This window comes from Corynebacterium sp. p3-SID1761 (assembly GCF_055862885.1).
Genome location: NZ_JBSQBJ010000003.1, coordinates 1 through 113835, shown reverse-complemented (window position 1 = coordinate 113835; position 113835 = coordinate 1). Strand labels below are relative to the sequence as shown.

Sequence of the window (113835 nt, the reverse complement as noted above, 5' to 3'; positions counted from 1 at the left end):
CAGTACTTGTGGCGCTGATCACTATGGGGCTTTGGGTGCTGGGCATCGTGGCAAGACCACTGGTCTGGTGGAAGGTACTCCTGCTGGTCTGCTGTGTGGGCGGATACCTGGTGATTTTCCTCGTTCCACCATTCCGCGAGCTATTGATGCTGCACCCGGAGAATCTGCAACTTATGAGTTTGGGTCTGGCCGTAGGGGCGGGCGGTGCTGTGCTTATTGAGATTGCCCACCAGGCAGCCACCCGCTGGCAAAAGAAAACGGAGGGGGATCGTTAATCCCCCTCCGAAGGCCTAGTACGTCAGGCTGGCTAGGCTGATTCTCTCGCTCGGCCAGACTTAACGGCGTCGAAGGATAGACGCTATTAGGCAGCGCAACTAGTCAGCGCATACATTCAGCGCGATTAATCCTGGTGGCGATCGATGGCTTCCTGCAGGATGCGCTCGGCCTCAGCCTTGTTGCCCCAACCGGAACCATTGACTTCCTTGCCCGGCTCCAGGTCCTTGTAGTGAACGAAGAAGTGCTCGATCTCGTTCTTGGTGAACTGATCGATGTCTTCGATGTCTTGGAACTGCTCGAAGCGGACGTCATCCAGTACGCACAGCAGCTTGTCGTCACCGCCGGCCTCGTCGGTCATCTTGAATACGCCGACCGGGCGAGCCTTCACGATCACGCCAGGGAATACCGGCTCCGGCAGGATCACCAGTGCGTCCAGCGGATCGCCGTCCTCGCCCAGCGTGTGGTCAATAAACCCATAGTCAGCCGGGTAGGCCATGGGGGTGAACAGGTAGCGATCCAGGTAGACCTTGCCGGACTCGTGGTCGACCTCGTACTTGTTGCGGGAACCCTTCGGGATTTCAATGGTTACTTCGATGTTTTTGCTCATGCGCACCATTCTAACCGAGCGGTGTTTTTCGGCTAGGGTGAAGCGAGTGAGTAAGCAGAAGTCCCTGAAAGTCTGGCTGTGGAGCATCGTCGCCTTCGTAGTCGTCGTCGCTCTAGTGGTGGGGGCTGCTGTGGTGTGGTCAATGAGCAACCGCTATGAGGTGCACGAGCCCCAGCAGATTGCCGAACCCACTGCAGTCATGAACACTCCCACCGGATCGGTGCCCGACGTGCAGACTGCCGTGCGGCGCGCTGCCGCGGATCCCGCCTTGGGCGTTCTTTCTGCCTCCGTCACGGATGTGGAGACTGGCGAGGTGCTGTGGGCCGAGGATGAAAACCAAAAGCTCACCCCGGCGTCGTCGACCAAGATCTTTACGGCCGCAGCTGCGCTGCTGGCGCTGGACCATGACAGTACGTGGCGCACTGAACTACTGCAGGATCCCCAGGATCCGAGCACACTCATTCTGCGCAGCGACGGAGACGTGACCTTGTCGCGCAATGGCGAGGGGTTCTTCACTGATGCGGCCTCTATTGCCGAGTTGGCCAAGGAAGCAAAGAAACAACTCGGTAGCCAATCTGTGACTTCCATCGTGGTCGATAACTCACCGCGTTCTGGCGACCTCTTCAATGAAACCTGGGATCACGACGACATCGATGGAGGCAATGTCGCCAACCTCGATGCCGTGATGCTTGATGCGGGCCGACTCGATCCCAATAAGTCCGATTCCGCTCGTTCCCACACCCCCGGCGAAGATGTGGGGCGCGCTGTAGCTGATGCGCTTGGCGTGGATGCGAAGGTTGCTGTCGAAGACGAAATGACGCCGAATTCCAGTGGCGCCAAATCCATTGCAACTGTCACCTCTGCACCGCTAAAGGTGCGCTTGCGCGACATGCTGGTACACAGCGATAACTTGCTGGCAGAGGCCATTGGCCGCGAGGTTGCCAAGGCAAAGGGGGCGCCAACGACCTTTGAGGGCGCTACCGGTGCGACGCTGGACGTGCTGCGTGAACACGGTATTGATACGGCCGATGCAGTGCTCTTTGATAATTCTGGAATGAGCGAAAAGAACCGCCTGACCGCCCATGAGTTAGACGGCGTGCTGGCCAACAAGGACGTGCGTCCGATTCTGGACCTGCTGCCGGTCTCCGGTGTGGAAGGCACCCTGGAGGCACGCTATGGCGAAGGCTCCGGAGCGGAGAATTCCGCCGGCTGGGTGCGAGCTAAGACCGGCACTCTTTCTGGAGTGAATGCTCTGGCAGGAACAGTGATGACGGCCTCTGGCAGGCCACTGACCTTTGCTTTCCTGTCGAATGAGTCGGATCCAAACACCGCTCGTCCGGCTCTGGATCGGTTGGCGAACGCGGTGCGTACAGCTCGGTAGTTTTCTCTCATGAGCGTTCAATCGGAGATCCGGGCCTGGCTGCAGGAGTTGGATCACCCAGGTACACCCACGATCCGAGCGCAGCAGGTGCGCGCCGGGGTAGCCGTAGGGCTGTCGGGTGGAGCCGATTCCCTGGCGCTCGTACACGGCTTACTGCGCTGTGACATCCCGGTGCATGCGGTGGTGGTGGATCATCAACTGCAGGAAGGGTCCGCGGATATTGCATGTAAGGCTGCGGAGACCGCTTGCACGTTGGGGGCTACCACGGAGATCCGCACCGTTGATGTCGATGGAGCGGGGGAGGGGCCGGCGCGCGAAGCACGCTACCGTGCGCTAGGTGCCGCAGCGGCCGGGAGGCCACTATTGGTTGCTCACACTGCCGACGACGATGCCGAGGGAGTACTCATCGGGTTGGTGCGCGGATCCGGAGCAGAGGCCATTGCGGGGATGCGCGCCGTACACACTGACCATGCGGCAGTGGCTGCGGGCGCAGCATGGCTGGGCCGCCCCCTGCTGCGCTGTACACGGGAACAGACGGAGGCCGAATGCTGCAGCGCGGGCGTGCAGTGGTGGGAGGACCCACACAACTACAGCAATGCGTATCTGCGCAGCCGTATTCGCACCCAGGTGCTGCCCTTTTTGCACGATGCTCTCGGGGAACACTTCGGAGCCAATGTGGCGCGAACCGCACGGATGCTGCGGGAAGACGCCGAATTGCTCAATGCGTTGGCGGAAAGGGAGTTAGCGGTCGCTGAAAAGGGGGCGTCATTAAACTGCGCCGAATTACAACGGCACCCAGCGGCGCTTCGGCGCAGGATCGTGAGGCGGTGGCTGACCGATAAAACGGGACCTCTGACAAGTAGCCATCTCAAGGCAATAGACGCGCTGGTTATGGCGTGGAAAGGGCAGGGAGGTACCGCGGTGCCATGGCCTGTGGAGGGGCCTTTGGAAGAAAGTCCAGGTGGGGTGCCGGGCTCACCTACAATGAATGAGAAACGGCGTACCCACCGACTGGTGGTACGGCGCTGCGAAGGGTATCTGCAGTTGGCGACTGTCCCCCGGTCGTAGCTGCGCGCTAGAATGCCAGGCAGACAATAAAGGCGGAGAAGTCGACGACGGAATACCGCCGAGAAAACACCCCAGTAGCTACCCAGTAACTACCCGAGAACTAACACAGCCAATCACGACGAGACGAGGTCTGCGATGCATAGCGAAAAGAACTTCAATGTCCCGGAAAATCCGTACGGCGACGACCTAGAAAGTGTCCTCATTGACGAGGAAACGCTGCAAGCTCGCGTTGCAGAACTGGCTAAGGCCACCGCTGACCGTTTCCGTGATGAAGAAGATGACCTCATCCTCATTTGCGTGCTGAAGGGCGCGGTGTTTTTTATTACCGACTTCGCACGGGCGCTGGATATCCCAACTCAGCTGGAGTTCATGGCAGTGAGCTCTTATGGCAATTCCACCAGCTCTTCAGGCGTGGTGCGTATCCTCAAGGATCTGGATCGTGACATCGAGGGCCGCAACGTGGTGATTGTCGAGGACATTATCGACTCCGGACTGACCCTGTCCTGGCTGATGAAAAACCTGCGTAACCGCCATCCGAAGTCGCTGTCCGTCGTTACTTTGCTGCGTAAGCCCGAGGCTCAGAAGGTACAGATTGAGCTGGCCGATGTTGGATTCGAGATTCCCAACGAGTTCGTCGTGGGCTATGGCCTGGACTTCGCCGAACGCTACCGCGATCTGCCCTACGTGGGCACTCTGCACCCTCGCGTTTACGAATAAAGCACTGTTCGCACGGCTTTTTAACTCAACAACTCACTAGGAAATATGGACAAGAAGAAGGTACTGAGGATCGCGGGAATCGTCGCCGTGGTTCTTATCGCGATCTATGCATTCGGTGTTCTAACTGATGACGCCCGTGGTTATGACGAGGTTGAAACCTCCGTAGCCATGAAGCAGCTTGACGAGAAGAACGTCAAGGAAGCTCAGATTAACGATCGTGAGCAGCAGGTACAGCTGAAGCTGAAGAAGTCGATCGAAGTCGACGGCAAGAAGGACATCGAGCAGGTCATCGCGAAGTACCCCGGGCGCACGGCTCCGGAGATCTTCGATGCGGTGCAGAAGTCCGAGGCGGAGAAGTACAACACCAAGGTCACTGAAGATAGTTTCCTGGGCAGCCTTTTGGTGATGCTGCTGCCGATGCTGCTGATTTTCGGCCTGCTGATGTTCATGCTGTCGCGCATGCAGGGTGGCGGCGGCATGGGTGCTTTTGGCTTCGGTAAGTCCACCGCCAAGCAGCTCAACAAAGATAACCCGGATACAACCTTCGACGATGTTGCCGGTGCGGACGAGGCGGTTGAGGAGCTGGATGAGATCCGCGACTTCCTAACTGACCCGACCCGCTACGAGGCTTTGGGCGCCAAGATTCCGCGGGGTGTTCTGCTGTATGGCCCGCCCGGTACGGGTAAGACGCTCCTGGCTCGTGCCGTGGCCGGCGAAGCCGGTGTGCCATTCTTCACCATCTCCGGTTCCGACTTCGTGGAGATGTTCGTCGGCGTGGGTGCTTCTCGCGTTCGCGACCTGTTCAAACAGGCAAAGGAAAACTCTCCGTGCATCATCTTCGTCGATGAGATCGATGCGGTCGGTCGCCAGCGTGGTGCCGGCATGGGCGGCGGTCACGACGAACGTGAGCAGACTCTGAACCAGTTGCTGGTGGAAATGGACGGCTTCGGCGACCGCGATGGTGTGATCCTGATGGCTGCTACCAACCGTCCTGACATTCTGGATCCCGCTCTGCTGCGCCCAGGTCGCTTTGACCGCCAGATTCCGGTGACCAACCCTGACCTGGCTGGCCGTGAGCAGATTCTTAACGTACATGCGAAGGACAAGCCGCTAGCCAAGGACGTGGATCTGAAGTCTTTGGCGAAGCGTACTGCGGGCATGTCGGGTGCGGATCTGGAGAACGTGCTGAATGAGGCAGCTTTGCTGACCGCTCGCGTAGAAGGCAATGTGATTACCGCCGATGCGCTGGAGGAAGCCACTGACCGTGTGGTGGGTGGACCGCGTCGCAGCTCCAAGATCATTTCGGAGCATGAAAAGAAGGTCACTGCCTACCACGAGGGCGGTCATACGCTGGCGGCCTGGGCCATGAAGGACATTGACCGTGTGTACAAGGTGACGATCCTAGCTCGCGGCCGCACTGGCGGTCACGCCATGACGGCGCCGGAAGACGACAAGGGCATGTACAACCGTTCCGAGTTGTTTGCCCGTCTGGTCTTTGCCATGGGTGGCCGAGCTGCTGAGGAGTTGGTGTTTGGTAATCCGACGACGGGTGCCTCTGCAGATATCGAGATGGCTACGAACATTGCCCGTGCAATGGTTGTGGAATACGGCATGAGCCCTGTCGTAGGTGCCGTGAAGTATGGCCAGGACGAGGGGGATCCCTTCGTCGGCCGGGGTGGCCAGGGCGGTAACCAGCCTTCCCAGAATGTTGCGAACCAGATTGACGATCAGGTGCGCATGCTGATGAACAAGGCGCAGCAGATTGCCTACGAGGTATTGCGGGACAACCGCGATTATCTGGATACTTTGGCTTCCAAACTGCTGGAGAAGGAGACCCTGCGTCGCCCGGATCTGGAGTCCATCTTCGAGGGTATTGAAACTCGTGAAGTTTCTGACATTTTCCCGATGCAGGATCTGGATCGCCCGTGCGATCACCGGGAGCCGGTGAAGACCCCTGTGGAGCTTGCCCGCGAGCGTGGCGAGGAGCCACCGGAGCGGACCAACTTCTTCTCCGCGGCTCGCCGTGCACGCATGGAGAAGCGTAAGGCACAGAACGAGAAGCGACAGACAGAGCGTCTGCAGCAGGGGCAGCAGCAGTTCCCACAGACCCAGCGGTCGCAGAACAGCCCGCAAGCTCAGCAGCCCCAGTACGGCCAGAATGGTCAATTCGTTCCTCCGGTACAGGAAGAACGCGGCTTCCAGCTGCCTGCCCATGAGCAGCCGGATCATCAACAGCAGAAGGCACACGAGGCACCGGAGCCACAGGTAGCAGAGGAAGCGCAGGCACCTCAGCCGCAGCCGGAACCGCATGTACAGCCGGAGCCGCAGGAGCCGCAGCCAGAGGCTGAGCCCCAGGGACAGCACCGTCGGCAGGAAATGCCGAAGCAAACGTTCCCATGGGAAAAGAACCGGAATGATGACCGGGAACAGGAAGACAACTAGTGAATAACCCTCAACAGCCACTTGCTCCCGGCACCTTCGACCAGGAGCGGGCAGAGGCTGCCATCCGTGAGTTGCTGCTCGCCATTGGCGAGGACCCCGACCGCGAAGGGCTCCAAGAGACCCCAGCCCGCGTAGCGCGCGCCTACCGCGAAACTTGCTCGGGGCTGTACGAGGACCCCACCGAGGTGCTCAACAAGACCTTCAGCGAAGACCACCGGGAGCTGGTGCTCGTCCGCGACATCACCTTCTACTCGATGTGTGAGCACCACCTGGTTCCCTTCTTCGGCAAGGCGCACATCGGATACATTCCCGGCGAATCTGGCAAGGTCACCGGCCTGTCCAAGCTGGCACGGCTCATTGATGGCCTGGCGAAGCGCCCGCAGGTGCAGGAGCGCCTGACCTCCCAGGTGGCTGATGCGCTGGTGGAGAAGCTGGATCCTTCCGCCGTAATCGTCGTCTTGGAAGCCGAGCACCTGTGCATGGCCATGCGTGGTATCCGCAAGCCCGGCGCTAATACGGTAACCTCTGCCGTTCGCGGTGGGTTCCAGAAGAACGCAGCCTCCCGCGCAGAGGCGATGGCGCTGATCCGACCGTGACGGATCCAACTCCCGCCGGCCCCCAGCGCACCCTCGTGATGGGCATTCTCAACGTCACCGAGGATTCCTTTTCAGATGGTGGAGCCTATCCCAACACCGAGGCCGCTTTGGCTCACGCGGAAGCCATGGTCGCCGATGGAGCGGACATCATCGACGTCGGCGGGGAATCCACCCGCCCAGGCGCAACTCGCGTCGACCCAGTCGTGGAGGCTGCCCGCGTCGCCCCAGTCATCGAGGAGCTATCCCGTCGGGGAATCGCCACCAGCATCGACACGATGCGGGCTTCGACGGCGCGGGCCGCGTGGAAAGCGGGCGTCACCTATCTTAACGACGTCTCCGGCGGTCTGGCAGACCCCGACATGCTTCCGCTGGCTGCGGAATCCGGACTGCCGATCATCCTCATGCATTGGAACAAGGGAAAAGCCGCTGAGTTCGCCGGTGCCGAGGGCTACCACGATCACGGTGAGGATATCGTCGGCCACGTCATCCACTGGCTGGAAAAGCGAATTGAAGCTGCGGAGGCGGCGGGCGTCGCAAAGGAACAGATTTACCTGGATCCCGGCATCGGCTTTGCGAAAACTCCACGGGAGAACTGGCAACTGCTGGGTGCGATGGACCGACTGGTGCAGTTGGGCTATCCGGTGCTGGTAGGAGCTTCGCGAAAGCGTTTCCTCACAGCACTGCGCCCGGCCAGCGATGGCAAGCCTGGCACCCCGGAATCCGCGGACGATGCCACTGCGGCGACCTCTGCACTCGCGGCGGCAGTTGGCGTCTGGGCCGTCCGGGTGCATAAAGTAGCTCCGACACGGGCCGCCGTGGATGTTGCACACGCAATGGCCACCGGATGCGGCCCTGATATCGACGAGCAATGGAGGGCACGACGTGGCTGACCGCATCGAGCTCATGGGCGTGGAAGCATTCGGCCACCACGGAGTGTTTTCACACGAGAAGGACACCGGTCAAAAATTCATCGTTGACATGGTGGTGTGGACGGACTTCCGCGCCGCCGCGGACACGGACGCGCTGGAGAACACAATCGACTATGTGCAGCTGGCCGATATTGCGGTCAATGCGGTCGAAGGACGGGGCACGCCGCGTGGGCAGAGCCACGACCTGATCGAAACCCTGGCCTCGGAGATCGCCGATGAAATTGCCGAGCTCAGCGGGGTTTATGCCGTGGAGGTCACGGTGCACAAGCCCGAGGCTCCCATCGCCCATCCATTCGCTGACGTGCGTGTAGTCGCTAGGAGGTCCAAGCGATGATCACTGTTTTCCTGGGAATCGGCTCCAATCTGCCGGGAGACGTGGGCAGCCCAACTGCACAGATCGAACGCGCTTATGAGCTGCTGGAAATGCACCCGGCCATCGACATCGTGGAAAAGTCGCGAATCTTCGCCACTCCGCCGTGGGGCGGGGTAGAGCAGCAGGAATTCCGCAACTCCGTGGTGGCCGTCAGGACATCGCTGGATCCTTTGGCGCTGTTACATCACTGCCAATTCGCGGAGGCCGTCGCGGGGCGGGAGCGCGAGGTCCGGTGGGGGCCGCGAACTGTCGATGTGGATATACTTTTTGGTTTTGACGCCCAGTTCCAACCCATCCAATCCCAGGGGAAGTGGGGGTTTGAACTTGTCATCCCACACCCCTATGCCCATGAGCGGGCATTCGTGTTGGTGCCCCTTAATGATCTGCAGCTGGCTCAGGAACCTTGGTGTAGCTTGGCCGGGCGAAGCATCCTGGAGTGGCTGGAAGAGGTCGATCCAGCGGAGCGGAAGGCCATTGTCCCGGCTGAGCCGCGGAGCTAACTGTAACCGCGGGCTCGCTTGGCTAGTCTGAAGAGTATCAGTCTGGAGAGAGTCAAAGAGGGATAAAGAGGCAGATACGATGAGCCCGCTAAAGCGCACGAAGATCTCTACGGTCGCCTTAGTGGCTATAGTCTGTGCTCTTATTGCTTGGGTCAGTACGTTGAGCTTCTATGGCAGTTTCCCGCCGATTAAGGCGACGAGCTCCGTACTGTTGTGGATTTTCGCAATCGTATGCGCGATAGGCGGGTGGGTGATCCGCAAGCGCATCGGCAACAGTGGTATCGGCATGGATCGCACTCAGATGCAGCCGACGACTGTGACTCAGTGGTTAGCGTTAGGGAAAGCAACGGCGTGGGCTGGTGCTGTGTTTTTGGGCCTGTTTGCGGGGGCGGGAATGTACGTTATTCCGCAAGCGGGACGTCTAATGGCCGCGGAGGCCGATCTGCCTGGAGTGATAGCTGGGGCGGTGGGGGCTTTGGCTGCTGTTGTGGCCGGTATGTGGCTGGAGCGCAGCTGTGAAGCGCCACCGCCGGATGCGCCATTAACGCCCAACGGGCTCGACGTTGGGTAGTGTGTTGACCATGAGCTTCCCGCAGTCTCCTAAGCCACAGCAGTCTCACCAGCCGCAGCAGCCCTTTAACGGGCGCCAGTCCCCGGATGCTCCGGGGTACGAAGATGACTCCACTTATCGGGGAAACCAGCTCCAGGGGTCGCAGGTTGCGTCGAACGAACCTTCGAGCTTCTCTCGATTCCTTATGTTCGGCCTGGTGGTACTGGCTCTGCTGGCAAGCGTGCCAATGCTGTTCATGGATTCTGATGGCTGGCTGAAGGTAGCTCTGATCGCCGCTCTGTGGGCCGCGTTCTTTGGCGTGGTGCTTGTGCTGCGCTATGCGGGCGCCCTGAAGCTCGCTCGTGAGCAGGCGGAAAACCAAGAGAGCTACTACCAGTCACAGCTGCAGAGCGAACGCGCGCAGCTGAAGAAGCGTGAGGCGGAAACCCAAGCCAAGTATGCGGCGGAGGCCAAGAAGTCTCAGGATGAGCGCGATAAGCACCTGGAGGAGTTACGTGCGGAGCTGGCTCGTATGCGTCAGCAGCTCGCGGAGCTGACCGGTGAGGACTTCGGTGAAGGAGAACAGCGCGCCGTCCGCGCCAAGGCTGAGCGCGTACGCGAACTGAGCCAGGGCAGCGGTAACAATGCGGGTCACGACGCAAAGCCCCAGCAAGCACAGCAGACAAGTCAACCGCATAAGGCACAGCACCGCAGCAAGCCGAAATTCAACACTGGCACTTTTGCTGCTGTGAACTGGACTGGCCAGGACTCCGAGGAGACCTCCCAGCTGCCGTTGGTTGTGGATACGACCGCCATGAACGAGCCGAAGCCTGCACAGAAGCGTCGCGCTCAGATGCCTAGTGCTGACGCTGTGCGTTCCGGTCGCGATCACACTGCAAACCCTAACCAGGCTAAGCAGCAGCCACAGACAGCTGAAGAGTCACGGCCGGATGAGCAGGCCGAAGGCACTCATGGTCGTCGACGTGCCGACGAGGCCAAGAATGCTGTGACTGTCGCCGACTTGATGAAGCGTTTCAAGAACTAAGTGGCGGAAACAGATATTCAACAGCCGCGTCTGTCGGTCGGCATAATCTCAGCCGGCAAAGTCGGCGTGGCTCTAGCTGAAGCTTTTACACGCGCCGGCCATCATGTGCATGGTGTGTACGCGCATTCGGCACGCTCGGAAGAGTTGGCGTCACAAAGAATCCCGAACATTCCCCGCATCAGCCTCAGCAGCACTGCACACGCCGCGCTCGTGGTTCTGGCGGTGCCGGATCCGAAGCTTCCCGAGGTGATTGAAGAGGTGGCGCAACACACGCGCGACGGGCAGATCGTCGCGCACGTATCCGGTGCCTTTGGCTGCGAGATTCTGCAACCGATTACCGATACCGGCGCACTGCCGCTAGCACTGCATCCGGCAATGACATTCACCGGAACCCCAGCTGATAGTGAGCGCTTAGACGGATGCGCATGGGGCGTAACCAGCGACTCCGAGGTGGGTGACGTGGTTGCCCAGACACTCGTAGCCAGCCTCGGCGGGGTGCCAGTCGCGATTCCCGAGAACCATCGCGCGGCTTATCACGCGGCAATGGCACATGCAGCCAACCACCTGGTGACACTGTTGACGGATGCGCAAGAAATCCTGGATCGGGCGGTCGACGCACCAGGCGAAAGCCCCGATAGTGCGCTGCTGCTGCGTCGCATTGCTCACGCGGCGGTGGACAATGCCCTGGAGAAGCGCATGGATGGGCTGACCGGGCCAGTTGCCCGTGACGATGCGGCTGCGGTGATGCGCCACTTGGCGGCGCTGCGGAGCTTGGAAACCCAGAACACTAGCGCCGAAAACGCATACACAACCATGGCCCGCCGCACCGCGCTAAAGGCGGGGGCTATTGAGGTCGAAAGACTGCTGGATCTAGAGTAAGAACCATGACGTTCACACCTGGCCAGGCAGAGGTTTTCACGGAGATTGAGGGAATCGGGCAGCTGACCCGCGCAATGCGCAAGGCAGGTCGCCCAGTCGTATTGGTACCCACTATGGGTGCGCTGCACGAGGGGCACCTTTCGCTGGTGCAGGCCGCACAGCAGATTCCCGGTGCGCTGGTCGTCGTCAGTATTTTCGTCAACCCATTGCAATTCGCCGAGGGGGAGGACCTGGATGCCTACCCGCGCACTTTAGATGCTGACGTGGAGAAGCTTAAGGCCGCGGGCGTGGATGCAGTCTTCGCCCCCAACCCGCGTGAGATGTACCCCAATGGCCCGCGCACTACCATCCACCCAGGTGAGGCCGGTCGCATCCTGGAGGGTGCACACCGCCCAACCCACTTCGCGGGCGTGCTGACGGTAGTGAACAAGCTCTTTACAATCACCCATTGCGATCACGCATTCTTCGGGGAGAAGGATTATCAGCAGCTGCTGCTGATCCAGCAAATGGTCACGGACCTAAACATGGAGGTACAGGTCCATGGAGTGCCGATCGTTCGCGAGGCTGATGGACTGGCGAAGTCCTCCCGCAATGTCTACCTCTCCGCGGAGGAACGTGAGCTGGCGCTGACTCTTTCAGCGGCTCTGACCGCCGGAGCTTTTGTGGCCGAGCAGGGCCCCGAGGCGGTTCTGCAGACTGCCGGCTCTATTTTGGACGCCACCCCAGACGTGGAGGTGGACTATCTTGAGCTGCGCGGTACGGACCTTTCCGACTGCCCGGCAGACGGCGAAGCTCGTCTGCTGGTAGCGGCGCGCGTCGGTACGACGCGCTTGATCGACAACGTCGGAGTTCCGCTGGGTACGGGTTTCAAGGGGCTTGACGAGGCTGGCACTGAGGGTGCAGCAGAGTAGAGCCATGGATCAGGATCAACGCCACTCGCACCCTTTCGTAGAGATTTCCGTAGGGGAGTACCGAGCCAGCATCTCCACGTTCGGCGGTGGCCTACGCAGTCTGGAATACGCGGGAAAGCCCTTGGTGGTTTCCTACCCCGAGGGGACTTATCCACCACTTTCTTCAGGCATTGTGCTGGCGCCCTGGCCGAACCGCACCGCCGATGGTGTGTTTGCCCACGACGGCGTGCTGCACCGGTTGGACATTACTGAGCCGGGACGAGCCACCGCCATCCATGGATTCGTGGGACAGATGGCCTGGCACATTGCCGACCAGGGTGAGGATTTTGTAACGCTGGAGCTTTCTACCGGCCTACGGGCTGGCTGGCCGTGGCCCTTGCTGTTGCGGATGACATGGGCCGTACGCGCTGCAGATAGTGGAGAAGGCGAGGGGCTATTCGCCACCTTTGAGGTGCGCAATGAAGGCGACGCTTCCTGCCCCTTTGGTCTGGGGTGGCACCCCTACCTAAGCGCGCTAGGTACTCCGCTGGACGATTGCGTTGTGCACCTGCCGGTCGGTACGAACCTGCCACTGGATTCCGTGCGAAATCTGCCCGCCGGGCCGGAGATTCCTGCTCGCCGGGTGTTGCCGGACGTGGAAGCGGGCCAGCGTATGGCAGGGGTTTGGCTGGATCACTGTTTCGGTGATGTCGATAGGGCTCAGGGGGTGACCGCCGAGGCACAGTTGCTGAACCCCGAGGGCGAGGGTGTGCGTCTGTGGGTAGGAGAGGGCTTTAATTGGTTCCAGGTGTTTACAGCGGATCCGGCTCGTCGCGAAGGATACCCCGGTGTAGGACGGGCATTAGCTGTCGAACCGATGACGTGCCCACCGGACGCATTGCGTTCCGGTCGTGACCTTATTCGCCTGCTACCAGGCGAAAAGCGCAGCTTTGAATGTGGGATTTACTATGTTTCGCGTGGGGGCGTCGAGACCTAAAACAAAGGTACTTCCATAAATAGAAAAGAATTTCCTTTATAGCACTACGCGGCGTTAAGATTTCTATTGAATCAAACATCCAATAGTTCTCGTCGCTGGTAGTTGTGAACTAAAACGATTGGTGCCTGGGACGGGAACCCGACGTTCCTGGAGGTTCGCAGCTATGACAGCTGAAGGACTACGTTTGGACGCGAGCTGGGTAGACTACGCGCTGGTCGCGCTATACTTCGCTTTCGTCCTCGGCATCGGATGGGCAGCTAAGTCCAAGGTGTCCAGCTCAATCGACTTCTTCCTCTCCGGCCGATCCCTACCCGCCTGGGTGACGGGTCTGGCCTTTATTTCTGCCAACCTGGGCGCCGTTGAAATTGTGGGTCACTCGGCCAACGGCGTGCAGTACGGATTCGAGACCATGCACTATTTCTGGATCGGTGCGATCCCGGCCATGGTCTTCCTCGGCATCGTGATGATGCCCTTCTACTACGGCTCTAAGGTGCGCTCCGTTCCGGAGTTCATGCAGCGCCGTTTTGGCAACGGCGCGCACCTGGTCAACGGCATCTCCTTTGCCGTAGCTCAGCTGCTGATTGCCGGCGTGAACCTACTGCTGCTGGCCAAGGTGGTTAACTCACTGCTCGGCTGGCCACTGTGGGTCACCCTGGTTGTTGCCGCGGTCATCGTTTTGTCGTACATCACCCTGGGTGGTCTGTCCGCAGCGATCTACAACGAGGTGCTGCAGTTCTTCGTGATTATCGCCGCCCTGCTGCCGCTGACAATGATCGGCCTGCACCAGGTTGGTGGTTGGGATGGCCTGCAGGCCAAGGTTGCAGACTCCTCGCACTTCCACACCTGGCCGGGCACCGAAATCTCAGGCTTTGAGAACCCGGTCGTCTCCGCTATCGGCTTGGTCTTTGGACTGGGCTTCGTGCTGTCCTTCGGTTACTGGACCACCAACTTCGTAGAGGTTCAGCGCTCCATGGCAGCCGATTCGCTGTCCTCTGCACGGAAGACCCCGATCATCGGTGCGTTTCCGAAGATGTTCATTCCGTTCCTGGTGGTTATCCCGGGCATGGTTGCAGGCGCGACTGTCACCCCGATTATGGATGGCTCCGCCGAACCGAACGATGCCATCCTGTACCTGATGCGCGACCTACTGCCGAACGGCCTGCTGGGCGTGGCCATCGCAGGTCTGTTGGCCGCATTCATGGCTGGTATGGCGGCTAATATTTCCGCCTTCAACACCGTGTTTTCCTATGACATCTGGCAGTCCTACATCGTGAAGGACCGCGACGACGACTACTACCTGAAGGTCGGCCGTATGGCCACCGTCGGCGCTACCGTCATCGCCGTGTTCACCGCCCTGCTGGCATCCAACTTCGGCAACGTCATGGACTACCTGCAGACGCTGTTCGGCTTCTTCAACGCCCCGCTGTTCGCCACCTTCATCCTGGGTATGTTCTGGAAGCGCATGACGCCCACCGCAGGTTGGGTCGGCCTGGTTTCCGGTACGGGTATCGCGATTGTCTACTGGGCTATAGCCACCTTCGGCAGCACCGACGCTAGCTTCTTCAACCTCCCGGGACAGGGCACGGCCTTTGTCGCCGCATCCTTGGCATTCGTCACGGATATCATCGCTTCCATCCTGGTTTCCATGGTCACCAAGCCGAAGCCGGATGAGGAGCTGGTGGGCTTCGTCAAGTCCGTTACCCCGAAGGAAAACCTCACGGATGCTGCCGAAGCCAGCCTGCCGTGGTACCGCCGCACCGTACCGCTGGGCATCCTATGCCTGGCCATGGTGCTCGTCCTCAACATCGTGTTCGCTTAACAAGGGCGCAAGTTTTTCAGAAAGGAGTGAATGGACACAATGGCTAAGAACACTGCTAAGAAGGGCTCCCACATGGCGGGTGCCTTCGATATCCGCAATGTCATCGGTTCCCTCATGGGCCTGTACGGACTTGTGCTCTTGCTGAGCTACTTCCTGCTTGACCCGGGTATGGATGTATCCACCGGCGAGCCGAAGAACGAAACATATAACCTGGTGTGCGGGTTGGCCATGATCGCCGTGGCAGCGATCTTCGTACTGTGGACCAAGTTGGATCCAATCAAGATTGATGAATCCGCCGAGCCGCAGGAACCGCAAACTAAATAACGCATTGCCCGCCCCACTGAAGAGGCGGGCTTTTTCTTCGTGCGCCTCTATGCGCATTAACTAAAGGGAGTGATCCACGCCGTGCAGCATGATTTCAAGGTAACTCGAACGACACTTGCGGATGGCCGCGAGCTGATGTACTTCGACGATGAACCGGCATACGTGGCAGGGGAGAAACAACGGGAGCTGCACGATTCCCGTGATCTGCCACAGGCCACTACGGAATCCGAGATGCGGCAGGATCCTTTGACCGGCCAGTGGTATGTCTACGCCGCCCACCGTATGAACCGCACGTTCATGCCCCCGGCGAACGAGAATCCGTTGGCCCCCACCAAACCTGGCGAACTACCCACTGAGGTGCCTGCCGATGATTACGACGTCGTGGTTTTTGAAAATCGCTTCCCCTCCTTGTCCATGCACATGGAGGTGCCGGACGACTTCGCCACACAGGTCGACGGTCAGGAGCTTTTCCCCCGTAAGCCCGCCATTGGCCGCTGCGAGGTCGTCTGCTTTACCCCGGATGTGAACTCCTCGTTTAAGGACCTGTCCTACGAGCGTGCCCGTACCGTCGTCGAAGCCTGGGCCCACCGCACCGCTGAGCTCTCCGCTATCGAGGGCATCCGCTTTGTGTTCCCCTTTGAAAACCGCGGCAAGGAAATCGGCGTGACGCTGCAACACCCGCACGGCCAGATCTACTCCTATCCTTTCGTTCCGCCGCGCGCCGCCGAGGTAGCCACGCGCGCTCGCGCTTTCCGGGAAGACACCGGTCAGGATCTTTTTGACGCCGTCTTGTCCGCTGAAAAGGAATCCGGTACCCGTGTACTTCTCGCTGGAGAGCACTTCACCGCTTATGTTCCGGCGGCAGCAAAGTGGCCGGTCGAGGTCATCCTCATGGCCAACCGGGCAGTCCCGGATTTCGCGGCACTCACAGACGAGGAAAAGGATGAACTCACCCGCTTCTACCTAGACCTGCTGGGCCGTATGGATCGCTTCTTCGAGGGCATTGAGCGTACTCCATATATCGCTGCCTGGAACCAGGCGCCGGTGGGGGAGGATCGCGAAAACGGTCGCCTGTACTTGCAGCTGTATTCGATGATGCGCTCTGCTGGGCGCATGAAGTTCCTGGCGGGAAGCGAGTCCGGCCAGGAAGCCTGGATTTCCGACACCACACCAGAAAGAATCGCCGAGCGCTTCCGGGAGGTAGCCGACAATGCCAACTAACGTAACCCCCCGCTGGCTGCAGACCCGCACCGAGGAGCAGGGCACTGCCGACGTACAATCCCTATTCCAGAAGGTCTACGGCTATCAATCTGCGGGTGTGTGGTCCGCGCCGGGCCGCGTCAACCTGATCGGTGAGCACGTGGACTATGCCGACGGCATCAGCCTGCCCTTCGCGCTCTCGCAGCGCACCTACGTGGCCGCCGCCAAGAACAATGACGGTGTGTACCGCGTAGCTTCTCGCTACGGTGACCCAGCCGAAATCGTCCACGTCGAGATTCCTGTTTCCGAGGTTGGCCCCAACAATCCAGCCAACTGGGCCGGCTACGCAGTCGGAGCCATCTGGGCGGCCATCGAGGCCGGGCTGATGCCTGCCGGTGGATTGAACCTCGCCATTGAATCCGACGTGCCAGTCGGCGCAGGGCTTTCCAGCTCCGCAGCGTTGGAATGCTCGGCGGCTCTTGCAGCCTTCGACCTAAACGGCAGCGCACCCCTTGATGATGCGGTGCGCAGCGGACTCATGAGGGCGTCAATAAGAGCAGAAAATGAGGTAGTCGGCGCCTCCACGGGCGGCCTCGACCAGCGCATTTCCCTATTCGGGCAGGCTGGCCACGCGCTCGCCATCGACTTCGCCGAAGACAGCGCCACGTTAGTTCCTTTCGACATCGCGGCGCGCGGGCTTGCCATCCTCATCATGAACACGAATGCCCCGCACCGCCTGAACGATGGGCAATACGCCGCGCGCCGTGCCGTGATCGATGGGGTGACCGCCGACCTGGGCGTGAGCAGCCTACGCTATGCGAAGGACGCAGAGGCGGACTCTGCCCGGTGGGCACAGGCGAATGGCCAAGACCCACAGCAGGTGGCGGCACGCGTACGCCATGTGGTTAGCGAGATTGCCCGCACCGCGGAAGCGATCCAACAGATCCGTGGTGGAGATGTGGAGGCCTTCGGACGATCGATGCAGGGCAGTCACGCCTCCCTGCGCGATGACTACGAGGTCACTGTGCCGGAGCTAGATACCGCGGTGGATATGGCAATGGAACAGGGAGCATTGGGCGCCCGCATGACCGGTGGTGGATTCGGCGGCTCCGCCATTGCACTGCTGCGCGAGGATCGGGTGGAAGCAACGGCGCAGGCTGTGGCGGAGGCATTCGCGAAAAAGGGCTTTAATGAACCCGAGTTTGTGGTGGCTTTGCCGAGCGACGGCGCACACCGGAACGCCTAAATCCCAGCTAAATAGATTAATTGCTGTGCCGCGAGTAAGGTGTTCACCCGTGTTGCGAACAATGCTGAAATCAAAGATCCACCGTGCGACAGTTACGCAGGCCGACTTGCACTACGTCGGCTCGTGCACCATCGACGCTGATCTGATGGAAGCTGCCGACATCCTTGAAGGCGAGCAGATCGACATCGTCGACATCGATAACGGCAACCGCCTGACGACCTACGCCATCACCGGCGACCGAGGCAGCGGAGTGATCGGTATCAACGGTGCCGCCGCGCGCCTAATCAGTCCCGGTGATCTCGTCATAATTATCGGGTACGCCCAGTACAGCGAGGAAGACCTGAAGGGCTACGCCTCCCGCGTGGTTTTCGTGGACGAGAACAACAAGCAGATAGAGCTCGGCGGAGACCCGGCCCACGTGCCGGACGGCTCGGGGCTCAAGAACCCGCGCCACCCGGAGGCTTAACTAACTTCGTACTTCCCGTCGTCGTTGTGCTTCACATGGACGCGCCACAGAGGCATTCCATCTTCCTCCAGGTCTTTTTGGGTAGTCGTGAGCGTGTCCGCTCCAATAATGATGAAGTCGGTGTCATTAAAAGGAAGGCCAACTTCCGAGCAGAAATGCTGACTGCCCTTGCCATCGGACATAGGGGTTACTGTCTTGCCGGCAATCTTCATCACCCAGTACTCGCCATCCGGCGTCTGCATACCTATCTCGGATGGAGGGAACAACGGTGATTCGTCTTCGTATGCATACTCCACCTCGGCGCAGAATTTGCCGTAGTCCCGAGGATTGTCAATTAAAACCTCGGGGTTTTTCAGTTTCATTTCCGTCCTGCCTCGGCCTACTTTCTCAGTGACTGCCTCATCCTTAGACTTGGCTTTTTCTCGATTCTCGAGAAAACCATCGTCAACGATGTTGAGTTCCACGCGGTCGCCAACTTCCTGAGGCCCTTCAGCGCCGCCAATGTTTGCTTCCTTGCCTTCAAGCTCCTGGTAGCGGTTGCCCAGATTCGTTAGTGAACGTAATAGAGGCTTGATGATGTCGCACCCGTGTGTGGACATGATTTCCGCGTTCTCTAACGGAGTTCCCTCTGGACCAGAAAGGCTGCAAAGTTCATCCTTGGTCGCAACTTTCCAGCCTTTTATGCCATCGTCGGAGAGCTCAGAAAATTCGGCATCGTCGCCCATCAGATCCGCTAGGTCTGGGCGCTTTTTGGTGGCGGATAGTGCGGTATAGCTGGACGTATTCTTTACTTCCTCCGGGAGGTCAGCATTGTTCTTTGGCTTGGCAAAGCCTGCGCAGGTTTCGGAATTAACAAAAATATCCGCCGAGTCCAGGGGAAGAACCTTTGAACTATCGAGATAGGCCTGGTTGTAGAAATCCTGACCTAGATCGCAGTCACTGAAGTTGCCGTCTTTGAAGATTTCCCGCAATCGGTTGTCGTCGATCTCCTTGGAAACCTCCGAGTAGTTTCCGGCCGCGGGCTGACCCTTGTCATTGCCGGAGTCGCTGCCGTTGCCGGAGCCGTCCTTCTTGCCGCCGAAAGAAATTTCTTCGCTGGCTCCATCGGGACGTTGGAAGACAGAACAACCGGCGGTGAAGGTTAGAACACCCGCGGCCAGGCAGGCTGCTGTAACGCGGGCGTACTTGCGGGTGGGGGAAGTCGGGTGTGAGGAAAACATGGGGCACGCTTCCTTTGAATCTTGTGCAACGTTACCTAGGGACAAGTGGGCAAACCTGCCTTATGTTCCTCCAAGCTAACACTCCCGAACCTCTCACATGCCTCAATCGGTAACCCCACCGCGCCATGCGCTAGGCTTTGTAAACGTGACTGACGCAGCAAAATCCCCCGCACAAGACCTGCCCGAACAGCTTCGCATCCGCCGCGAGAAACGCCAACGGATCATCGAGTCCGGCAAGGATGCCTACCCGGTCGAGGTGCCACGTACCCACTCCCTAGCCGAGGTGCGTGCACAGTGGGCCGTGAAGAAGACTGATGGTGAAGCTGAAGAGCAACCGGTTGAAGCAGAGGGCGTCACTTATCTCGCCGCTGGCGAAGAAACCCAGGACGTCGTGAGCGTCACTGGACGCCTAATCTTTATGCGCAACACCGGCAAGCTCTGCTTCGCCACCCTGCAGGATGGCGACGGAACGCAGCTGCAGGCCATGCTGTCTTTGGCAGAGGTGGGCGAGGATGCGCTGGCTGAGTGGAAGGCCGACGTGGACCTCGGTGACTTCATCGGCGTAACCGGTCGCGTGATCGCGTCTCGCCGCGGCGAGCTGTCCGTCATGGCTAGCGAGTGGGTTATGGCCGCGAAGTCCCTGCGTCCGCTGCCCGTTGCCTTCGCTGAAATGAACGAAGAGACGCGTGTGCGCCAGCGCTACAACGACCTGATCGTGCGCGAAGAGGCTCGCAAGAACGCGATGACTCGCGTGAAGGTTATCCGCGCGCTGCGCGACTACATGGAGGGCGAGGGCTTCGTAGAGATCGAGACCCCGATGCTGCAGACCCTGCACGGTGGCGCGGCAGCCCGCCCGTTCGTTACACACTCCAACGCGCTCGACATTGACCTTTACCTGCGTATCGCGCCGGAGCTCTTCCTTAAGCGTGCCGTGGTGGGTGGCATCGACCGGGTCTTCGAGATCAACCGCAACTTCCGCAACGAGGGTGTGGATAAGTCGCACTCCCCGGAGTTTGCGATGCTGGAGACCTACGCCGCATGGGGTGACTATGACGATTGCGCCCGCACGACGCGTGAGTCCATTCAGTACATCGTTGACCAGCTCACCAAGGGCACTGATTTGGAGGGGACCGGCAAGGTACGCCTGGCCGATGGCACCGAATACGACTTCGGTGGCGAGTGGAAAGAAATCGAAATGTACCCCTCGCTCAACGAGGCTTTGGCACGGAAATACCCCGGCCAGCCAGAGGTGACGATTGATTCCACCGTCGAAGAACTCAAGGATATCGCCAAGGTCATCGGCCTGGACGTTCCTGCAAAGGGCGGCTGGGGCCACGGCAAGCTGGTGGAGGAGATCTGGGAAGTCCTGTGCGAGGACCAGCTGGATGGTCCTATCTTCGTGCGCAACTTCCCGGTTGAGACCTCCCCGCTGACCCGCCAGCACCGCAGCAAGCCGGGCGTGACGGAGAAGTGGGACCTGTACGTCCGCGGCTTCGAGCTGGCAACCGGCTACTCCGAGCTGGTGGATCCGGTTATTCAGCGCGAGCGTTTCGAGGATCAGGCACGCCTGGCCGCCAATGGTGACGACGAGGCAATGCGTCTGGACGAGGACTTCCTGGCAGCCATGGAGCAGGGCATGCCGCCGACAGCCGGCACCGGCATGGGTATTGACCGCCTGCTCATGGCCCTGACCGGCCTGGGTATTCGCGAAACCGTACTCTTCCCGATCGTGAAGCCAGAGCGCGACAACTAGTCGAGCGTCCTACTTAGTAACTAATACAGACGCTTGGGATCCCCTCGGGTGGCGCCCGTGGCGACCACCCGACTAGCGTTGCCGTTCAGCGCAAAAGGTGCACAATCGTGCACCCTTTTTCGTATTCGGGTGTAATTCAGGACGCCAATTGCCCCAAAGTGTGACGCGCGCCATTAGAGTGGTTTACGCTACATACATAATTATCCGCACATGCAGATATTTGATTTGCGCTGACAACCAGTGAAAGGTGGCCGCACGAAATGAGCGACCGAAGCAAGCGTGCCGATTCAACTCCTGGCCTGAACAACATCAAGCGAGATGCAATCGGCACGGTTATGGGAGTCCTGACGAAGTTCACAGGCTCCGACCTGGCAGAGAAGTACGGCCTCGGCAAGAAGGTCGACCGCGTTGCCTACCAGTCCACTAAGACCGGTATGCGCACCCTCGGTGCCGTGAACCGCCAGTTCAAGAAGATCAAGGGCTCTGGCAAGCCGGTTCGTCTGGCAAACCAGACCACCGACGAGAACAACCAGCCCGTCCCGACTGAGGCGCCGGCACCGGGTAAGGCACTGTTTGACCTGACCCCCACCGAGGATCAGGAGATGATCGTCGCCGCAGTACGCGAGTTCGCAGAAGAGCGCCTGCGTCCCACCGGCCACGACCAGAATGAGGCATCCGAGCCTGCCGAGGGTCTGCTCGAAGCAGCCGCCGAGCTGGGCGTTGCCCTGATCAACCTGCCGGAGGAGTATGAAGGCATCGCCTCTGCGTCTGGCGCTACCACCAACGCCCTGATCGCCGAGGCTCTGGCATTCGGCGACATGGGCCAGGCTGTTGCCATCCTGGCGCCGGCTGGTGTGGCGAATGTCATCACCAACTACGGTGACGACTCCCAGCAGAAGACCTACCTGCCGGAGTTCGCTGGCGAATCCGTCCCGGCCTCCGCTGTGGTCGTCTCTGAGTCCCGCCCGCTGTTCGACCCCTTCACCTTGCAGACCACCGCCGTCCGCGAGGGCGATGACATCGTTATCAACGGCGTCAAGACCATGGTTCCGAACGCAGGCAAGGCTGAGCTGTTCATCATCGCCGTCAACCTGGACGGTGAAAACACCTTCGTCATCGTCGAGTCCGATACCGAGGGTCTCGTTGTCGAGGCTGACCCGTCCATGGGTCTGCGCGGCGCTGCCCTGGGGCGCGTTCTGCTGAAGGACGTCCGCGTTCCCGCCAGCCAGCTGCTGGGTGGCAAGGACCTATCCGCTGAAGAGCGCAAGGAAAACTACGCGGAGATCATCCGTCGCTCCCGCCTGGGCTGGGCCGCACTGGCAGCCGGCACCGGCGAAGCCATCCTGGAGTACACCAAGAAGTACGTCAACGAGCGCGAAGCCTTCGGCGAGCCGATCTCGCACCGTCAGGCCGTAGCCTTCATGGTCGCCAACCTGCGCATCGAGCTCGACGGCCTGCGCCTGATCCTGCTGCGCGGTGTTTCCCGCCTGGACCAGGGCCTCTCCTTCAACCGTGAGGCCGGTCTGGCTCGCCGTTACGCCTCCGACAAGGGCATGGTCATGGGCCTCGACGGCGTGCAGCTGCTGGGTGGCCACGGCTTCACCAAGGAGCACCCGGTCGAGCGCTGGTACCGCGACATGCGCGCCATTGGCATCGCCGAAGGCGTAGTCGTCGTCTAACTCCCGCCACACATTCGAATCGATATCGAATAAGCACTAGGAACTTCAAGGAACCACATCATGATTAATCTGGAACTCCCCAAGCGTTTGAAGGCGGGCCAGAACCAAGCGCACCAGGCCGCCGCCGAAATCTTCCGCCCCATCTCCCGCAAGTATGATCTCGCGGAGCACGAGCGCCCCGTCGAGCTGGACACCATGGCCAGCCTGGTCGAAGGCATGGCAGATGCCGGCCAGACCATGGCCGGTGCCTCCGGTGGCCGCGGCGATGACAAGAAGAAGACTGAGGGCGTCAAGAATGGCGGCAACATGGCCTCCATCCTCAACGTCATCGAGACCTGCTGGGGCGACGTCGGACTGACCCTCTCCATTCCTTACCAGGGCCTGGGTAACGCAGCCGTCGCCGCAGTGGCCGACGATGAGCAGCTCGAGCGCTTCGGCAAGATCTGGGCCGCTATGGCCATCACGGAGCCGCAGTTCGGCTCCGACTCCGCAGCCGTTGCCGCTACCGCCAAGCTAGATGGTGACGAGTACGTCCTGAACGGTGAGAAGATCTTCGTCACCGCCGGCGAGCGCTGCACCCACGTTGTCGTCTGGGCATCCGTCGACAAGTCCGCAGGCCGCGCAGCCATCAAGTCTTTCGTCGTCCCGCGCGATACCCCGGGCTTCGAGCTGATCCGCCTGGAGCACAAGCTGGGCATCCGCTCCTCCGACACCGCGCACTTCATCCTGGATAACGTCCGCATCCCGAAGGAGAACCTGCTGGGCTCCCCGGAGGTGGACACCAAGAAGGGCTTCGGTGGCGTGATGGCCACCTTCGACAACACCCGCCCGATGGTTGCCGCCATGGCCGTCGGTGTTGCCCGCGCTTCCCTGGAGAAGCTGCGCGAGATCCTCACCGACGCAGGTGTAGAGATCGATTATGACGCCCCCGCGTGGAACCAGCCCGCAGCCGCCAGCGAGTACATTCGCCTGGAGAGCGACTGGGAAGCTGCATACCTGATGACGATGCGCGCAGGCTGGATGGCTGACAACAAGCAGCCGAACAGCAAGGAAGCCTCCGAGTGCAAGGCGAAGGCAGGCCGCATGGCCACCGACCTGACCCTGCGTGCAGTCGAGATGGCCGGTGCCTACGGCTACTCCGAGCGCGACCTGCTGGAGAAGTGGGCTCGCGACTCCAAGATCCTGGACATCTTCGAGGGCACCCAGCAGATCCAGCAGCTGGTCGTCGCCCGCCGTGAGCTGGGACTTTCCTCCAAGGAGCTCAAGTAAGAGCCCACTAGAGCCTGCCTAGAACAGGCGCACTGAGTGATCAACGGGGCCATGGCCTTGACCGACTAGCAACTTGTCGGCATTGGCGATGGCCTCGTTGAGCCATTTTGTGGACCATTCCAACGCATTCTCTAGCGAATCTCCCGCGCCCAGTCTGGTGGCCAGTGCGGAAGACAAAGAACACCCCGTGCCGTGGGTGTTTTTTGTTTCCACGCGCGGGGAGCTGACCTTGTGCGTCTGCCCGTTCGGGGCCACGGCAATGTTTCCGGCCTCCGGCCCAGCCAGGTGCCCCAGCTTCACGATCACGGTGGTGTCGGTTTCCCGCGCCCACTTCGCGGCGATGTCCACGGCATCTTGCTCGCTGCTGGCAATGTCAGTCTTAGTCAGGAGTGCGAGCTCGGGGAGGTTCGGCGTCACTACCGAAGAAGCGGCAGCGAAGTCCCGCAGTGCGTCCTCGGCGTCCGCGGTGAGCAGCCGATCGCCCGAGGAAGCCACCGCCACCGGGTCCAGCACCGTCGTGACCTGGTGGTTCTGCAGATAATCGCGGATGGTCTGGATGGTCTGGGTGTCGCCGAGCATGCCGATCTTCACAGCATCAACGGTGACGTCGTCGAAGACGGAATCGAGCTGCGCGCGGAGGAAATCCAGCGGGGGAGTGTGGATCTCGCGCACACCCTGCGTATTCTGCGCGACCAGCGCGGTGATCACGGACATGCCGTAGCCACCCGCCGCCATGATGGACTTCAGGTCCGCCTGCGCGCCCGCCCCGCCCGTCGGATCCGTGCCGGCGATGGACAGCACGCGCGGACGGAGGGGTTGGTTGGGGTTGCTGTTGGGGTTGCTATTGGTGCTGCTGATCTGGCTCATGCCAATCATTATTGCGCACGCCGTGGGGCACTGGCTGCGGCCAGTCACCCTTGCTGTTGTTTGAGGAAGTTGTTTCGGTTGGTGTTGTTCTGGTGATTCATGTTTTATGACGCCCACAGCCCTTGCCGGCTTTACGTGATGCTAAATGTCGGAAAAGTTGCAAAACTGCAGACTTACTATTCCTGACCCTTGGTGTGCGATTCGCTGACCAGGGCTTTTGTTTTAGTAACAATCATCCCCAATAGTGTTTTGCAACTTTTCCGACATTTACAGTCTTTGGGAGAGGGCAAGGTGAAACGGGAGGGGGTGGTGCAGGGCTCAGCCCCTCAGCCCGCCGAGGCGCCAGCCTCATTCACCCCAACTAGGGCTGCGGAAGCTCGCGCGGAACCACCTTGCCCACCGCGTTGCGGGGCAGCTTGTCCAGGTATACGAAGTAACGCGGCACACTGTGGCGAGCCAAGTGAGCCTTGACCTGCAGCTTCGCCTGCTCCTCGAATTCCGCCTTCTCGGCGTCGGTCAGTTCGGCTGCGCTCTTGCCCTCCGGCACGACCCACGCGCACAGTGCCTGGCCGAACTCCGGATCCTCCACGCCTCGCACAGCGGACTCGGCAACGAAGTCCATGGAGTTCACCACGTCCTCGGTCTCCTGCGGGAAGACGTTCTCGCCACCGGAAACGATCATGTCGTCGCTGCGGCCAGAGATGAACAGCAGCCCGTCCTCGTTGTAGTATCCCAGGTCGCCGGTAGCGACCATGCCATCGATGATTTCCTTGTCAGAGCCGGGGCGTGTGTAGCCCTCGAACAGCATGTCGTTCTTCACGAAGATGCGTCCAATCTCGCCGTCCGGCAGCTCCTTGCCATCCTCGTCCAGAATCTTCAGCGTCGTCGCCATTGGCGGCTTACCTGCAGTGTTGATGTGCTTGCGCAGCTCCTCCGGGGTGGCAATGGAAGCCCAGCTGACCTCCGTCGACCCGTACAGGTTGTACAGCACGTCGCCGAACTTCTCCTGCGTCTCGCGCACGACCTTCGGTGGCAGCGCCTCGCCGGAGGTGGCAATGATCTTCGTGCCGGGGTTGAATCCTTCCGGGACGACCTCCAGCATGCGGCGCAGCATCGTCGGCACCATGGCGATGGTGTACGGGCGGTTCTTCTCGATCAGCTTCACTGCCCCTTCGGGGGAGAATCGCCGCTGCATAATCATGGTGTTGCGCAGCGCGAGCGCCAGCTGAATCTGCGCGAATCCCCAGGTGTGGAACATCGGCGCGGAGAGGAAGGAGGGGCGGTGGTGGCGCATCGGGATGCGGCTCATGATCGACGACGCCGGCATGTACGTCTTCGGTTCCGGTCGACGCGCGCCCTTCGGCGTGCCGGTGGTGCCGGAGGTGAGGATTATGGTGCGGCCTTGGCGTGGGCGGCTGGGGATGGACAGGTTCTCCGGGGTAGTCCGCACTACCTCGTGCAGGGTGCTCCAGTCTTCGTTGCGGGTAGCGTAGTCGCCGCTATCGATTGCGTCCTGAATATTGGAGGGTTTCTTCAGTGCAGCCTCGGCCTCGCGGGAAAGTCCTAGCGTGTCGCCGTCTTCCCAGGCGATGATCACGGGGCAGGCGTCGAAGTCCTTCGGTAGTAGCGGCAGGAACTCTTCGTCGATAAACAGGATGTCGATCTTTTGTTCCTGTAGCACGGCTTGGGTCTGTTTTGCGGACGCCCCAGTGTTCAGCAGCACAATGTCTGTACCCAACCGACCGTGTGCGCAGAGGGTAAGGATGAAGCCGCGGTGGTTGCGGCACAGCACGCCAATACGATCGCGTTCGCGGACGCCGGTGCGGAACAGGGCTTGCGCCAAGGTGGAGGACTGTTCGTGCAGCTCTTGGTAGGTCATCGACCCAGCGTCATCGATGATGGCGGTGTGGTAGGGGTCGCGTGCAGCGCCGATGGCTAGCAGGCCGGCGGGGAGGAAGCTCCACTGGATAACGCCCTTCAATGCCTTGGACGCGGCGATCGGACTCATTGAGCCCAGAACGCCGGACTTGAACAGTGGCAGGGTGCCCTTTAGGAGCGTGCCTGCGGTTCCGATCTGTTCAGTGAGGGAGGGCTTCGTTAGCTGGGCGGCTGCAGCTGCGTTCATTTCTGGGTAACTCTCCTTGGGTCGGCGTTTGGGTTGGGTTGGCGTTTGGGTCTGCGCCTATTGGTAGTGCCCCGGGGAACTAACCCGGAGTGGCGCCTCGACTTGAGCGGTTTATATCTTCTTAGTGGTGTACATCACTGTAATGTTCGCAAAGCAAAAAGTTCTCGGTTTGAAAAAATAACTATGCAAAGATGGCCGGTCTATATGCGTGCCAGGACGGGCGTTCGCTGACGGCGTACAGCGTCGAAAATTCCGCCACGAATAGTTGTTGACCTGCTGATATGGGGGTATTTGGGGTCGAAGGGGCGTCGGAATAAGGCGGCGACAACGCAGTGTTGTGTGGAAGGCGATATGAGTTGCCCGCACTCACGGCTAAGGTGGGCAGCATTGGCGAATACACAAGCTAAGTCTTTGGAAACTAGCCACATCTTTTGTAAAGGGAGCACACCATGTTCGAGAGGTTCACGGATCGCGCGCGTCGCGTCGTTGTGTTGGCGCAGGAAGAAGCCCGCGCGCTGAATCACAACTACATCGGCACAGAGCACATCCTGCTCGGCCTGATTCAGGAGGGCGAAGGCGTAGCAGCGAAGGCCCTGGAATCCATGGGTATCTCCCTGGACGCCGTGCGCACCGAAGTCAAGGACATCATCGGCACCGGCGGTCACCCGCCGAGCGGCTACATTCCCTTCACCCCGCGGGCCAAGAAGGTCCTGGAGCTCGCATTGCGCGAGGCGCTGCAGCTAGGCCACAAGTACATCGGCACCGAGCACATCCTGCTGGGCCTCATCCGCGAGGGGGAGGGCGTGGCAGCGCAGGTGCTGGTCAAGCTCGGCGCTGACCTGTCCCGCGTGCGCCAGCAGGTGATCCAGCTGCTCAGCGGCTACGAGGGTAACGAGGAAGAAGGCGGCGGCGAGCCCGCTGCTGCTGGCGTGGGCAGCACCGGTGAAGGTGCACCGAGCCGCCCTGGCCAGAAGTCCAACTCCCTGGTGCTGGACCAGTTCGGCCGTAACCTCACCCAGGCCGCTAAGGATGGCAAGCTGGATCCGGTTGTGGGGCGCGAGAATGAAATCGAGCGCGTCATGCAGGTCCTGTCCCGCCGCACTAAGAACAACCCGGTGCTTATCGGCGAGCCCGGTGTGGGTAAGACCGCTGTGGTGGAAGGCCTGGCGCTGGACATCGTCAACGGCAAGGTGCCGGAGACGCTGAAGGATAAGCAGCTGTACTCCCTGGACCTGGGTTCCCTGGTGGCGGGCTCCCGCTACCGCGGTGACTTCGAGGAGCGCCTGAAGAAGGTGCTGAAGGAGATCAACCAGCGCGGTGACATCATCCTGTTCATCGACGAGATCCACACCCTGGTCGGTGCGGGTGCCGCCGAGGGTGCGATCGATGCTGCCAGCATCCTGAAGCCGAAGCTGGCTCGTGGCGAGCTGCAGACCATCGGTGCGACCACCCTAGACGAGTACCGCAAGCACATCGAGAAGGACGCTGCGCTGGAGCGTCGCTTCCAGCCGGTACAGGTGCCGGAGCCTTCCGTCGAGTTGACCGTGGAAATCCTGAAGGGGTTGCGCGACCGCTACGAGGCGCACCACCGCGTATCCATTACCGACGGTGCCCTGAAGGCCGCCGCCCAGTTGGCTGATCGCTACATCAACGACCGCTTCCTGCCGGATAAGGCCGTGGACCTGATCGACGAGGCCGGCGCCCGCATGCGTATCAAGCGCATGACCGCCCCGAAGTCCATCCAGGATGTCGACGACAAGATCGCCGAGGTGCGCCGCAAGAAGGAAGCCGCCATCGACGACCAGGACTTCGAGAAGGCAGCAGCCCTGCGCGACGACGAGCGCAAGCTGGGCGAAGAGCGCGCGGAGAAGGAAAAGGCCTGGCGCGCAGGTGAGCTGGACGAGGTCGCCGAGGTAGGCGAGGAGCAGATCGCTGAGGTCATGGGCACCTGGACCGGCATTCCCGTGTTCAAGCTCACCGAGGAAGAATCCACCCGCCTGCTGCACATGGAAGACGAGCTGCACAAGCGCATCATCGGCCAGGACGATGCCGTCAAGGCTGTCTCCCGCGCCATCCGCCGCACCCGTGCGGGACTGAAGGATCCGAAGCGCCCGTCCGGTTCGTTCATCTTCGCCGGCCCGTCCGGTGTGGGTAAGACCGAGCTGTCGAAGGCGCTGGCCGAGTTCCTGTTCGGCGACGACGATGCGCTGATCCAGATCGACATGGGCGAGTTCCACGACAAGTTCACGGCATCCCGCCTGTTCGGTGCCCCTCCGGGATACGTCGGCTACGACGAGGGCGGCCAGCTGACCGAGAAGGTCCGCCGCAAGCCGTTCTCTGTGGTGCTGTTCGACGAGATCGAGAAGGCCCACACCGAGATCTACAACACCCTGCTGCAGGTGTTGGAAGACGGCCGCCTGACCGACGGCCAGGGCCGCATGGTGGACTTTAAGAACACCGTCCTGATCTTCACCTCGAACCTGGGCACCAGAGACATCTCGAAGGCTGTGGGCATGGGCTTCAGCAGCTCCGGCGAGGCCGACGAGGAAACCCAGTACGAGCGGATGAAGCAGAAGGTCGACGACGAGCTGAAGAAGCACTTCCGCCCGGAGTTCCTGAACCGCATCGACGACATCGTGGTCTTCCACCAGCTAACCCGCGAGCAGATCGTCCAGATGGTGGACCTGCTGCTGGGCCGCGTACGTACCGCGCTGCAGGCGAAGGACATGGATCTGGAGCTGACCGAGCAGGCGAAGTCCCTGCTGGCCAAGCGCGGATTCGACCCAGTGCTGGGTGCCCGTCCGCTGCGCCGCACCATCCAGCGGGAGATCGAGGATCACCTGTCCGAGAAGATCCTGTTTGGCGAGATCGGCGCTGGCGAGATCGTCACCGTCGACGTCGAGAACTGGGACGGCGAGTCCAAGGGTGAGGATGCGAAGTTCGTCTTCGGCACCAAGCCCAAGCCGCTGCCGGAGGTCGGCATTGACGACGCGGCCGCCGACGAGGCCCAGGAGGCTGTGTCTGTCGCCGCCGAATCCTCCGTTCCGGAGGATAAGGATTTTGACGCCGCAGACTCCAGCGACGATTGGAACCAGAAAGGCTAACTAAGCCTTGTTGAACGGCACTGGGCGGCCGTGGAGCACACTATCCAGCCAGTCCAGCGCCGGCAGCAGGTGCGTAAACATCGGCAGCATGTGATCGCCCAGCGGAACGGTGCGGGGGATGTTGTGCTCCACGTAGTTCACCTTCGTGCCACCCTCTGCCCACTGGCGGGCCATGCGGCGGCTCTGCTCCACGGGGATCGTGTCATCATTCGTGCCATGCCCCACGTACACAGGGACCTGGGGTGGGCGGTTGCCGATGCGTTGGGCGTCAACAAGCTTCTTAAAAGGCTCCTGCCGCAACAGTTCCGTAAGCGATTCGCCGGACTTTGTCAGGGTGCGCGTATCGGTGTAGGCGTGGCGCGCCAGTGATTCGGGGAGGCACTCGCTGGCGGTCTTGCGTACATATTCCTTGCCCTTGGCATTCATGCGCGACTCGACGGCATCGCGGATCTCTGGGTTAGAGATCAGGAAGCCATTCAGTGTGTAGCCCAAAGCAGCGGCCAGTGGGCCGTTGTCGATGGCGGTGGAAGTCATGGCCAGATCGGCCGGCACGCCGCCGGCGTAGCCGGCCTTCAGGTTGATCTCGGGGGCGTAGGTCGAGGCCAGCTCGAGTGCTGCGGCGGAAGATCCACCGCCCTGCGAGTAACCCCACAGCGCTACCGGTGCGGACTTCGGCACCCGCTGCATGTTCTTGGCTGCGCGAGCCATGTCCAGGGTGGCGTTGCCCTGATCTACGCGATTCATGTAGGTGTGCTGGGCTGGGCTGCCCAAACCGTTCAGGTCCGTCAGCGCCACCGCCCAACCGCGGGAGAGCGCGGCGGCGACAGGGGTGGCCTCGTATTCCAGCCCCAGTGGCAGCAGCTTGCCCGGGGCGCACGCATCACCGCTGCCCTGGGTGCCCGGCGCAACGACCAGCAAAGGACGCTCGCCGCCGCCGGTGTAGGGGGCTCGGGGCACCAGGACGGTGCCGGTGACGGGGACGGTTTCACCGCGAGAGTTGGTGGAAACATAAGCCACGCGCTGGGCTTCGCTGTTGGTCCAGTCGACGAAGGGGATGCCAAGTGCGAAGTTGCTGGGGGCGGTCTTCAAGATTTCCCCTGGCTTACCCTTCACCTGCAGCGGCAGGGAGGAGTAGAACCCGTCCGGATCGTGGTTAGGCAGGGAGCCGACGGCGGACTTGCCACTGCCCGTGGCTGCGGCCCTGGATAGCGAACCTTCCACGGAACCATAAAAGCCGCCCTGGGAGGGGGCGGCTACAGCCACAGGCGTGGCCGATACGGCGGCCGCGGGCAGAAGAACTGCACAGGTCGCGGCTAGGGAACGGGTGAAACGAAGGCGGTGGAAACTCTTACGGGGAAACGTCATAGGAAAATCCTAAACGTATTCCCCGGGAAAAGTGTTAGATATTGCTAGTTAGGACTGAGAAACCGGGGCTTCTTCGTCCACATTGGCTGTGAACGGGTCCAGAGCTTCGAGATCTACTTCCTCGTCCTCGTCGTTGGGCACCTTGCGGCTCAGGTCGATGGCCAGGCCAATGATGGTGAAGACGGTGGTCGGTAGCAGCCATCCCATGCCGGCATCCATCAGCGGAATCCAGCTCAGCGCATTCTGTACCGACTCGACCGGAACGTTCAGCGAAGCCAGGAAGTCGACGAAGGAGAACACGAAGGCTACGGCCACGCCGATGCGGTAGGAAAACACGAGCTTGTGCTGGCGGAACAGCAAGTGCACGTAGGACAGCGTGATCAGTACGATCGCCGGCGGGTAGATCAGGCCGATGACCGGGCCGGATACGCTCAGGATTTTCTCCAGCCCCAGGTTGGCGATCGCCAAGCCGACGAGCGTCAGGATCGTCGCCCACCAGCGGTAGCTGATCTGCGGAACCAGCTCATGGAAGAACGTGGACGTCGCCGCGGTTAGACCAACGACGGTGGTGATGCAGGCCAGCAGCACGATCAGCGAGAACACGATCTCACCGGTGTTGCCCATGGTCAGGTGTGCAGCCGAGCTTAGGAGTGCAGCGCCGTCGCTGTAACTTTCCTTATCCGGCATGCGGGCGCCGACCAGACCCAGGCCCAAGTAAACCAGCATCAGGAAGAAACCGGCGGTGAAGGCGGCAATGCCGGAGAGCTTGACGATCCGCTTGTGATCGGTTTCGCCCTTCTGGCTAAAGGCGCTCACGACGATCAGCGCGAACGCCAGCGCGCCGATGGAGTCCATCGTGAAGTAGCCCTGAGAGATGCCGCTGACCAGCGGGTTGGAGGAGTACTCCTCCGTCGCCGGGATGCTGGGATCGTTCAGCTTCTGCAGGCCGACGATGGCCAGCACGGCCAGCAAGATCAACAGTAGCGGTGTCAGAGCCTTGCCCAGGGTGTCCACGACCTTGCCGGGCCAGAGCGTGAGCAAGTAGCACACCAGGAAGAAGGCGAACGTGCCAGCCAGGCGCCACCAGCCGCCGGTCAGGTTGAAGGTGGACTCGATGCCCAGTTCGTAGCCGATGGCTGCGGCGCGGGGCACGGCGTACAGTGCGCCGATGGACAGGTAGGCGACGATGGCGAAGATGAGACCGAAAAGCGCACCAGCGCGGGAAGCTAGGTCGCGCACGCCGGTACCGGAGATTGCGATGGCGATGACCGTCAGTACCGGCATGAGCACTCCGGTTAGGAGGAAGCCGATCATGGCGGGGGAGAAGTTGTCACCGGATTCCACACCGAGCATGGGCGGGAAGATGAGGTTGCCGGCGCCGAAGAACATGGAGAAGAGCATCAGGCCTACGGCCGCCACGGTGGTTGTCGTGTTCGGACGCTTGCCAGTCGAGGAGGTAGGAGTCGACATAAAACATTCCTATTGTGATTTGGGTAACTCACATCACTCTAATGCACATCTACCCGTGAAACCTAAGCCGTACAAAACCGCTTGCGTAACGCTGCTTAGTGCGGCAGATGGTATTTTCCCCCGTCACGGGCCACAAGCCCGTCGTTAAGCAGCGATTGCAGGGCGCGCTCGCGCTGTTCCTGCCCGGGCCACAGCACGTCTACTTCTTTTTTTGTGACGCCACCGTCCCCCGTTTTTCGCAATAGTTCCATAATCTTTCCGCGTACCTGGCGATCGGTTCCCTCGAATTTCTGCACGCGCCGGGCAGCGGCTGCCGCTTCCTCCTCGGTGGGCTGCGGCTTGCCCGCTTTCACCCACGCGCAGTCGTCCACCACGGGGCAGCGGTCGCACGCCGGGCTCTTCGCGGTGCACACCAGGGCGCCGAGTTCCATCAGCGCCGCGCACATCAGATTCGCGGCATCAGCGGCATCTGCGGCATCAGCGGCATCAGCGGCATCTGCGGTGGCGGTCGAGTCGGTGGGCTGGCCGGTGGGCTGGCCGGTGGGCTGAGAGTGCGGCGGGCGGGGGAGGTGGCGTCGAACCAAACGAGGGTCCGGATCCACGTGGGGCAGCAACGATGCCACATCCGCCAAGTCGCGCGCACGGGCGGGGCCTTGCAGGTAGCGGCCGTCGACAAGGCGCCGGTAGACGCGGCGGACGTTCGTATCCACGACCGGCACGGCCTGACCGAACGCAAAAGCGGCGACGGCGCGGGCGGTGTAGTGGCCGATCCCTGGCAGGGCTTCGAGGTCGGCGATGTCGCTGGGAACCTGACCTCCGTGGCGCTCCACACAGGCGATTGCGCACTCCTTGAGTCGCAGAGCGCGCCGGGGATAGCCCAGGTTGGCCCACATTCTTAGGATCTCGGATTTCGGGGCCTGCGCCAGGTCTGCCGGGGTGGGCCAGCGTTCCAGCCAGGCCGTCCAGAGAGGGATCACGCGGGCGACTGGGGTCTGCTGGCTCATCACTTCGCTGAGCAGGATCGCCCACGGGCTCGTATCCGGGTGGCGCCACGGCAGGTCGCGGGCGTGCCGGGCGTACCAGTTGTTCAGCTTGGCGGGCAGCTCGGCTGCCGAGTCCGAGGAGTCAGCGTGTGGGGAGTTCATTGCACGAATCACTGTATCGCGGTGCACAATGGATGCATGACTTCGAGCCATCACAAAACCCCGCTGGAGGCATGGGACAGCCTGCGCGAGGGCAACGCCAGATTCATGCGCGGTGAATCTGACCACCCACACCAGGACCTCAGCCGTCGCATCACCCTGCAGGAAGGGCAGAAGCCACAAGCAGTGGTGCTGGCGTGCTCCGATTCTCGAGCGCCGGTGGAGATCCTCTTCGACCAGGGGTTGGGCGATGTGTTCGTGATCCGCACTGCCGGGGAGATTACCGACCTGTCCGTGCTGGCCTCCCTGGAGTTCGCGGTGGATTCCCTGGAGGTGCCGCTGGTGGTTGTGCTGGGGCACGAGAAGTGCGGCGCGGTCGCTGCGGCCTCCCGGGCGCTGCACGGCGGGGACATGCCGTCCGGCTTCCAGCGCGTGTTGGTGGAGAAGGTTACGCCCTCGTTGCTGTCGGCGAAGAAGCGCGGGATGGAAAGTAGTGACGCCTTCGAACGCAACCACGTTGCAGAGATCGCCGACCACATCGTGGATCGTTCGCCGGAGATCCAGGCGCGCCTGGCGGACAAGCGTTGCGCCGTGGTTGGACTGCGCTACCGCCTGTCCGATGGGCTGGCCGAGCCACTGGTCAGTTACGGGCTAGATATTGAGGGGGCGCAGCGCATCTACTAGCCATTTCGCGGGCTATTTTAGGCGGTCAACCCGTGTCTATCCGCCGTGTGCGGGTGGGCAGCATTTAGCATTGGTTGTGTGACTGAGGAAGACAACAGGCGCCCGTTGCCACGCGAAGTGTATATCCGCCGCCGCATTGCCGCGGTGGTGATTCTGGTCGCTGTGATCGGCGTGATCTGGGGTTTGATCAGCCTGGTCAGCGGGGGAGGGGAATCCGAGAACACGGCCGCTACCGAATCTGCCACGACTACTTCCGAACAGCAGGACATGTCTAGCCCGCCGGAGCCGCCGAAGGGTGCGGATCCTAGTGAATCGGAGGCGAAGGCGTCCGAAAGTAAGGAGTCGGAGGCGAAGGCGTCAGAGGACAAGAAGAAGGATTCTTGCTCCCTGGCCGACTTGAAGGTCACCGCTCGGCCAGGGGCGACGACGTTCAACGCGGATCAGCAGCCGAACTTCTACGCCCGGATTGAGAACCCGACTGGCGCGGATTGCGACATCAACCTTGATGATGCTCCGCTGAAGTTCGAAGTGTTCACGATGGGCAACTACCAGCGCGTGTGGGGCGATATCGACTGCAATGCGCCGGAGGTGACCGGGGACGTAAAGATCAAGGCTGGCGAGGCAGTGAACTACGAACTGGCCGGTTGGTCCCGCACGACCTCTGCGCCGGGCCAGTGTGAGGCTCGCCAGCCCGTCGATCCGGGCAGCTACCTGCTGTACACCCACGTGGGCGACAATACGTCCCAGCCAGCCTCGTTCAACTTGCAGTAGCTCTCGTTTAACCCGCAGTAGCTCTCGCTCAACCCGCAGTGGCTAGGCGGAGGCCAGGCAGTAATTGACAGCCTGGCAGAGCGTGGAGACCTCCTTCACCTTCATTCCCTTCGGCGCCTCGTAGTGGCAGTTCTTCGGCACCAGCGCGGTGTGGAAGCCCAGACGGCTGGCCTCTGCCAGCCTTTGGGTGAGCTGCGGGATGCGGCGCACCTCGCCACCCAAACCGACTTCACCCAAAGCCACCAGCCCGAGGGGTAGCGGCGTGCGCTTAGCAGTGGAAGCTAGAGCGAGCCCCGTGGCTAGATCCGCCGAGGGCTCCAGGATCTTCATCCCACCCACCGTCGCAGCGTAGACCTCCTTATCCGCTAGGGGGAGGCCGCAGCGTTCCGAAAGCACCGCCAGCACCATCGATACGCGCGAGGCATCCATGCCCGTCATGTATCGCTTCGGGTTCTTAAATTCGCTGTTGAGAGCCAGGGTTTGTAGCTCTCCAACCATCGCGCGACGGCCGTCCATCACCACAGTCACCGCGGTACCAGTTACGGATTCGGTCCGGTGGTGCAGGAAGAGCCCGCTAGGATCAGCAACCTCCTGGATTCCGTGGGCGGTTTGTTCGAAGCAGCCGACCTCATCCGTCGCGCCGAAGCGATTCTTGATGCCCCGCAGGAAACGCATGGAGGAGTGCTTGTCGCCCTCGAAGTTCAGAACCACATCCACCAGGTGTTCGATGGTGCGAGGGCCTGCGACCGTGCCCTCCTTTGTCACGTGGCCCACGGCGATGACGGGCGTGCCGGACATCTTGGCCAGAGTTGTTAGCGTGCTGGTGACCGCACGAGTTTGGGCTACGCCGCCGGCCACGCCCTCAACCCCGGTGGCCTGCATGGTCTGCAGGGAATCCACGATGATCAGCTCCGGGTTGAGGGCATCTACCTGTGCCAGGCCGTTTTCCAGGTCGTTTTCGCTGGCCAGGTAGAGGTTGTCGTGCAGCGCGCCGGTGCGTTCCGCGCGGTGGCGTACCTGTCCGACGGATTCTTCCGCCGTGAGGATCAGTACTGTGTGGCCCTTCTTTGCCCACGCGGCGGCGACCTCCAGCAGCAGGGTGGATTTACCCACACCCGGTTCGCCCGCAAGCAGCACAGCGCTGCCTGGCACGATGCCGCCGCCCAGCACCCGATCCAGTTCCCCGATACCCGTCGGTCGGTGCTTGGCGATGGTCGGGTCCACCTTGGTCACCGGCTGGGCGCTGGCCCCCGGCACCAATCCTCCGCCCCTGCGCCCGCGGCGCCCAGAACCACCCGTTCCACCAGCTACACCGGCGATCCCCAGTGCCCCGAGGCTGCGTGTATCCCGTTCTTCCAGAGACCCCCACTCCCCGCACTGCGGGCAGCGCCCCATCCACTTGGACAGCTGGTGATCGCAGGAGGCGCATACGAAAACCCGGCTTGCTTTGCTCGACTTACTTGCCATGTGCACAACAATAAACGCCGCCCCGGACGACCAATGTCCGGTGACGGCGTTTGTTCGATTTTGTGGCGGGTCCTGGCTTGGGCGACCCGCCTAGGTGACCTACTTGTTGGTCAGGCTGCCATCCTCGTCGCGGTGCAGCTGGCCAGATTCCGGAACGTACGCGGTTACCGGAGCGTTTAGCTCAACGGTGCCGACGTTCAGCTTGAAGGTGACCTTCTTGCGGCCGCCAACGTAAACGTCCTTCAGACCCTTGACGGAGGTTTCAGCGTACTGCAGTTGGCTCTGGCCCTTGGTCTCTACGTCCTTCAGAGCAAACTTGCCGTCAGCAACCAGGGAGCCACCCGCCGGGATCTCCTTCTTATCCAGGCCGGAGACCTCCTTGCCATCAACCTTCACGGACTCAACCTTGACGGCCTTGCCCTTTTCGTCCTCGTTGGTGACAGTGAACTTCAGTGCCAGGGTGTTATCCGGGCCAACGACCACGGACACGTCCTGGACGTCAGCGTGGCCAGCGTTGCCGTGCGCACCGTTGACGGCGGCCACCTGGCTGGAAGTCTGGGAAATCTGACCTGCGCCACACGCGGACAGTGCGAGCGCGGAACCTGCGGCGACCAGCGCCAGCGCACCACGGGCAAAGGTCGTCTTCAGCGGCTGGGCCTTGAGGGTCTTCACGATGCGTTCCTCCATCTGAGGCATGTCTTAAAGCAGTTGAATAAAAACGTCTGTGTCCAGCCTAGCCTGTAGCCCCCTAGTACACCTAGCCAAGGAGGCCTTTAGTAGTAATTAGTGCCCCCTAGTGCGTGCTTGCTGGGGATTTTATGCCCCAAATGCGGGTAGTGCGGGCGATTGCGGTAGAATCTATCGGGTATTTGCGCACTTGTTTTTCCCAGTGCCTATCACATCCCGCCCCAGCCTTTCGGAAGGACGTTAGAGGAACACTTATGGAGTTCGCAGTCGGAGATACGGTCGTTTACCCGCACCACGGCGCCGCTGTCATCGAGGGCATCGAGCAACGGGAATTCAAGGGGGAAACCGTCGATTACCTGGTGCTGCGCATCAACCAGGGCGACCTTTCCGTCCGCGTGCCGGCCGCAAACGCCGAGAAGGTCGGCGTGCGTGACGTGGTGGGTGAAGAAGGCCTGCGCAAGGTTTTCTCCGTGCTGCGGGAGACCGATGTGGAAGAGGCTGGCAACTGGTCCCGCCGCTACAAGGCGAACCAGGAGCGCCTGACCAGTGGCGACGTGAATAAGGTTGCCGAGGTTGTGCGCGACTTGTGGCGCCGCGACCAGGACCGTGGCCTGTCCGCGGGTGAGAAGCGCATGCTGGCCAAGGCCCGCCAGATCCTCGTGGGCGAGCTCGCCCTGGCTGAAGGCGTGGACGATAAGAAGACCGACGCGCTGCTGGCCGACATGCAGGCCGCCATCGAGCGCCACCGCGAGGCTGCCGCCGCGGCCCGTGCAGCAGGTGTGGATGAGGATTCTAAGTCCGGTGGCTCCATCGACCTGGACGACGAGCTGGACGGCGAGGACTAATCCAGGCCAGCGCCGTGACAGCGAACGTCTACGCACTCGTCGCCGCCGCCGGTAGCGGCACCCGTCTGGGCTTTGATACCCCGAAAGCTTTCGTCGAGCTCAACGGTCGGTCGTTGCTGGAACGGTCGTTGGATGGCCTGGCGGCGTCCCAAAGTATCGACCAAGCGATTGTGCTGGTCAGCGATAACATGCGCGACCACGCCGAACGCATCGTCGGTGATCCCATCAACTCCGCGGAGTGGGCCCCCATGACTGTCAGCGTGGAGCTCGGCGGCGGCGAGCGATTCGATTCTGTGTACGCAGGCCTCGTAGCTATTCAACGGCGGCTAAGCGCTGCGAGCGAGGCCACCGAGGGGCGCTTCGTCGCCGTTCACGATGCCGCGCGTTGCCTCACCCCACCCGCCATGATCGCCGAGGTCGTTGACCGCGCGCGCCGTGGTGTCGCAGATGGTTCCTGTTACGGGGCGATCCCGGTGTTGCCGGTGGTAGACACTATTAAAGTTATTGACGCCCCCACCTCCGGCCCGCGCGCAGGGCAGACGGTCGTGGAGCAGACACCAGACCGCGCTAGCTTGCGGGCGGCCGCCACGCCGCAGGTATTTGACCTGGAGAAGCTGATCGAGGCCAACGAGCAGTACCTGCGCACCACGGAGATCAGTTCCGCGCACGCGGTGGATCGGGTAGGTGCCTCGCCGCTGCCACTGGTGACGGACGATGCTTCGCTGATGGAGATGGCAGGATTCCCGGTGGTGGCGGTGGATGCCGACCCGTTGGCTATGAAGATCACCACGCCCCAGGACTACCGCGTGGCGCAGATGATTCTGAATGGCAGCAAGGGCTAGAAAGCCCGAAATGGACAAGTGAAACGCAAACAGAGGCGAGAGGCAGACCGCATGAACACCCCACACATCATTCCCCGCGTAGGTATTGCGACGGACGCCCACCAGGTACAACCAGGTAAAGACTGCTGGATGGCTTGCCTGCTGTGGGAGGGGCAGGACGGCTGCGAAGGGCACTCCGACGGCGACGTGGTGGCGCACGCGGTAGTGGATGCGCTTCTCTCCGCCGCCGGGCTCGGTGACCTGGGCAGTTTCGTCGGGGTGGGGCGTAAGGAATACGACAACGTCTCCGGCGAACGCCTACTGCGCGAGTGCCGCGAGCTGTTGGAATCTAAGGGGTTCGTGATCGGCAACGCGGCGGTGCAGATGGTGGGGAACCGCCCGAAGATGGGCACCCGGCGTGAGGAGGCCGAGAAGGTGATGGGAGAGCTGATCGGCGCGCCGGTCTCCGTCTCTGCGACCACGACCGATCACATGGGCTTCACCGGCCGTGGCGAGGGCGTGGCGGCCGTGGCGACGGCGGTTGTGTGGCAGGCGCAGAACTAGTTATTGACAATCCTTTCGCACCCTCGTAGGTTTGTTCCATCAAACAGAACCCCTGCGCATTAAAGGTTTGGAACTTTCTTGTCGAAAAGCTACTCGTTTTCTTTTAGCTACCCGCGCTCTGATGAAGGGGTCGAGGTCCACTCGCTTGAGGTTCCCACTAGCCCAACAGTCATACTGGGTGTCAACGGTGCCGGTAAAACTACGCTTATGAAGTTGCTTGCCGGCCAGTTAAAACCGTCTGAAGGCGCTGTACCGAAGTTGGGCAGAGCGGTGTACGTCCCGCAGCATTTCGAAAACATCAATGGTGCGCGCGTTGTCGACTATGTTTCCTACGTCGCCTGGCTTAATGGTGCCGGTTGGGCGGAGAGCAAGAGGACCGCGGCCTATTGGATTGAATTCGTAGGTTTGAAGGAACACGCACATAAGCAATGCAGCAAGCTGTCCGGTGGGCAGCAGGCTCGCGTGCAAATAGCAACAGCCCTGAACTCTAACGCGGAGCACATTCTGCTGGATGAACCCAGCGCCGCACTCGACCCACTGGCGAAGCGGGATCTGCAAGGGCTCTATCGATCCATTGCGGAAGCGGGCGTTGGCCTTTGGGTTTCTAGTCATCAGCCCTTGGAAGTGGAGAAGCCGTTCGAGCATGTACTCGTGTTGCATGAAGGAAAGGTTGAGTTCCAGGGGCCAATGAGCGATTTTCTGCGAGTTGGGCGCGGTTCGCTAGAGCCGGGGGAGTCACATCGCTATTCCGACACTGTGAGAAACCTTGCGGAGGCATTTTCCAGGACCGGTGGCCATGTCGAGGATTAATGCGATCAACGTTGCTTTGGTGCTCGCAGCTGCAGCACTTGGTTTGCTGAGCATTGCACTCAACGCCAACCCGGTGCCTACGCAGGACAACGCAGTCTCCAACAGCTTGGCCATCTACTATTCGCTGGGGCCAATCCTGGGCTTTATCGGTGCTAAAGAGATGGCACGCTTCCGTTCCTTTTTTAAGTCCCGCGGCTCTGTGCAGGATGTTTTTAAAGTCTGGCTCAGATCCTTGGCGCTTCCGCTATTGCTCGCGGTGGCAGTGGTGTTGGCGTACCTCGCAGTGCAGCTGGCGGATATCGGCTACGTAGAGTCCGCACAGTCCCTTGCAACGGGGTTGGTCTTTATTGTTCTTCACGGCGTGGCATGGCTGAGCTTGGGGGCAACTTTAGGGCTGTACCTACCAGCAATTGTGGCGATCGCTGTCGGCTTGCTTCTTCCTTATATCCTGGTCGCTTACCCAGTGTCGCTCTCAAACGTGGCGTGGCGACAAATGTTCGGGCAACCGTTCAGCTCTTGTTGCCAAGTATCACAGAGCGTGGACCCGATTCTGTGGAAGGCTTCGGCGCTGGTGCTGGGGGCTATATGCGTTTGCTCGTTGCTGTTGACCGCGGCTTTTCATGGAAATTGGCTTCCGGGGCTGTCCGCGTGGCCACTTCGCGTGGCCGCCATTGTTCTACTCGGCGTGAGCTGTGGATTAGGCTACGGAATCGCCCAAGACGGAAACTATGGTTCCGCGGTGCCCCGCCCCCAAGAGCATATGATCTGCGAGGGAGCGGTGTGTTACTGGCGCGAAACCCCATCTGAGCAGGTAGATGCAAACCGCAAGGTGTGGGAATCTTTGGGCGTCAATACTTATAGGTTGATTGACGCCGAACCGCAACGGGACGGCGACATCTGGCTCGCCCACTCGAATCAGCAACAGGAAGTAAAACACGCGCTCCTGGTCGAACTCCTCAGCAACGAACCTGCACTTAAGGGGGCTCCATCGTGTTGGGGAACTCCGCAGGAACCCGTATCCGTAGCGGAGTCTCTTCCCGATCTGACGGAAGAAGAACTGGAACGAGCGACCCTGACGCCTTCCGGACAATGGCGCGGGGTGCATGGCACGAATGAGGGAGTGGACGTGAAGTTCATCCTGGATCGGGCGAACTCCGAGTGTTGGGAGGGATAGTGTCTGCCCAGCATCGAGCACAAATCTATTGGCGCGGTCATTCCGCGACCTACGCGGTGATACTTCAGGTGTTCGCCCTCGTGGGCGCCGTCCTGTTCGGCACGACCACGATCCCCATTCCCTGGGCTTCGTGGAGTTCGTCCGGAGTCGTTCCGTTTAACTTCGTGTTCTCCATCGCTATCGTTAGCTCTGCGGTGATGTTCTGGGATAACCGGCTTTCCCAGCTGGAAGAACTAACTGGCCGCACGTGGGCGGCCTGCGACTGGCTTTTCCTTGGGATTTGCTTGGGCGAATGCGGCGTTGTCGCGGTCCTGGGCAACCCAGGGATGTTGCAGTACACGCTTATTGCACTGTCGGTGATTTTCGGCGCATGCTTGGTGGCAGACCTGCGAAAGAGCTTCTATGGACTGCTTCTGCTAACCGCAGCCCAGTGCCTGCTCATATCGGTATTGCCAAGCAAATACCTGCCATTGTTCTGGTCGCCCAGGATCGATGTGATTGTGATTGCGCTTCCCATCTGCCTGCTACTTTTCGCGGCAGTGCGGAGCGCTATCAAGAAGGCCGAGCCCCGGTTGGCTCAGCTCAGCAGTTAATGCGGTTGCAGATTTCCCCGATGCCGTCTACAGCGATGCGCACCTCGTCGCCATCGGCCAGGTACTGCGGTGGGGTCATGCCATGGCCGACGCCCTCTGGTGTGCCCGTCACGATGACGTCACCAGGTGCCAACGAGGCGAAATTGCTGATGTAATCCACCAGATCCTGTGGCTTAAACACCAGGTCGGCAACGCTGTGTTCCTGGCGGAGTTCGCCGTTGACCCAGGTGCGTAAGACAGCCCCTTCCGCAATCGGATCGAAGTGTTCGGCGGGAACCATCCATGGGCCGAATCCGCTGGAGCGGTCCAGGTTCTTGCCCTGCAGCCACTGTTGGGTGCGGTACTGCCAGTCGCGCTGAGAGAAATCATTCATCACGGCGTAGCCCGCGATCTGGCCGGCCTCTCCCATAATGACGGCGAGCTCGCCCTCGTAGTCTGCCTGCGCAGAGAGCTCCGGAGGCACCACTAACTCGTCGAACGGGCCTGCCAAGGCGGAGGCGTACTTCACGAACAGAGTGGGGTGGTCTGGGATCGGGTGCCCCATCTCTGCGATGTGTTCCCTGTAGTTCAGGCCGACACAGAAAATTTTCCCGGGGTTCGGTACGACCGGCCCCAGCTGGTCGGCGGTGAAGGTAACGGTAGGGAGGGAATCCAGCTCCGTGCTGCTGATCGGCGCCTTGTACGGGAACTCGGCAAGGAGTTTGCCCTCGCCGCCTTCGGCGGAAAAGGAGGTGACGGCGATGGGCTGCCACGCATCCCGGTTGTTGAGGCGGATGGTGGCGAATCTCGTGGTGCTTTGAGTGTGCATGCCTTCCACGATACTGACACGCAGGGGAAAGAGGCCGGATGCGCATGCCTATACTGTGTGGTGTGACTTTGCGAATCTACGACACTGCCGCCCGCCAGCTCCGCGACTTTGAGCCTATCCGTGAAGGCCATGCCTCGATCTATCTGTGTGGAGCGACCGTGCAGTCGATCCCGCACATCGGACATGTGCGTAGCGGAGTTGCTTTTGACATTCTGCGCAACTGGCTAGAGGCCAAGGGGCTGGACGTCGCTTTCGTAAGGAACGTCACCGACATTGACGACAAGATCTTGACCAAGGCCGCGGAGAACAACCGCCCGTGGTGGGAGTGGGCCGCCACGCACGAGCGTGCGTTTAACTGGGCTTATGACCAGTTGGGCGTCACCCCACCTTCCATCGAGCCCCGCGCCACAGGGCACGTGCCGCAGATGATCGAGTACATGCAGCGCATCATCGACAACGGCCACGGCTACGCCGCAGACGGCAACGTGTACGCGCAACCCGCGACGATCGATAACTACGGTTTCCTGTCCGGCCAGAAGCTGGATGAGATGGATCAGGGTGAATCCGCGGGTACCGGCAAGCGCGACCCGCGCGACTTCACCATGTGGAAGGCAGCCAAGCCGGGCGAGCCGGCCTGGGATACTCCGTGGGGCCGTGGCCGCCCGGGTTGGCACATCGAGTGCTCCGCGATGGCCACGACCTACCTGGGCAGTGAGTTCGACATTCACTGCGGTGGGTTGGACCTGCAGTTCCCGCACCACGAGAACGAGGCCGCGCAGGCGACGGCAGCGGGGGATGGGTTCGCGCGCTACTGGATGCACAACGGCTGGGTGACGATGTCCGGCGAGAAGATGTCGAAGTCCCTGGGCAACGTGCTTTCTATCCCGAATGTGCTGAAGCTGGTGCGTCCGGTTGAGCTGCGCTACTACCTGGGCAGCGCGCACTACCGCTCGATGTTGGAGTACTCTGAGGCGGCGCTAGGCGAGGCCGCTGCGGGCTACCGCCGCATCGAAAAGTTCCTGGTGCGCGCCATCGAGTACGTCACCGGCGAGACCGCCGTGAACCCGCAGGCGCTGCCGGTCGGCGAATTGCCGGAACAGTTCGCGGAGAAGATGGACGACGACCTGGCCGTACCGCAGTCGCTAGCCGTGATCCACGACGTGGTTCGTGAGGGCAACAAGCTACTGGACGCAAAGCCCACGGACGAGGCAAAGCAGCAGGTTAAGGAGATCGCCGGACAGGTTCGTGCGATGGCTGCCGTGCTGGGTGTGGATCCGCTCAGCGAGACGTGGTTGGAATCCACTAAGGCCGCTGCGGGCGGATCCGACGTGGCGATGGGTGCCCTGGATGTGCTGGTCAAGGCTGAGCTGGAGCGCCGCGCCGAAGCCCGCGCGGCCAAGGACTGGGCCACCGCCGACGAGGTACGCGACCGCCTGGCCGAGGCCGGCATTGAGGTTACGGATACAGCCGATGGCGCGAAGTGGTCGCTGAAGGGGTAGTTCCATAGACGTACTCGTCGGGCTGTAACTCTGATCCTGGAAGCTCGACCTCGTCGTCATATATTTCTTCGGGTACGAAGTATTCTTCGTCTTTCGACCACATGGGGTTCAGGCCTGGCAAGAACCAAATGGTGGCGGCAGAAACGATGGCAATGATGATGCCGCCCAGTGTTGCGTGCTCCGGCGGGATGTACCAAAAACCGGCCACGATCAGGGCGCCGATGGAGCCGATACATAGGGGGAGGAAGAGGTTCAGATTCAACCTGTTTGCGGTTCTGTATTCGACCCAGTCCTCGCTGGGGAAGCGGCCGCGGGCTTGGGAGCGGATTCGGCGCTGCGTTTTCTGAGAACATACGACGCATGCGATGGCGACTAGTGCCAGCCCGACTCCGGCGATAATAAAGTCGCCGACTACTGCGCCGTATGCCATCACGCCGATCGATACGGTTAGGGCAAAGCGTTCGGTCGCGGAAAGCGGAATTGCCTGGTGGGGGTCTACTTCAGGGTAGAGGTTGGCCAGAGGGGCCGGGGTGTATGCGGTCATCCTTCGTGTCCTTTCTCGGGGGTGAGAGGTGGGGGTGGGAGACGAAGCTAAACACAAGATGCTTCTGTCTCTTAGGCTGACGTCATGATACTTTCAGTTAAGTTGAGCCTTACCTAATTAAGGTAACACTATCCTAAGTTAGTGGTAAATCCTGGGTAGAAGGTAAGGCTGCGTAAGTCTTTTGATGTTTCAGTTCTGAGTAGGATCAGCATGCACCTTTCACTGTTTGGATCACGTCGAGGCTCGGTGCGACGGTCGTTCGGTCGTACATCCACGGCCGTGGCCGCCACCTCCGTACTTGCCTTCGCTCCCGTAGCATTTACCACGGTCGCTACTCCCGTTGCCTCAGCGGCGGGAACCTGTGAATTTAATTGGGGTATCAAGCAGAGCTACCGTGCCTATATCCAAGGCCCTGTTGCTAAAGGCGGATGGGGTGGCGACGGTATCGGCTTTACCGGCGATAAGACCGGCCCGAATGGCACCTTCCAGTTCAGTCCCCAAAAGCCCCAGGTAAACGGCGATACGGTGACCGTTCCGCTAAACGGAGTTCTCCGTTTCAACGGTCACAACTATGGCGGCGATGACCTGCTAGATATGACGCTCTCCGATTGGAAGGTACGCGCAAAAGGAAAAACCGCCGAGATCCTGGTGGACTATGTCTCCTATGAGTCGGACATGGTCGATAAGAGCAAACGGGGAGCCAAAATCACTGGCGACGATGAAGTCATCGCCAAGGTGAACCTGTCTACCCCGGTGAACCCCGGCTCAGGGAGCGTAAACCTTTCTGGTTCTACGACGCTTACTCAAGGTGGCAGTCGGCTGTTTCTCGCTTACAAGGCGGGAACCTCGATGGATCCAACCAGTGGCTCAGTTGCTTTGGACGGCAGCTGTGGATCAGATTCGGGCAGTGGCTCGGGATCGGGCGAAAAGCGCACGCTGACCACGATCGATGGCAACTTCACCGGCTTTAACAAGGAAGCTATGGGAATTCTGTCTGAGACGAACGACACGATGAACGCCCTGACCACTTTCATGGGTAACTCCCAAGCCTTCTTGGACGAGTATGAATCTTTCGTCAATCGCGGGCGCGGTAAGAACGGATCTTCTAGCGGAAGCGACTCCGGAACTAGCTCCACCTCCGGAACGAGCTCCAACTCCAACTCCGGTTCTGGTGGCGGATCGGCCTCTGGTGGAGCATCGCTTGGATCCGGAAACAGTGGTGCGCGAAACGGCGGAACAGGCGGCGGGTCGGCCTCCAGCGGAGGCGGAACAACCCGTGGCGGTGTCGCTGCAGGCGGAGCAGCTGGTGGCGGTGGAGATCTGCACTGCGCGTCGGTCAAGGCAGTCGAAAGCGCCAAGGCATCGTGGGCTCTGAAAGAATCCTTCCAGTCGTACATCACCGGCTCTATCGCTAAGGGCAAGTGGGATTTGAGCGGGGTCGGATACAGCGGTGGCAAGTATCAGTTCACCGGCAACGGTGGCAACGTCGATACATCTTCGCAGCAGGGAACGATTTCCTATGGTGGTGCGATGCAATTCACCGGTCACAACGGAATTCTCGACCTGAACATTGCTAATCCGGAGATCCAGTTCAACGGTGGAACAGGAAGGCTTGTTGCCGATGTTCGTTCTTCAAACATGGAAGGCGAGAAACGAGACTTCGGGCGCACAGTGCTGGGAGACCTGAGCTTTAGTTCCCTTGATGTCTCGGAAAACTCAGTAAGCGGAGAGGCGAGTGTATCGCTGACCCAGGATGGTTCCGTAGCTTTCGCTGAATTCTACGATCCGGGAACCCAGCTAGCGCCGATATCTTTCAGCGCCCAGCTAGGTGGCCAGGGTGACTGCGACGCAGTGGGCGGTACTTCAGCATCTGGATCGAATGCGGGTGGATCGGGCGGTGGTTCTTCTGCCGCGCACAATGCTGCCGCCGCGAAGCTCGCCGGCAATAAGGACGGTTTCGGCAATGGCGTCGACGGCGATTCTTCATCGGCTGGGTACGAAAACGGATCGAGCAAATTCAAGGTTAAGCCTGTTGCGGCTGAGGGCCAGGATGAGAATCCGACTTCTTACCTTCTCGGATTGATCGTAGGAGTCATCGTCGCAGGTGGAAGCATCGGTCGACTGGTTGTAAGTAATCCGTCTTAATCCGCCTACTAGGTGGCAAAACACTGTTCAGTTAGAAAGCACGTTTTAATGTCCATTGTTCCTAATCGAACTGTGCGGTTAGCGTTCCGCACCTGTGTGTTGTTTATCTGCACGGCCAGCCTCGCTGCGTGTGGCGTTAAGGGCGCCTATGAATCCGAAGCTGATGCTGCTCTGCGAAACGACATCAAGAATGCCGCTGATCTGCAGGACCCCCGTAGCTTTGAGGGAGTTTCGGAGGTCAAGGACTTCACGGATGTGGAGCCTGTGACCAAGAATCCATCCCCGAAGCTGCCGGTGGAGCTGACCGACGCAGACGGCCACGATGTCAAAGTTAATAAGCTAGATCGGATTCTGGCTCTAGACCTGTATGGCACTTACACTAAAACCCTTACTGGCCTGGGGCTTGCCGACCGGATTGTAGGCCGCACGGTCTCTTCTACTGAAAACATCTTGGCCGACAGGCCAGTGGTCACTCAGGGTGGGCACAACATCAACGTGGAAGCCGTGTTGTCGTTGGAGCCGGATATCGTCATCGTGGACCACTCCATCGGTCCACGGGACGCTATCGATCAGATTCGTCAGGCGGGCGTGACCACCGTGGTCATGGAACCGACCCGCACGATCGATTCGGTGGCCGAGGACATCACCACGCTCGGTGCTGTCGTGGGGCTCCCGGAGGATGCGGAAAAGCTTGCAGATCGCACAGTCGAGGAAATAGATCTGGATAAAGAGACCATCAAGAAGATGGTGCCCTCTACACCGATGCGGGTGGCATTCCTTTATGCTCGTGGAAATGGTGGAGTGTTCTTTATTATGGGCGAAGGGACCGGAGCCAAAGACCTGATCGAGGGCGTTGGTGCGGTTGACGTGGGGACGGAGAACAACCTTTCCTACATCGAACCAGCCAATGCGGAGTCGCTAGCTAGGTTAAACCCAGATGCGTTCATCATGATGACCGGCGGGTTGGAATCCACCGGAGGGATCGAAGGTCTGCTCAAACGCCCCGGCATAGCCCAAACCACAGCAGGGCAGAAGCGGCGCGTAATCACGATTCCAGATGGTCAATCGCTGGCGTTCGGTCCTATGACTGGGCAAACACTTTTGCGGACAGCGAAGGCGTTATATGACCCACACGGTTAACACGAACGAGTTTCTCCGGGCGCGAACGCGCCGACGGGTAGGGATTTTCGGTGCACTTGTGGTGCTTATGCTTGTTGCTGCGGTGCTATCGATCGTGCTTGGACAGTACTACGTGCCACTGCAGGATTTAGGTTCAATCTTGCTGGGGAAAGACCATCATTCAGGTCTGGCCTCCAGCGTAGTGTGGGATATTCGCTTGCCGCGCATCCTGCTGGGGTTCCTAGTCGGTGCATGCTTGGGTGTGGCTGGAACATTGATGCAGGCGGTGTTTGCCAACCCACTGGCCGAGCCATCGATTATCGGCGTGACCTCGGGAGCCGGGGTTGGTGCGGCGTTGGCAATCGTCTTTAACCTTGCTTTCTTCGGCACGTTCACCGTTCCATTCTTCGCCTTTCTTTCCGCATTGGTTGCCGCTGGCCTGATTTACCAGCTAGCTCGAAGCCAAGGCCGAGTTGTGGTTATCAATCTGGTTCTCACAGGTATCGCGGTTAATGCCGTGTGTGGAGCAATTATCTCCTTCATGGTCTATTTGGCTCCGACCGCCAGTCGGGAAGAGATCATCTTTTGGCAGATGGGATCCCTAAATGGTGCCCAGTGGAAGCACGTTTGGGTGGTTTTGCCGATCACGATGGTTGGAATTGCCGTAGCCCTACGGATGGGTGGGGCACTAGACGTACTTGCTTTGGGTGAGAAAGCCGCTGGTCACACAGGGATCAATGTAAGTCAATTGCGAGTGATTGCGATCATCGCTGCGACCGTACTCACTGCAGGCGCAGTTGCCTTTGCTGGGCTCATCGGCTTCGTAGGGCTGATTATCCCGCACCTATTGCGAACGGTCATGGGGCCGGAGAATTATCTCCTCATCCCTGCTTCTGCGCTTGGCGGGGCGGTCTTGATTGGTCTGGCCGATGTGGCTGCCCGCACATTGATTGAATTCGCAGATTTGCCTATTGGCATCTTCACTGCCCTTGTCGGCGGCCCGACTTTCTTCGTTCTGCTGCGCCGAATGATGCGAAAGGGGATTCATGCATGAGTGCTCACGGTAGCGATGCGACTACAAACAGTATGGCTATTGGCGATAGGGCCATTGAGGTATCTGGCCTTACCGTCGACGTTGGCCCCAAGCGGTTGCTCAGTGACATTAGTTTTGTCGCTCGTGCCGGTGAGGTCACAGGGCTCATTGGGCCGAATGGTGCTGGTAAGTCGACGCTGCTTGCCGCGCTGTCTGGGGATATTAAACCTACTCAGGGTGTGGTTTCCGTCGCCGGATTAGACCCCTCTCGGGCTGATGCAAGGACGATGGCGCGGCGCCGTGCGGTGTTGCTTCAAGATGTCCAAGTCGCGTTTGAGTTTCTTGTTCGAGATGTTGTGGCGATGGGACGGCGACCGTGGCGAGGGACAGTCGATAGCAGTGTGGATGAGCTCATTGTTGACGCTGCTCTGGACGCCACCGGTTCCACTACGTTGGCAGTTCGTGACATCGTCACTCTTTCCGGTGGCGAACGTGCTCGGGTTGCATTGTCCCGGGGATTGGCCCAGCAAACACCGGTGGTGTTGTTAGACGAGCCGACCGCGGCGATGGATATCCGTCATCAGGAACAAGTCTTGAGCTTGATGCAGCAGATCGCTCACAGAGTTGGAACTGCGGTGGTGATTGTGTTGCATGACCTCGATGCAGCTGCGGCGTATTGCGATCACATCGTCTGTCTATCCAATGGGCGAATTGCCGCCGATGGATCGGTTGATTCGGTCTATACCGACGAGATCCTCTCCAGCGTTTATGACTGGCCCATCGAAGTTGTCCGCAGTGCGGATAATGACATCTCTGTCCGTCCGCGGCGAAGGGATCCGCCTGCTGCAGTAGCTCAACTGCTTTCCGCATATCAATCCACCCTCCCATTCACTAGGGCTAAGTCCCTAGGATCCATTCATCAGGAGTAATTCTCATGTCTATTAAGTCAACTCGAAATGCCATGCTCGGCACTGTGATGTCCTTCGCCCTGGGCACTGCTGCACTTTCCGTACCCGTTGCATCGGCACAGGAGGGCGCGTCTCAGGCTAAACCTGAATGCAAAACTGTTATCACTGGCGGTACCTTCAACTGGGGATTGAAGGAGAGCTTCCGCAGCTACATCCTGGGGAGAATCGCTCAGGGAAGCTGGGAAACGAAGGGTGAGGTTAAGGAATCTGATCCTGCCAACAAGAAGTCCAAGGACTTCCAATTCCAATTCCAGGTAGACCCAAGTGTATCTAGCATTGAGGTCGATTCCGAGGGCAACGTAACCAAGGCAGAGATCGGCACCAAGCCGTCCGATGTCGTTTTTGAAGGCCATCATGGTGCTTTGTACTCGAACTTCAAGTCCCCTTACATCACGGCCGAGGGGGCTAGTATTCAGGGCGGCGCCAGCTATGAGGGATACTACGTGCCTGGCAAGCACATGACTGAGTATACGCCTGAGGACCGTATCGAAGAGAACAAGGTTTCCGGCAGGGACGTGTTCTCGAAGGGGCACGGAAACTGGAAGGTTGACGGGGACACTGTCACGCTTGATGCAAGCAGCATGACCTACGTTCCTAAGCCAGGAACGGATGGGGACAAGAGCATTGTGGAGGGTGTAGACGTCCTATTCATGGGCATTTACTCGGCGGACTACAAGCCAGAGCTGGATGACATCAATGTTTCTCTGACCACCGAGAAGAAATGTGCAACGCCAGGGGAGCCGAATCCGGATGATGAAGGTGGTTCCGGCCCGGACAACCCAGACAACCCGAGCAACCCAGACAACCCGGACAACCCGAGCAACCCGGACAACCCGAGCAACCCAGACAACCCGGACAACCCCAGCAACCCGGACAACCCGAGCAACCCAGACAATCCGGATGACCAGGGGCAAGGCCAAGGTTCGCTGGGCAAGTTCGGAAAGGTGTGGAACTACATTCTTGGCACGGTCGGAATCCTAGGCATGCTGGCGATCATTGGCCACGCGATCAACGTGTCTGGCGCTCTCGATGGCATTCACAAGAAGATTGATGAATTCCTACGCCACCACAACTTGCGCTAATAACGAGTTCCCTTTTCTCGTTCAGCGACAAATTCCAGATTCCACGCGGATCTTGAAACTCTTTCGAAAGGAATAACGTGATGGCTTCGACCTCCACACTTTCAAACACAAGCTTTAACACAGCCGAGCCGATCTCTCAGGCACTGCGCAATGCCACTGCGGAGGCGCACGGGCGCGCAGAAGGATCCGAGTTCATGAGCACCCTTTTCAAAGGCGAGCTTGACGCTCAAGCGGTGTATGCGCTTTCGGGACAACTCTGGTTTGTCTACAGCGCTCTAGAGAACGCTGTAGAAAGAGTCTCCGGCACTCCCATCGGGTCGGTTATTGCCGATCCGCGCCTGCAACGTTGCGCTGCGTTGGAACACGATCTGACGTATTGCCTCGGCTCCGATTGGCGCGAACAACTTGAACTACTGCCCGCCACCCGGCGGTATGTAGATCGCCTCGACTCTTTCGGAGAACAAGACGTTGTACGAGTGATCGCTCATCACTATGTCCGCTACCTCGGGGATATTTCCGGCGGTCAGGTCATCGCTGTACGTGTAGCAGACCTCTACAATGTCGCTCCTGAGGCATTGAAGTTCTATGACTTCTCCGCTATTGGCAAGATCCCTCCGTACCGAACCAGCTACCGTCAGCGCCTCGATAGCCTGCCACTCACAGCACAGCAGCGTTCCGAATTGATTGAGGAAGCCATCGATGCTTTTGGTATGAATTTTTCCCTGTTCACAGATCTTTACGGAGTCTGCGCGTGAATACACCATTCTTGTCCAAGTCCAATTCCCGCCACTTCGTTGCCAGCGCCCTGGTCAGTTCCGTCGCGTTAAGCGGCATGGCGGTTCCTGTAGCACAGGCAGAGGAAGTGTCCGCCCCAGTGTTAGGAGCCGGTGCTTTTGCCTGGCCGATCAAAACCTCTTTCCTTAAGCATGTGCAGGGGCCGATCGCCAGGGGAACCGTCATCGGCGATGGAGGCGCGGAGTTTAAGGGAAACCAGTTTGTGTTCCCAGTAAATACCCAAGAAACAAAGCTGGACCCGCAGGGGAATGGCACGATTGCCCTGGACGGCAGCGCACATGTGACCGCATACAAAGGTCTTGGTAAGAACGGCGGGCCAGCTTTGGATGTCTCTTACTTCGACTTGAAGTTGAATGTCACAGGTCAGGCGGTATCGCTTATTGGGGACTACTCCCTTTCCGGTAACACGGCGAACGATCCTACACAGCTAGACAAGCGCGGCGACGATGAAGTAATCGTGACCTTCACCCTGGAAGCCCCGATTGATCCGGGTAAGGATCTCGTTGCCCAGAACCGTCCCACAACGGCCGGTATCGGATTGCAGAGATCTCTACTCCGCTACAACGAGGGCGAGCAGCTGGAGGGCGCGGACGTTGACCTGCTGCTGGACTATGACGATGGCAAGCAGATAGAAGATGTAACCCCGCAGGAACTGCAGGGAAGTGCAAGCGGATTCTCCGGTTCTTCTAGCGGCAGTTCCAAAAACTCGTCCCTTGGCATCGCGGCCGGTGTGATCGCCGCCATTGTGGCAGTGATTGGGGTAGGGGCACTGGCCTTCGGGCCCGTGGATTGGCGAGGAGTTTTGAAGAACTTCGGCATCACTGCCTAGAAGGAAAGCATCGTACCACCCCATCTGCGAAGAACTATTGCTCGTTTCAGCTGCTGCCGGCAAGATTGGTAATGGAAGCAACAAATTCACAGCAGGTGGGGTGCTTTGCTGTCCACGTTCTCGTGAGCCTGGTTCCAGTTTTGCGTGCCGGGAAGTAACATACACAAACGCACGTAGTCGACCAGGTAAGAGGGGCAATCACAGTGGCGGGCAACACCCAGCGCAGCGGAGGCGTGCGCAAGAAGAACAAGAAGGGCGCAACCAAGGGCTCCGGCGGTCAGGGGCGCCGCAGCCTGCGTGGCAAGGGGGCCACGCCGAAGGCGGAGGATCGCGTCTATCACGCTGCCTACAAGCGCAAGCAGGCCGCCAAGCGCCGGGCATCTGGTGCGCACGACCGCTTCGCAAAGGACGAGAACCAGGTGGAATTGGTGGTCGGCCGCAATCCTGTGATCGAGTGCCTGCACGCCAAGGTTCCCGCCACAGCACTGTACGTCGCGGAGGGCACTAAGAACGACGAGCGCCTGGCCGAGGCCGTCCACACCTGCGCCGACCGTGGCATCTCTGTACTGGAGGTTTCCCGCGCCGAGCTGGATCGCATGACCGGCAACGGAATGCACCAGGGCATTGGCCTGCAGATCCCGCCGTTCCAGTACACGCAGGTTGAGGACCTGATCGAGCGGACCGCCTCCGCAACACAGCCCGGCCTAGTCGTCGCGCTGGATAACATCACTGACCCGCGTAACCTCGGTGCGGTCATCCGCTCCGTCGCGGCATTCGGTGGTCACGGCGTGATCATCCCAGAGCGCCGCAGCGCCTCCGTCACCGCCGTCGCTTGGCGCACCTCCGCGGGCACGGCCGCCCGCCTGCCGGTCGCGAAGGCCACTAACATGGTGCGCTCTCTGAAGCAGTTCCAGCAGGCTGGTTACCAGGTCGTGGGCCTGGATGCTGGTGGCGATCACACCCTCGACACCTACGACGGCACCACCCCGACCGTCATCGTCGTCGGCTCCGAGGGCAAGGGTCTGTCCCGCCTGGTGGCGGACACCTGCGACACGATCATGTCGATCCCGATGGCCAAGTGGGTCGAGTCCCTCAATGCGTCGGTCGCTGCGGGCGTGGTGCTCAGCGAGTTCGCCCGCCAGCGTCGCGCTGCTAAGTGACGCCCCTTCGTTTTCGCCCCTCTGGGTACATCCGCGGGGACTGCTAGCTTCTAAGGCTTAAGTCCCCGGATGTATGTCTCCACGAGCCAAGGCTGATAATCGGGGACAAGTTTTCGTGCAGCGTCAGGGAGGGGGCGGGTGATCGCCGCCAGGCCGAGATCGAAATGTAGTGCGTCCACGTCTTCTCTGAGGAGCGACCAGTGGCGTGCCCGGTGAAGCACCCTTTCTAACTGCTCCATCAGCTCGTTCATTCGAGGGACGAGGTCTGCCTCGAAGTCCAGGTTTTCCACAATGGTGGGCACTACCTGCGTGGCGATGGCTCCTAGTTGCAGCCCCGCTACGCTGTGGACGAAGCTGTTCCACGTTTCGGTGGCTTGTCGAACGTTCTCCCATCCCGCCGTGTGGCGGTCGATGATGTCGATGAGCCGCTCGCGCCCGTAGTCGAAAAGTCCCGTTAGCAAGTCTTGCTTGGTGGGGAAGTGGCGGTAGAGGGTGCCGATGCCCACGCCAGCTTCGCTGGCTATGGTGCGCATGGAGACGTCGATTCCAATGGTGGAAAACAGTCTCCAAGCTGCGGTGAGTATTGCTTGCCTGTTCTCATGTGCATCCGCGCGCATTACTAACCTTCCGAAACTTTTTTGCTCTATCGCTTGCATTCTATCTAAGCGGAATGTTACGATCCATTTTGTTCAAACGGAACAAAATGTTCCGGTTTATGGGGTACAGAAAGGGGAAACCCATGTCCAACGCTGTTGATACGCAGAAGAATCCACCAACCCAAGCACGTCCAGTCCCCGAGCGCAGTGATAACCGTCGCCTCGCCGCAATCGTCGTAGCCCTCACGGGAATCATCACGCTCATGCTGTTGGCATTCCTCACCCCCAGCATGAACTCCGGCCCGAAGGATCTCCCTCTCGCGGTCTCCGGCCCGGCGCCTGCCGTTCAGAAAATTGAGGGAATGCTCGAGCAGAAACAGCCCGGCGCCTTCGACATCACCACCTACGACAATCCAGACGAGGTAAAGACGAAGGTTCTGGAACGCGAGGCAATCGGCGGAATCGCCCTCGGCAAGGACGGCACCGTCGTCACCATTGCCAGCGGAGCAGGCTCTACCTTCAAGCAGATCATGACCGGCCTTGCCGATGGCATGAAGCAGCAGGGCCAGAAGGTTTCCGTGGAGGATGTAGCCCCGCTGTCCGAAGGCGATCCGAACGGAATTGGTCTGAACACCCTTGCCCTGCCGCTGGCCTTCGGAGGCATGGCCTCGGCCGCCCTGCTGACCTTCGGACTCAAGGGGCGCCGTTGGGGCCGGGTGGTCGGCGCAGCCGTGTTCTCCATCTTGACTGGCCTGGCGCTCGGCGCAATCATGCAGTTTGGGTATGACCTGTTCGACGGAAACTATCTTGAGCTGGCAGGAATCCTCGCACTGGGTATCGCCGGTACTTCGATGTTCGTCCTCGGCATGGAATCTCTGCTCGGCGGCGCAGGTCTGGGCATCGGCGCGATCATCACGCTATTTGTTTCCAACCCGCTGTCCGGCATCGCGACGGGCTGGCAGTGGCTACCGAGCCCCTGGGGCTGGTTTGGCCAGCACCTGCCGATCGGAGCAGCTGGCACGGCCGTGCGTTCCGTCGCCTACTTCGATGGCCACGGCATCACCCACGCCGTTGTTGTTCTGTGCTGTTGGGTTGCGCTCGGTGTGGGCATGGTCGCTCTAGCGTCGTGGCGGAAGCGTCGCGTTGCTCAGTGACGCCCCTTCGTTCCAGCTGTAGCCGGTCCCAGCGCTAGCTGATCATTAGCGCTAGCCGAACATTTCCTCTTGCTTATCCCACTGAACCTGCGCCCAGGCCTCCCGCAGCTCGGGCTGTGGGTCGTAGATGGTTTCCTCGCCGGCGGGAAAGTGGGCGTCAAAAACCTGCGTGGCGAAGCCCAGCGAATAGGGATCAAAACCTGGGTCGTGAGAGTGCACGAACTGCCTCCACCGCGACTGCATGGTGACGGTGGTGGCGCGCATCTCGTCGCGACCGCCGAGTAGGACGGCAATGCGGCCCTTGTCCTGGTCATAGCGCTGGAAGAGGATCGGCAGGTCCAGGGCGTGTAGCGCGCCCATGCCGGAATAGCGCAGGAAAGGCGTGGTGGTGTCCAGCCGGTAGACCCACGCCCGGTCGCTCGGGTGATTCTGCGCCAGGTACCAGGAGGGGCCGGTGAACAGCGCATCGCCGAAGAAGCGGCCCTTCAGCTTGCGGGACTTCGGGCCACCATAGTGCTGCTCCAGGATGTTGGTGGCCTGGGCATCGGCGCCGGAAATCGCGTGGGCGAACGTTCGCGTGCGCGCGTACTGCATGGAGCTACGCTTCGGCTCCAGGTGCATCATGTCGTACTCGTTGCGGTTAGAGCCGATCAGTAGTGGCAGATCCATCATCGCACCGGGGGAAAGGGGGTGCTCCGGCAGCAGGTCCTCGTCGATAACCGGAGCAAACGGGCCGGCCTTGGAGATCGGGTTGTCCGCGTGGAAACGCACCATCTCGTCCGAGAGACGGCCTAAGATTGCGTGCTCGGCGGTCAGCAGGTCTTCGGTGGCGGCCTTCAGCTCCTCGTCGCTGAGCTCCGGCGGCGCCTGGCGGACCGGGGTGCGCTGGTCCAGCGGCAGGGATTCTTCCGCGCGCATGCGGTGCAGCCAGCGGGCGGCGAAATCGGTCCAATACTTCGCATTCGCGCGGGTGTGGACGATCATCGGGGCGGGGGACTGTGCGATGGCCGCGCTGAACAGCCCCTCTGCGGACGGGGTGGCCAGCAGGCCGGTGACCATGGAGCCACCGCTGGATTCGCCCATGATGGTTATGCGGTCCGGGTCGCCTCCGAAGGCGCGGGCGTTGTCGTGGATCCAATGCAGGGCCGTCAGCAGGTCGGAGTGGCCTGGGTTGGTATCCATGTCGTCTGGCGTGTGAGTGCCCTCGCCCAGGGCCAGTTGGCCAAAGATGCCCACGCGGTAGTTCACCGCCACGTACACACAGTCGATGGCCTGGGCGAAGTACTCGCCGGAGAGCAGGGGTTTGTTCGCAGAGCCGTGGATGTTTGACCCACCGTGGAAGTAGACCACGACTGGGCGGTTGGCCTCCGGGTCGATGGCTGGCGCATCGGTGCCAGTGGAGTGCGCGGGACGGGGGACGACGACGTTCAGCCACAGGCAGTCCTCGGTGCCTTCCCAGTTGCCCGCCGACTTACGCGCCGGGCGGTACTGGGAACACGCGTCGCCGGAGGTAGCGGCGTTGAACACACCCTCCCACGGCGCGATGGGTTCAGCGCGGCGGAAGCGGCGGGCGCCGATGGGTTTTTCGGCGTAGGGGATTCCGCGGAAGGCAGTTACCCCGGTTTCCGCATGGCCTTTGACTAGGCCGGTGGTGGTGTGGACGATCCAGGGGTTGGTGGGTTGTGGATTGGCTGTCGTCTCGGTAATCACAAGTGCTACCTTAACGAGCCAACCGTCGGCTGTCCCTCTTCCGGGGGAGGTGCCTATATTTCTATGCGTTTTACGCGCCCGGTCGCTCTATGCGTGGTGGGCGTGCCCAGCTGCCTCGTTGCTGGTCTGCTTGGACACTGACTCGCCGGTCGCGGAGTACTCCCGCGCCCGTACCGCATCCGCCTGGACGTGCCGGGAACGCATCCAGGCGATCCCGCGGCAGACCAGGTAGATCACGAAGCTCAAGGTGGTCACGAACACCGACACCGGCAGCCCCGGCGCCAGCGATGCCACCAGTCCGCCGACCGCCGACACCACGGAGAATGTCCCCGACAGCACTACGGCCAGCACCGGGTTGCTGGTCACCTTCACTGCCGCCGCGCCCGGCGTAATCAGCAGTGCGATCAGCAGCAGGGCGCCGACGATCTGCACTCCCTGGCTGGCCACCACGCCGATCAGCGCGGCGAATACCAGGGCCAACACACGAACTTTCACGCCCGAGGCCGCGGCCAGCACCGGATCCACAGTGGCGAACAGCAGTGGCCGCCATAGCAGCGCCATCGTCGCCACTACCAGCGCAGCCAGCACCGCCAGGATGCCCAGCGAGGCAGAGCTCACGCCCACGATCTGGCCGGTCAGCAGGCTAAACGCCGCCGACGACCTACCGGGGTACAGGTAGATAAACAGTACGGAAAGGCCCATGCCGAAGCTCAAGACCACCGCCACGATGGCGTCCTGCTCCCTTTGCCCCAGTGCCGTCAGCGCCACGGCGGCCAGCACTGCGCCGATCAGCGCACCCCAGCTCACACTAAAGCCGAACAGCAACGCGGCCGCAGCGCCCATCAGGGCCAGCTCGCCGGTGGAATGCGCAGCGAAGCTCATCTTCCGCATCACGATCAGTGGCGCAATCGCGCCGGAGACAATGCCCAGCAGCAGCGCCGCCAGCAGCGCGTGCTGTACGAAGTCCACCGAGAGTAGCGCGAGGGTGTCCTCCCACCAGTCGCCGGTGTGGAATTGGCTGCTCATACGACCACCAGCTTTCCGTCTACGTTCACAACCTGCACGTCCGTCCGGTATAGACGGGAGAGCGTCTCGCTGTTCATGACCTCCGCGACCGTGCCAATCGTGTGGCCGTGTGGCGCGAGGTACAGCACCCGGTCGGTCACGTTAAGGATCGGGTTGATGCCGTGGGTGACGAACACGATCGCAGTGTTGTGTTCCCGCCGCCTGCGATCCAGCAGTTCCACGGTCTGCTTCTGCGCGCGTAGATCCAGGGAAAGCAGCGGCTCGTCGCACAGCAGCAGCTCCGGATCCTGCGCCATCGCCTGCGCCTGCCGGATTAGCTGTTGCTGCCCACCGGACAGCTCGCCGACCCGTCGATTGGCTAGGCCGGTCGCGCCTACCTCTTCCAGCGCCGCGTCGATCTGGGCTTTCTTTGGTCGTCTGTTCTTTATGACGCCCGCTGCGAGCGCAAGGCCAACCAGATCTCTTGCGCGCAACGGGATGGATTGTTCAAACATCCTTTGCTGTGGGATGTAGCCCAGCTTGTCCGTTACGTCGATGCTGCCGCGGCTGAGCTTGCGGGTGCCGAGGGCAGCATTCAGAAGGGTGGACTTGCCCACCCCGTTGGGACCCAAAATAGCCAAAAACTCCCCCGGCGCGACCTCGAGGTCGAGGTCGCGCCAGAGGGGTTCGACTGCCGCGTTGCGGAGAGCGAGAACCATTACTTGGTTGCGTCCTCCAGCTGCTTGATCAGGGCGTCGGCGTACTCGAAGTAGTCCTGGCCCTCATCAGGGGTTTCGTTGACGTTGACGACCTTGATGCCCGCCTCCTTGGCGGCCTCGGTCAGCTGGGAAGCTGCCGGGGTTTCCGACTGCTCGTTGGTGATGAGGATGTCGGCCTTCTTGTCCTTGATCAGCTGGCGGGTCGCGGCCAGGTCAGCGGCGGAAGGCTCGGACTCGTTGTTCACCGCGTGGGCGAAGCCCTCCGGGGTGATGTCCTTCAGGTTGGAATCCTCGATCAGCTCGGCGGCGACCGATTCGGTGAGGATGACATTCTTGCCCTTCAGCTTCTCCACGCGCTGCTTCAGCTCGTCGGTCTTCTTGGTGACGTCGTCGTCGGACTCGGGGATGTCAGAGTTCAGCTTGTGCAGCTCGACGGAGAGCTTCTTTTCGAACTCGGAAACCACGTCCAGGTCGAACCAAACGTGCGGGTTGGTGGCGTCGTGGCCGTGATCGTGCCCCTCGTGGCCGTGGTCGTGACCTTCGTGCCCGTGGTCTCCGTGGTCGTGCCCCTCGTGCCCGTGGTCATGTCCCCCGTGATCGTGGCCGTGCTCCTCACCGTGACCGTGGTGGTGTGCCTCGGCCAGCGGCTGCGCCGTCACCAGCGGGGTGCCCTCTTCCACGTTGTCGGTCAGCCAGTTATCGTAGCCCGCGCCGTTGGCGACTACGATGTCCGCGTCTTTGACCGCCGCGATGTCGCGGGCGGTGGCCTCGTACTCGTGCGGGTCGTCGTCCTTGCTGCTGAGGATGGTGGTCACCTCAACGTCATCGCGCCCCTCGGTGATGTCCTCGGCAATGCTGCCCCAGATGGATGTAGAGGCGACCAGCTTGATCTTGTCGCCATCCGCGGCGGAATCTCCGGATCCGCCCGCGCAGGCGGTTACGCCCAGCGCCAGCGTTGCGATACTCAAAACTGCTCCGAAATTGGCAACCATTTTCTTCATTCTTCCGAGGTTAATGGGCACGAAAATGCTCGTCAACAAAAAGCTTGAGCCAGATACGGGGATCTGGGCAGTGCCGGGGGAGGGGGCGTCAACCCCCAAGAAAGAAGGGCTGAGGGCTACCCTTAGAAGAATGAATAGACCAGCACGGCGCGGCACCTTGGCCTCCATCGCGGCCGAACTGGGCGTTTCGCGCACCACAGTTTCGAACGCATACAACCGCCCGGATCAGCTTTCGCCCGAGTTGCGGGACAAGATCCTGCACGTCGCGGCGAAACTCGGCTACCCCGGGCCAGACCCGATGGCGCGTTCGCTGCGCACGCGCCGAGCGGGGGCGATCGGCGTGCTGCTGACCGAGGAGCTGCCGTACGCGTTCGAAGATCAGGCGTCGCTGGAGTTCGTCTCTGGCGTGTCGGTGAGCTGTGGGTCGATGGATGCCTCCATGCTGTTGATCCCCGCGGGCGTGGACGATAACCCCAGCGCCGATCGCCCCGCACAGCTGGTGAACCAGGCCAGCGTCGACGGCTTCATCGTCTACTCGGTGGCGGGCGACGACCCGTACCTCGCCGCCGTGCGCAACCGCGGACTGCCGACCGTGGTGTGTGACCAACCCGCCGGCGCCGGCGATCCTTTCGTGGGAATTGACGACCGCGAGGCCATCAAGCCCGCCATCCGCGCTCTTGTGGAGGCCGGGCATACCCGCATCGGCGTGCTATGTATCCGTTTGGATCGCGTGCCAAACAACGGGCCGGTTCCCACAGAACGCATTGAGGGGGCGCACATGCATGTGCAGCGCTCTCGCCTGCTTGGCATTCTGGACGTGCTCCGCGAGGCGGGGATCTCCGAGCCACCTATCGTCGAGCGGCATATCAACAACCCTCAGACTGCCTACGAAGCTGCCGAGGAGCTGCTCGCAGCCAACCCGGAGCTCACTGCGGTGGCGTGCACCACGGACTCACAAGCCCTCGGAGTGCTGCGCTACGCAGAAAAGCAGCGCATCGACGTACCCGGCCAGCTTTCCGTGACAGGGTTTGACGGTATTCCTGAAGCTATTGACGCCCACATCACCACCGTCCGCCAACCCAGCAAAGACAAGGGCCTGGAGAGCGGCAACATGCTCGCTGAACTCATCGAGCAGCGGTTGAATGACAACCCGGCCAAGCCCGCGCAACGGGCGGAGACGCCCACCGTGCTGTTGGAAACTGAGCTAATCCGCGGAACGTCCGTCGCGCCGCCGCAGTAGATCCTGCAGGAAGTCCCGGACATCCTCCGGGGTATCCAAACGGTGGGTAGCGGAGGTTTCACCGCCGCCGACGCGAATGCCCACATCCGCAGGCGGGGCGGACTGTGCTGAGGGCTGAGCGGTGGCGGGAGAGTAGTACAACGTGGAAAGCACAGTCTCATCCGTCGTATCATCCCCGGCAAAAAGCACCCGCAGGTTGCGGCCATTCCGGGCCGCGTAGGCGCCGCGGAAGCCCTCGATGTACGAGCCCTTGGTGGTCTTGTCTACCGCGACTTCCAAAATGTCTTTACCCCACGTCACCTGGGAAAGATCGCTGGTGGCCGCGAAGTCCGCCAGCCGTTGGTTGAGCCACCCGGCCAGCTCCTTATCCGGCACCAGTCGGGTATGCAATCCAACTGCCAGAGGCTTGACCTCAACCCAGGCTCCCTCATGCTCGGTCGCGATCGCTTCTGCGTGGTCGCGCAGCTCTCCCAGCCAAGTCGCCTGCTCCGCGCTCAAAGGCGCAGCCCCGCCGTCGGCAGGCTCCGCGCCATGGCTGCCCACAAGGTGTACCGGACCTTCCACTGGCAGCATCGTTGCGGCCGTCAGCAACTCCAGATTGCGCCCAGAAATCACCATTGCCTCGGTATGCGGAAGCTGCGCCAGCCCCACTAGCGCCTCCATAGCGCCGGGGACAGCGTGCACTCCCTCGGGCTCGTCCGAGAAGTGAGCCAGGGTGCCGTCGAAATCCATCGCTACCAGTAGGTCTGGGGTGGCGGCGAGCTCGGAGATGTCGGCGTCAGAAAGTAAAGGTAGAAACGATCCATCCATGGCACTAGCCGTCCTTCGGGCCGCTGAGGAACTCGACCGCAGGAATAGACTCCCAATCCTGCTTGTCCTCTGGGGCGGGCTGCTTGAGTTTGAGGAAGTTCTCGGAGGGGCGGGTGTAGGTGAGATCCTGGTCGTTGAGGACTGCCTTCAGACGGTCGGCCGTATCCTCATCGCCGGGGAGACACTGGGCTCCGTCGATGGGGGAAGAGGAGAACTCGCTAATCCGCATGCCACCTTCCTTCCACTCCACGTGACCGGAAAGGTGCACGCAGCCGCTCGCACCGGTCAGCGAATCCTCACCGAAAACCAGGAAGCTGCGGCCTTGCTGGGCATCCGGCAGCAGGCCCCCACGCGCATCCGTATCGTAGATAGCCGAGACCTGCCATTGGGAGTTGCCCAGCGGTGCCTCCGAATCGGAGCAGGCAGCAAGGCCGGTCAGTCCGGTTGCGCTGAGCCCTAAGACCACGAGGGCGGTGGTGCGACTCCTGCGCATCACTCCACCTCCCGCAGCTGCTGCAGGAATGCATCGGCCCAGCGGTTGACATCGTGTTCCTGTAGGTGAGACCACATTTCGCGCATCCGGCGGATTTTATCCTTCGGCTCGTCCTCGATGGCTCGTTGTAGTGCGTCTGCGATGGACTCAATGTCATGCGGATTACACAGGTAGGCCTGCACCAACTGTGTGGCCGCGCCTGCGAACTCCGAGAGCACCAGCGCCCCCGAACCATCCGAGTGGCAGGCTACGTATTCCTTGGCCACCAGATTCATGCCATCCTTTAGCGGAGTAATGAGCATGACATCCGCGGCGGAGTACAGCGCGACGATCTGTTCGAAGGGCAAACCGGAGTGCATGTAGTGGATCAGGGAACGTCCCAGGCTGCCGTGGTTGCCATTGATGCGGGAGACAATGGCCTCGACCTGCTGGCGAGTGCGCTGATAATCGTCTAGTCGCTCGCGAGACGGGGTGGCGACCTGCACCATCGCTATATCCTCCGGCGCCAAACGCCCAGAATCCAGTAGGAACTCTATGGCCTCCAGTCGGTGCTGGATGCCTTTGGTGTAGTCCAATCGATCCACGCCCGCGATCAGCACCTTCGGGTTACCCAGGCGGGCACGTAGATCACTGGCTTGTGCCAACACATCGGGCTGGTTGGCTTGGGCATTTACCTTGGCGGTGTCGATGGAGATCGGGAAAACTCCCACCTTCACCACACGCCCTGTGTCCAGAGTGACACTGCCCACCACCTGTGCCTCTTCGGGCAAGCGAGCCCCGCGCAGGAAATTAGCAGACTCAGAATCATCCACGATCTGCACCGAGTAATTCATCGCCCGCAGCGCCACCATAAAGTTCCGGGCGGAATCCTGCGTGTGGAACCCCACCACGTCCGCGCCCAGGGTGCCTTCTAGCACCTGGCGGCGCCATGGCAGCTGGCGGAACAACTCTGGGGCGGGGAAGGGGATATGCAGGAAAAAGCCGATGCAGACATCGTCGCGCATCTCGCGCAGCTGGCCGGGAACTAGGTGCAGTTGGTAGTCCTGCACCCACACCGTTGCATTCTTTGCGGCCTTATCCGCCGCAGCCTGGGCAAATCTTTGATTCACCTGCTGATAGCGCTCCCACCAGTCTTTATCGTAGGTGGGGTGCACGATCAGGTCGTGATAAAGGGGCCACAGGGTGGCGTTGGAAAAGCCCTCGTAAAACTGGGAAAAATCATCCGCGTCGAGGTTCACGGGAATCATATGGATCCCGGCTTCCTCCGGCGACGGCATGTCCTCTAAGCGAACCTCATCGGTTGCTCCTGGCCAGCCGATCCACGCCCCACGGTTGGATTCCAGAACCGGCTTGAGAGCGGTGACCAGCCCGCCCGGTGAGGGCACCCATGTGACCTCACCGGTGGAGTCGTTGACGTTGCGATCGACGGGAAGGCGATTAGCAACAACCAAAAAATCGGATTGCATGGCGGTCACTCCGTATCAGCAAGAGGCGTTAACAAACGGCGACCTACTCGCTGGCCTTGGTTGCCTTCTTCGCCGTTTTCTTGGTGGACTTCTTGGCGGTCTTCTTCGTCGACTTCTTTGCCGCGGCCTTCTTTGCCGCGGCCTTCTTTGTCGTCTTTTTCGCAGTCTTCTTCGCCGACTTCTTGGTGGTCTTGCGGGTGGATTTCTTGGCCTCCTGCTCCGCTTCTTCCAGTTCAGCGACCACGCGGCGGTGGATTAGCCCCTCCGGCTCCACGCCCAGCATGCACATCAAGGTCGCTGCATCGAGGAAGTCCTCGGAGTAGGTCGCAACGATGCGCTGCGCAGCCTGAGCCGTTTCTGCTTCCACCGCATGCAGGGATTCATTATTAGCGGAACGGTTGTCGGTGACCTTCGGAGGCACGAGCCTGACCCCATTTCTACACAGTCGACGTACGGAACTTAAGTCTCAACTTTAGATATTTTACGCGATTTACTGTTCGCTCGTTCCTGTCGGGTGGTCTTGTTGTTTCTCGAGTTCGCCTTCTGACGCCCGCATTTCACTATCCAACTGCCACATACTCTTTGACGTGCTCCTTCGGCGGCGACGCCAGTGCAGCGGCTGGCGAACGCGTCCATCTGTGCCCATCCGTGGCTTCTGCTGGGGTGCTCGGCGCGAACCCACGTTGGGGCGTCGGAACTGCTGGTAGCGATGTAGGATCCGCGGACGGCGAATACGGCGGGCGATCCATTCGCCGAGCACCACGCCAGCAGCCAGTGCAGTGGCGGTAGTCAGCGCGAAACCGAGGTTAGACATACCGACTACGAATTGGTCGTTGAGCACCGAACTCATGCCACGGTACAACGCCAAACCGGGCAGGAAAGGCGTGATGCCAGCAGCCGCGGTGATCTGCGGAGGAATCATATAGCGACGGGAGAGCAGACCACCGGCCAGGCCGACAACCAGCGCGGCCAGGGCAATGCCGAAGGTACCGGGCCATTCCAATAAAGTCGTCACGCTGAACAGGGCGAGTGAAGCGATCAACGCAGTCAGACTTGCGACTACCGTGGCGCGGCGCTCACAGAAGCACGCACTGCAGAAGAATCCCGTGGCGACAGCACCGGAGATGATCTGAATTGTCACAGACCCCAGCACGCCCGATGTATGCGTCGTGTCCAGCGGCGGCAGGGTAATGCCCATAATGGCCATCATCTGAATACCAGCTGCAATGCCAGTGATGATGCCGCCGGTTTGAAGCAACGTTTCGTAGAAGCGGGCGGCCGATGTGACCGGGGCGCCAGTGATTCCGTCCTGTAGCGCCTGAACTAGCGTCAAACCTGCGAGTAGCGCAACGATCGAGGAACCGATGATCAATGAAGGTGGCAAGTAGAAATCGATTCGATCCGCAATCGAGTAGGTGACGGCTGCGGGAATTACGGCGGCGAAACCACCCAACACGTTTTGGAAGAACAACGGCAAGGACTTCGAAGCCAACCAGGCATTCGCAAACATCGTGAAGATCGTTGTGATACCTGCGACGATGGCCACGGCCCAACCACCGCCGAGCAGCAACGCGACGGCAGCCGCGAACCCGCCCCAGCTGGCCAGTGCATAACGGTTCCTATACGGCAGCAGGGAAGTCTCAATGTCGAAGAGAATCTTCTGTGCCATTTCCAACGGGGTGGCTCCCGCAACGATCGAGCGGATTAGGCGATCGACCTCTGTGATACGGGAGAAATCTGTAGACAGCTGCCGCACAACGCGAAACATGTTTGTCGGGGGAGTGTTCTCGTTGAAACGCGAGTAGATGTAGATCGTGTTCAACGTGATGTCGACGTGGGTGTTGTTCAGGCCGTAGGCGCTCATGATGCTTCGGATCTGCGCCTTCGCATCTGAGTTGCTGCTGCCTGCGGTGAGGAGTTGATCGCCGATTCGGGCGGCGAGATCCATTACCGCATGAGTCTTTACCGGGTCGGAAAGATCCACCGGCGCCAGTGGTGACGGTGGCGGAGCTAGGCGGATAGCATCGATGGTCGCTCTGTTGCCAGAAAAAAGCAGGTCAGAGCTCTTCTTTAACGCCCTCGACATGAAACTAGACACCCTCATACCGTACATGGGGGCGAAAGAGTTTTCACAGGCGCACATTTGCCCAGCTCAACGGTGAAATGCCGGGACCGTTTTAATGTTCTCGCGGATCGCTTGCTAGGCTGGGAAAGTCCATCATCTGCAAGGGGCGTTGTTTCTTGCGGACTTCGAAGATGGATTGTTGCTGGAGTGGCGCAATCGGTAGCGCAACGGTCTTGTAAACCGTAGGTTGCGAGTTCAAGTCTCGTCTCCAGCTCATCTGGATCCGGTGTGGCCTAAAGCGCCACTCCGTTGCCAGAAACGCCGGCGTAGTTTAGTGGTAGAACATCAGCTTCCCAAGCTGAGAGTGCGAGTTCGATTCTCGTCGCCGGCTCCAAATTCAGGGGTACTCTTTTGGTGTGACTAACAATCAACACTCACCACAAAGAATCGCAGATTTACTGTCTGTAGAGGAAGCTCAAAAGCTAAACCTTTGGCTTCGCAATGAGCTTATATCTGGAACATCAAGTCTCGCCCGGCTTGCAAACGATCTTGTTAATCCCCAAGTAGAACTGTACTTTCCTGACGATTGGGAGCAGCGATTAAAGCAACTGCCAGTCCGGGAAGAAGGTGTTCATGGGAAAGAAAAGACGACACTTTATGACTTCGCCAATGAATACCTGGCTGATATAGCTCAGCAGTTGAATGCTGAAATGGAAGCATGGGCTCTCGCGACTACCGATTTTGACCGACTGTACTGTTCCATCCTGGAAATGCGAGCCAAAAGGGTAGAAGTCTTGGTTTTTGATGACTGGGGATCGAGCGAAAGTGATGGCGATGAGCTCGGCGAAGCGCTGATCCCCTTCGAAATGGCAGACGGGATTGATTTTCAGGAAGTAAGCATCGATTTCTATGTCCGGTCGATGACGGAGCAGGTGGAAGAGGCGGCGCAAGTCATTATCGATTCGCTGAAGTGCAACGGTTTGCATCCCGTATGGGATAGCACTGCAAAGGGGCTCACTACGGGGCCTATTTCTGTTCGAATGGTCTGGCAGCCGCACAGCATCCTAGAGGAAGGATGGGACGATCTCTTTGAAACCCCGGAGGAATACCTAGCCAGCCTTGCTGTGCCACCAAGCGAATCCTAGTAGCACCGGTGCAACCCGGGCTCGGAGTCTACCCCGGCACCTTTTCTAGTCGAAGGTGTACAGCATGACGTGCGCGTGCTCGGCCTCGTCCACGCCCTTGTCGACATAACCGATCTTCTCGTACACGTGCTTCGCCCGGTCGTTGCCAAACACCACGCAAAGGCTTACTCCCGGCTTGCCGTCTGCCTTTGCTTGGTCAAGTACAGCTTGCATTAGCTTTGTACCCAACCCCTTGCCTGTGTTGCCAGGCGCCATGGCGATTGCTACCTCTGGATATTCCTCGGAGACAAACCCGTAACCATGATGCTCTTTTGAAGAGTCAAGCAACCACGCAGCGCCGATGGCCTCGCCGTTTTCTTCGACGATGACGCCACCTTGTCCCTCAGTCCAGCCATCCACATAAAAGACAGTGTCCTCGTCGAACGTCTCCGAAAATCCCCGCTCCGGGTCACCCCAGGTATCCGTTTCCTCGTTCATTTTGTGGATGAATGGACGGTCGGCTTCGACCGCTCGACGAAACGTGAACTCAATGGGGGAATCAGCGTGAGAAGTCATATATCTCAGCGTAGCGAAACAAACCCCCAGGGCGAAGCGTGGTGCTCGCGCTGGGGGTGGGAGTATGCGCCGGCGACGGCCAGGAGCCGGCAGGGGATCTTAGTAAATGTAGATCCGGTCGCCGACGTTCAGAGCGTTGAAGAAGTTCTGAGCGTGAGGGGCGGCCAGGTGGATGCAGCCGTGAGACATCACGTTCGGGGAGCCCTGGTGGAAGGCGTGGCCGTTGTTAGTGAAGTACACGGAGTATGGCATCGGGGCGTTGCCGTAGGTGCGGGAAACCTCGTTCTTCACCTTGCGGGTGATAACGTGCCAGCCCTTCGGGGTCTCGTAGCCACGCTTGCCGGTGGAAACCTTCACCGGGCCGTAGCTGGTCTTGCCGCCACGCTGCAGCCATGCAGTTTGATCGCGCAGGCTTACGCAGCCACGGGCGTTAGCCGGGCACGGGCTCTTGCGCGGAGCCGGGGCGGGGCGGTGCTTCGGGGCAGGAGCCGGACGTGGCGCTGGCTTGTTGGCGCGCTCGCGAGCAGCCAGGGCGCCAGGGGCGAGGAAGTTTGCAGCGTCGTCAGCTGCGCGATTGATCTGGCCACGGACAGGTGCCGGCAGTCCACGGGTTCCGTTGTGGACGTTGTCGCGTGCACCTAGAACGATGTTGTTGATGTCTTGCTGGGAGGAACCGAGGGGAGCAGCGGACGCAGCGCCGGTGCCCAGGGTTGCTGCCATCATGGTTGCAGCACCGACAGCAGCGATGCGGCGGCGGAGAGAGTGAGAGGTAGATTTCGTCATAGGCACAGCTTAATGGGTCTAACTCTTAAAAGGCGTACTGAATGAGGATTTCTTTAGGAATTATGGACTGCAAGAGGTAGCTAAACCTCTACATTGTTCACAGCTGACATCCAGCTATCATGCAGACAGACGCTAATTCTCTGCAGCACAATGAGGTGCATGACCATGCCAAACAATCAGCCGGTGAAGGTACTCGTTGTCGATGACGAGGCCAATATTTCTGATCTCCTCAAAGTGAGCCTGAAGTTTCAAGGTTTCGACGTTGAAACGGCCGACAACGGCCAGGACGCACTGGCACTGGCGAATACTTACAAGCCGGATGCATTCATCCTGGACGTGATGATGCCCAGCATGGATGGATTTACTCTGCTAAACAAGCTCCGCGACGCCGGTCACGAAGCTCCGGTGCTCTTCCTTACAGCCAAGGATGGAGTGGAAGATCGTATCCACGGCCTCACAATCGGTGCAGATGATTATGTGACCAAGCCTTTTAGCCTCGAAGAAGTGATTACCCGGCTGCGGGTGATCCTGCGCCGAGTCTCTCCGGACGATGAGCGGGAATCCAGTCTCATTACCTACGAGGACATCACCCTCAATGACGACATGCATGAGGTCACCAAAGCTGGTGAGGTCGTCGATCTTTCCCCGACTGAATTCAAACTCTTGCGCTACCTGATGATCAACGCCGAGGTTGTGCTGAGCAAGTCCAAGATCCTGGATCACGTGTGGAATTACGACTTCGGTGGGGACGGCAATGTTGTCGAATCCTATGTCTCCTACCTGCGTCGCAAAATTGATAAGGAAGAGCCCCACCTGATCCAGACAGTGCGTGGCGTGGGGTATGTGCTTCGCAAGCCGCGGTCTTAGTTTTTAGATTCTGCGCATTTCTATGTCGTCACCTGCAAATTCCTCTGCAAATTCTGCAGTCAACCCCGCTTCCCCTGCATCAGCCGTCCCGGTGCGTTCGGGGCATCCGGGGCATTTCCTTTCCCATTACCCGCTACGAATCTCATTGGTCGTGGTCATCGCCGTCTTGGTTGCGATGGGCTTAACGGTTTCTGGCGTATCTGTGACCACCACCCTGCAGCGCTTCCTGATCCAAAGAGTCGACGAGCAGCTGGATCAGGCCACGAATGGTTGGGCTCACAGATCGGGCCTGGTCGACGGAAACAGCGGTACGCAGAGCGAACAAAACAATAGCGATACTCAGAATGAACTAGAATCCGACGGGATCGCTGGTTCCTCAAGCGGACACTCCCTCGGCCTCGAAGGCTTCGGCGTGCTTAACCAGCAGCTTCCGAATCCCGTCACCGGAGTAACCCGACCGCCGAGCGACTTTTATGTCTTGGTAGTTGACGACAATATTTCCTACGAATACTTCAACTCTCCCGTGACAGCTCGCCCCGAAATTCGCGGGCTGGGCAAACCGACCATGCCTGTCACCGTCGGTTCCCGCGAGGATTCCGGTTCTCGTATCAGTTGGCGGGCCACTAGCTTCCGAAACGATGATGGGACGATCACTATCGTTGCATTGCCGCTGGAGGAAGAAGAGCACATTATTTCCCGCCTCGTCCTACTTCAGGTACTTATCGGCTTGACGGTGATCGCATTCGTCATTCTGGCGTCGATGTATCTGGTTCGTCGCGCGTTACGCCCGTTGAACGAGGTGGAACTGACGGCGTCAAAAATTTCGAACGGCGACCTCGGGCAGCGCGTCCCGAACTGGCGACCCAACACGGAGGTCGGACGGCTTGCGCAGGCTCTCAATAAAATGCTCGCACAGATTCAAGCGGCATTCGTGGCCATCGGCGCTTCGGAGAAGCAGGCGCGCAAATCTGAGGCATCGATGCGCCGTTTCATCGGCGACGCCTCGCATGAACTGCGCACCCCGCTGACGTCGGTGCGAGGCTACGCGGAGCTGTACCAATCCGGTGCTACTGATGACGCCCCCATGGTCATCGACCGCATTTCCGAAGAGGCTGGCCGCATGAGTCTACTGGTCGAGGATCTCCTGGCACTGGTCCGCATGGACGAGGGGCGCCCATTGGACAAAGCACGGGTGGACATGCTGGAACTAGTGCTGGAAACAGCAGAGTCAGCGCGTGCAGGTTTCTCGAACCGCATGGTACATGTGGTCAATGAAACGGGAGAGGTACCCCTGGTTATTGGCGACGTGAACCGGTTGCACCAGGTATTCGGCAATTTGGTTACCAATGCTCTGCGGCATGCCGGAGAGGATGCGGAAGTGACTCTGCGTCTGGATCAACGCGATGGCCGTGTGATCGTAGACGTGGAGGATAACGGGCAAGGCATCCCGGAGGAGGATCTGCCGCACCTATTTGAACGGTTCTACCGCCCGGACGTGTCACGCTCCCGTGCTTCGGGTGGTTCGGGTCTGGGGCTGTCGATCGTTAAGGGGCTGGTGGCTGCACATGGTGGAACAGTCTCCGTGGATAGCACAGTAGGCGAGGGCACACGGTTCCGCATCGAACTGCCTGAGGCTCCCGAGGCGGAATAGCGTTCGGGGAGAGTACGGGGGCTAAGCCTCCGTATCGTGTTCTTCTAGGCCGTCGAGCAATGCCAAGTGGACGATGTCCTGCACATCCGGATTAGTTGGTAATTCCTCATGCTTACATTTGGATACGCCGAGATCCTGTAAGAAGTAATTCGTGATGATGGCCTCGCCTGTATCGTTCGAATGGCCGTCTTCGAGGTGAAAATCTTCATGGTCGCTGGGGACCGTGGGCTGGCGGTCACCCAGGAAAGCGTTTTCGTGGGGTACGACGGTCGCGTCGTTCCGCGTGGCGTAGCAGGTGTATCGAATGTGATTGCGGGTCTCAGGGGACGCGGCAAGCGTCTCCATCAATGGCGAACCAATGACCTGTTGCATACCCGCTGCGCCGAAGATCCGCCGAATAGTGGCGGCTGCCACGCGCTGGCTCATGTCGGTTGTGAACATATTGCCGAGCATGCCCATGAGTGTGGTGCCCTGGTGTGGGGCGCCGAGAGTGATGAGGTGGTGGACATAGTCCTCACCACCGAGCTCATTGATCCAATAGCGTGCCAGCAATCCGCCTTGGGAATGCCCCACAATGTCCACAGCCTCCGCCCCCGTGGCGGCCAAAACCTGTTCAATATAGGCGCCAATGTCCTGGGCGGAAGTGGGAATGTCCTGGGTGCCATGCACACCGTAGTCCGGACTGAACACCACGAAGTCGTCCTCACGTAGGCGCAGAACCAGGTTCTGCCAGACATTTTTCGAACTGATGGTTCCGTGGATAAGGATCACAGGATAAGGGCGATCAATGGTGGGGCGTGCTTGCCAAAGGTCGTCGGCATAGCCGGGGGAGACCTGGCGGGCGCCAAGCGGCGGATCGGGGATGGCGCCGCGTAGCTGCGGTAGTTGAGGGCGGCTCATCCGTCCGGGAATATCCCAGAGGAAGCGGCCGGTACTGGAGATACCGCTGGCCATCCCGCTACCGAGACGGCTCAACCAGCTGCGATTGTCCGGCCCCTCACCAATGACATCACCGGCGTTGACAGGATCATAGTCGGCGTCACCGTCACCGTTGTTGTAACCGTCGTAACTGTCGAAACTGCCGGGGCTGGCGGCGGAACCACCATCCGCAGTTTCTTTCATTTCAGCTTCCACGGCTGCGCCCGCTGGGGGATCAACCTCGGCTAATTCCTCAAGGTCGAGTTCCGGGTCAACTTCCGAGCCAACCTTCGGGGTTGCGATGTCGTGAGCGTCGTCGGCTTTGCTGTCGTTTTCCACTGGTTATCCACCGCGATAAATCGTCGAGGGTGCTGGGGCGTGTAGCTGATGTATAGCTAGAGCTGGATTGGGTCTAAGCGGAAGGAACCTTCGCCTCGTCTACTCCCTGGGCAAGCAGCCCCTTGCGGATCTTGTCGGCGGACTCATCCATCTTTTCCGGATCAGTCTCATCCATCCGCATCACATTTTGCAGGCTATAGCCGGACATGTCAGAGGCCGGGAAAATGTGGATATGGGCATGTGGCACCTCGAAACCGGCAATGAGGTAGCCGGCCCGCGGGGCGTCAAAACCATCCACCACGGCCTTGCCCACCAGCTGGGCAATTTCGTTACAGTGCGCCCAGGTAGCCGCGTCCAAATCGGTCCATCGGTCGACCTCCTTAACCGGTACGACCAGCGTGTGGCCATAGGCCGCGGGCTCGATGGTCAAAAACGCTGCTGCTGTTTCGTCGCGGTAAACGATGCGACCGGGGATCTCACCGTTCAGGATTTTCGTGAATACCGTAGCCATGCTGCCGATGTTAGCGCGTTAAACCTTTCTGGTGGTGGGGGTCAGCTTCGCTAGACTGGGAACCATGCGCATTCTTGTAATCGGCAGCGGTGCCCGCGAGCACGCGCTGGCTTATTCCCTGTCCCAGGATCCATCCGTCGAGCAGGTACACGTGAGCCCGGGTAACGCCGGCATGACAGCAGTAGCCACTGTGCATGCAGAGGGTGATCCGGTAGAGCTGGCTCGGGAGATCGAGGCAGACCTTGTGGTGATCGGCCCTGAGATTCCCCTAGTAGCCGGTGTAGCCGATGAGCTACGCGCCGCGGGATTCGCAGCGTTCGGCCCGTCGGCTGCTGCGGCAAAGATTGAGGGCTCGAAGGCCTTCGCGAAAGACATCATGGCCAAGGCGCAGGTCCGTACGGCTGAGGCCGTCGCCGTCCCCGTCGGGTCTAGCGATTCTTTTATTGACGCCACCCTCGACAAATTCGGCCCCACTTATGTCGTCAAGGACGATGGACTGGCTGGCGGTAAGGGCGTCGTAGTCACGGGCGACCGGGCGGAGGCCTTGGAACACATCCAGGCCGTACATGCTGGTGGCAACCCCGTGCTGTTGGAAAGCTTCTTGGACGGCCCCGAGGTTTCCTTGTTCTGCCTCGTCGATGGCGAGACAGTTGTTCCGTTGCTGCCAGCCCAGGACCACAAACGCGTCGGAGACAACGACGAAGGGCCGAATACCGGCGGCATGGGCGCATACACCCCGCTGCCATGGCTGCCCGAGGACGGCGTGCAACGCATTGTGACGGAGGTAGTCGAACCCGTTGCTAAACAAATGGTTGCTGAGGGCGTGCCCTTCAACGGCCTGCTGTACGCAGGTCTGGCCTGGGGTAGTGAAGGACCCGCTGTGGTGGAATTCAACTGCCGCTTTGGCGACCCGGAGACCCAGGCGGTGCTGCGCCTGTTGAAGACCCCGCTGGGCGAGGTGCTGAACGCAGTGGCTACGGGCACCTTGGATCAACTGCCACCGTTGGAGTGGGAGGAAGGCTACGCCCTGACCGTGGTACTGGCCACAGAGAACTATCCGGCCAGCCCCGTCACAGGCCAGCCGATCACTGGTGCAGAGCCAGGCAGCGAATCCCGCGGAGTATTGGCCGCAGGCGTAGCGGAAAAAGACGGTCAGTTGGTCAGCGCCGGCGGACGCGTGCTGAACGTCATCGCTACCGGCGCCACGCTCGCAGAAGCGCGTGAGCACGCATATGACACGCTAAAGGGAATCCAATTGGAAGGCTCGCACTACCGCACGGATATCGCTCTTCCGGCAGTTGAGGGTCGTATTTCCGTCTAAGCACGGGTGATTTTCGTACGTTTTTCACTGCGGCAGAAGTGTGAGAGAAAACTCTCGTGTAAAGATTCCGTTAGGGTTTCGCACTTAGCGCAATAGGTTTAAAGTAGCGACTTGTGATTACACACCCTGGCGATAATCGTCGGCGAGGTTTTAGCCCCGCACAGCTGGTCTCGGTCAGCTTCCTGCTATTGATCTTTGCCGGCACCCTGCTGCTTCTTCTGCCCATCGCACGCAGCGGACCGGAAAGCCCGGAATTCACGACCGCTCTATTTACCGCAACGTCAGCCACGTGCCTTACGGGGCTCACGGTTGTGGATACCGCCACCTACTGGTCCCATTTCGGACAAGTGGTAATCATGTCGCTGATTCAGGTGGGTGGCCTCGGCATCATGACACTGGCCACAGTAGTGAGTTATGTGCTCGCTGGACGGATGGGCGTCAAAGGGCGGCTACGCGCTGCGGCGGAACAACGCGGAAGGGATCTTGGCGAAATTCGCACCGTCATCCTCGGCACCGTCGGCTTCTCCCTGGCAATTGAGCTGGTCATCGCAATCATCCTCACCCTTCGTTTCGCCACTCAGTACGGCTATGACTTTCTGCCTGCAGTGTGGGAGGGCGTTTTCCATGCGATCTCCGCGTTCAACAACGCTGGCTTCGGTCTGCGATCCAATAACCTCGTGCCCTATGTCAATGACGCGGGCATTATTCTGCCCATTGCTGCAGGCATTATCATCGGTGGCTTGGGCTTCCCGGTGCTCCTCGAAATCAGGGCACGTTGGCGCTCTAACGTGAAGCGCCCACGCTCTCTGACCTTGATCTTTACCCTGATTGGCACGGCTATTCTGCTGGTAATTGGAACAGTTGGATTTGCAGTGATGGAGTGGACGAATAGCCTCCGTGAGCTGTCACCCTGGTCGGCTGTGCAGGCAGCGTTTTTCCACTCCGTGTCTTCCCGCACTGCCGGTTTCAACTCGGTCGATCTTTCGAGCTTGCGTCCTTCCTCGTTGATGCTGACCGATTTCCTCATGTTCATCGGCGGTGGTTCCGGCGGTACCGCAGGTGGCGTGAAGGTGACGACCGCCGCGGTGCTGGTTGCAGTGCTAATCGCGGAGGTGCGCGGCGACGAACAGTTGCTGGTAGCCGGCAGGCGTATTCCAGGACGCATTGTCCGCCAAGCCATGGCTGTGTTCATGATGGCCTTCCTGATCGTCGCGGGATCCATCATGGGGCTGCAATTGCTGCTGCCTCAGTACCACTCGCACCAAATCACGTTTGAAGTCATTTCGGCGTTCGCTACCGTGGGGCTGACTACCGGTATTACCCCCGACCTGCCTGATTTCGCCCGTATATGGCTCGTTGTTCTGATGTACGTTGGCCGTATCGGCCCCATCACTGTGGTCGCGGCGCTGGCTGCTCGTACTAATCAACGCCTCTATTCCTTCCCAGTAGAAAGGCCGTTCATTGGCTAAGTTCCTTTCCCGCCCAAGTAATCCTCCAGTTATCATCATCGGCCTCGGTCGTTTTGGTATGGCTTTGGGGGAAGAGCTAGTCCAATCTGGTGTGGAAGTCCTGGGGATCGACGTTGACGAAGCGGTCGTGGCGAAAGCTGCTCCGCTGCTGACTCACGCTGTGATCGCAGAAACAACTGACCAGGACGCGCTGCGACAGCTCGGTGTGCAAGACGCAGAACGAGTTGTGATCGGTATCGGCTCGGAGATGGGGGCGTCACTACTTACAGCATCAGCCGTGATGGATCTGGGCGTACCGAACGTCTGGGCTAAGGCCGACAATCAGGCGCACGCAAAGATCCTGACACAGATCGGTGTGCACCACGTCGTGCGCCCGGAGCGGGACACCGGACGGCGCGTGGCTCACCTCATTGCAGGGCATATCCAGGAATACATCGAATTCGACAGTGACTTTGCCATGGCGAAGCTCGCGCCACCGTTGTGTATGCACGGGCGCAAGATCGAGGAAACCCCAGAGGGAATTGCGATCGTCGCAGTACGTTGCGCAGACGAAAACTTTTCCACCCCGCCGGCAGGCTATGTGATCCGCTCTGGCGATATTTTGATCGCCGCGGGGCGGGTAAAGGATTTGGACAAGTTCGCGGATAGTTAGCCTGCGGAGCCGAGGCAGGGCCGGGGCGGGCGCTGGGCGGGCGCGGATTCCGAAAATTATGCAGTGCGCATAAACTCGGGGGCGTGCCTGCTAAGAAAAAGATTTCCAACGTCCTTGCCAATCGCTACGCCTCTCCGGAGATGACCGCCATCTGGTCGCCAGAGGACAAGATCATCATGGAGCGTAAGCTCTGGATCTCAGTCATGAAGGCCCAAGCATCCCTCGGAGTGGATGTTCCAGCCGAAGCTATCGCGGCCTACGAAAAGGTGATCGACCAGGTCAACCTGGATTCCATCGCCGATCGTGAGAAGGTTACCCGCCACGATGTGAAGGCGCGTATTGAAGAGTTCAATGCGCTGGCCGGCCAGGAGCACATTCACAAGGGCATGACCTCCCGCGACCTGACGGAGAACGTGGAGCAGCTACAGATCTTTAGCTCCCTACAGCTCGCCCGCGACAAGGCTGTTGCCGTGCTGGCGCGCATTGGCCGACGGGCAGCCGAGAACCAGTCTCTGGTGATGGCAGGCCGTTCTCACAACGTTGCCGCCCAGGCAACTACCTTGGGCAAGCGCTTTGCTTCCGCCGCGGATGAGCTACTGGTGGGGCTGGAGCGCATCGAGGATCTGCTGGACCGCTACCCGCTGCGTGGCATCAAGGGCCCAATGGGTACCAGCCAGGACATGCTGGATCTGGTCGGCGGGGACGAATCCAAGTTGGCGGCGCTGGAGAGCACCATCGCCGAAAACCTGGGCTTCTCTCGGGTCTTTGACTCCGTCGGACAGGTTTATCCACGCAGCCTGGATATGGACGCGCTAAGCGCCCTGGTGCAGGTTGGCGCCGCGCTGTCCTCCCTGTCAATGACGATCCGCCTTATGGCGGGGAACGAGACCGTCACGGAAGGCTTCAAGGAAGGCCAGGTTGGCTCTTCCGCGATGCCGCACAAGATGAACGCCCGCTCCTGCGAGCGCGTAGGCGGAATGCAGATTCTGCTGCGCGGCTACCTGACCATGGCAGCGGATCTGGCCGGTGCACAGTGGAATGAAGGCGACGTGTTCTGCTCTGTGGTTCGCCGTGTTGCTCTTCCCGACGCCTTCTTCACCTTCGACGGCATGTGTGAGACCTTCCTGACCGTCCTGGACGAGTTCGGGGTTTTCCCGGCGATGATCGACCGCGAACTGGAGCGCTACTTGCCGTTCCTGGCTACTACACGCATCCTGATGGCCGCGGTGCGCGCCGGAGTAGGCCGCGAGACGGCCCACGAGCTAATTAAGGAGCACGCCGTGGCTGTAGCGCTGAATATGCGCGAAAACGGTGGTGACCAAGACCTGGTGCAGCGTCTTGCCAGCGACGACCGCTTCCCACTGGATGAGCCGCAGCTTGAGGACGCGTTGGCTGACCGCCACGCCTTCATCGGCGCGGCAGAGTCGCAGGTTTCCCGAGTCTTGGCACGCATTGGGGATGTCACTGGGCGCCACCCGGAGGCTGCGGCATATGCGCCGGGGGAGATTCTCTAGCGAATCCTAAGCATTCACTAGCAGCGGAAACGCTGATCGCCCGCAAGGTTCTGGGCATAAATAGTCAAAAGCCTAGTACAGGGCTACACTGTCTACTCATGCGTCCAGAACTGTGCGAGTACGAGCATCATTCCGCAGGTAAAGTGCGAGAGATCTACGAGGTCGATGAGGATAACCTGTTGATGGTTGTCAGCGACCGGATCAGTGCTTATGACTACGTCCTTGAAACGGAAATCCCCGACAAGGGACGAGTGCTCACTGCCGTGAGCGCCTTCTTCTTCGATGAGCTCGATTTCCCCAACCACCTGGCCGGTGCTTTGGATGACGAGCGGATCCCCGAGTACGTTCTTGGCCGGGCCATGCTGTGTAAGAAGCTGGATATGATCCCCTTCGAGTGCGTGGCGCGTGGCTACCTGACTGGTTCCGGCCTGAAGGAATATCAGGAAACCGGCAGTGTGTGTGGTGTGGAACTACCCGAGGGGTTGGTTGAGGCATCGCGCCTGCCGGAGCCGATCTTTACCCCGGCGACGAAGGCAGAGCTGGGCGAGCACGACGAGAACGTGAGCTTCGACGTCGTTGTTGAGGAGTTGGGCGAGGAGCGCGCCAACGAACTGCGCGACGCCACCCTGGCCATCTACAAGAAGGCCGCAGCTATCGCCGAGGAGCACGGCCTGATCCTGGCGGACACCAAGTTCGAGTTCGGCCTGGATGCCGACGGCACCCTTGTGTTGGCCGACGAGGTTCTCACCCCGGATTCTTCCCGCTACTGGCCCGCCGAAGGCTACGAAGAGGGCAAGGTACAGCCCAGCTTCGACAAGCAGTACGTGCGCAATTGGCTGACTGGCCCGAAGTCCGGCTGGGATAAGTCGGAGGGCACACCCCCGCCGCCGCTGCCGGGTTCTGTTGTGGAGGCGACTCGTTCCCGCTACATCGAGGCCTACGAGAAGCTCTCGGGCAAACGCTTCTCCGACTGGATCGGCCAGTGTGTCTAAAGGCCTTCTAGCGGGCTCAAAAGGGGCTTAAAGTCCTGACTACTTAGTCTGAGTAGCATGGCGCGTATGCCTATTAACGACGCGCCCCAAACAAACAGCAATCCAATTACCGCCCCGCCAACTGCGAAGAAAGTGCCGCACAACCGCACCTTCCATGGCCGCGAGTTCGTGGATAACTACGAATGGCTGCGCGAGAAAGACAACCCCGAGGTGCGCCAGCACCTGGAGGCGGAAAACGCCTGGACCGTCCAGCAGACAGCCCACCTCAAACCCCTACAGGAGCGACTCTTCGATGAGGTTAAGGCTCGCGTGCAGGAGACGGACATGTCCTTGCCGGTCCGTTCCGAGGGCTGGTGGTACTTCTCCCGCACCGAAGAGGGCAAGAGTTACGGCACCATGTGCCGGGTTCCCATCACGGACAAGGACGACTGGACCCCACCGGCCATCGAACCCGGCACTCCCGCGCCGGGCGAGGAAACCTTCCTGGATTGCAACGCTCTCGCCGAAGGCAAAGAGTTCTTCAGCCTGGGCGCGGCTAGCGTCACCAAAGACGGCACGCGCCTGGCTTACTCGGTCGACGAGACTGGTTCCGAACGCTTTACCCTGCGCATCCGCGACCTCACGACGGGGGAAGACTTGGAAGACGAGATCGAGGACGTCTTCTACGGCGCCACCTGGGTCGGTAAGGATACCGTGTACTACCAGCGTGTCGATGAAGCGTGGCGACCACACGAGATCTGGCGCCATACAGTCGGTGAGGGCGTCGATAGAGACGAGCTGGTGTACCGCGAAGACGACGAACGATTTTGGACCGGCGTGGCAACCACTCGCTCTGAGCGTTACCTGCTGGTCCATACGGGGTCGAAGGTGACCAGTGACGTGTGGTACCTCGATCTGGAAGATCCGAATGCTGAGCTGACCTGCATTATCCCGCGCGAGTCTGATGTGGAGTACGCGGTGGACCATGCAATCGTGGGTGGTCAGGATCTGTGGCTGGTGCTGCACAACAAGACAGGTGCGAACAGTGAACTCGGGTACCACCCAACTGGCCAGATCGCCTCTTGGAACGACGTGCAAGCGCTAGTGCCGCACCGTGAGGATGCGCGACTGGAGTGCGTAGATGTCTTCAGCGACCACATCGTCCTCGAAGCTCGGGAAAATGCGCTGGAGACCAGCTACATCATGAAGCTTGGTGACGCCGACACCTCGACCGGCGAGTCTTCCACCCCGGCCTTCGGCGAGTTCGAACGGATCGAATTCCCCGGGGAACTCTGTGGGGTCGGCACTGTCGGCAATAGCGAATGGGACAGTCCGGTTTTGCGTGTGGCCTACACTGCCTTCACCACGCCACCCCGGGTCTACGACATTGACTTGGCAACGGGCGAGAGGATCCTGCGCAAGGAGCAGCAGGTGCTGGCCGATCCCGATGGCCGGGAGTTCGACCCCACGCAGTACACCTCCCAGCGGCTGTGGGCGACCGCCGAAGACGGTGCGCGCATTCCGGTCTCCCTGATTCACCGCACGGACGTGGATGTGAACCAGCCGAACCCGGTGCTGCTGTACGGTTACGGCTCCTACGAAAACTGCATTGACCCTGGGTTCTCTCTGTTCCGTCTGTCCATGCTAGACCGTGGCGTGGTATACGCTATTGCGCACGTCCGTGGCGGCGGCGAAATGGGGCGTTTGTGGTACGACCACGGCAAGGGGCTGGAAAAGCGAAACACGTTTACGGACTTTGTGGCCGTCGCAGACCACTTGCTGCGCGAGGGAATGACCACCCGTGAGCAGATGGTGGCCGAGGGCGGCTCCGCTGGCGGCATGCTAATGGGTGCAGTGGCGAACATGGCGGGGGATCGCTTTGCGGGCATTGAGGCTGTCGTTCCCTTCGTGGATCCGTTGACGAGCATGCTCATGCCAGAACTGCCACTGACCGTGACGGAATGGGATGAATGGGGAGACCCGTTCCACGACCCGGAAGTCTATGACTACATGGCAGGCTACGCGCCCTACGAAAATGTTTCCGCCGATCTGACCTACCCACCGATTTTGGCTGTGACCAGCCTCAATGACACCCGTGTGTTGTACGTGGAGCCAGCGAAATGGGTCGCCAAGTTGCGTGAGGTGGGAGCCGACAAGTCGGGTAACGGTGCCGATAATCCCCGAGATCGGGTGCTACTGCACATCGACATGGAAGCGGGCCATGGTGGCGTTTCTGGCCGCTATGCCAAATGGCGCCAAGCGGCCTTCGAGACCGCCTGGGAACTGGACAAAATGGGAGCTACCGAACTGCTCGGCTAGCTTTCAACAACTCGACAACCAAATGTAGGGTTGGCGTTACCTGCCGTTCATTTGGGTGGGGAAATCTATGCAGCTATGAACCCCGTACAGTCCAACCTCAGCACCCAGCGCGCCCCTCGTGTGTTGCTGACGATCACGGGATTGCGCCGGGCCACCGTCACCGCGGCCGAGCGGATGCGGGATGCCGCCCGCGCTCTGGAAATCCACGCGGGACTTGTGCTTACGGTGCAGGGGCCGGATTGGAGGCTAAAGGACGACCGGGCGACGTTGGAATTGGTTCACGATTCCGCTGCCCGTGGGCACGAACTGCTGCTCGGCGGTTTAGGGCCGCTCGGTGGGGCAAGCGATAAGGGGGAGTTCCACCGGCTTGGTCAGCACGAGGCGACCCTGCGGCTCTCCGCAGCTACCCGCCAGCTGGACGCGCTCGGGCTAGCCCCGAAGGTATTTGCGCCGACCCGTTGGCTGGCGTCGGAGGACGCACTGCAGGCCGCCGCTAAGGTCGGGTTCGACGTGGCGGCGGATGCGTACACCATCCGGGATCTTTCCCATGACGATCGTTACCCAGTGCGCGTACTCGCGTTTGGCGACGGGTTCGGATCGGTGAAGTGGTGGCGTCGAAACGTCCTTAACAGCGTGCGTCGCGGCGTAACACGAGGGCGGGATATCCGCCTTTCCATCAGCGCAGCGAAAGCCGACAAAGACGACGTAGCGGGCGATATGCTGCGCATTCTCGAGCTGTTGCGGGAAAGCGGCTACCAGTCGGCGAACTACCGCGATTACGCAGATCGCCAGCAGGCATCTGTGGCTTAAAAGCTGTCGCGCGGCAGTGTTACGATGGGGCGGTAACCTACCGGGAAAATACCGCAAAGCTGGGAGAATGTAGAAGCCATGGCTCGTGTTGTCGTCAACGTTATGCCCAAGAAGGAAATCCTCGATCCGCAAGGGCAGGCCGTTGTCCGCGCCCTCGGACGTATCGGCATCAGCGGAGTAGCTGATGTACGTCAGGGAAAGCGTTTTGAGCTGGAGATCGACGAGGAAGTGTCCCGTGAAGATCTGGAAAAGATCGCCTCCGACCTGCTGGCAAACACCGTGATTGAGGACTACGACGTTGTCGTCGAAGGCGCAGATGCGGAGGCCAAGTAAATTGACCAGCCGCATTGGAGTAATCACCTTCCCCGGCACTCTCGACGATGTCGATGCCGTGCGCGCAGTGCGCCTGGCAGGAGCAGAACCGGTGGAGCTGTGGCACGCGGACGAGGATCTGAAGAATGTTGACGCTGTGGTTGTCCCCGGCGGATTCTCCTACGGTGACTACCTGCGCGCCGGTGCCATTGCCTCTATCGCCCCGGCAATGAAGTCCGTCGTGGCTGCCGCCGAACATGGCACCCCGGTTCTGGGGATCTGCAATGGCTTCCAGATCTTGCAGGAGGCCGGCTTACTGCCAGGTGCTTTGACCCGCAACGAAGGGCTGCACTTTGTGTGCCGCGATGTGTACCTAGACGTGGAAAACACTTCCACTGCCTGGACCAACCAGTTCGCCGAGGGAACCAAGATTCTGGTGCCTTCCAAGCACGGCGAGGGACGTTTCCAGGCCAGCGACGAGACGCTGGAGCGCCTGGAAGGCGAAGGCCGCGTGGTGTTCCGCTATGTCGAGAACCACAATGGATCCCGCAATTCGATCGCGGGTGTGTGCAGTGAAAATGGCCGTGTAGTTGGCCTGATGCCGCACCCGGAGCACGCCGTTGAAACGCTGACGGGTCCCTCCCTGGACGGCCTGGGGCTGTTCAAGTCGGTTCTGTCCACGCTCGTTTCCTAAATTTCTTGATACAAGGAGCACCCGATCCCCATGATTCACAACGACACGGTCGCCGACGCTAAGGCCAACCCGGACCTGGAGCAGCCGTATCACGAGCTGGGCCTGAAGGACGACGAGTACGCACGCATCAAGGAAATCCTGGGCCGCCGCCCGACCGATGCGGAGCTAGCCATGTACTCCGTAATGTGGTCCGAGCACTGCTCGTACAAGTCCTCCAAGACGCACCTGCGTTACTTCGGTGAGACTACGACAGACGAAATGAAGTCCAAGATGCTTGCCGGCATCGGTGAGAACGCCGGCGTGATCGACATCGGCGATGGCCATGCCGTCACCTTCAAGGTCGAGTCCCACAACCACCCCTCTTACGTGGAGCCCTACCAGGGTGCAGCCACGGGCGTTGGCGGTATTGTCCGCGACATCATGGCAATGGGCGCACGCCCAGTGGCCGTGATGGATCAGCTGCGCTTTGGCCCAGCCGACCTGCCAGATACCCAGCGCGTACTGCCTGGCGTAGTTGCGGGTGTGGGCGGTTATGGCAACTCTTTGGGGTTGCCGAACATTGGTGGCGAGACGGTTTTTGACGCCTCCTACGCGGGTAACCCCCTGGTCAATGCTTTGTGTGTGGGCACTTTGAAGACTGAGGACCTGAAGCTGGCCTTTGCCTCTGGCAAGGGCAACCGAGTGATCCTTTTCGGCTCCCGCACGGGCTTGGACGGAATCGGCGGCGTGTCCGTCCTGGCATCGGACACCTTTGAGGAAGGCGCAGAGCGCAAGCTGCCTGCCGTGCAGGTAGGCGACCCCTTCGCAGAGAAGGTACTGATCGAGTGCTGCCTGGATCTATACCGCGCCGGCGTGGTCGTCGGCATTCAAGACCTCGGTGGCGCTGGACTTTCTTGTGCCACCTCCGAGCTCGCATCCGCAGGCGATGGCGGTATGCACATTAACCTGGACAACGTCCACCTGCGCGCCGAGGGGATGACCGCAGCGGAGATTCTGTCTTCCGAATCGCAGGAGCGCATGTGCGCCGTCGTGGCTCCGGAGCACGTCGACGCTTTCATGGAGATCTGCCGCAAGTGGGATGTCCTGGCGTCCGATATCGGTTGCGTCACCGACGGCGAGAACCTTGTGATTGAGCACTGCGGCGAGATCGTGGTGGATGCCTCGGCACACACCATGGCCGAGGAAGGCCCGGTGTACGAGCGCCCCTACGAGCGCCCGGCTGAGCAGGATCAGCTGAACGAGGCCCGTGGCGTCGAACTGCCGGAGACCGCCCAGGAGATCCGCGGCCAGATTCTTGACCTCGCGGCTTCCCCGGCGCTGTGCTCCCGCGAGTTCATTACCGAGCAGTACGACCGCTACGTGCGAGGCAACACCGTTTCCGCCAAGGACGCCGACGCGGGCGTACTGCGTATCGACGAGGAGACCGGTCGTGGCATTGCGGTGTCTACTGATGCCTCTGGCCGTTACACCCGCCTGGATCCGCGAACTGGTGCCCAGTTGGCGCTGGCTGAGGCTTATCGCAATGTCTCGGTTACAGGTGCCACTCCGGTCGCTGTCTCCAACTGCCTGAACTTCGGCTCCCCGGAGGATCCTGCCGTCATGTGGCAGTTCCGCGAGGCCGTGCATGGCCTGGCCGATGGTTGTAAGGAAATGAGCATTCCGGTTACCGGTGGCAACGTTTCCTTCTACAACCAAACCGGCGATACCGCCATCCTGCCGACCCCGGTCATCGCTGTGCTGGGCACCATTGATGACTGCGCCCGCCGTATTCCGCAGCAGCTGCCTAAGCAGTCCGCTGACGAGAAGCAAGAACAGTACCACCTGGTGCTGGTTGGCGCGGAGACCCGGGAGGAACTCGGAGGCTCTATCTGGCAGCAAGTCGTCCACGATGAGCTGGCAGGCCTGCCTCCACAGGTTGACCTGTCCGTGGAACAGCGCCTGGGTGCATTCATCACCGACCAACGCGACAGGATCGTCACTGCCCATGACCTCTCTGAAGGCGGCCTATCCCAGGCCGTAGTTGAACTGGCAATCCAGTCTGGTCGGGGAGTGGCCGTGAACCCGCTGCTGAGCCAGCATGAGTCCGCTACTGCAGAAGGCCGCACGCTGGCACAGCAGGCTGCGGTGGGGCTGTTCTCTGAGACGGCCTCCCGCGTTTTGCTGGCAGTCCGCAGCGAGGACTACGGCGACCTGATGCGCGACCTGGCCGAGACCGGACTGACCGGCGGCTGGATTGGCCTGACTGGCGTAAGTGACGCTGCGGACCAGCCGATCATCCGCTTCGGATCTGGTATTTACCCGGCACTGCCGTTCGGCGGGGAGGTCGAGCTCGACCCGGCCAAGCAGCATGATGATGACTTCGACGTTGTGATCTCTCTTGACGAGGCGACCACGGCATGGAAGTCCACCCTGCCTGCACTGTTTAGCCACGCCGCTGGCAATAACTCGGTGATCTAAAAGGGTTTCCGTAAACCTCAAAGGGCGCGCGACCAATTGGTCGCGCGCCCTTCAGCTCTGTTGGGCTCCTAGGGGATAGTGCTACTCCACGAAGCGGAAGTCGCGGTCGCTGGGGCTCACCAGCGGACGCGGCAGGAAATCCTTGCGCAGATTACGCAGCGTAGCGGCGTGCTCTTCCAGGCGCTTGTCTTCGTTGGTCACTGGCGTGTACTGGCGTGCCTGCAGGGGGTTACCGTCCAGATCCACGGCAATGTAGGTCATCGACGCGTGGATGGCCACTGGCAGGTTTCCCTTGCCTTCACGCGGATCGTCGGCGCGTAGGTGCACCATCACCGTCATCGAACGTTCGTCGGTACGCACAAGGCGTGCGTCGACCTCCACCAGGTCGCCGATGTGTACCGGGCGGTAAAAACGAATTCCGCCGGCGTACACCGCCGTGGTGCGCTCGCCGGTCCACTGCATCGTGCAGGCCGTGGCGGCTTCATCGATCCATTCCATGGCCGTGCCACCGTGCACATTGCCACCCCAGTTAACGTCCGTCGGCTTGGCGAGGAAGCGGTTCACCATCTCCGGTGCGGTCGACTTGTCGGTGTAGGTCTGTCGCAGCATCTCTTCTTCGATTGCCTTGCGCAACTGGATGCGCGACAGTGCCGCCTCTTCCACACGCTTTTCCTCGTCGGTCGTCGGAACGTACGAGGGGATCTGCTTTGACTTTCCGTTTTCGTCCAAAGCCACGAAGATCACGAGGCAGTCGCAGGCGCGGGTGAATACGCCTTCGCGTGGGTCAGCAGACAGCACTTCGTTGACGATATGCATGGAGCTACGACCGGTATATGCGATGCGACTGCGAACCTCCACCATGTGACCCGAAGGGATCGGACGGGTGAAGTGAATGTGCCCAACGTATGCGGTCACGCAATAAGACTGTGCCCAGCCGACCGCACAGGCATAGGCAGCCTTATCGATCCACTCCAATACGCGGCCGCCGTGCACGCCCATGGCGCCAGCCATCAGCACGTCTGTCGGGGCAGCTAGGAAGCGCAACGTGACCTTCGGGCTGCGCTCATGTGCAGACTCTTGTTGAGCCTTAGACGCGTTGTCAGGTGCGTTCTGCTCGTTCTGAGTGGTGCTTTCGGTGGTTTCTGCCACGTGGCTGCCTTCCTCTTTTTGGGCTTGCTTCAATTCTGTTATTTTTGCAGCTATTTTGCGATTCTTCTGCGCTTTCGCGTTCAACTTCCCAATACTATCGTGACGCACAACTCGGTGTTCTACCGAGCACTACAATTTCTTTGTATGAGGCATTTACACGGTCCGGAACTGTCCGCTGAGGCTCGTCGTGCCGTCGAAAAAGTGGCGGTGTGGGTTCGACAGCCAGAGGATCAGCCCCGTCCACCGCGTGCTGACGTTGCGGCGGCCGTTCGTCTCTCCCTGGCTGTACTCGAGGAGATCGCCCCCGGCCATTCCGTCGAAGTCCGGGTGCCGCCCTTCGCTGCCGTTCAATGCATCGCCGGGCTAGAGCATCGCCGCGGTACCCCGCCCAATGTTGTGCAGTGCTCGCCGTTAACGTGGTTGCGCCTGGTTGCGGGGCAGGAAGATCTTATTGGTTCTGACGCCGATACCTCCGGAACTCGCGCTTCCGCCATCGCGGAGCATCTTCCGCTGTTTCGATTTTGATGTGTGGCTGGGAGATCCTTCCCCATCCCTTTGGGTTAGCGCGAGTCGGCTAGTAAAGTCGGGATAGTGGCAAACATTGAAGGCCAAGTGAACCAAACAGAGGCAGAACAGTTGCTGAGCCCATTCGATGACCGAGGCGAAACCGAGCCCCGGGAAGAATGTGGCGTATTCGGTGTATGGGCGCCGGGGGAGGACGTCTCTAAGCTGACGTACTACGGCCTCTATGCGTTGCAGCACCGTGGTCAGGAAGCTGCCGGTATCGCCGTCGGCGATGGCGACCAAATTGTCGTATTTAAGGACCTGGGTCTGGTGAGCCAGGTCTTCGACGAGCAATCCCTGGAGGCCCTCAAGGGGCACATCGGTATGGGGCATAATCGCTATACCACCGCTGGTGGCAATAGCTGGGAGAATGCACAGCCGATGTTCCGCATGGCGCCTGACGGCACCGACGTGGCACTGGGACACAACGGCAACCTGGTGAATCACCGTGAGCTCACCCAGGAGGCAGCGCGCTTAGGGCTGGTGGATCCGAAGGAAAACCCTTCCGATTCCCTGGTGATGTGCGCGCTACTGGCCGCCGAGACGCGGGAGGGGCACGGTGTTGAAGAAGCTGCCATGGAGCTATTCCCCAGGGTCAAGGGGGCTTTCTGCGTGCTGTTCACCGACGGCGATGCACTATACGCAGTCCGCGATCCACAGGGTGTGCGTCCGCTTTCCCTCGGCCAGCTGGCGGGTGGCGGTTGGGTGGTCGCCTCCGAGACCGCAGCGTTGGACATTGTGGGCGCCCGCTTTATCCGCGATGTAGAGCCAGGTGAGCTGGTGATCATCGACGGTGATGGTGTGCGTTCCCGTCGCTTCGCGGAGACCCAGCACAAGGGATGCGTGTTTGAGTACGTCTACTTGGCTCGCCCCGACTCGGTCATCCGCGGCCGTTCCGTCAACGGCACGCGCCTGGAGATCGGCCGGAAGCTCGCTGAGGAGGCGCCAGCAGACGGCGATTTGGTGATCCCCGTTCCCGAATCAGGTACTCCAGCGGCGGTTGGTTACGCCCAGGGTTCGCACATTCCATTCGGCCAAGGGCTGATGAAGAATGCTTATGTGGGGCGCACCTTCATCCAACCCTCGCAGACAATTCGTCAGCTGGGTATTCGTCTTAAGCTCAATCCATTGCGCGAGGTTATTGAAGGCAAGCGCCTGGTAGTGGTGGATGACTCTATCGTTCGCGGCAACACTCAGCGCGCGCTGATCAAGATGTTGCGTGAAGCAGGAGCGAAGGAAGTTCACGTTCGCATTGCTTCGCCGCCGGTGAAGTGGCCGTGTTTCTATGGCATCGACTTTGCCTCGCCCACCGAGCTGATCGCGAATAACGTGGACCCCGAGGATCCAGTGGAAGGGATCCGTAAGGAAATCGATGCGGATTCCCTAGCATTCGTTTCGACCGAGGCGATGATCGCGGCGTCACGACAAAGTAGGGATGAGCTCTGCGCAGCGTGCTTTGACGGTGTGTTCCCGCTGGGAATGCCAAGTGATAACCCGAATACAGCACTGGTAGAGACAATGCAGAAGCAGCAAGCCCAGAAGCAGCCAGCCCAGTAGTAAAGAGCTAGAAAGCCAGAAAGCTAAGGACAAGCCATGAGTGAGCACCCTGAGAACACCCCGAAGCAGGCAGAGGGCGCATCGTACGCCGCTGCCGGTGTCGACATTGAAGCCGGCGACCGTGCGGTAGAGCTTTTCGCCCCGCTAGCTAAGAAGGCCACCCGTCCCGAGGTACGCGGTGGACTCGGCGGGTTCGCCGGTCTGTTTGCCTTGGGCAAGTACGAAAAGCCACTTCTAGCCGCCTCCTCTGATGGTGTGGGCACGAAGCTGGCAGTCGCGCAGGCGATGAACAAGCACGACACGATTGGTCGCGACCTGGTGGCAATGTGTGTGGATGACCTGGTTGTCTGTGGCGCCGAGCCGCTGTTCCTGCAGGATTACATCGCCATCGGCAAGGTAGTACCCGAGCATGTTGCCAGTATCGTAGCGGGCATTGCGGCAGGCTGTGAGGATGCAGGCTGTGCACTGTTGGGTGGCGAAACCGCTGAACATCCCGGTGTGATGGAGCCGGATGAGTACGACGTTTCCGCCACTTCCGTCGGTGTGGTCGAAGAAGCGAATGTGCTGGGGCCGGATCGCGTGCGTCCGGGCGACGTGGTGATTGCCATGGCCTCCTCTGGACTGCACTCCAATGGCTATTCCCTGGCGCGCCACGTCCTGCTGGATACCAAGCAGCTGCCATTGGATGGACACATCGAATCTCTCGGTCGCACACTGGGAGAAGAACTGCTTGAACCCACCCGCATCTACGCCCTCGACTGCCTGAAGCTGGCAAGCGAGTGCGATGTGCACACCTTCGCGCACATTACCGGTGGTGGTTTGGCAGCTAATCTAGCCCGCGTTATCCCGGATGGTTTGGTCGCCGCGCTGGAGCGCTCCTCGTGGACGCCTGGCCCAATCTTCCGTCTGATCCAGGAGGAAGGGCAGGTCTCCCAAGAAGAGATGGAGAAGACCTTCAACATGGGCGTGGGCATGGTTGCCGTCGTCGCCGAAGATGATGCCGAGCGTGCCATGGCTATGCTGACCGCCCGCCACATCGACGCCTGGCGCTTGGGCGAAGTACGCCCGGCACAGGATGGCCAATCCGGTGCGGTTCTGGATGGGGAGTACCGCAATCCGGTCAACGACTAAGACCGGCGGCTACCTAGTCGGGAATAGAAAACTCCCGCCCCTTGCGCTTTGAGGAGCGCTGTGGATAGGGGCGGGAGTTTGCTGTGGAAGATTAGCTATTTCCGGGAGTTGCCGGAGTAGTCATCCTCATAATCGTCGCCGTAGTCGTCGTATTCCGCAGCGTACTCGCTGTAGTCATCTTCGTACTCGTCGTAGTTATCGTTGTGTCGGGAGCTGGAGCCCCGGTTTTGCGACTGCCCGGAGAGTTCCCTCTGCAGGCTCTCCAGATCCATTTCCGGAGCGTTGTACTTCAACTGACGAGCAACCTTGGCTTGCTTTGCCTTGGCACGGCCGCGACCCATGGCCTGACCCCCTTGCGGTGTCCTCGAGTGGCGCGGGAGTTCGGCCACCCTTTTCGTTTACATGTTAAGTTTCTTCCTGCCCTACACCATAGCGGTTAGCGATCATTTTTTCCCAAAAGCCCCTCCGCTTCGTTCGGTAAGCGCGGGGGATGCGCAATGAAATAAACCCCGCGACCTGCATGATCGTCGCGGAGTTAAGGGGGGCAACGAAGTGTAAGGTTTTCTAATTCTTCCCGCGCAGGCGGTTGATCGCCGCGCGCCCGGGTCGGATCGAGTTGTCGCCAGTTGCCTTCTCTAGGTCGGCTGAGTCGATCGCGGCATCGATCCCGTCCACCAGGATCGGTGGTACATCGCTGTTGTGTGACGCCACCTTCTCCACCACATTCCGCTTCATCAAAGCAAGGGCAACAGGTCCGTAATCACAGTCATGCACACTAGATCCCACTCGGCCGATCGCCCGTCCGCCAGCGGTGACATCGGCCCCCACTACCGGTAGTCGGTTGGCGGATCCGTCGAGCTGCAGCAGCACCAAGACTCGGGGTGATTTGCCCAGGTTATGAACGCGGGAAACTGTCTCCTGTCCCCGATAGCAGCCCTTGTTGAGGTGGACAGCGGATTCAGTGGGGCCGGCGGTTGCATTATCTAGCTGTGTAGCACCGCTGATGCCTTTGCCGATGAAGGCGGGAATTTCATGGGGGATGGTGCGTTCGTCGGTATCTACACCCAAGATCGGCAGGCGTGCCTGAACGCGGAACGCATCAAAAGCCATGCGTCCGGTGGGGTGGAGTGCGCCAGCTGTGAGCTGATCCCATGTATCGACGAATTGCTCTCGGGAAACCCAGAGGTCCAAGGCCTGAATTTCACCGATAGTTTCGGTGCGCCACAGTTGTACCTTCATATCTTCTGGAATGTCGATGGTCAACTGAGTACGCAGGACAGCGGACGACGTGGCGTCGTGAGCAAAGAGCAAGGAATCAGCGGCTAGGTGCGTGCCAAGTACCGTGAGTCGTGCCCACGGAAGTCGCTCTACGGTGACCTGCGACCAAAAGACCATCTTGCGGAGGTAGTCCTCTAGGGCATCGGCGTGGGTGGCTGGGGTGTCGAGGATCAGGGCATCGTCGGTGGCGAGGATGCCGAAAAAGTGCTCGACGTGTCCTTTGACATCGAGGATCAGGCCGAAGGTGGCTTGGCCTGGTTCGATGGCATTGACCTTCTGGGAGATTAGATTGTTCAGCCAATCGCGGCGCTCTGCTCCTGAGATGCGGATGGCCACTCGATCCCAGAAGTCCACGAGGCCAGGCTTTCCATTTCCGACCTGTGACTGCTCGGTCAGGGGATTGCCGTAGTGCCACGCAGTGGCGCCATCCGGGGCTGGAGCTTCGGCTCGAGCTTCCTGCGTCTCCGATCCGAGGGTGTCCTCCCTGCCTGATAATGCGCTGGCAGTGGGGACATGGTCGAGGATCGGGCTGTGAGTCAGATCAAACACGCCACCTATCGTAGGACGGGGTGGGGCGAGCTGGCCAGTAGCAGGTACTGCAAGGGTCGTTAAACAGCTGGGATTAGGATTAAAGACATGAGCAATCGGGAAGTAGAGTTCGTGGTCGTTGATGTTCTGGGAACCAATGGCGGCGTAGACACGGAGGCGGAAGCTGAAGCCGCAGATCCGCAGGTTCGGGACGTAACCGTGCCGATGATCTACGCCGACGATCTAGCGGCTGTGCGCGGAGACGGAGTGTTTGAGACCTTCATGCTTCGCGATAGCCACGTGCGCAACCGGGAGCGCCATGCCATTCGCTTCCAACGCAGCGCAGCGATGCTCGATTTGCCCGAACCGGAACTCGATCGCTGGTTCCGCGCTACTGACCTAGCCGTGGCGAGCTTTGAAGAGAAAAATGGCCCCGGACAAGAGGCCGCGCTGCGCTGGGTTTATTCGCGGGGGCGGGAGTCCACGGGCCGACCGACCGGATGGGTAACCGTCGCGCCTGTCAGTGAGCAGGTACTTCACGATCGGAAGCATGGCGTGCGAGTAATGACCGCTGAGAGGGGCTTTAGAATCGATCTTTCCGAGCGTTCGCCGTGGGCGCTTATCGGCGCTAAGACGCTTTCCTATGCGGCGAACATGGCGGCATTGCGCAGTGCAAAGACCCGTGGAGTGGATGACGTAATTTTTCTCTCCGACGAAGGACTGGTGCTGGAGGGGCCAACGTCCACTGTCGTTGTCGCAGAAGTAGATTCGGCGACGGGGGAGAGGCGACTCGTCACTCCTCCGACCCATGTCGGAATTCTCAAAGGCACGTCGCAGGCCGCGCTGTTTAAGCTGGCCGAGCAGCGGGGATGGAAAACCGAGGAACGAGTCCTGCGGGTTGAGGATCTGCTGAATGCTGCCGGAGTGTGGCTTGTCTCTTCCGTGCGTGTGCAGGCCCGAGTAATCCAATTGGATGGGGTGAGCCTGCCACGGCCGGAGGTTGCCGATGAAGTAGAGGCGATGGCCTGGGAGGCTGTAACTAGCTAAACCGGCTACCCCACCACACGGGAAAGCTGAGCGGACTGCCAGGGAACCATCTCACCGTCGATAAGGCGCTCGTCGACCCAACCGAGATCGTTGTTTGGCATCAGACCATAGAGGCGCTTGCCCGGGCCAAGATTGGTCGGGCCGGTCGCCGTCGCCATCGTCGACGCACTTTCCAGCTGCCAGGCGCGCTCATTCAGCGGACTGCCATAAAGGATCTCCACCATTCCGTCGGAGTGGGTGATGATCATCTCGATTTCATCATCATCGTTGATGCGCAGGAAGCCTGACTCGCGACGGCCCGGGGTCTCGGTCGGCTTTCCGTCGTCATCCATCCGCCAGGTACGGGAATCATAGCTGATGCGGTTTTCACCGTCGTGGGCGAAGACGACCTGCTGGCCGAAAGTGAATTCGTCCTCGCCGGGAGGTGCAGCCTGACCCTGACCACGCCACACACCGATAAGTGGCAGCAGTGCCAGTAGGCCGTCGTGTAGGTTTGGCCCCTTGCGCAGGTTGGCTGTGTCATCGGGGATGGGCAGATCGCCGAACTCCGGCAAGTTCTTGTCACTGGTGGACTTGGATTGTTCGGCGGCCAGGTTAACCGCGTCGTTCGCGTTGACCTTAAACTTCTTGTTTTCTTCTTCAGCCATACCTGTAAGCCTATAGGCTGGGACGCTCCTCTTCACTGAGGGGTCGGGATCGCGGAGCCAGATCGGAGAGGCTGATTTTCGTGTAGACCTTTGAGGTCTCTACAAACAGGGATCCGCCGGAAACATAAATACGTTCAGGGTCGCCCCGCATAGGGAGGTTTTTGCCGGGGATGCTCAGGCTAAAAGCGTTGTTGATTCGATCCGCAATGCTGTCATCGAGTTTGTCTTCGTCGTTGACGTCTTTGGCTTTGATATCGAGCCCGTCGGGTGCAGAGAGAATCCTGATAGGCGTGATTTTCATGGTGCCTGCGACGATGCGCAGTTTCACTTCCACCTTGGCGGGCTTGGCAAACCCTTTGGGCTTGCCCTCGAAAATGGCCTCGGTCTCCCAGCCGCCGCGCGGTGAAATATCGTCCAGGTTCTGGATCTGCAGGGCATCAATATCCATGCGATTGCCCAGTAATACGCCGTCGAGTTGTAGTCGGGTAAACACCTTGCGCGCTGGCGCGTTTTCAATTGTGCCGTTAAATACGTCTTCGGCGGAGACCGTGACGTATTGCGCCGAGGTATGCACGCTCATCAACCCGAACCCTGGCACGTCGACGTCATTGGCTGCCACCGTTACGGCTTGCAGTTCGTGGCTCAGTGCCGAGGCGGTATAGGGGAAGCCGGCTACCTGCACCTTTGGGGGATTTGCCAAATTGGAATCGGCGTAGAGCGCTTCGGAGATTTTGTGCTCCGCCCGGGCTGCGATCACGTTGTCTACGACTGCTGCCACTAAAAGCAGCACTACGAGGGCGACTGCACTGCGGAATGCGATCTTCTTCACTTTGCCGGTCACCCCCTTCTGGGCTCCATCCAAATACTTATCTAATAGCGTGGCGATCAATTGCGCTTTTGGTTCTCTCCAAGGTTACAAGGTGCCCCGGTGGCTTTTTATTGACGCCACGCTTCAGCCATCTCAATCTCAACCTAGGTGTAAGAATGCTGTCAATCAGCCCCATACATGCCGAATTTGGGGGACAATTGGCCACATGGCTATTACCTACAACACATTTGAAGACCTGTGGGAGCACTCCGAGGTGCTGGAGGGGGTCCACGAGGTGTTGCGTAAAGTCGCTGAGGCTGATGGCGTCGCCGCGATCAGCGAGGCTTTCGTCCGCGGTATGAACGAGGACTTTGGCCACAAGCACGTCATCGCCGTGAGCGATGAGTACGGCGCAGAAGACGCCGCTAAGGAGCGTGTGGTCGGCGTGCTGGCGATGGACCCGGATTTGGTGATTGAGCTGGCAGTCGCTCCAGAAGTGCGACATCGAGGGGTGGGTATCGCCTTGTTTGAAGCGCTGCGCGATCAGCTGGGAGTGAGCGGCGCGATCGATGTATGGGCGCATGGAGATTCCGCTGGTGCACAGCGTTTCGTTGAGTCGTTAAACGCCCGTCGTACTCGTGAACTACTGAAGATGTCTTTGGAATGCCTGCCGGCGACCAAGGCTGCCAAAACGCTTGAAGCTGAGAGCACGAAGGCAGAGGAACTCTGTGAGGAACACGGCATTGAAGTGTTGTCCTACAACGAATCGGTTGCTCGGTTTGACGCAGACGCAGTGGATGCTGAGTGGGTTCGGGTAAATAATGAGGCGTTTGCATGGCATCCAGAGCAGGGCGGATGGGACGTCGAACGCCTGCGGGCAGCCCGCGACACTAACTGGTTCGATCCGGATGGCGTGATTTTGCTTTGGGTTCGGGATCAGAAGTCGGCCGTCGAACGGGTGGGAATTCCCTGTCCCGCAGAAAGTGCAGTGGAGGACGCTAACGTCTACCGGCTGGTGGGTTTCCATTGGACGAAGATCCCGATGGAGGAAAAGGAAAAAGAGTCCGGTCAACGAGTAGGCGAGGTTTATGTTGTATGTCTCGCGGATGATGCACGGGGTAAGGGGCTGGGACAAGCCGTTACCCTATTGGGAATGAAGCTGCTCGTGGAAAACGGTTGTGGCCACATCGAGTTGTACGTGGAAGGAGACAATGCTCCTGCTGTTTCTACCTACAAATACCTCGGATTTGAGGTGGTACATACCGACGTGGTTTACCGCGGATGTTTGTAATAGCGACTAGATAATAGGTAAATAAAACCTTAACAAAACATATGGGTGGCGTAGTTTTGGCGTGGGCGGGGAGGCTTGCCTAGTTGTAAATTTGGTTAAATCTAAGTTAATTTGTGTCACTTTCTGCCACAAGGGGGTAGCTTTTAGGTGTGGTTTCCAAGAGGTGCTGGCACCAAAATGTCACCCAAAAATACACGCTATCCTGCGCCGATAGTAGAGTTCACTGTTTGTTAACCTACAGCACTCTTTAATTCAATAAGCGCCGATTAGATTTTCTGGTGACGCATGAACGGCCTCTGCATCTGCGGGCTGTTCTTGTATGACACTTTCTCTAGTTCTGACATTTTCGGAGGAAAACCTCGTGAAGTTCACCATGAAGCGCACCAGCGCTGCAGCTGCAACCATTATTGCTGGTTCCCTGATCCTGACCGGCTGCTCCAACGCTGACAACAACGAAAAGAGCAAAACCGAAAGCACCCGCGAGATGGAGGAGGCCTCCGGCGAACTGCGCGGTGAGGGCGCTTCTTCTCAGGACAACGCTGTCCAGAACATCTTCGGCCCGGCTTTCTCTGAGACCGGCGCTACCCTGGCTTACACCGCTTCCGGTTCCGGTGACGGTCAGAAGAAGTTCATCGCTGGCCAGGTCGACTTCGCTGGCTCCGACTCCGCTCTGAAGGACGACCAGATTGCAGACGCTAAGAAGCGCTGCAAGGGCAACGACGCTTGGCACCTGCCGATGGTTATCGGCCCGGTTGCCATCGCCTACCACCTGGAGGGTGTAGACACCCTGAACCTGTCCACCAAGACCATCGCCAAGATCTTCAAGGGCGAGATCAAGAAGTGGGACGACGAGGCCATCAAGGCTGAGAACGAGGGCGTTGAGCTGCCTTCCGATCCGATCCAGGTTGTTTACCGCTCCGACGAGTCCGGTACCTCTGACAACTTCCAGAAGTTCCTCTCCGCTTCCTCTGGCGAGTGGGATTCCGAGGGCAAGCAGTTCCCGACCAAGGTTGGTACCGGTGCTCCGAAGTCCAAGGGTGTCGCTGACCAGGTTGCTCAAACCAACGGTGCAATCACCTACGTTGAGGCAGGCTACGCTGAGGAGAACGACAAGATTGGCGTCGCCAACGTTGACTTCGGTGCTGGCCCGGTTGAGCTGAACAAGGAGAACGTCAACAAGGCGCTGTCCGAGGCTAAGTTCAAGGGCGAGGGCAACGACCTGGTTGTTGACTCCAAGGCTCTGTACTCCATGAAGAATGAGGGCGAGTACCCGCTGGTTCTGACCACCTACGAGATCGTCTGCTCCGCTGGCTACGACGAAAACACCGCCAAGCTGGTCAAGAACTTCATGTACACCATTCTGGACAACCAGAATGATGACCTGGCTGACCAGGGTTACATCCCGCTGGACGGCGAGTTCAAGTCCAAGCTGGAAAAGGCTGTTGAGGCTCTGAAGTAGTCGCTTGTTCCTCAGCTAGCTTTTCTTTGAAGAGCTATCGCTGCAAGCCACGTTGCACTGTAACCCCCGCTCGTTTTGCGACCGGGGGTTACGGTCTGAATGCGGTGGCTGTAGTGACGAGAAACACTTCTTGCATTCATTCTTGTTTTAAATAACGACCTTTAAGGATCCCTCATGGCAAACGCCAATAAGGTTGAGGTCGCCAAGTCCCCTGAGGCGAAGGGCGACACCGCTCAGCCGCAGAAAGACACCCAGCTGGTGGACAATAGTCAGCGCTCCGGCGGTGGCCACGTCAAGCGCCCTGGTGATGTCATCTTCGAAACTCTGGCAAAGACCTCTTCTATCCTGATCACCGTAATTATCGGACTGATCGGCCTGTTCCTGATCATGCAGGCAGTTCCCGCGTTGAATCGCTTGCGCGACGGTATCCTCAGCTTCTTTACCTACGGTGAACGTTGGAATACCGACTACGTCAACAACGACGGTGGCTGGATGCAGTTCGGTATTCCGAACCTGTTCTTCACCACGGTTCTAGTTTCCCTCGTCGCCCTGATCCTGGCTATGCCGGTTGCTCTGGGTATTGCTGTCTTCCTTTCCAACTACTGCCCGAAGAAGCTGGTCAAGCCCTTGGGCTTCATGATCGACTTGCTGGCCGCAGTGCCGTCCATCGTGTTCGGTATCTGGGGTGCCTACGTGCTCGGACCGGTGCTGGGCGACTTCTTCGAGTGGCTGTCCGGTTGGGCAGGCGGGTTCTTCCTCTTCAACTACCAGCAGGGAAGCTCCCCGCCATTCTCCACCTCCCGAAACATCTTCACTGGTGGCATCGTTCTGGCAATCATGATTCTGCCTGTGATCGCTGCTACTACCCGTGAGGTTTTCGTCCAGACCCCGAAGGGACAGATTGAGTCTGCCCTGGCTCTGGGTGCAACGCGGTGGGAAGTTGTTCGCATGACCGTGCTTCCCTTTGGTTTGTCCGGCTACATCTCCGGTGCAATGCTGGGTCTGGGTCGCGCGCTGGGTGAAACCATGGCGCTGTACATGGTTATCGCTAGTGCTCCGGACTTCCGCGGCTCGCTGATGGACGGTGGTACTACCTTTGCGACCGCCATCGCCGCTGCCGCACCGGAGTTCGACGACGAACTGAAGGCGGGCGCCTACATTTCTGCCGGCCTCGTGCTATTCCTGTTGACCTTCCTGGTTAACGCCGCCGCCCGCGCCGTTGTGGCGAAGAAGTAGGAGACGAGAACAATGACTGATGCAGTAGCTGTAGAAAAGAAGAAGTCCTCTTCGTCCTCCGACCTGTTCACTCAGATCTCTGGTAAGCGCAAGGCTGCCGACAAGGCCGCCACCATCATCATCTACTTTGCAATGGCCCTGGCCCTGCTGCCTCTGGTGTGGGTGCTGTTCAAGGTTGTCAGCGAAGGCCTGCCAGCAATTTTGAATCCTGACTGGTGGATGTACGACATGGTCGGCCAACCCCGTAACAAGGCCGGCGGCGGTGCTGTCCACGCAATCATCGGTACCCTGACCCAGGTTCTGGTTACTTCCGCATTGTCCATCCCGATCGGTGTGTTCACCGCCATCTACTTGGTGGAGTACTCCCGCGGTAATTTCCTCGGCAGGATCACAACCTTCATGGTCGACATCCTGACCGGTGTCCCGTCCATCGTTGCTGCCCTGTTCGTGTACGCAATGTGGATCACCATGTTTGGCTTCGAGCGCTCCGGTTTCGCCGTTTCCCTTGCTTTGGTGCTGTTGATGGTTCCGATCATCGTGCGCAACGCAGAAGAGATGCTGCGCGTTGTTCCAATGGACCTGCGTGAAGCCTCTTATGCACTGGGCGTGCCGAAGTGGAAGACCATCGTCAAAATCGTGCTCCCGACGGCTCTATCCGGCATTGTCACCGGCATCATGCTGGCTGTTGCCCGTGTGATGGGCGAGTCCGCACCGGTGCTGATCCTGGTTGGTTCCACCACCAAGATCAACTGGAACCCGTTCGAAGGTGGCCAGCAGTCCCTGCCGCTGTACATGGTTGACCTCTATGGCGCCGGAAGTAACGAGGTCGTGTTGGAGCGCCTGTGGGGCTGCGCACTGACCCTGGTACTCCTGGTCGCCGTTCTGATGATTGGCGCCCGTCTGATTTCGAAGCGCTACTCGGTCAAGGTCTAAGGCGACCAAGAGCCTTAGTCCTGCCGGGACTACAACAAAACAAAGCCTTTCCAATTGCACAAACCGACCACTCCATACATAGAGGGTGGCCAACCCTAGGACCCTAGGAGAACAACACAATGGCTAAGCGCCTAGACCTCAATGACGTCAACATTTACTACGGCGATTTCCACGCCGTTCAGAACGTCAACCTGCACATCCCGCCGAAGGCAGTTACCGCCTTCATCGGCCCGTCCGGCTGTGGCAAGTCCACAGTGCTGCGCACCCTGAACCGTATGCACGAGGTAATCCCCGGTGCTTATGTCAAGGGTGAGATCCTGCTCGACGGTGAGGACATCTACGGCTCCAAGATCGACCCAGTGGCCGTCCGCAACACCATCGGCATGGTTTTCCAGAAGGCTAACCCGTTCCCGACGATGTCCATCGAAGAGAATGTCGTTGCCGGTCTGAAGCTGTCTGGTGAGAAGAACAAGAAGAAGCTCCGCGAGGTTGCAGAGCGTGCGCTGCGTGGCTCCAACCTGTGGGACGAGGTTAAGGATCGTCTGGACAAGCCGGGCGGTGGCCTCTCGGGTGGTCAGCAGCAGCGTCTGTGCATCGCCCGCGCTATCGCTGTCGAGCCGGAAGTTCTGCTGATGGACGAGCCTTGCTCCGCACTTGACCCGATCTCCACCCTGGCAGTCGAGGATCTGATCCACGAGCTGAAGGAAGACTTCACCATTGTTATCGTGACGCACAACATGCAGCAGGCAGCCCGTGTGTCCGACCAGACCGCTTTCTACTCCTTGGAAGCTACCGGCAAGCCCGGCAAGCTGGTCGAGGTGGGCCCGACTAAGCAGATTTTCGAGAACCCGCAGCAGAAGGAGACCGAGGACTACATCTCCGGTCGCTTCGGATAAAACTCAATCTTCGCCTGGCCTACAGGTAGAAGAGGAAATAGAGAATCCACAAAGTGTCATATTGGCCGGTTCATGCTGAGCCTGCCACCCACTAGCGGGGTTCCGGGTACACCGGAACCCCGCTTTTGGCGTCAATAGCAAAAAGAAACGGCATACTGGAGGCAGTGAAGGCCCCGCAACCAGAAAGGAAGCACCATGTCTGGCACAGAGCCTAGCCCGAAGGCACCGGCAACCCTCCACATCGTAGTGATGGGAGTAAGCGGCAGCGGCAAGACAACGTTGGCACGCGCCATCGCCGAGAAGACCGGCTGGCAGCTCCAAGAAGCAGATGACCTGCACCCGGAGGGCGCATTGGAGATCCTGCAAGACGGCCGACTACCCGCTGAGCACCATCGCAAGAAGTGGTTGGGCACCGTGCGGGACTGGATCGCGGGAGAGGCCGCTAAAGGGAACAACACGGTGACAGCCTGCACCGCACTGCGCATTGACCACCGGGAGATCTTAAGCGACATCGGGGAGGGTGCGACGGTGTTCTACGTGCACCTATACGGCACCGAAGATGTACTTGCAGAGCGGATGGAAAATCGGGTTGGCGATGTTGACATGCCACGCGAACTATTGGTTGCGCAATTGGAGGATCTACAGCGCCTCACGCCAGGGGAAAAGGGCATACAGCTCGATGTACGCCGTACCCCGGAACAGTTGCTCGATGATTCCCTCAACGCTGCCATGTTTGCCCAAAAGGCCTACAGCAGCTAGCGGATTCTACTAGTAGTCGAAGTTCGTGTCGTAGCGATAGCGCAGTTCGTCGAACTTCTTACGGAAGCGCTCTTCGAGTTCATCGTCCTCTTGCTTTCGCTGGTACTCCTCCGGAGTGAGACCCGTGGCAATGAAGACGATGCGATTGCCGATTTCCACCGCATGGTCCGAGTAGCGCTCCAAGTAACGGGAAAGCAACGTGAGATCCACAGCCTCACGCACGGAATGGGGCCAGTCTCGCTGAGTAGTGAGCTGAAAGAGGTGGCGGTGGATGTCGTCGATCGCGTCGTCATCCTTGATGAGATCGAGCGCAGTCTGAACATTATGATCGCGTAGCAGCTCCTGGATTTTCTCCGCGGATTGGTCACACTGACGTGCCATTTCTTCGATATAGGGGCGTAGGGGTGCTGGTACAGCATTTTCTGGATGACGCCGCCGCGCCACCTTCGCCACATGCACCGCAAGCGCGCCCATACGGGTGAAATCCTCGACAATATGCTGGCCTGCGACGACGAATCGCAAGTCGCGCGCAACAGGTGCCTCGAGGGCCAAAAGTTGGAAGGCCGCTGCAACCGAATTGACGCGTAGATCCTCCAGCGTATCTATGCTACTGAGAACCTTCTCCGCGAGCTCGAGATCAGTTTCCAGGAGAGAACGAGTGGCGGAATTGAGGGTGGTGCGAACGAAATCCGCCATGAGTGAAATGTTGTGGTTAAAGTCCCGGAGCTGGTTTCGGTACTCTTTGCGCATGCCAAGCACTATAGTCTTTGATTTTTGGTTGTGCTGACGTTCAACCCCCGATGTTTAGCCCCTACAAATGACCTTAGGGTTTAGCCACCGCTATTTTCGATGTCGGCACCATCGGGCACCGTCTCATCCTCCGGGTCGTCCAGCCAACCATCGGGTAGTGCAACCTTAGCTGGGGAGCCTTGGCGACCGCGAGCACCATCGGCGTCCTCGGCCAAGGCAGGCGAGTCCCAAACCTCACTCAAAGCAGTCTTCAACTCATCCAGGCTGCTGACTCGCGACAGACTGCGGCGCAGATCGCCGCCGGCTGGGAAGCCGCGGAGGTACCAGGTCATGTGCTTGCGTAGATCTCGGCAGGCTTTCTGCTCACCGTCGTGGGCTGCCAGAAGCTCGGCGTGTCGAAGGATGATGCGAGCGACTTCTCCCAAGGTGGGTTGAGAGGGGATTGGCAGCCCGCGCAGCTCTGCCGACAGTTCTGCGAATAGCCACGGCCGCCCCAGGCATCCGCGTCCAACGACGACGCCATCACAGCCGGTCTGTTCCATCATTGCCCGGGCATCTGTCGCCTTGAAGATATCGCCATTTCCCAGAACGGGAATGCCAGTGTGAGCCAGGTGTTGCTTCAGGCGCGCGATCTCATTCCAATCCGCGCGGCCGGAGTATCGCTGCGCAGCCGTGCGGCCGTGGAGCGCTACGGCAGCCGCGCCTTCTTCCACTGCGATGCGACCTGCATCCAGATGTGTGTGGTGTTCATCGTCGATGCCGACGCGCATCTTTACGGTGACCGGGATGTCCGTACCTTCAGTCGCTTTGACCGCTGCAGCGACGATGTTGCCAAAGAGCTTGCGCTTATAGGGCAAGGCGGAACCGCCACCGCGACGGGTGACTTTCGGCACGGGACAGCCGAAGTTCATATCGATATGGTCGGCGAGGTTCTCGTCGACAATCATCTTTGCTGCCTTGTAGGTGTACTCCGGGTCAGTCGTGTACAGCTGCAGGCTTCGCGGATTCTCGTCCGGAGCAAAGGTCGTCATATGCAGAGTTTTCGGATTGCGCTCGACCAGCGCTCGCGCAGTTACCATCTCGCATACATAGAGGCCGGCGACAGAGCCTATGCGCTCGCGTTCTTGTTCGCGGCACAGGCTGCGAAAAGCGACGTTCGTCACGCCGGCCATGGGAGCCAGAACCACAGGGGAGTCGAGCTGCATCCTGCCGATCTGCAGCCCCCGGAAGCCGGTGGTGTTTTGCGGGCGATCGGAACTGTGTTGGCCTTGAACGGCAGTATTAGCAGGGGTGGCACTGCTGGTTGCGTGGTTCGCGGTGGTGGAGGTGGGGGTTGCGGTCGATGTAGTCACGGGCACCATTCTCACACTGGGGAGGGAAGAATACCAAAGGGCGTCAAGAGCTGCCGTAAAACATAGGCCGAAGTAGCAACATTGATTGTTCAACAATAGGCTGGACGGTGAAGGCGAGCTAAGTCACATTTATGTAGGCTGAGAAAACAAAGCGGAGAAACCGCTACTCGCTACACCGCAATCGAGGAGGAACCGATGTCTGAGCGCATTGCCAACGAGTTTTATAAGTCCAAGGTCGTTTCTGCGGAGGAGGCGGCGCAGTTCGTCAACCATGGAGACAAGGTTGGCATGTCTGGCTTCACCGGCGCGGGTTATCCCAAGGCTTTGCCTAGCGCCATCGCGAAGAAAGCTAAGGAGCTGCATGAGCGAGGCGAAGACTTCCAAATCGACGTGTTTACCGGAGCTTCCACCGCTCCCGATTGCGACGGTGTACTGGCGGAAGCGGACGCAGTGCGTTACCGCACCCCGTACGCCTCTGACCCGACGATGCGCAAGAAGATCAACGCGGGTGAGATCCTGTACCAGGACATCCACCTTTCCCACCTGGGTCAGCAGGTAGAGGAGGGCTTCTTCGGCAATCTCGACGTCGCCGTGGTGGAGGCTGTGCGTATTGACGAAGCTGGCAACATCATTCCTTCCTCGGCTGTGGGTAACAACGTGGAGTACCTAAACTCTGCGCGCAAGATCATTATCGAGGTGAATGAGTGGCAGTCTCTCGACCTGGAGGGCATGCACGACATTTACAAGATCCAGGATCTGCCTAACCGCACCCCAATTCCGATCAACCGCCCCGGCGACCGCATTGGCACCACCTTCATTCCAGTCGACCAAAACAAGGTCGTAGCTGTTGTAAAGACCAACGCGGAGGATCGCAACGCACCGTTCAAGCCGACCGACGAGATCTCCGAAAAGATCGCCGGCCACTTCCTAGATCTGCTGGAGGGAGAGGTTGAGGCAGGGCGCCTCACGTACGACGGCTACATTATGCAGTCCGGCGTCGGAAACGTCCCGAACGCTGTGATGGCAGGCCTGCTGGATTCTAAGTTCGAAAACATTCAGGCCTACACCGAGGTGATCCAGGACGGCATGCTGGATCTTATCGACAATGGCAAGATGACCGTCGCCTCCGCTACTTCTTTCGCGCTATCTCCGGACTATGCAAAGAAGATGAATGAAGAGGCTAAGCGCTACCGCGAGCACATTGTCCTGCGTCCGCAGCAGATCTCTAACCACCCTGAGGTAATTCGCCGCACTGGTCTGATCGCGTCTAATGGCATGATCGGTTGCGACATTTACGGCAATGTGAACTCCACCAACGTGGCGGGCTCTCGGGTTATGAATGGTATCGGCGGCTCTGGTGACTTCACGCGTAACGCGTTCCTGTCCACCTTTATCTCGCCGTCCACAGCGAAGGATGGTGCGATCTCCGCGGTCGTTCCTTTCGCTTCTCACATTGACCACACGGAGCACGACACGATGGTCGTAATCACTGAGTATGGTTATGCCGATCTGCGTGGTCTCGCGCCGCGTCAGCGCGTCCCGAAGATCATCTCCATCGCTCACCCGGATTATCGTCCGCTGCTGGAGGAGTACTACGAGCGTGCGTGCTCTGAGGGGCACTATCTGCAGACTCCGCACGATCTGAAGACCGCTTTCGATTTCCACATCAACCTGGCGGAGAAGGGCTCTATGAAGGGCTAAAGCCGGGTTCATGGTTGGGCGCATGCCTGTTGCGCGTAGCTATGTGGTGGGGGCAATTTTCTGCTTCGCATAGGCGTTAGATAGAATGCTCCCCGTTGGGCCTTTAGCTCAGTTGGTAGAGCTACGGACTTTTAATCCGCAGGTCGTGGGTTCGAGCCCCACAGGGCCCACATTCGCAATTACCCCGTCGCGGCGCTTCCATGGAGATCATGGGTGCGCTGTGGCGGGGTTTTGGTGTTGTCGGCTGGGAATTAGTGCGCGGAAGTTGGAACAATCTTGCGCGAAATTCCGTTGAGAATGACATGTCAACATTGTTTTCTTCCTTGGATCTTGGCCGTTATATCTTGAGCAACCGTGTGACCGTGGCAGCGCTGACACGTCAGCGTGCAGGCCACAGCGGCCTGCCGAGCGAACTGCATGCGAAGTACTATTCCCAGCGCGCCAGCGCCGGGCTGGTCGTTACCGAAGGCACCTTCCCCGCGTGGACGAATCGTGCGTTTCCGGGCCAGGCGGGCATTGCAAGCGATGAGCACGCGGCTGGATGGCGCGACGTGGCTAATGAGGTGCACAACGCCAACGGAATTATTTTCATGCAGATCATGCACGGTGGACGCACCAGCCACCCGGATCTCATTGATGGAGCTCAAGCAGAAGCGCCCAGCGCGCTGAATTGGGATGGGCAGGTTCGTGGATTCGCTGGAAAAATGCCGGCTCCAGTGCCGCGCGCACTGGAAACAGAGGAAATTCCGCGAATCGTAGAGGAATTCCGCAGCGCTGCACGGCGGGCTATCGACGCGGGAATTGACGGCGTGGAGATCCACAACGCAAACGGCTATTTGCTTCACGAGTTCTTGGCACCTTCGTCCAATCAACGCGAGGATGAGTTCGGCGGCAGTCCGGAAAACCGTTGGCGTCTGTCGGAGATGGTAATCCGCGCGCTAGTAGAAGAAATCGGCGCCGACCGCGTAGGAGTGCGCTTCTCGCCAGGGCACAATGTGCAAGGGGTTATTGAGGAAGACGAGGCGGACATGGTGGCCACATATGGAGGTCTACTGGATGCCATCGCCCCGTTGAACCTTGCCTATGTGTCTTTCCTGCACGCGCACCCGGAAAGCGAGCTGATCTCGACTCTGGCAAATAAGGCTCGCGCCAACGGTGTGACAAAGGTACTCATGAACGACGGTTTCGGCACCGTGACTACTCAGGAGGATGCGCAGCGTGAGCTAGAGCTGGACTACGTGGATGCTGTCGTAGTCGGCCGTCAGTTGATTGCCAACCCGGACTTGGTGCGCCGCTGGCGCGAGGATTTGCCCCTCAATGAGCCAGATCAGTCCACGTTCTACGTGGGTGGTGAGCGTGGCTACACGGATTACCCGTCTGTCTCTGATTAGTGCGTTGTCGTAGCGGGGTAGGGGGCTGCTTTGCCCACCTCAACGGGCGATTTGTTCTGTCGCTGGCCCCTGGTTTAAACTGATCAAGCTGCTAAGCAAGCCTGCGGTGATTCGTTGGCTTACTTTGTAGAGCTCCCATCGTCTAGAGGCCTAGGACCCCGCCCTTTCACGGCGGTAACACGGGTTCGAATCCCGTTGGGAGTACGGCCCTGTGGCGCAGTTGGTTAGCGCGCCGCCCTGTCACGGCGGAGGTCGCGGGTTCAAGTCCCGTCAGGGTCGCAAGTTAAGAGCTTTTTGGAGTCTTTCCGGTGTTTGTGCGCCGGGAGGGCTCTTTTCTTCTTGCTTTCTTTTTGACGCCCACATTCTCCAAGCGATTCATACTTCGACAGTGAAGCGAAGTTATTCCAGAAACTGTCGTTGAACAGCTGATTTGCCTTAGAAGTTTGTCACTGTGTAGAGTCTATTCTCGTGCAACAGACGGCTTAGACAAGTTGTTGTCTGGTCGTTTTATTTAGTTGTGCAGGCAATGTTGGCCCTGTGGCGCAGTTGGTTAGCGCGCCGCCCTGTCACGGCGGAGGTCGCGGGTTCAAGTCCCGTCAGGGTCGCTTCGATGTTCGGATCGGAAGCGGTCGAGCACGAAGGCCAGATAGCTCAGTTGGTAGAGCGTTCGCCTGAAAAGTGAAAGGTCGCCGGTTCGATCCCGGCTCTGGCCACATTCCAACCCCGGTAGCAATGACGCTACCGGGGTTTTGCCGTGTTTCTGCCTCTGTGCGTCAAAACGTACACTGGCGGTGTACGACATGGACGCTATAAACGTTGTTTCGGTACTGAGTAGTCGAGTGCCGAGTAGTCGAATGCAGCGTAGTCGAGTACAGAGCAAACGGCAGAGAAGCGAAAGGAAAGACACCGCAATGTCAGTCACGAAGAGCATTGTTCACGATGAAGACCAGGGTCGTTTTGTCATCTACGTCGATGACCAGGAGGCTGGCTTTGCAGAGTACTCCCAGGCTGATGGGGTACGAGACTTCAACCACACTGTGGTGGATCCGAAGTACCGCGGTCAGGGCTTGTCTAAGCCTCTTATTAGTGAGGCTCTGCTGGGTACAAAGGAGGCGAACCTAAAGATTAAGGCCAGCTGCTCGGCTGTCGCGGCGTTCGTGGAGAAGAACCCGGAATTCAAAGAGCTGCTGGCCTCGTAGCGTCCCACTGAGAAAGGTCTCGAAGGGAAAGCTCCGCAGGGGCGCTGTGGTGAACGCTTAGATGTTGTTCTGCATGTCGTCGACCCACTTCACGGCGTCCACCAGCGGAGTGTTCTGCTCCGGCTTGCGGGGACGAATCTTTGCCGGAATGCCGGTGAGGATTGAGTGTGGGGGAGCATCCTTGGTAACCACGGCGTTGGCGCCAATCGCGGAGCCCTCGCCGATGGTGATGGGACCCAGAACCTTTGCACCAGCACCGATCATCACCCCATTGCCGATGGTTGGGTGACGCTTGCATTGAACAAGCTCGGACCCTCCCAGGGTTACCCCGTGATACAGCATCACGTCATCGCCGATTTCCGCTGTTTCACCGATGACCACTCCCATGCCGTGGTCGATAAAGAACCTCCGGCCGATGGTGGCGCCCGGGTGGATCTCAATGCCGGTTAGAGCGCGAGTGGCCTGGCTAATGATGCGGGCGATGCTGCGGTGGCCGCGCGTCCACAGTGCGTGGGAGACACGGTGCGCCCAGATGGCGTGAAGGCCGGAGTACACGATGGCGTTTTCCACGTCGCCACGGGCCGCTGGGTCGTGCTCGCGGGCATTGTTAAGATCCTCGCGGATGCGTCCAAGAATGCTCAAGGGTGTGGTCTTTCGGTCGGAGGTTATAGAGGGGCGGGAGATAGGTGCCCTAAAGAACTTTCGCAGCCACTATAACGAGAAGGCGCTGCCTCCTATTTCACCGCAAGGCGGAAAAAGGGGGTAGCGCCTACTTCTGTGGCTGGGATGCTGGGCGGAGAACTAGTCGCGCAGGTCGTCGAACAGCAGGGTGGAGACGTAGCGCTCGCCGAAGTCCGGAACGATAACGACGATGGTCTTGCCCTCGTTCTCGTCCTTCTTGGCCTCTTCCAGCGCTGCCCAGACGGCGGCACCGGAGGAGATGCCGGAGAGAATGCCCTCGGCCTTGGCTAGCTCGCGTGCGGTCGTGGTGGCGTTCTCCAGCGGAACATCGATGACGCGATCCAGGATGTCCTTGTTGAGGTTCTCCGGGAAGAAGTTGGTGCCCAAGCCTTGGATCTTGTGCGGTCCGAAGCGGCCTTCGGTCAGCAACGGGGAGTCTGCTGGCTCTACGCCAACGATCTCGATCTTTTCGTTCTTTTCCTTCAGGTACTTCGCTGCGCCGGAGATGGTACCGCCGGTGCCCACACCTGCAACGAAAATGTCTACCTCGCCGTCGGTGTCTTCCCAGATCTCTGGACCAGTGGTGCTGTAGTGGATCTCTGGGTTGGCCGGGTTAGCGAACTGGCGTGCCAGGATGGCGTTATCGGTGCTCTCAACGATCTCGTTGGCCTTATCTACCGCGCCCTGCATGCCGCCGGGGCCGGGGGTGAGTACGAGCTCTGCGCCCAGGGCACGCAGCATAATACGACGCTCGTTCGACATGGTCTCCGGCATGGTTAGGACAACCTTGTAGCCCTTCGCGGCGCCGACCATTGCTAGTGCGATACCGGTATTGCCGGAGGTTGCCTCGACAATGGTGCCGCCCGGCTTCAACGTGCCGTCCTTCTCAGCTGCCTCGATGATGGCCTTACCGATGCGATCCTTCACGGAGTTAGCCGGGTTAAAAGCTTCTAGCTTCAACAGGACGTTAGCCTTCAGGCCTTCGCCGAAGGCGCCCAGCTTCACTAGGGGAGTGCCGCCGATGAGCTCGGTGATGTTGTTGTAAATCTTCGCCATGGGGGCGATCCTTTCATTCTAGACTGATCGGTCTATATCGGGTAGTTTACACCTCTTTGTCGGCCTACACCACTGTTGAGTTTGGCCGCTCTCTCGTGACGCCCTTTCGCACCCAAAGCTTTGCCAGAATCTCAGACGCAGATTCAGGGGATTTGGTTCAATGGCAACCATGACTTCCGAAAACCAAACTTCAGTAAACCCCGTGAACCCCGACCAGCCTTATGAAACCATTCAGGTAGCCGTCAATGGTGCCGTCGCAACGATCACCCTGGACCGACCAAAGGCACTTAACGCGCTGAACAGTGCTGTGCTTTCCGAAATCGTTCCGGCTGCTCAGGCGTTGGATGCCGACCCGGCGATTGGCGCAATCGTCATCACCGGCAGCGAAAAGAGTTTTGCTGCCGGTGCTGATATCAAGGAAATGAAGGACGAGGTCTACCCAGAGGTAGCCGAAAAGCGCCTCTTTGGAGATTGGGAAAAGTTGGCCCAGCTGAAGACCCCGCTGATCACCGCGGTCTCCGGATTTGCTCTCGGCGGAGGCTGCGAACTAGCTATGCTGGGCGATATTCTGCTGGCTAGCGAGTCCGCCAAGTTCGGACAGCCGGAGATCACATTGGGCATTATTCCGGGTATGGGTGGCACCCAGCGACTAACTCGTGCTGTGGGGAAGTACAAGGCCATGGATCTGATCCTTACTGGGCGCATGATGGATGCCGAGGAGGCTGAACGCTGTGGCTTGGTTTCCCGGATTCTGCCGGCAGAGGGCTTCGCCGACGAGGTTCAAAAGGTAGCGGCGAAGGTTGCAAGCATGTCCCACGTTGCACTGGCCGCCGCCACTGAGATGGTGGACGAGGCATACCGCTCCACTCTGGATAAGGGCGTGGAGGCCGAACGCCAGCAGTTCTGGCGCCTGTTCGACACTGCGGATCAGAAGGAAGGCATGGCCGCCTTCGTGGAGAAGCGTAAGCCGGAGTGGAAGCACCGCTAGGCGCTAGCCCCCCAAACATTGCCAACCCCTCCTTGGTTAAACCTGGCACAATTGCGGCTATGGCACATTCCAAGCAAGTCAACCGCACCATTGAACTGTCCATTCACGAGGTCTACGAGGTTGTCTCGGGCGAACGGTTCCTTCTGACCGATGAGGGAATGGTTGAGAAGTCGGACTCTCAAATTGTTGAGGCGAAGCGGAAAGAGCTCCCCGATGGTCGAGTGTGGGCGCGGGTTGGCGTGAGGGCGTCCCAAAAAGAGCTAGAAGAGCTTTCCGAGGACAGGACGAAACCCCTAGCTTTCCAAGAAACCTATGTGTCACAACCAGACGAAGAAGGTGCGTTCGAGGCGACGTCGACGATGGAGCTGCCGATGGGGATGGGGACAATGGAAACCCGTTTTATCTATGCGGCGGCGGACTCAGACCTGACAACGGTCGAGGCGATCCTCACGGCAAAAGCATCAATCCCATTGATCTCAGGCAAGCTGGAAAAGCACCTGCTCAAAACTTCGGACAAGGTTGTCGACGATAGCCTGGCGCGCATTCGGAATCTAAGTGTCACGGAGGCTCAATAAGACCCCAAAAAGGTTAGGAGTGGATGTGCACCTTTTTGCTGATGAAAGCATGGGGGCAGTTTTGGGGGTAGCTAGGGGGTGAACTATACTCCCTACTCACACGGCGTCTATGCCCGCGAAAGGCTAGGCGCCACAGGTCAAGTTTGAGGAGTGAACAGGTGGACCAGCAGCGGCAACGCGATGACGAAGATGTCATCATTTCTGCGCTGAATTCTCTAAAAAACGCGACTGGCATCCCGGTGACGATGTACGCGGCGAGCTCCGCCGAAGGAAAGCTGCGGATCTCCAAGTGGGTAGGGCTGCGCACGCCGGCGCTGCACAACCTTGAGATTGCACCAGGCGCAGGCGTCGGTGGCCGCGTCGTAACCACCCGCCGTCCCGTAGGAGTCTCCGACTACACCCGAGCTAAGTCCATTAGCCACGACTTTGACCGTCACATTCGAGATGAAGGACTGCACTCCGTAGTTGCCGTGCCCGTGATCGTGAAGCGCGAGGTGCGGGGCGTGCTGTATGCGGGCGTGCACTCTCGTGCTCGCATGGGAGACAAGGTGCTCGAAGAGGTCACCATGACCGCGCGTTGCCTGGAGCAGGACATTGCAGTCAATGAGGCGCTGCGTACGAATGAGGCCGGTCGTGGTGCAAACGCGGCGGCGTCCTCCACAAATAAGCAGGTGCGATCGATGTCCGGCGCCGAATGGGAACAGGTGCGCGCCACTCACAGCAAGCTTCGCATGCTCGCAAACCGTGTGGGTGACGATGAACTGCGGCGAGATCTTGAAGTCCTATGCGACCAAATGGTCTCCCCAGTGCGCGTGAAGCAGACCACCAAGCTTTCTGCGCGTGAGCTGGATGTTTTGGCCTGCGTGGCTCTCGGTCACACCAATGTGGAAGCCGCAGCCGAGATGGGGATTGGTGCAGAGACGGTGAAGAGCTACCTACGCTCTGTCATGCGCAAGCTCGGAGCGCACACTCGCTACGAGGCTGTTAACGCAGCACGGCGTATCGGCGCACTGCCCTGATCTAGCCCTGTTTCTCGCCCCGCCATGAGTGGGGCGATTTTTTGTAGGCTAGGGGGCGTGAAAGACAGCTTCGTAGTAACCGGTGGAACCAGGCTGCAGGGCGCCATCAAGGTGTCCGGCGCAAAGAACAGCGTGCTTAAGCTCATGTCAGCTGCACTTTTGGCGCCTGGAACCACCACGTTGACCAACTGCCCAGAAATTGCCGATGTGCCCTACATGGCCGAGGTTCTGCGTGGCCTGGGCTGCGAGGTGGAGCTCGACGGTTCTGTCGTTCGCATCACCACTCCTGAGGAAATCGAGTACAACGCGGACTTCGAGGCCGTACGTCAGTTCCGTGCATCCGTCGCGGTCTTGGGGCCGCTAACTTCTCGTCGCCTCAAGGCGCGGGTCGCCCTTCCCGGTGGTGACGCCATCGGTTCCCGTCCTCTTGATATGCACCAATCTGGACTGGAATTACTTGGAGCAACCACCAAGATTGAGCATGGTTGCTTGGTCGCCGAAGCCGAAGAGCTCCATGGGGCTCAGATCAAATTGGACTTCCCCTCGGTGGGGGCAACGGAGAATATTCTGACTGCCGCCGTTTTGGCAGAGGGAACCACCACCTTGGATAACGCGGCGCGCGAGCCAGAGATCGTGGATCTGTGCAACATGCTTGTGGAGATGGGCGCCAAGATCAGTGGAGCCGGATCTAACACGATCACCGTGGAGGGAGTGGAGCGACTAAACCCGGTGAATCACGAGGTCGTGGGTGATCGTATCGTCGCTGGCACCTGGGCTTATGCAGCGGCGATGACACAGGGCGACATCACGGTCGGTGGTATTGATCCGCAGCATTTGCATTTGGTGTTGGAGAAGCTAAAACTGGCGGGCGCCCAGGTGGAGACGTATCCGACTGGGTTCCGTGTGGTGCAGGTGGAGCGTCCGAAGGCGGTGGATTATCAGACGTTGCCGTTCCCAGGGTTCCCGACCGACCTGCAGCCGATGGCGATTGCGCTGTGCACCGTGAGTGAGGGGATGAGTGTGATTACGGAGAACATCTTCGAGTCTCGCTTCCGCTTTGTCGATGAGATGATGCGCCTGGGGGCGGACGCAAGTATTGATGGCCACCACGTAGTGATCCGCGGAACGGAGCGGCTCTCTTCGGCTCCGGTATGGAGTTCTGACATTCGAGCCGGTGCCGGTTTGGTGCTGGCTGGCTTGGTTGCAGACGGGCAGACCGAAGTGCACGACGTGTACCACATCGACCGTGGCTACCCGGAGTTCCCGGAGCAGTTGCGCTCCTTGGGGGCAGGGATCGAGCGAGTTCAGCGTTAGAAGCGTTTGATATTGCTCAGATATCGGCGTTGACCTGGTTGTTTGTGTTTGTATTGGGGTGTGTGTACATTTATTCGAGTCAGCGCGACACGGCGCTGTGAGTGAGTAGCTTGCAGCAAGCCTTTGGTGAGCGTGTCTGGCTAATCATTTGAAAGCTGTAAAAACAGTCTTTTGTTGTGTGCGAGTGCAACGGGTTGTTTACCGGGAATTTGCTTTTGATTCACGGTTGCTTTACACTCGTAATCCGTCGCAACGTGGCTGCCACTGTTGATGTGGTGTTGC

The 113835-nt window shown here is 59.8% G+C and carries 106 protein-coding genes and 7 tRNA genes (1 of these 113 only partly in view); 79 read left to right on the top strand and 34 right to left on the bottom strand.

Features of this window, described 5'->3' with window-relative positions; all coding sequences use genetic code 11:
- Window positions 1–275, top strand: the 3' end of a protein-coding gene (locus ACWXWJ_RS03220; RefSeq protein ID WP_473963528.1) for an HAD-IC family P-type ATPase. 2137 nt of this gene lie to the left of the window's left edge; only the last 275 of its 2412 coding nucleotides appear in the window; its start codon lies beyond the left edge, outside the window; its stop codon occupies window positions 273–275.
- Between the two features lie 125 nt (window positions 276–400).
- Here the strand turns inward: ACWXWJ_RS03220 and ACWXWJ_RS03215 are convergent, their stop codons facing one another.
- Complete coding sequence (locus ACWXWJ_RS03215; protein WP_293791047.1) at window positions 401–883, bottom strand: inorganic diphosphatase; 483 nt, start codon at window positions 881–883, stop codon at window positions 401–403.
- Between the two features lie 46 nt (window positions 884–929).
- Here ACWXWJ_RS03215 and dacB point away from each other — a divergent pair, with 46 nt between their 5' ends.
- The 18 genes from dacB to panD all read left to right on the top strand — a co-directional run bounded on the left by dacB (window position 930) and on the right by panD (window position 18305).
- The gene (gene dacB, locus ACWXWJ_RS03210; RefSeq protein WP_473963527.1) at window positions 930–2264 is read left to right on the top strand and encodes a D-alanyl-D-alanine carboxypeptidase/D-alanyl-D-alanine endopeptidase; all 1335 of its coding nucleotides are present in this window, start codon (window positions 930–932) and stop codon (window positions 2262–2264) included.
- A gap of 9 nt (window positions 2265–2273) precedes the next feature.
- Window positions 2274–3332, top strand: a complete 1059-nt coding sequence (gene tilS / locus ACWXWJ_RS03205) for a tRNA lysidine(34) synthetase TilS (RefSeq protein ID WP_473963526.1) — start codon at window positions 2274–2276, stop codon at window positions 3330–3332.
- A 135-nt stretch (window positions 3333–3467) separates the two neighbouring features.
- Window positions 3468–4049 (top strand): hypoxanthine phosphoribosyltransferase, encoded by a 582-nt coding sequence (gene hpt / locus ACWXWJ_RS03200; protein ID WP_293791050.1) that lies wholly within the window; start codon window positions 3468–3470, stop codon window positions 4047–4049.
- A 45-nt stretch (window positions 4050–4094) separates the two neighbouring features.
- Window positions 4095–6491 carry an ATP-dependent zinc metalloprotease FtsH gene (gene ftsH / locus ACWXWJ_RS03195; protein WP_473963525.1) on the top strand — a complete coding sequence of 799 codons (2397 nt, stop codon included), beginning with the start codon at window positions 4095–4097 and terminating at the stop codon, window positions 6489–6491.
- Window positions 6491–7087: a GTP cyclohydrolase I FolE gene (folE, locus tag ACWXWJ_RS03190; RefSeq protein ID WP_293791052.1), complete on the top strand. Its 597-nt coding sequence runs from the start codon at window positions 6491–6493 to the stop codon at window positions 7085–7087. The genes ftsH and folE overlap by 1 nt, the downstream gene beginning before the upstream one ends.
- Before the next feature lie 38 nt (window positions 7088–7125).
- Window positions 7126–7977 carry a dihydropteroate synthase gene (gene folP / locus ACWXWJ_RS03185; protein ID WP_473963562.1) on the top strand — a complete coding sequence of 284 codons (852 nt, stop codon included), beginning with the start codon at window positions 7126–7128 and terminating at the stop codon, window positions 7975–7977.
- A complete protein-coding gene (gene folB / locus ACWXWJ_RS03180; protein WP_293791053.1) occupies window positions 7970–8350 on the top strand; it encodes a dihydroneopterin aldolase in 381 nt (126 codons plus the stop codon). Before folP ends, folB begins: the two co-directional genes overlap by 8 nt.
- Entirely contained in the window at window positions 8347–8889 is a 543-nt protein-coding gene (gene folK, locus ACWXWJ_RS03175; RefSeq protein ID WP_473963524.1) for a 2-amino-4-hydroxy-6-hydroxymethyldihydropteridine diphosphokinase, read from the top strand. The genes folB and folK overlap by 4 nt, the downstream gene beginning before the upstream one ends.
- A 79-nt stretch (window positions 8890–8968) precedes the next feature.
- Window positions 8969–9460: a DUF3180 domain-containing protein gene (locus ACWXWJ_RS03170; RefSeq protein ID WP_473963523.1), complete on the top strand. Its 492-nt coding sequence runs from the start codon at window positions 8969–8971 to the stop codon at window positions 9458–9460.
- A 10-nt stretch (window positions 9461–9470) separates the two neighbouring features.
- Window positions 9471–10484, top strand: a complete 1014-nt coding sequence (locus ACWXWJ_RS03165; protein ID WP_473963522.1) for a DUF6779 domain-containing protein — start codon at window positions 9471–9473, stop codon at window positions 10482–10484.
- Complete coding sequence (locus ACWXWJ_RS03160) at window positions 10485–11363, top strand: Rossmann-like and DUF2520 domain-containing protein (protein ID WP_293791057.1); 879 nt, start codon at window positions 10485–10487, stop codon at window positions 11361–11363.
- Window positions 11364–11368: 5 nt separating this feature from the next.
- Complete coding sequence (gene panC / locus ACWXWJ_RS03155; RefSeq protein WP_473963521.1) at window positions 11369–12274, top strand: pantoate--beta-alanine ligase; 906 nt, start codon at window positions 11369–11371, stop codon at window positions 12272–12274.
- Between the two features lie 4 nt (window positions 12275–12278).
- Window positions 12279–13250 (top strand): aldose 1-epimerase family protein, encoded by a 972-nt coding sequence (locus ACWXWJ_RS03150; RefSeq protein WP_473963520.1) that lies wholly within the window; start codon window positions 12279–12281, stop codon window positions 13248–13250.
- Between the two features lie 163 nt (window positions 13251–13413).
- Window positions 13414–15069, top strand: coding sequence for a sodium:solute symporter family protein (locus tag ACWXWJ_RS03145; RefSeq protein ID WP_293791060.1), 1656 nt, complete (start codon window positions 13414–13416; stop codon window positions 15067–15069).
- Window positions 15070–15108: 39 nt separating this feature from the next.
- On the top strand, window positions 15109–15393 hold the full coding sequence (locus tag ACWXWJ_RS03140; protein ID WP_293791061.1) for a hypothetical protein: 285 nt from the start codon (window positions 15109–15111) through the stop codon (window positions 15391–15393).
- Between the two features lie 69 nt (window positions 15394–15462).
- Window positions 15463–16614 carry a galactose-1-phosphate uridylyltransferase gene (gene galT / locus ACWXWJ_RS03135; RefSeq protein WP_473963519.1) on the top strand — a complete coding sequence of 384 codons (1152 nt, stop codon included), beginning with the start codon at window positions 15463–15465 and terminating at the stop codon, window positions 16612–16614.
- Window positions 16604–17839: a galactokinase gene (gene galK / locus ACWXWJ_RS03130; RefSeq protein WP_473963518.1), complete on the top strand. Its 1236-nt coding sequence runs from the start codon at window positions 16604–16606 to the stop codon at window positions 17837–17839. Before galT ends, galK begins: the two co-directional genes overlap by 11 nt.
- A gap of 49 nt (window positions 17840–17888) precedes the next feature.
- On the top strand, window positions 17889–18305 hold the full coding sequence (gene panD, locus ACWXWJ_RS03125; protein WP_473963517.1) for an aspartate 1-decarboxylase: 417 nt from the start codon (window positions 17889–17891) through the stop codon (window positions 18303–18305).
- On the opposite strand, the gene ACWXWJ_RS03120 is transcribed toward panD, so the two are convergent.
- Window positions 18302–19525 (bottom strand): hypothetical protein, encoded by a 1224-nt coding sequence (locus ACWXWJ_RS03120; RefSeq protein ID WP_473963516.1) that lies wholly within the window; start codon window positions 19523–19525, stop codon window positions 18302–18304. The genes panD and ACWXWJ_RS03120 overlap by 4 nt on opposite strands.
- A 97-nt stretch (window positions 19526–19622) precedes the next feature.
- On the opposite strand from ACWXWJ_RS03120, the gene lysS reads away from it, so the two are divergent.
- The 3 genes from lysS to ACWXWJ_RS03105 all read left to right on the top strand — a co-directional run bounded on the left by lysS (window position 19623) and on the right by ACWXWJ_RS03105 (window position 24226).
- Complete coding sequence (lysS, locus tag ACWXWJ_RS03115) at window positions 19623–21278, top strand: lysine--tRNA ligase (protein ID WP_473963515.1); 1656 nt, start codon at window positions 19623–19625, stop codon at window positions 21276–21278.
- 260 nt (window positions 21279–21538) lie between these two features.
- On the top strand, window positions 21539–22957 hold the full coding sequence (locus ACWXWJ_RS03110; RefSeq protein WP_293791068.1) for an acyl-CoA dehydrogenase family protein: 1419 nt from the start codon (window positions 21539–21541) through the stop codon (window positions 22955–22957).
- 60 nt (window positions 22958–23017) lie between these two features.
- A complete protein-coding gene (locus ACWXWJ_RS03105; RefSeq protein WP_473963514.1) occupies window positions 23018–24226 on the top strand; it encodes an acyl-CoA dehydrogenase family protein in 1209 nt (402 codons plus the stop codon).
- Window positions 24227–24244: 18 nt separating this feature from the next.
- Here the strand turns inward: ACWXWJ_RS03105 and thiD are convergent, their stop codons facing one another.
- Entirely contained in the window at window positions 24245–25093 is an 849-nt protein-coding gene (thiD, locus tag ACWXWJ_RS03100) for a bifunctional hydroxymethylpyrimidine kinase/phosphomethylpyrimidine kinase (RefSeq protein ID WP_473963513.1), read from the bottom strand.
- Window positions 25094–25454: 361 nt separating this feature from the next.
- Window positions 25455–27218, bottom strand: a complete 1764-nt coding sequence (locus tag ACWXWJ_RS03095; protein ID WP_035002669.1) for an AMP-binding protein — start codon at window positions 27216–27218, stop codon at window positions 25455–25457.
- 449 nt (window positions 27219–27667) lie between these two features.
- Here ACWXWJ_RS03095 and ACWXWJ_RS03090 point away from each other — a divergent pair, with 449 nt between their 5' ends.
- On the top strand, window positions 27668–30322 hold the full coding sequence (locus ACWXWJ_RS03090; RefSeq protein ID WP_473963512.1) for an ATP-dependent Clp protease ATP-binding subunit: 2655 nt from the start codon (window positions 27668–27670) through the stop codon (window positions 30320–30322).
- Here ACWXWJ_RS03090 and ACWXWJ_RS03085 read toward each other — a convergent pair whose 3' ends face one another.
- From ACWXWJ_RS03085 to ACWXWJ_RS03075, 3 genes are all read right to left on the bottom strand, one after another.
- Window positions 30323–31687, bottom strand: coding sequence for a lipase family protein (locus tag ACWXWJ_RS03085; protein ID WP_473963511.1), 1365 nt, complete (start codon window positions 31685–31687; stop codon window positions 30323–30325).
- Window positions 31688–31735: 48 nt separating this feature from the next.
- Window positions 31736–33157 carry a branched-chain amino acid transport system II carrier protein gene (gene brnQ, locus ACWXWJ_RS03080; RefSeq protein ID WP_051893735.1) on the bottom strand — a complete coding sequence of 474 codons (1422 nt, stop codon included), beginning with the start codon at window positions 33155–33157 and terminating at the stop codon, window positions 31736–31738.
- Window positions 33158–33252: 95 nt separating this feature from the next.
- The gene (locus ACWXWJ_RS03075; protein ID WP_473963510.1) at window positions 33253–34302 is read right to left on the bottom strand and encodes an HhH-GPD family protein; all 1050 of its coding nucleotides are present in this window, start codon (window positions 34300–34302) and stop codon (window positions 33253–33255) included.
- 36 nt (window positions 34303–34338) lie between these two features.
- Between ACWXWJ_RS03075 and ACWXWJ_RS03070 the strand changes: the two genes are divergently transcribed.
- Both ACWXWJ_RS03070 and ACWXWJ_RS03065 read left to right on the top strand, forming a co-directional pair.
- A complete protein-coding gene (locus ACWXWJ_RS03070) occupies window positions 34339–34983 on the top strand; it encodes a carbonic anhydrase (protein ID WP_034969790.1) in 645 nt (214 codons plus the stop codon).
- A 78-nt stretch (window positions 34984–35061) separates the two neighbouring features.
- Window positions 35062–35754, top strand: coding sequence for a hypothetical protein (locus tag ACWXWJ_RS03065; RefSeq protein ID WP_034974918.1), 693 nt, complete (start codon window positions 35062–35064; stop codon window positions 35752–35754).
- 42 nt (window positions 35755–35796) lie between these two features.
- On the opposite strand, the gene radA is transcribed toward ACWXWJ_RS03065, so the two are convergent.
- Window positions 35797–37221 (bottom strand): DNA repair protein RadA, encoded by a 1425-nt coding sequence (gene radA / locus ACWXWJ_RS03060; protein ID WP_034974919.1) that lies wholly within the window; start codon window positions 37219–37221, stop codon window positions 35797–35799.
- 99 nt (window positions 37222–37320) lie between these two features.
- On the bottom strand, window positions 37321–37893 hold the full coding sequence (locus tag ACWXWJ_RS03055) for a hypothetical protein (protein WP_237744392.1): 573 nt from the start codon (window positions 37891–37893) through the stop codon (window positions 37321–37323).
- A 269-nt stretch (window positions 37894–38162) separates the two neighbouring features.
- On the opposite strand from ACWXWJ_RS03055, the gene ACWXWJ_RS03050 reads away from it, so the two are divergent.
- The 6 genes from ACWXWJ_RS03050 to ACWXWJ_RS03025 all read left to right on the top strand — a co-directional run bounded on the left by ACWXWJ_RS03050 (window position 38163) and on the right by ACWXWJ_RS03025 (window position 42715).
- On the top strand, window positions 38163–38753 hold the full coding sequence (locus tag ACWXWJ_RS03050; RefSeq protein WP_034969805.1) for a CarD family transcriptional regulator: 591 nt from the start codon (window positions 38163–38165) through the stop codon (window positions 38751–38753).
- A gap of 14 nt (window positions 38754–38767) precedes the next feature.
- Window positions 38768–39595 (top strand): IspD/TarI family cytidylyltransferase, encoded by an 828-nt coding sequence (locus tag ACWXWJ_RS03045; RefSeq protein ID WP_473963509.1) that lies wholly within the window; start codon window positions 38768–38770, stop codon window positions 39593–39595.
- A gap of 51 nt (window positions 39596–39646) precedes the next feature.
- Complete coding sequence (gene ispF / locus ACWXWJ_RS03040) at window positions 39647–40138, top strand: 2-C-methyl-D-erythritol 2,4-cyclodiphosphate synthase (protein WP_034965389.1); 492 nt, start codon at window positions 39647–39649, stop codon at window positions 40136–40138.
- 78 nt (window positions 40139–40216) lie between these two features.
- On the top strand, window positions 40217–40948 hold the full coding sequence (locus ACWXWJ_RS03035) for an ATP-binding cassette domain-containing protein (protein ID WP_035002660.1): 732 nt from the start codon (window positions 40217–40219) through the stop codon (window positions 40946–40948).
- Complete coding sequence (locus ACWXWJ_RS03030) at window positions 40935–42122, top strand: hypothetical protein (RefSeq protein ID WP_034969815.1); 1188 nt, start codon at window positions 40935–40937, stop codon at window positions 42120–42122. Before ACWXWJ_RS03035 ends, ACWXWJ_RS03030 begins: the two co-directional genes overlap by 14 nt.
- Window positions 42122–42715 (top strand): hypothetical protein, encoded by a 594-nt coding sequence (locus ACWXWJ_RS03025; RefSeq protein ID WP_034969818.1) that lies wholly within the window; start codon window positions 42122–42124, stop codon window positions 42713–42715. The genes ACWXWJ_RS03030 and ACWXWJ_RS03025 overlap by 1 nt, the downstream gene beginning before the upstream one ends.
- Here ACWXWJ_RS03025 and ACWXWJ_RS03020 read toward each other — a convergent pair.
- The gene (locus tag ACWXWJ_RS03020) at window positions 42705–43523 is read right to left on the bottom strand and encodes a fumarylacetoacetate hydrolase family protein (protein WP_473963508.1); all 819 of its coding nucleotides are present in this window, start codon (window positions 43521–43523) and stop codon (window positions 42705–42707) included. The two genes, ACWXWJ_RS03025 and ACWXWJ_RS03020, sit on opposite strands and share 11 nt — an antisense overlap.
- 62 nt (window positions 43524–43585) lie before the next feature.
- Between ACWXWJ_RS03020 and cysS the strand changes: the two genes are divergently transcribed.
- The gene (gene cysS, locus ACWXWJ_RS03015; RefSeq protein ID WP_473963507.1) at window positions 43586–45022 is read left to right on the top strand and encodes a cysteine--tRNA ligase; all 1437 of its coding nucleotides are present in this window, start codon (window positions 43586–43588) and stop codon (window positions 45020–45022) included.
- Here cysS and ACWXWJ_RS03010 read toward each other — a convergent pair.
- Window positions 44979–45566 carry a hypothetical protein gene (locus ACWXWJ_RS03010; RefSeq protein ID WP_034969824.1) on the bottom strand — a complete coding sequence of 196 codons (588 nt, stop codon included), beginning with the start codon at window positions 45564–45566 and terminating at the stop codon, window positions 44979–44981. The genes cysS and ACWXWJ_RS03010 overlap by 44 nt on opposite strands.
- Window positions 45567–45776: 210 nt before the next feature.
- Here ACWXWJ_RS03010 and ACWXWJ_RS03005 point away from each other — a divergent pair, with 210 nt between their 5' ends.
- The 8 genes from ACWXWJ_RS03005 (at window position 45777) to rlmB (ending at window position 54697) form a co-directional block, all read left to right on the top strand.
- Window positions 45777–47711, top strand: a complete 1935-nt coding sequence (locus ACWXWJ_RS03005) for an HtaA domain-containing protein (RefSeq protein WP_080716680.1) — start codon at window positions 45777–45779, stop codon at window positions 47709–47711.
- A gap of 48 nt (window positions 47712–47759) precedes the next feature.
- A complete protein-coding gene (locus tag ACWXWJ_RS03000) occupies window positions 47760–48851 on the top strand; it encodes a heme/hemin ABC transporter substrate-binding protein (protein WP_035007512.1) in 1092 nt (363 codons plus the stop codon).
- Window positions 48835–49884, top strand: a complete 1050-nt coding sequence (locus ACWXWJ_RS02995) for a FecCD family ABC transporter permease (RefSeq protein ID WP_034974928.1) — start codon at window positions 48835–48837, stop codon at window positions 49882–49884. Before ACWXWJ_RS03000 ends, ACWXWJ_RS02995 begins: the two co-directional genes overlap by 17 nt.
- On the top strand, window positions 49881–50792 hold the full coding sequence (locus tag ACWXWJ_RS02990; protein ID WP_473963506.1) for a heme ABC transporter ATP-binding protein: 912 nt from the start codon (window positions 49881–49883) through the stop codon (window positions 50790–50792). The genes ACWXWJ_RS02995 and ACWXWJ_RS02990 overlap by 4 nt, the downstream gene beginning before the upstream one ends.
- 5 nt (window positions 50793–50797) lie before the next feature.
- Window positions 50798–51913, top strand: a complete 1116-nt coding sequence (locus ACWXWJ_RS02985; RefSeq protein ID WP_473963505.1) for an HtaA domain-containing protein — start codon at window positions 50798–50800, stop codon at window positions 51911–51913.
- Window positions 51914–51993: 80 nt separating this feature from the next.
- Window positions 51994–52668 (top strand): biliverdin-producing heme oxygenase, encoded by a 675-nt coding sequence (locus ACWXWJ_RS02980; protein WP_011273032.1) that lies wholly within the window; start codon window positions 51994–51996, stop codon window positions 52666–52668.
- Entirely contained in the window at window positions 52665–53537 is an 873-nt protein-coding gene (locus tag ACWXWJ_RS02975) for an HtaA domain-containing protein (protein ID WP_049050120.1), read from the top strand. Before ACWXWJ_RS02980 ends, ACWXWJ_RS02975 begins: the two co-directional genes overlap by 4 nt.
- Window positions 53538–53740: 203 nt before the next feature.
- A complete protein-coding gene (gene rlmB / locus ACWXWJ_RS02970; protein WP_035002654.1) occupies window positions 53741–54697 on the top strand; it encodes a 23S rRNA (guanosine(2251)-2'-O)-methyltransferase RlmB in 957 nt (318 codons plus the stop codon).
- Window positions 54698–54747: 50 nt separating this feature from the next.
- Here the strand turns inward: rlmB and ACWXWJ_RS02965 are convergent, their stop codons facing one another.
- Window positions 54748–55314: a TetR/AcrR family transcriptional regulator gene (locus ACWXWJ_RS02965; RefSeq protein ID WP_473963504.1), complete on the bottom strand. Its 567-nt coding sequence runs from the start codon at window positions 55312–55314 to the stop codon at window positions 54748–54750.
- A 122-nt stretch (window positions 55315–55436) separates the two neighbouring features.
- Here ACWXWJ_RS02965 and ACWXWJ_RS02960 point away from each other — a divergent pair, with 122 nt between their 5' ends.
- A complete protein-coding gene (locus ACWXWJ_RS02960; RefSeq protein WP_473963503.1) occupies window positions 55437–56447 on the top strand; it encodes an ABC transporter permease in 1011 nt (336 codons plus the stop codon).
- Window positions 56448–56498: 51 nt separating this feature from the next.
- Here ACWXWJ_RS02960 and ACWXWJ_RS02955 read toward each other — a convergent pair whose 3' ends face one another.
- The 4 genes from ACWXWJ_RS02955 to ACWXWJ_RS02940 form a co-directional block, all read right to left on the bottom strand.
- Window positions 56499–58157, bottom strand: coding sequence for a carboxylesterase/lipase family protein (locus ACWXWJ_RS02955; protein ID WP_473963502.1), 1659 nt, complete (start codon window positions 58155–58157; stop codon window positions 56499–56501).
- 87 nt (window positions 58158–58244) lie between these two features.
- Window positions 58245–59183, bottom strand: a complete 939-nt coding sequence (locus ACWXWJ_RS02950) for a metal ABC transporter permease (protein ID WP_034971822.1) — start codon at window positions 59181–59183, stop codon at window positions 58245–58247.
- Window positions 59180–59881 carry a metal ABC transporter ATP-binding protein gene (locus tag ACWXWJ_RS02945; RefSeq protein WP_034971827.1) on the bottom strand — a complete coding sequence of 234 codons (702 nt, stop codon included), beginning with the start codon at window positions 59879–59881 and terminating at the stop codon, window positions 59180–59182. Before ACWXWJ_RS02945 ends, ACWXWJ_RS02950 begins: the two co-directional genes overlap by 4 nt.
- Window positions 59881–60882, bottom strand: coding sequence for a metal ABC transporter solute-binding protein, Zn/Mn family (locus ACWXWJ_RS02940; RefSeq protein ID WP_473963501.1), 1002 nt, complete (start codon window positions 60880–60882; stop codon window positions 59881–59883). Before ACWXWJ_RS02940 ends, ACWXWJ_RS02945 begins: the two co-directional genes overlap by 1 nt.
- A 130-nt stretch (window positions 60883–61012) precedes the next feature.
- Here ACWXWJ_RS02940 and ACWXWJ_RS02935 point away from each other — a divergent pair, with 130 nt between their 5' ends.
- A complete protein-coding gene (locus tag ACWXWJ_RS02935) occupies window positions 61013–62122 on the top strand; it encodes a LacI family DNA-binding transcriptional regulator (RefSeq protein WP_473963500.1) in 1110 nt (369 codons plus the stop codon).
- Here ACWXWJ_RS02935 and otsB read toward each other — a convergent pair.
- From otsB to thrE, 5 genes are all read right to left on the bottom strand, one after another.
- Window positions 62087–62932, bottom strand: a complete 846-nt coding sequence (otsB, locus tag ACWXWJ_RS02930) for a trehalose-phosphatase (RefSeq protein WP_473963499.1) — start codon at window positions 62930–62932, stop codon at window positions 62087–62089. The genes ACWXWJ_RS02935 and otsB overlap by 36 nt on opposite strands.
- Window positions 62933–62936: 4 nt before the next feature.
- Window positions 62937–63425, bottom strand: coding sequence for an META domain-containing protein (locus tag ACWXWJ_RS02925; RefSeq protein ID WP_473963498.1), 489 nt, complete (start codon window positions 63423–63425; stop codon window positions 62937–62939).
- Entirely contained in the window at window positions 63425–64891 is a 1467-nt protein-coding gene (locus tag ACWXWJ_RS02920; protein WP_473963497.1) for an alpha,alpha-trehalose-phosphate synthase (UDP-forming), read from the bottom strand. Before ACWXWJ_RS02920 ends, ACWXWJ_RS02925 begins: the two co-directional genes overlap by 1 nt.
- 43 nt (window positions 64892–64934) lie before the next feature.
- Entirely contained in the window at window positions 64935–65312 is a 378-nt protein-coding gene (locus tag ACWXWJ_RS02915) for a hypothetical protein (protein WP_473963496.1), read from the bottom strand.
- 69 nt (window positions 65313–65381) lie between these two features.
- Window positions 65382–66977, bottom strand: coding sequence for a threonine/serine exporter ThrE (thrE, locus tag ACWXWJ_RS02910; RefSeq protein WP_473963495.1), 1596 nt, complete (start codon window positions 66975–66977; stop codon window positions 65382–65384).
- Between the two features lie 180 nt (window positions 66978–67157).
- On the opposite strand from thrE, the gene ACWXWJ_RS02905 reads away from it, so the two are divergent.
- The 3 genes from ACWXWJ_RS02905 (at window position 67158) to ACWXWJ_RS02895 (ending at window position 68101) form a co-directional block, all read left to right on the top strand.
- Window positions 67158–67230, top strand: a tRNA-Thr gene (locus ACWXWJ_RS02905).
- Window positions 67231–67276: 46 nt separating this feature from the next.
- Window positions 67277–67350: transfer RNA gene (locus ACWXWJ_RS02900), tRNA-Gly, on the top strand.
- A 22-nt stretch (window positions 67351–67372) separates the two neighbouring features.
- Window positions 67373–68101, top strand: a complete 729-nt coding sequence (locus ACWXWJ_RS02895) for a hypothetical protein (RefSeq protein ID WP_473963494.1) — start codon at window positions 67373–67375, stop codon at window positions 68099–68101.
- Window positions 68102–68146: 45 nt separating this feature from the next.
- Here ACWXWJ_RS02895 and ACWXWJ_RS02890 read toward each other — a convergent pair whose 3' ends face one another.
- On the bottom strand, window positions 68147–68656 hold the full coding sequence (locus ACWXWJ_RS02890; RefSeq protein WP_293791102.1) for a GNAT family N-acetyltransferase: 510 nt from the start codon (window positions 68654–68656) through the stop codon (window positions 68147–68149).
- A 99-nt stretch (window positions 68657–68755) separates the two neighbouring features.
- Complete coding sequence (locus tag ACWXWJ_RS02885) at window positions 68756–69439, bottom strand: L,D-transpeptidase (RefSeq protein WP_293791103.1); 684 nt, start codon at window positions 69437–69439, stop codon at window positions 68756–68758.
- Window positions 69440–69598: 159 nt separating this feature from the next.
- On the opposite strand from ACWXWJ_RS02885, the gene ACWXWJ_RS02880 reads away from it, so the two are divergent.
- Both ACWXWJ_RS02880 and ACWXWJ_RS02875 read left to right on the top strand, forming a co-directional pair.
- Window positions 69599–70306 carry a response regulator transcription factor gene (locus ACWXWJ_RS02880; RefSeq protein ID WP_293791104.1) on the top strand — a complete coding sequence of 236 codons (708 nt, stop codon included), beginning with the start codon at window positions 69599–69601 and terminating at the stop codon, window positions 70304–70306.
- Between the two features lie 22 nt (window positions 70307–70328).
- Window positions 70329–71957 carry a sensor histidine kinase gene (locus tag ACWXWJ_RS02875; protein WP_473963493.1) on the top strand — a complete coding sequence of 543 codons (1629 nt, stop codon included), beginning with the start codon at window positions 70329–70331 and terminating at the stop codon, window positions 71955–71957.
- Window positions 71958–71978: 21 nt separating this feature from the next.
- Here ACWXWJ_RS02875 and ACWXWJ_RS02870 read toward each other — a convergent pair whose 3' ends face one another.
- A complete protein-coding gene (locus tag ACWXWJ_RS02870; RefSeq protein WP_473963492.1) occupies window positions 71979–73214 on the bottom strand; it encodes an esterase/lipase family protein in 1236 nt (411 codons plus the stop codon).
- A 73-nt stretch (window positions 73215–73287) separates the two neighbouring features.
- Window positions 73288–73725: an HIT family protein gene (locus tag ACWXWJ_RS02865; RefSeq protein ID WP_473963491.1), complete on the bottom strand. Its 438-nt coding sequence runs from the start codon at window positions 73723–73725 to the stop codon at window positions 73288–73290.
- 64 nt (window positions 73726–73789) lie between these two features.
- Here ACWXWJ_RS02865 and purD point away from each other — a divergent pair, with 64 nt between their 5' ends.
- The 10 genes from purD to purL all read left to right on the top strand — a co-directional run bounded on the left by purD (window position 73790) and on the right by purL (window position 86244).
- Window positions 73790–75046, top strand: coding sequence for a phosphoribosylamine--glycine ligase (gene purD / locus ACWXWJ_RS02860; RefSeq protein WP_473963490.1), 1257 nt, complete (start codon window positions 73790–73792; stop codon window positions 75044–75046).
- A 113-nt stretch (window positions 75047–75159) separates the two neighbouring features.
- Entirely contained in the window at window positions 75160–76515 is a 1356-nt protein-coding gene (locus ACWXWJ_RS02855; protein WP_051893990.1) for a potassium transporter TrkG, read from the top strand.
- The gene (locus ACWXWJ_RS02850; protein ID WP_034973876.1) at window positions 76508–77167 is read left to right on the top strand and encodes a potassium channel family protein; all 660 of its coding nucleotides are present in this window, start codon (window positions 76508–76510) and stop codon (window positions 77165–77167) included. Before ACWXWJ_RS02855 ends, ACWXWJ_RS02850 begins: the two co-directional genes overlap by 8 nt.
- Before the next feature lie 83 nt (window positions 77168–77250).
- On the top strand, window positions 77251–78681 hold the full coding sequence (purB, locus tag ACWXWJ_RS02845) for an adenylosuccinate lyase (RefSeq protein ID WP_034973877.1): 1431 nt from the start codon (window positions 77251–77253) through the stop codon (window positions 78679–78681).
- 98 nt (window positions 78682–78779) lie between these two features.
- Window positions 78780–79673 (top strand): phosphoribosylaminoimidazolesuccinocarboxamide synthase, encoded by an 894-nt coding sequence (locus ACWXWJ_RS02840; protein WP_448307106.1) that lies wholly within the window; start codon window positions 78780–78782, stop codon window positions 79671–79673.
- 57 nt (window positions 79674–79730) lie between these two features.
- Window positions 79731–81971 carry a S9 family peptidase gene (locus ACWXWJ_RS02835; RefSeq protein ID WP_473963489.1) on the top strand — a complete coding sequence of 747 codons (2241 nt, stop codon included), beginning with the start codon at window positions 79731–79733 and terminating at the stop codon, window positions 81969–81971.
- Between the two features lie 75 nt (window positions 81972–82046).
- Window positions 82047–82781 carry a DUF2334 domain-containing protein gene (locus tag ACWXWJ_RS02830; RefSeq protein WP_473963488.1) on the top strand — a complete coding sequence of 245 codons (735 nt, stop codon included), beginning with the start codon at window positions 82047–82049 and terminating at the stop codon, window positions 82779–82781.
- 78 nt (window positions 82782–82859) lie between these two features.
- Window positions 82860–83114: a phosphoribosylformylglycinamidine synthase subunit PurS gene (purS, locus tag ACWXWJ_RS02825; protein WP_473963487.1), complete on the top strand. Its 255-nt coding sequence runs from the start codon at window positions 82860–82862 to the stop codon at window positions 83112–83114.
- A gap of 1 nt (window position 83115) precedes the next feature.
- Window positions 83116–83787, top strand: a complete 672-nt coding sequence (gene purQ, locus ACWXWJ_RS02820) for a phosphoribosylformylglycinamidine synthase subunit PurQ (RefSeq protein WP_293791119.1) — start codon at window positions 83116–83118, stop codon at window positions 83785–83787.
- Window positions 83788–83817: 30 nt separating this feature from the next.
- Entirely contained in the window at window positions 83818–86244 is a 2427-nt protein-coding gene (purL, locus tag ACWXWJ_RS02815) for a phosphoribosylformylglycinamidine synthase subunit PurL (RefSeq protein WP_473963486.1), read from the top strand.
- A gap of 81 nt (window positions 86245–86325) precedes the next feature.
- On the opposite strand, the gene ACWXWJ_RS02810 is transcribed toward purL, so the two are convergent.
- Entirely contained in the window at window positions 86326–87393 is a 1068-nt protein-coding gene (locus ACWXWJ_RS02810) for an acyl-CoA thioesterase (RefSeq protein ID WP_473963485.1), read from the bottom strand.
- A 144-nt stretch (window positions 87394–87537) separates the two neighbouring features.
- On the opposite strand from ACWXWJ_RS02810, the gene ACWXWJ_RS02805 reads away from it, so the two are divergent.
- From ACWXWJ_RS02805 to purM, 3 genes are all read left to right on the top strand, one after another.
- On the top strand, window positions 87538–87918 hold the full coding sequence (locus ACWXWJ_RS02805) for a sterol carrier family protein (protein WP_473963484.1): 381 nt from the start codon (window positions 87538–87540) through the stop codon (window positions 87916–87918).
- Window positions 87919–88029: 111 nt separating this feature from the next.
- The gene (gene purF / locus ACWXWJ_RS02800; protein WP_473963561.1) at window positions 88030–89514 is read left to right on the top strand and encodes an amidophosphoribosyltransferase; all 1485 of its coding nucleotides are present in this window, start codon (window positions 88030–88032) and stop codon (window positions 89512–89514) included.
- Window positions 89515–89550: 36 nt separating this feature from the next.
- Window positions 89551–90645 carry a phosphoribosylformylglycinamidine cyclo-ligase gene (gene purM / locus ACWXWJ_RS02795; protein ID WP_293791123.1) on the top strand — a complete coding sequence of 365 codons (1095 nt, stop codon included), beginning with the start codon at window positions 89551–89553 and terminating at the stop codon, window positions 90643–90645.
- Between the two features lie 95 nt (window positions 90646–90740).
- Here the strand turns inward: purM and ACWXWJ_RS02790 are convergent, their stop codons facing one another.
- A complete protein-coding gene (locus tag ACWXWJ_RS02790) occupies window positions 90741–90986 on the bottom strand; it encodes a DUF3073 domain-containing protein (RefSeq protein ID WP_473963483.1) in 246 nt (81 codons plus the stop codon).
- A gap of 223 nt (window positions 90987–91209) precedes the next feature.
- The gene (ygfZ, locus tag ACWXWJ_RS02785; protein ID WP_473963482.1) at window positions 91210–92472 is read right to left on the bottom strand and encodes a CAF17-like 4Fe-4S cluster assembly/insertion protein YgfZ; all 1263 of its coding nucleotides are present in this window, start codon (window positions 92470–92472) and stop codon (window positions 91210–91212) included.
- An 87-nt stretch (window positions 92473–92559) separates the two neighbouring features.
- Between ygfZ and ACWXWJ_RS02780 the strand changes: the two genes are divergently transcribed.
- A complete protein-coding gene (locus ACWXWJ_RS02780; RefSeq protein WP_473963481.1) occupies window positions 92560–93498 on the top strand; it encodes an aminodeoxychorismate lyase in 939 nt (312 codons plus the stop codon).
- A 5-nt stretch (window positions 93499–93503) separates the two neighbouring features.
- Here ACWXWJ_RS02780 and ACWXWJ_RS02775 read toward each other — a convergent pair whose 3' ends face one another.
- The gene (locus ACWXWJ_RS02775) at window positions 93504–94145 is read right to left on the bottom strand and encodes a heme-binding beta-barrel domain-containing protein (protein ID WP_473963480.1); all 642 of its coding nucleotides are present in this window, start codon (window positions 94143–94145) and stop codon (window positions 93504–93506) included.
- 10 nt (window positions 94146–94155) lie between these two features.
- Window positions 94156–94986: an LmeA family phospholipid-binding protein gene (locus ACWXWJ_RS02770; RefSeq protein ID WP_473963479.1), complete on the bottom strand. Its 831-nt coding sequence runs from the start codon at window positions 94984–94986 to the stop codon at window positions 94156–94158.
- Between the two features lie 193 nt (window positions 94987–95179).
- Here ACWXWJ_RS02770 and mshD point away from each other — a divergent pair, with 193 nt between their 5' ends.
- The 6 genes from mshD to ACWXWJ_RS02740 all read left to right on the top strand — a co-directional run bounded on the left by mshD (window position 95180) and on the right by ACWXWJ_RS02740 (window position 101527).
- Window positions 95180–96244 carry a mycothiol synthase gene (gene mshD / locus ACWXWJ_RS02765; RefSeq protein WP_473963478.1) on the top strand — a complete coding sequence of 355 codons (1065 nt, stop codon included), beginning with the start codon at window positions 95180–95182 and terminating at the stop codon, window positions 96242–96244.
- Between the two features lie 361 nt (window positions 96245–96605).
- On the top strand, window positions 96606–97703 hold the full coding sequence (gene pstS, locus ACWXWJ_RS02760; protein WP_473963477.1) for a phosphate ABC transporter substrate-binding protein PstS: 1098 nt from the start codon (window positions 96606–96608) through the stop codon (window positions 97701–97703).
- Window positions 97704–97877: 174 nt separating this feature from the next.
- Window positions 97878–98939 carry a phosphate ABC transporter permease subunit PstC gene (gene pstC / locus ACWXWJ_RS02755; protein WP_448307128.1) on the top strand — a complete coding sequence of 354 codons (1062 nt, stop codon included), beginning with the start codon at window positions 97878–97880 and terminating at the stop codon, window positions 98937–98939.
- Between the two features lie 12 nt (window positions 98940–98951).
- Window positions 98952–99872: a phosphate ABC transporter permease PstA gene (gene pstA, locus ACWXWJ_RS02750; protein WP_448307130.1), complete on the top strand. Its 921-nt coding sequence runs from the start codon at window positions 98952–98954 to the stop codon at window positions 99870–99872.
- 119 nt (window positions 99873–99991) lie between these two features.
- Window positions 99992–100768: a phosphate ABC transporter ATP-binding protein PstB gene (pstB, locus tag ACWXWJ_RS02745; RefSeq protein WP_293791132.1), complete on the top strand. Its 777-nt coding sequence runs from the start codon at window positions 99992–99994 to the stop codon at window positions 100766–100768.
- Between the two features lie 195 nt (window positions 100769–100963).
- Window positions 100964–101527, top strand: coding sequence for a gluconokinase (locus ACWXWJ_RS02740; protein WP_293791133.1), 564 nt, complete (start codon window positions 100964–100966; stop codon window positions 101525–101527).
- Between the two features lie 9 nt (window positions 101528–101536).
- On the opposite strand, the gene phoU is transcribed toward ACWXWJ_RS02740, so the two are convergent.
- The gene (gene phoU, locus ACWXWJ_RS02735; protein WP_473963476.1) at window positions 101537–102277 is read right to left on the bottom strand and encodes a phosphate signaling complex protein PhoU; all 741 of its coding nucleotides are present in this window, start codon (window positions 102275–102277) and stop codon (window positions 101537–101539) included.
- Between the two features lie 80 nt (window positions 102278–102357).
- Window positions 102358–103482, bottom strand: a complete 1125-nt coding sequence (gene dusB / locus ACWXWJ_RS02730; protein ID WP_473963560.1) for a tRNA dihydrouridine synthase DusB — start codon at window positions 103480–103482, stop codon at window positions 102358–102360.
- Between the two features lie 342 nt (window positions 103483–103824).
- Between dusB and ACWXWJ_RS02725 the strand changes: the two genes are divergently transcribed.
- The 8 genes from ACWXWJ_RS02725 (at window position 103825) to ACWXWJ_RS02690 (ending at window position 107920) form a co-directional block, all read left to right on the top strand.
- On the top strand, window positions 103825–105330 hold the full coding sequence (locus ACWXWJ_RS02725) for an acetyl-CoA hydrolase/transferase family protein (protein WP_473963475.1): 1506 nt from the start codon (window positions 103825–103827) through the stop codon (window positions 105328–105330).
- 97 nt (window positions 105331–105427) lie between these two features.
- Window positions 105428–105500: transfer RNA gene (locus tag ACWXWJ_RS02720), tRNA-Lys, on the top strand.
- A gap of 132 nt (window positions 105501–105632) precedes the next feature.
- Complete coding sequence (locus ACWXWJ_RS02715) at window positions 105633–106721, top strand: alkene reductase (RefSeq protein WP_473963474.1); 1089 nt, start codon at window positions 105633–105635, stop codon at window positions 106719–106721.
- A 131-nt stretch (window positions 106722–106852) separates the two neighbouring features.
- Window positions 106853–106925, top strand: a tRNA-Glu gene (locus ACWXWJ_RS02710).
- A 1-nt stretch (window position 106926) separates the two neighbouring features.
- Window positions 106927–107000: transfer RNA gene (locus tag ACWXWJ_RS02705), tRNA-Asp, on the top strand.
- A 252-nt stretch (window positions 107001–107252) separates the two neighbouring features.
- A tRNA-Asp gene (locus ACWXWJ_RS02700) sits at window positions 107253–107326 on the top strand.
- 35 nt (window positions 107327–107361) lie between these two features.
- A tRNA-Phe gene (locus ACWXWJ_RS02695) sits at window positions 107362–107434 on the top strand.
- A gap of 141 nt (window positions 107435–107575) precedes the next feature.
- On the top strand, window positions 107576–107920 hold the full coding sequence (locus ACWXWJ_RS02690; protein ID WP_473963559.1) for a GNAT family N-acetyltransferase: 345 nt from the start codon (window positions 107576–107578) through the stop codon (window positions 107918–107920).
- A gap of 57 nt (window positions 107921–107977) precedes the next feature.
- Here the strand turns inward: ACWXWJ_RS02690 and epsC are convergent, their stop codons facing one another.
- On the bottom strand, window positions 107978–108562 hold the full coding sequence (gene epsC / locus ACWXWJ_RS02685; protein WP_293791138.1) for a serine O-acetyltransferase EpsC: 585 nt from the start codon (window positions 108560–108562) through the stop codon (window positions 107978–107980).
- Window positions 108563–108721: 159 nt separating this feature from the next.
- The gene (gene cysK, locus ACWXWJ_RS02680; protein WP_473963473.1) at window positions 108722–109657 is read right to left on the bottom strand and encodes a cysteine synthase A; all 936 of its coding nucleotides are present in this window, start codon (window positions 109655–109657) and stop codon (window positions 108722–108724) included.
- Window positions 109658–109817: 160 nt separating this feature from the next.
- On the opposite strand from cysK, the gene ACWXWJ_RS02675 reads away from it, so the two are divergent.
- From ACWXWJ_RS02675 to murA, 4 genes are all read left to right on the top strand, one after another.
- Window positions 109818–110645, top strand: a complete 828-nt coding sequence (locus tag ACWXWJ_RS02675; protein ID WP_473963472.1) for an enoyl-CoA hydratase-related protein — start codon at window positions 109818–109820, stop codon at window positions 110643–110645.
- A gap of 59 nt (window positions 110646–110704) precedes the next feature.
- Window positions 110705–111220: a DUF2505 family protein gene (locus ACWXWJ_RS02670; protein ID WP_448307144.1), complete on the top strand. Its 516-nt coding sequence runs from the start codon at window positions 110705–110707 to the stop codon at window positions 111218–111220.
- A 158-nt stretch (window positions 111221–111378) separates the two neighbouring features.
- Window positions 111379–112239 carry an acetate metabolism transcriptional regulator RamA gene (gene ramA, locus ACWXWJ_RS02665; RefSeq protein WP_293791142.1) on the top strand — a complete coding sequence of 287 codons (861 nt, stop codon included), beginning with the start codon at window positions 111379–111381 and terminating at the stop codon, window positions 112237–112239.
- 57 nt (window positions 112240–112296) lie between these two features.
- Window positions 112297–113553 carry a UDP-N-acetylglucosamine 1-carboxyvinyltransferase gene (gene murA, locus ACWXWJ_RS02660; RefSeq protein WP_473963471.1) on the top strand — a complete coding sequence of 419 codons (1257 nt, stop codon included), beginning with the start codon at window positions 112297–112299 and terminating at the stop codon, window positions 113551–113553.
- Window positions 113554–113835 lie beyond the last annotated feature (282 nt).

Excerpts from the sequence above, each read along its gene's own strand:
- ACWXWJ_RS03010 (WP_034969824.1), bottom strand. The coding sequence starts at position 45,566 with ATGACCGCATACACCCCGGCCCCTCTGGCCAACCTCTACCCTGAAGTA.
- ACWXWJ_RS03020 (WP_473963508.1), bottom strand. The coding sequence starts at position 43,523 with ATGCACACTCAAAGCACCACGAGATTCGCCACCATCCGCCTCAACAAC.
- ACWXWJ_RS02840 (WP_448307106.1), top strand. The coding sequence starts at position 78,780 with ATGCGTCCAGAACTGTGCGAGTACGAGCATCATTCCGCAGGTAAAGTG.
- ACWXWJ_RS02920 (WP_473963497.1), bottom strand. The coding sequence starts at position 64,891 with ATGCAATCCGATTTTTTGGTTGTTGCTAATCGCCTTCCCGTCGATCGC.
- otsB (WP_473963499.1), bottom strand. The coding sequence starts at position 62,932 with ATGGATGGATCGTTTCTACCTTTACTTTCTGACGCCGACATCTCCGAG.
- brnQ (WP_051893735.1), bottom strand. The coding sequence starts at position 33,157 with ATGTCGACTCCTACCTCCTCGACTGGCAAGCGTCCGAACACGACAACC.
- purD (WP_473963490.1), top strand. The coding sequence starts at position 73,790 with ATGCGCATTCTTGTAATCGGCAGCGGTGCCCGCGAGCACGCGCTGGCT.
- purM (WP_293791123.1), top strand. The coding sequence starts at position 89,551 with ATGAGTGAGCACCCTGAGAACACCCCGAAGCAGGCAGAGGGCGCATCG.
- ACWXWJ_RS03095 (WP_035002669.1), bottom strand. The coding sequence starts at position 27,218 with ATGAACGCAGCTGCAGCCGCCCAGCTAACGAAGCCCTCCCTCACTGAA.
- ACWXWJ_RS03000 (WP_035007512.1), top strand. The coding sequence starts at position 47,760 with ATGTCCATTGTTCCTAATCGAACTGTGCGGTTAGCGTTCCGCACCTGT.
- ACWXWJ_RS02780 (WP_473963481.1), top strand. The coding sequence starts at position 92,560 with ATGAGCAATCGGGAAGTAGAGTTCGTGGTCGTTGATGTTCTGGGAACC.
- ACWXWJ_RS02940 (WP_473963501.1), bottom strand. The coding sequence starts at position 60,882 with ATGAAGAAAATGGTTGCCAATTTCGGAGCAGTTTTGAGTATCGCAACG.
- folK (WP_473963524.1), top strand. The coding sequence starts at position 8,347 with ATGATCACTGTTTTCCTGGGAATCGGCTCCAATCTGCCGGGAGACGTG.
- hpt (WP_293791050.1), top strand. The coding sequence starts at position 3,468 with ATGCATAGCGAAAAGAACTTCAATGTCCCGGAAAATCCGTACGGCGAC.
- ACWXWJ_RS03070 (WP_034969790.1), top strand. The coding sequence starts at position 34,339 with ATGACTTCGAGCCATCACAAAACCCCGCTGGAGGCATGGGACAGCCTG.
- ACWXWJ_RS02740 (WP_293791133.1), top strand. The coding sequence starts at position 100,964 with ATGTCTGGCACAGAGCCTAGCCCGAAGGCACCGGCAACCCTCCACATC.
- ACWXWJ_RS02875 (WP_473963493.1), top strand. The coding sequence starts at position 70,329 with ATGTCGTCACCTGCAAATTCCTCTGCAAATTCTGCAGTCAACCCCGCT.
- ACWXWJ_RS03085 (WP_473963511.1), bottom strand. The coding sequence starts at position 31,687 with ATGACGTTTCCCCGTAAGAGTTTCCACCGCCTTCGTTTCACCCGTTCC.
- ACWXWJ_RS03120 (WP_473963516.1), bottom strand. The coding sequence starts at position 19,525 with ATGTTTTCCTCACACCCGACTTCCCCCACCCGCAAGTACGCCCGCGTT.
- ACWXWJ_RS02880 (WP_293791104.1), top strand. The coding sequence starts at position 69,599 with ATGACCATGCCAAACAATCAGCCGGTGAAGGTACTCGTTGTCGATGAC.
- dusB (WP_473963560.1), bottom strand. The coding sequence starts at position 103,482 with ATGCAGCTCGACTCCCCTGTGGTTCTGGCTCCCATGGCCGGCGTGACG.
- ACWXWJ_RS02835 (WP_473963489.1), top strand. The coding sequence starts at position 79,731 with ATGGCGCGTATGCCTATTAACGACGCGCCCCAAACAAACAGCAATCCA.
- ACWXWJ_RS02805 (WP_473963484.1), top strand. The coding sequence starts at position 87,538 with ATGAGGCATTTACACGGTCCGGAACTGTCCGCTGAGGCTCGTCGTGCC.
- ACWXWJ_RS02670 (WP_448307144.1), top strand. The coding sequence starts at position 110,705 with ATGGCACATTCCAAGCAAGTCAACCGCACCATTGAACTGTCCATTCAC.
- ACWXWJ_RS02830 (WP_473963488.1), top strand. The coding sequence starts at position 82,047 with ATGAACCCCGTACAGTCCAACCTCAGCACCCAGCGCGCCCCTCGTGTG.
- thrE (WP_473963495.1), bottom strand. The coding sequence starts at position 66,977 with ATGTCGAGGGCGTTAAAGAAGAGCTCTGACCTGCTTTTTTCTGGCAAC.
- ACWXWJ_RS02925 (WP_473963498.1), bottom strand. The coding sequence starts at position 63,425 with ATGCGCAGGAGTCGCACCACCGCCCTCGTGGTCTTAGGGCTCAGCGCA.
- ACWXWJ_RS03140 (WP_293791061.1), top strand. The coding sequence starts at position 15,109 with ATGGCTAAGAACACTGCTAAGAAGGGCTCCCACATGGCGGGTGCCTTC.
- ACWXWJ_RS03090 (WP_473963512.1), top strand. The coding sequence starts at position 27,668 with ATGTTCGAGAGGTTCACGGATCGCGCGCGTCGCGTCGTTGTGTTGGCG.
- pstA (WP_448307130.1), top strand. The coding sequence starts at position 98,952 with ATGACTGATGCAGTAGCTGTAGAAAAGAAGAAGTCCTCTTCGTCCTCC.
- ACWXWJ_RS03050 (WP_034969805.1), top strand. The coding sequence starts at position 38,163 with ATGGAGTTCGCAGTCGGAGATACGGTCGTTTACCCGCACCACGGCGCC.
- ACWXWJ_RS02950 (WP_034971822.1), bottom strand. The coding sequence starts at position 59,183 with ATGAGCAGCCAATTCCACACCGGCGACTGGTGGGAGGACACCCTCGCG.
- ACWXWJ_RS03170 (WP_473963523.1), top strand. The coding sequence starts at position 8,969 with ATGAGCCCGCTAAAGCGCACGAAGATCTCTACGGTCGCCTTAGTGGCT.
- ACWXWJ_RS02985 (WP_473963505.1), top strand. The coding sequence starts at position 50,798 with ATGTCTATTAAGTCAACTCGAAATGCCATGCTCGGCACTGTGATGTCC.
- ACWXWJ_RS03075 (WP_473963510.1), bottom strand. The coding sequence starts at position 34,302 with ATGAACTCCCCACACGCTGACTCCTCGGACTCGGCAGCCGAGCTGCCC.
- ACWXWJ_RS03110 (WP_293791068.1), top strand. The coding sequence starts at position 21,539 with ATGAGCGACCGAAGCAAGCGTGCCGATTCAACTCCTGGCCTGAACAAC.
- ACWXWJ_RS02715 (WP_473963474.1), top strand. The coding sequence starts at position 105,633 with ATGTCAACATTGTTTTCTTCCTTGGATCTTGGCCGTTATATCTTGAGC.
- ACWXWJ_RS03005 (WP_080716680.1), top strand. The coding sequence starts at position 45,777 with ATGCACCTTTCACTGTTTGGATCACGTCGAGGCTCGGTGCGACGGTCG.
- ACWXWJ_RS02675 (WP_473963472.1), top strand. The coding sequence starts at position 109,818 with ATGGCAACCATGACTTCCGAAAACCAAACTTCAGTAAACCCCGTGAAC.
- ACWXWJ_RS02980 (WP_011273032.1), top strand. The coding sequence starts at position 51,994 with ATGGCTTCGACCTCCACACTTTCAAACACAAGCTTTAACACAGCCGAG.
- ACWXWJ_RS03030 (WP_034969815.1), top strand. The coding sequence starts at position 40,935 with ATGTCGAGGATTAATGCGATCAACGTTGCTTTGGTGCTCGCAGCTGCA.
- radA (WP_034974919.1), bottom strand. The coding sequence starts at position 37,221 with ATGGCAAGTAAGTCGAGCAAAGCAAGCCGGGTTTTCGTATGCGCCTCC.
- ACWXWJ_RS02690 (WP_473963559.1), top strand. The coding sequence starts at position 107,576 with ATGCAGCGTAGTCGAGTACAGAGCAAACGGCAGAGAAGCGAAAGGAAA.
- purS (WP_473963487.1), top strand. The coding sequence starts at position 82,860 with ATGGCTCGTGTTGTCGTCAACGTTATGCCCAAGAAGGAAATCCTCGAT.
- ACWXWJ_RS03105 (WP_473963514.1), top strand. The coding sequence starts at position 23,018 with ATGATTAATCTGGAACTCCCCAAGCGTTTGAAGGCGGGCCAGAACCAA.
- ACWXWJ_RS03150 (WP_473963520.1), top strand. The coding sequence starts at position 12,279 with ATGGATCAGGATCAACGCCACTCGCACCCTTTCGTAGAGATTTCCGTA.
- pstB (WP_293791132.1), top strand. The coding sequence starts at position 99,992 with ATGGCTAAGCGCCTAGACCTCAATGACGTCAACATTTACTACGGCGAT.
- galK (WP_473963518.1), top strand. The coding sequence starts at position 16,604 with ATGCCAACTAACGTAACCCCCCGCTGGCTGCAGACCCGCACCGAGGAG.
- ACWXWJ_RS02990 (WP_473963506.1), top strand. The coding sequence starts at position 49,881 with ATGAGTGCTCACGGTAGCGATGCGACTACAAACAGTATGGCTATTGGC.
- ACWXWJ_RS02935 (WP_473963500.1), top strand. The coding sequence starts at position 61,013 with ATGAATAGACCAGCACGGCGCGGCACCTTGGCCTCCATCGCGGCCGAA.
- ACWXWJ_RS02775 (WP_473963480.1), bottom strand. The coding sequence starts at position 94,145 with ATGGCTGAAGAAGAAAACAAGAAGTTTAAGGTCAACGCGAACGACGCG.
- pstC (WP_448307128.1), top strand. The coding sequence starts at position 97,878 with ATGGCAAACGCCAATAAGGTTGAGGTCGCCAAGTCCCCTGAGGCGAAG.
- phoU (WP_473963476.1), bottom strand. The coding sequence starts at position 102,277 with ATGCGCAAAGAGTACCGAAACCAGCTCCGGGACTTTAACCACAACATT.
- panC (WP_473963521.1), top strand. The coding sequence starts at position 11,369 with ATGACGTTCACACCTGGCCAGGCAGAGGTTTTCACGGAGATTGAGGGA.
- ispF (WP_034965389.1), top strand. The coding sequence starts at position 39,647 with ATGAACACCCCACACATCATTCCCCGCGTAGGTATTGCGACGGACGCC.
- ACWXWJ_RS03165 (WP_473963522.1), top strand. The coding sequence starts at position 9,471 with ATGAGCTTCCCGCAGTCTCCTAAGCCACAGCAGTCTCACCAGCCGCAG.
- lysS (WP_473963515.1), top strand. The coding sequence starts at position 19,623 with ATGCCTCAATCGGTAACCCCACCGCGCCATGCGCTAGGCTTTGTAAAC.
- ACWXWJ_RS03145 (WP_293791060.1), top strand. The coding sequence starts at position 13,414 with ATGACAGCTGAAGGACTACGTTTGGACGCGAGCTGGGTAGACTACGCG.
- ftsH (WP_473963525.1), top strand. The coding sequence starts at position 4,095 with ATGGACAAGAAGAAGGTACTGAGGATCGCGGGAATCGTCGCCGTGGTT.
- ACWXWJ_RS02995 (WP_034974928.1), top strand. The coding sequence starts at position 48,835 with ATGACCCACACGGTTAACACGAACGAGTTTCTCCGGGCGCGAACGCGC.
- ACWXWJ_RS03215 (WP_293791047.1), bottom strand. The coding sequence starts at position 883 with ATGAGCAAAAACATCGAAGTAACCATTGAAATCCCGAAGGGTTCCCGC.
- purL (WP_473963486.1), top strand. The coding sequence starts at position 83,818 with ATGATTCACAACGACACGGTCGCCGACGCTAAGGCCAACCCGGACCTG.
- cysK (WP_473963473.1), bottom strand. The coding sequence starts at position 109,657 with ATGGCGAAGATTTACAACAACATCACCGAGCTCATCGGCGGCACTCCC.
- ACWXWJ_RS02890 (WP_293791102.1), bottom strand. The coding sequence starts at position 68,656 with ATGACTTCTCACGCTGATTCCCCCATTGAGTTCACGTTTCGTCGAGCG.
- ACWXWJ_RS02790 (WP_473963483.1), bottom strand. The coding sequence starts at position 90,986 with ATGGGTCGCGGCCGTGCCAAGGCAAAGCAAGCCAAGGTTGCTCGTCAG.
- mshD (WP_473963478.1), top strand. The coding sequence starts at position 95,180 with ATGGCTATTACCTACAACACATTTGAAGACCTGTGGGAGCACTCCGAG.
- folP (WP_473963562.1), top strand. The coding sequence starts at position 7,126 with ATGGGCATTCTCAACGTCACCGAGGATTCCTTTTCAGATGGTGGAGCC.
- ACWXWJ_RS02865 (WP_473963491.1), bottom strand. The coding sequence starts at position 73,725 with ATGGCTACGGTATTCACGAAAATCCTGAACGGTGAGATCCCCGGTCGC.
- tilS (WP_473963526.1), top strand. The coding sequence starts at position 2,274 with ATGAGCGTTCAATCGGAGATCCGGGCCTGGCTGCAGGAGTTGGATCAC.
- ACWXWJ_RS02965 (WP_473963504.1), bottom strand. The coding sequence starts at position 55,314 with ATGCGCGCGGATGCACATGAGAACAGGCAAGCAATACTCACCGCAGCT.
- ACWXWJ_RS02960 (WP_473963503.1), top strand. The coding sequence starts at position 55,437 with ATGTCCAACGCTGTTGATACGCAGAAGAATCCACCAACCCAAGCACGT.
- ACWXWJ_RS02945 (WP_034971827.1), bottom strand. The coding sequence starts at position 59,881 with ATGGTTCTCGCTCTCCGCAACGCGGCAGTCGAACCCCTCTGGCGCGAC.
- ACWXWJ_RS02885 (WP_293791103.1), bottom strand. The coding sequence starts at position 69,439 with ATGACGAAATCTACCTCTCACTCTCTCCGCCGCCGCATCGCTGCTGTC.
- ACWXWJ_RS02725 (WP_473963475.1), top strand. The coding sequence starts at position 103,825 with ATGTCTGAGCGCATTGCCAACGAGTTTTATAAGTCCAAGGTCGTTTCT.
- thiD (WP_473963513.1), bottom strand. The coding sequence starts at position 25,093 with ATGAGCCAGATCAGCAGCACCAATAGCAACCCCAACAGCAACCCCAAC.